This window comes from Methylobacterium sp. AC315, assembly GCF_979253755.1.
The window spans coordinates 1-112,167 of record NZ_CEEDEA010000003.1 but is presented as its reverse complement, the minus strand read 5'-3'; the positions used below and the strand labels follow the sequence as shown (position 1 = coordinate 112,167).

At 67.5% G+C, this 112,167-nt stretch carries 108 protein-coding genes, 1 tRNA gene and 1 pseudogene (1 of these 110 only partly in view); 62 read left to right on the top strand and 48 right to left on the bottom strand.

Features of this window, described 5'->3' with window-relative positions; genetic code table 11:
* Both AC0IY0_RS05720 and AC0IY0_RS05715 read left to right on the top strand, forming a co-directional pair.
* Positions 1-1,481: the 3' portion of an aspartate ammonia-lyase gene (locus AC0IY0_RS05720; RefSeq protein ID WP_147906005.1), read on the top strand. It extends 19 nt beyond the left edge of the window; 1,481 of the gene's 1,500 nt are visible here — the last part of the coding sequence; its start codon lies beyond the left edge, outside the window; the stop codon is at positions 1,479-1,481.
* Between the two features lie 185 nt (positions 1,482-1,666).
* On the top strand, positions 1,667-3,295 hold the full coding sequence (locus tag AC0IY0_RS05715) for a methyl-accepting chemotaxis protein (RefSeq protein ID WP_471763280.1): 1,629 nt from the start codon (positions 1,667-1,669) through the stop codon (positions 3,293-3,295).
* Between the two features lie 208 nt (positions 3,296-3,503).
* Here AC0IY0_RS05715 and AC0IY0_RS05710 read toward each other — a convergent pair whose 3' ends face one another.
* The 6 genes from AC0IY0_RS05710 to AC0IY0_RS05685 form a co-directional block, all read right to left on the bottom strand.
* On the bottom strand, positions 3,504-3,689 hold the full coding sequence (locus tag AC0IY0_RS05710; protein WP_471763279.1) for a hypothetical protein: 186 nt from the start codon (positions 3,687-3,689) through the stop codon (positions 3,504-3,506).
* Positions 3,690-3,822: 133 nt separating this feature from the next.
* A complete protein-coding gene (locus tag AC0IY0_RS05705) occupies positions 3,823-4,014 on the bottom strand; it encodes a hypothetical protein (protein ID WP_471763474.1) in 192 nt (63 codons plus the stop codon).
* A gap of 212 nt (positions 4,015-4,226) precedes the next feature.
* On the bottom strand, positions 4,227-5,165 hold the full coding sequence (locus AC0IY0_RS05700; RefSeq protein WP_471763278.1) for an AraC-like ligand-binding domain-containing protein: 939 nt from the start codon (positions 5,163-5,165) through the stop codon (positions 4,227-4,229).
* Between the two features lie 185 nt (positions 5,166-5,350).
* A complete protein-coding gene (locus tag AC0IY0_RS05695) occupies positions 5,351-6,256 on the bottom strand; it encodes an amino acid ABC transporter substrate-binding protein (protein ID WP_471763277.1) in 906 nt (301 codons plus the stop codon).
* Between the two features lie 63 nt (positions 6,257-6,319).
* The gene (locus AC0IY0_RS05690; RefSeq protein WP_471763276.1) at positions 6,320-7,528 is read right to left on the bottom strand and encodes an aminotransferase class I/II-fold pyridoxal phosphate-dependent enzyme; all 1,209 of its coding nucleotides are present in this window, start codon (positions 7,526-7,528) and stop codon (positions 6,320-6,322) included.
* Between the two features lie 26 nt (positions 7,529-7,554).
* Positions 7,555-8,226 (bottom strand): RraA family protein, encoded by a 672-nt coding sequence (locus tag AC0IY0_RS05685; protein ID WP_147940467.1) that lies wholly within the window; start codon positions 8,224-8,226, stop codon positions 7,555-7,557.
* A gap of 94 nt (positions 8,227-8,320) precedes the next feature.
* Here AC0IY0_RS05685 and AC0IY0_RS05680 point away from each other — a divergent pair, with 94 nt between their 5' ends.
* On the top strand, positions 8,321-9,223 hold the full coding sequence (locus AC0IY0_RS05680) for a LysR family transcriptional regulator (protein WP_147905935.1): 903 nt from the start codon (positions 8,321-8,323) through the stop codon (positions 9,221-9,223).
* Positions 9,224-9,952: 729 nt separating this feature from the next.
* Here the strand turns inward: AC0IY0_RS05680 and AC0IY0_RS05675 are convergent.
* Both AC0IY0_RS05675 and AC0IY0_RS05670 read right to left on the bottom strand, forming a co-directional pair.
* Positions 9,953-10,582, bottom strand: a complete 630-nt coding sequence (locus tag AC0IY0_RS05675; protein ID WP_471763275.1) for a biliverdin-producing heme oxygenase — start codon at positions 10,580-10,582, stop codon at positions 9,953-9,955.
* Between the two features lie 351 nt (positions 10,583-10,933).
* A complete protein-coding gene (locus AC0IY0_RS05670) occupies positions 10,934-11,602 on the bottom strand; it encodes a response regulator transcription factor (RefSeq protein WP_471763274.1) in 669 nt (222 codons plus the stop codon).
* Between the two features lie 863 nt (positions 11,603-12,465).
* Here AC0IY0_RS05670 and AC0IY0_RS05665 point away from each other — a divergent pair.
* From AC0IY0_RS05665 to AC0IY0_RS05605, 13 genes are all read left to right on the top strand, one after another.
* Positions 12,466-12,675, top strand: a complete 210-nt coding sequence (locus tag AC0IY0_RS05665) for a Flp family type IVb pilin (protein WP_147905938.1) — start codon at positions 12,466-12,468, stop codon at positions 12,673-12,675.
* Positions 12,672-13,208, top strand: coding sequence for an A24 family peptidase (locus tag AC0IY0_RS05660; protein WP_471763273.1), 537 nt, complete (start codon positions 12,672-12,674; stop codon positions 13,206-13,208). The genes AC0IY0_RS05665 and AC0IY0_RS05660 overlap by 4 nt, the downstream gene beginning before the upstream one ends.
* 24 nt (positions 13,209-13,232) lie before the next feature.
* A complete protein-coding gene (cpaB, locus tag AC0IY0_RS05655; protein WP_471763272.1) occupies positions 13,233-14,186 on the top strand; it encodes a Flp pilus assembly protein CpaB in 954 nt (317 codons plus the stop codon).
* An 80-nt stretch (positions 14,187-14,266) separates the two neighbouring features.
* The gene (locus AC0IY0_RS05650) at positions 14,267-15,703 is read left to right on the top strand and encodes a type II and III secretion system protein family protein (protein ID WP_471763271.1); all 1,437 of its coding nucleotides are present in this window, start codon (positions 14,267-14,269) and stop codon (positions 15,701-15,703) included.
* Positions 15,704-15,744: 41 nt separating this feature from the next.
* On the top strand, positions 15,745-16,380 hold the full coding sequence (locus tag AC0IY0_RS05645; protein ID WP_471763270.1) for a CpaD family pilus assembly lipoprotein: 636 nt from the start codon (positions 15,745-15,747) through the stop codon (positions 16,378-16,380).
* A 13-nt stretch (positions 16,381-16,393) separates the two neighbouring features.
* Positions 16,394-17,608, top strand: a complete 1,215-nt coding sequence (locus tag AC0IY0_RS05640) for an AAA family ATPase (protein WP_471763269.1) — start codon at positions 16,394-16,396, stop codon at positions 17,606-17,608.
* Positions 17,609-17,621: 13 nt separating this feature from the next.
* On the top strand, positions 17,622-18,962 hold the full coding sequence (locus tag AC0IY0_RS05635; RefSeq protein WP_147905944.1) for a CpaF family protein: 1,341 nt from the start codon (positions 17,622-17,624) through the stop codon (positions 18,960-18,962).
* Positions 18,963-18,964: 2 nt separating this feature from the next.
* On the top strand, positions 18,965-19,939 hold the full coding sequence (locus tag AC0IY0_RS05630) for a type II secretion system F family protein (RefSeq protein ID WP_471763268.1): 975 nt from the start codon (positions 18,965-18,967) through the stop codon (positions 19,937-19,939).
* A complete protein-coding gene (locus AC0IY0_RS05625; RefSeq protein WP_471763267.1) occupies positions 19,936-20,895 on the top strand; it encodes a type II secretion system F family protein in 960 nt (319 codons plus the stop codon). The genes AC0IY0_RS05630 and AC0IY0_RS05625 overlap by 4 nt, the downstream gene beginning before the upstream one ends.
* 101 nt (positions 20,896-20,996) lie before the next feature.
* Positions 20,997-21,809 carry a hypothetical protein gene (locus tag AC0IY0_RS05620; RefSeq protein ID WP_471763266.1) on the top strand — a complete coding sequence of 271 codons (813 nt, stop codon included), beginning with the start codon at positions 20,997-20,999 and terminating at the stop codon, positions 21,807-21,809.
* Positions 21,806-22,306, top strand: coding sequence for a hypothetical protein (locus tag AC0IY0_RS05615; protein WP_471763265.1), 501 nt, complete (start codon positions 21,806-21,808; stop codon positions 22,304-22,306). The genes AC0IY0_RS05620 and AC0IY0_RS05615 overlap by 4 nt, the downstream gene beginning before the upstream one ends.
* A complete protein-coding gene (locus AC0IY0_RS05610; RefSeq protein ID WP_471763264.1) occupies positions 22,303-22,881 on the top strand; it encodes a TadE/TadG family type IV pilus assembly protein in 579 nt (192 codons plus the stop codon). Before AC0IY0_RS05615 ends, AC0IY0_RS05610 begins: the two co-directional genes overlap by 4 nt.
* Before the next feature lie 68 nt (positions 22,882-22,949).
* Entirely contained in the window at positions 22,950-24,590 is a 1,641-nt protein-coding gene (locus AC0IY0_RS05605; RefSeq protein WP_471763263.1) for a pilus assembly protein TadG-related protein, read from the top strand.
* A 102-nt stretch (positions 24,591-24,692) separates the two neighbouring features.
* On the opposite strand, the gene AC0IY0_RS05600 is transcribed toward AC0IY0_RS05605, so the two are convergent.
* From AC0IY0_RS05600 to AC0IY0_RS05585, 4 genes and pseudogenes are all read right to left on the bottom strand, one after another.
* Positions 24,693-25,592, bottom strand: coding sequence for a prepilin peptidase (locus AC0IY0_RS05600; RefSeq protein WP_471763262.1), 900 nt, complete (start codon positions 25,590-25,592; stop codon positions 24,693-24,695).
* A 214-nt stretch (positions 25,593-25,806) separates the two neighbouring features.
* A pseudogene (locus AC0IY0_RS05595) lies at positions 25,807-26,034 on the bottom strand (integrase core domain-containing protein); the annotation flags it as partial.
* 217 nt (positions 26,035-26,251) lie between these two features.
* Positions 26,252-26,425 (bottom strand): hypothetical protein, encoded by a 174-nt coding sequence (locus AC0IY0_RS05590; protein ID WP_187278475.1) that lies wholly within the window; start codon positions 26,423-26,425, stop codon positions 26,252-26,254.
* Between the two features lie 444 nt (positions 26,426-26,869).
* Positions 26,870-27,634 carry a L,D-transpeptidase gene (locus AC0IY0_RS05585; protein ID WP_147905951.1) on the bottom strand — a complete coding sequence of 255 codons (765 nt, stop codon included), beginning with the start codon at positions 27,632-27,634 and terminating at the stop codon, positions 26,870-26,872.
* A 290-nt stretch (positions 27,635-27,924) separates the two neighbouring features.
* Here AC0IY0_RS05585 and AC0IY0_RS05580 point away from each other — a divergent pair, with 290 nt between their 5' ends.
* From AC0IY0_RS05580 to AC0IY0_RS05555, 6 genes are all read left to right on the top strand, one after another.
* On the top strand, positions 27,925-28,641 hold the full coding sequence (locus AC0IY0_RS05580; protein ID WP_147905952.1) for a protein phosphatase CheZ: 717 nt from the start codon (positions 27,925-27,927) through the stop codon (positions 28,639-28,641).
* A gap of 245 nt (positions 28,642-28,886) precedes the next feature.
* Positions 28,887-30,953, top strand: coding sequence for an excinuclease ABC subunit UvrC (uvrC, locus tag AC0IY0_RS05575; RefSeq protein WP_147905953.1), 2,067 nt, complete (start codon positions 28,887-28,889; stop codon positions 30,951-30,953).
* Positions 30,954-31,026: 73 nt separating this feature from the next.
* Positions 31,027-31,626, top strand: a complete 600-nt coding sequence (pgsA, locus tag AC0IY0_RS05570) for a CDP-diacylglycerol--glycerol-3-phosphate 3-phosphatidyltransferase (RefSeq protein WP_187193748.1) — start codon at positions 31,027-31,029, stop codon at positions 31,624-31,626.
* A gap of 38 nt (positions 31,627-31,664) precedes the next feature.
* Complete coding sequence (gene moaD / locus AC0IY0_RS05565) at positions 31,665-31,916, top strand: molybdopterin converting factor subunit 1 (RefSeq protein ID WP_147853871.1); 252 nt, start codon at positions 31,665-31,667, stop codon at positions 31,914-31,916.
* Between the two features lie 266 nt (positions 31,917-32,182).
* Positions 32,183-32,413 (top strand): hypothetical protein, encoded by a 231-nt coding sequence (locus AC0IY0_RS05560; RefSeq protein WP_147905954.1) that lies wholly within the window; start codon positions 32,183-32,185, stop codon positions 32,411-32,413.
* Between the two features lie 174 nt (positions 32,414-32,587).
* Positions 32,588-33,286, top strand: coding sequence for a ribonuclease activity regulator RraA (locus tag AC0IY0_RS05555; protein WP_147939910.1), 699 nt, complete (start codon positions 32,588-32,590; stop codon positions 33,284-33,286).
* Positions 33,287-33,363: 77 nt separating this feature from the next.
* Here AC0IY0_RS05555 and AC0IY0_RS05550 read toward each other — a convergent pair whose 3' ends face one another.
* On the bottom strand, positions 33,364-34,386 hold the full coding sequence (locus tag AC0IY0_RS05550; RefSeq protein ID WP_471763458.1) for an MDR family NADP-dependent oxidoreductase: 1,023 nt from the start codon (positions 34,384-34,386) through the stop codon (positions 33,364-33,366).
* Between the two features lie 208 nt (positions 34,387-34,594).
* On the opposite strand from AC0IY0_RS05550, the gene AC0IY0_RS05545 reads away from it, so the two are divergent.
* Both AC0IY0_RS05545 and AC0IY0_RS05540 read left to right on the top strand, forming a co-directional pair.
* Positions 34,595-35,182 carry a TetR/AcrR family transcriptional regulator gene (locus AC0IY0_RS05545; RefSeq protein WP_246692478.1) on the top strand — a complete coding sequence of 196 codons (588 nt, stop codon included), beginning with the start codon at positions 34,595-34,597 and terminating at the stop codon, positions 35,180-35,182.
* Positions 35,183-35,530: 348 nt separating this feature from the next.
* A complete protein-coding gene (locus AC0IY0_RS05540) occupies positions 35,531-36,433 on the top strand; it encodes a DMT family transporter (protein ID WP_471763261.1) in 903 nt (300 codons plus the stop codon).
* A 37-nt stretch (positions 36,434-36,470) separates the two neighbouring features.
* Here the strand turns inward: AC0IY0_RS05540 and AC0IY0_RS05535 are convergent, their stop codons facing one another.
* The gene (locus AC0IY0_RS05535; protein WP_471763260.1) at positions 36,471-37,244 is read right to left on the bottom strand and encodes an SDR family NAD(P)-dependent oxidoreductase; all 774 of its coding nucleotides are present in this window, start codon (positions 37,242-37,244) and stop codon (positions 36,471-36,473) included.
* 180 nt (positions 37,245-37,424) lie between these two features.
* On the opposite strand from AC0IY0_RS05535, the gene AC0IY0_RS05530 reads away from it, so the two are divergent.
* Positions 37,425-37,844 carry a flagellar biosynthesis repressor FlbT gene (locus tag AC0IY0_RS05530; protein WP_147939914.1) on the top strand — a complete coding sequence of 140 codons (420 nt, stop codon included), beginning with the start codon at positions 37,425-37,427 and terminating at the stop codon, positions 37,842-37,844.
* A gap of 31 nt (positions 37,845-37,875) precedes the next feature.
* Here the strand turns inward: AC0IY0_RS05530 and flaF are convergent, their stop codons facing one another.
* On the bottom strand, positions 37,876-38,247 hold the full coding sequence (flaF, locus tag AC0IY0_RS05525; RefSeq protein ID WP_147939915.1) for a flagellar biosynthesis regulator FlaF: 372 nt from the start codon (positions 38,245-38,247) through the stop codon (positions 37,876-37,878).
* Positions 38,248-38,415: 168 nt separating this feature from the next.
* Here flaF and AC0IY0_RS05520 point away from each other — a divergent pair, with 168 nt between their 5' ends.
* Positions 38,416-38,658 (top strand): hypothetical protein, encoded by a 243-nt coding sequence (locus AC0IY0_RS05520; RefSeq protein ID WP_147856648.1) that lies wholly within the window; start codon positions 38,416-38,418, stop codon positions 38,656-38,658.
* A 356-nt stretch (positions 38,659-39,014) separates the two neighbouring features.
* On the opposite strand, the gene AC0IY0_RS05515 is transcribed toward AC0IY0_RS05520, so the two are convergent.
* The gene (locus AC0IY0_RS05515; protein WP_471763259.1) at positions 39,015-40,262 is read right to left on the bottom strand and encodes a NupC/NupG family nucleoside CNT transporter; all 1,248 of its coding nucleotides are present in this window, start codon (positions 40,260-40,262) and stop codon (positions 39,015-39,017) included.
* Between the two features lie 57 nt (positions 40,263-40,319).
* Positions 40,320-40,958 carry a TetR/AcrR family transcriptional regulator gene (locus AC0IY0_RS05510; protein ID WP_147905961.1) on the bottom strand — a complete coding sequence of 213 codons (639 nt, stop codon included), beginning with the start codon at positions 40,956-40,958 and terminating at the stop codon, positions 40,320-40,322.
* Positions 40,959-41,063: 105 nt separating this feature from the next.
* Here AC0IY0_RS05510 and AC0IY0_RS05505 point away from each other — a divergent pair, with 105 nt between their 5' ends.
* Genes AC0IY0_RS05505 through AC0IY0_RS05495 form a run of 3 tightly spaced genes read left to right on the top strand, consistent with a single transcriptional unit; the run spans position 41,064 to position 44,300 of the window.
* Positions 41,064-41,915 carry an SDR family NAD(P)-dependent oxidoreductase gene (locus AC0IY0_RS05505; RefSeq protein ID WP_147906011.1) on the top strand — a complete coding sequence of 284 codons (852 nt, stop codon included), beginning with the start codon at positions 41,064-41,066 and terminating at the stop codon, positions 41,913-41,915.
* Position 41,916: 1 nt separating this feature from the next.
* Positions 41,917-42,825 (top strand): alpha/beta hydrolase, encoded by a 909-nt coding sequence (locus AC0IY0_RS05500; protein ID WP_471763258.1) that lies wholly within the window; start codon positions 41,917-41,919, stop codon positions 42,823-42,825.
* Positions 42,822-44,300, top strand: coding sequence for a flavin-containing monooxygenase (locus tag AC0IY0_RS05495; RefSeq protein ID WP_471763257.1), 1,479 nt, complete (start codon positions 42,822-42,824; stop codon positions 44,298-44,300). Before AC0IY0_RS05500 ends, AC0IY0_RS05495 begins: the two co-directional genes overlap by 4 nt.
* 54 nt (positions 44,301-44,354) lie before the next feature.
* On the opposite strand, the gene AC0IY0_RS05490 is transcribed toward AC0IY0_RS05495, so the two are convergent.
* Complete coding sequence (locus tag AC0IY0_RS05490; RefSeq protein ID WP_471763456.1) at positions 44,355-46,412, bottom strand: putative bifunctional diguanylate cyclase/phosphodiesterase; 2,058 nt, start codon at positions 46,410-46,412, stop codon at positions 44,355-44,357.
* Between the two features lie 176 nt (positions 46,413-46,588).
* On the opposite strand from AC0IY0_RS05490, the gene AC0IY0_RS05485 reads away from it, so the two are divergent.
* On the top strand, positions 46,589-47,656 hold the full coding sequence (locus AC0IY0_RS05485; RefSeq protein ID WP_147905965.1) for a spore photoproduct lyase family protein: 1,068 nt from the start codon (positions 46,589-46,591) through the stop codon (positions 47,654-47,656).
* A gap of 51 nt (positions 47,657-47,707) precedes the next feature.
* The gene (locus tag AC0IY0_RS05480; protein ID WP_147905966.1) at positions 47,708-48,166 is read left to right on the top strand and encodes a nucleoside deaminase; all 459 of its coding nucleotides are present in this window, start codon (positions 47,708-47,710) and stop codon (positions 48,164-48,166) included.
* 37 nt (positions 48,167-48,203) lie between these two features.
* On the opposite strand, the gene AC0IY0_RS05475 is transcribed toward AC0IY0_RS05480, so the two are convergent.
* Positions 48,204-48,515, bottom strand: a complete 312-nt coding sequence (locus tag AC0IY0_RS05475; protein ID WP_471763256.1) for an ETC complex I subunit — start codon at positions 48,513-48,515, stop codon at positions 48,204-48,206.
* Positions 48,516-48,541: 26 nt separating this feature from the next.
* Positions 48,542-48,618: transfer RNA gene (locus tag AC0IY0_RS05470), tRNA-Pro, on the bottom strand.
* 471 nt (positions 48,619-49,089) lie between these two features.
* On the opposite strand from AC0IY0_RS05470, the gene AC0IY0_RS05465 reads away from it, so the two are divergent.
* From AC0IY0_RS05465 to AC0IY0_RS05450, 4 genes are all read left to right on the top strand, one after another.
* Positions 49,090-50,028, top strand: a complete 939-nt coding sequence (locus AC0IY0_RS05465; protein ID WP_461230778.1) for an SMP-30/gluconolactonase/LRE family protein — start codon at positions 49,090-49,092, stop codon at positions 50,026-50,028.
* Between the two features lie 187 nt (positions 50,029-50,215).
* A complete protein-coding gene (locus AC0IY0_RS05460; RefSeq protein ID WP_147939920.1) occupies positions 50,216-50,923 on the top strand; it encodes a glutathione binding-like protein in 708 nt (235 codons plus the stop codon).
* A gap of 7 nt (positions 50,924-50,930) precedes the next feature.
* Complete coding sequence (locus tag AC0IY0_RS05455) at positions 50,931-51,506, top strand: NUDIX domain-containing protein (protein WP_147905970.1); 576 nt, start codon at positions 50,931-50,933, stop codon at positions 51,504-51,506.
* Entirely contained in the window at positions 51,503-52,396 is an 894-nt protein-coding gene (locus AC0IY0_RS05450; RefSeq protein WP_147905971.1) for an inositol monophosphatase family protein, read from the top strand. Before AC0IY0_RS05455 ends, AC0IY0_RS05450 begins: the two co-directional genes overlap by 4 nt.
* Before the next feature lie 130 nt (positions 52,397-52,526).
* Here the strand turns inward: AC0IY0_RS05450 and AC0IY0_RS05445 are convergent, their stop codons facing one another.
* Complete coding sequence (locus AC0IY0_RS05445) at positions 52,527-52,847, bottom strand: ArsR/SmtB family transcription factor (RefSeq protein ID WP_147905972.1); 321 nt, start codon at positions 52,845-52,847, stop codon at positions 52,527-52,529.
* Between the two features lie 51 nt (positions 52,848-52,898).
* Here AC0IY0_RS05445 and AC0IY0_RS05440 point away from each other — a divergent pair, with 51 nt between their 5' ends.
* From AC0IY0_RS05440 to AC0IY0_RS05430, 3 genes are all read left to right on the top strand, one after another.
* Positions 52,899-54,047 (top strand): MFS transporter, encoded by a 1,149-nt coding sequence (locus AC0IY0_RS05440; protein ID WP_471763255.1) that lies wholly within the window; start codon positions 52,899-52,901, stop codon positions 54,045-54,047.
* A 171-nt stretch (positions 54,048-54,218) separates the two neighbouring features.
* Positions 54,219-54,488: a hypothetical protein gene (locus tag AC0IY0_RS05435; RefSeq protein ID WP_147939924.1), complete on the top strand. Its 270-nt coding sequence runs from the start codon at positions 54,219-54,221 to the stop codon at positions 54,486-54,488.
* A gap of 124 nt (positions 54,489-54,612) precedes the next feature.
* Positions 54,613-54,783, top strand: coding sequence for a hypothetical protein (locus tag AC0IY0_RS05430; RefSeq protein WP_187193544.1), 171 nt, complete (start codon positions 54,613-54,615; stop codon positions 54,781-54,783).
* Between the two features lie 73 nt (positions 54,784-54,856).
* Here the strand turns inward: AC0IY0_RS05430 and clpB are convergent, their stop codons facing one another.
* Positions 54,857-57,481 carry an ATP-dependent chaperone ClpB gene (clpB, locus tag AC0IY0_RS05425; protein WP_147905975.1) on the bottom strand — a complete coding sequence of 875 codons (2,625 nt, stop codon included), beginning with the start codon at positions 57,479-57,481 and terminating at the stop codon, positions 54,857-54,859.
* A 194-nt stretch (positions 57,482-57,675) separates the two neighbouring features.
* Here clpB and AC0IY0_RS05420 point away from each other — a divergent pair, with 194 nt between their 5' ends.
* Positions 57,676-58,452: an MOSC domain-containing protein gene (locus tag AC0IY0_RS05420; RefSeq protein WP_471763254.1), complete on the top strand. Its 777-nt coding sequence runs from the start codon at positions 57,676-57,678 to the stop codon at positions 58,450-58,452.
* 10 nt (positions 58,453-58,462) lie between these two features.
* On the opposite strand, the gene AC0IY0_RS05415 is transcribed toward AC0IY0_RS05420, so the two are convergent.
* Both AC0IY0_RS05415 and AC0IY0_RS05410 read right to left on the bottom strand, forming a co-directional pair.
* Positions 58,463-59,071 (bottom strand): c-type cytochrome, encoded by a 609-nt coding sequence (locus tag AC0IY0_RS05415; RefSeq protein WP_471763253.1) that lies wholly within the window; start codon positions 59,069-59,071, stop codon positions 58,463-58,465.
* Complete coding sequence (locus AC0IY0_RS05410; RefSeq protein ID WP_187278476.1) at positions 59,071-60,345, bottom strand: PQQ-dependent sugar dehydrogenase; 1,275 nt, start codon at positions 60,343-60,345, stop codon at positions 59,071-59,073. Before AC0IY0_RS05410 ends, AC0IY0_RS05415 begins: the two co-directional genes overlap by 1 nt.
* A gap of 314 nt (positions 60,346-60,659) precedes the next feature.
* On the opposite strand from AC0IY0_RS05410, the gene AC0IY0_RS05405 reads away from it, so the two are divergent.
* Both AC0IY0_RS05405 and AC0IY0_RS05400 read left to right on the top strand, forming a co-directional pair.
* Positions 60,660-61,313 carry a protein-L-isoaspartate O-methyltransferase family protein gene (locus AC0IY0_RS05405; RefSeq protein ID WP_461230772.1) on the top strand — a complete coding sequence of 218 codons (654 nt, stop codon included), beginning with the start codon at positions 60,660-60,662 and terminating at the stop codon, positions 61,311-61,313.
* Positions 61,314-61,689: 376 nt separating this feature from the next.
* Positions 61,690-62,574, top strand: a complete 885-nt coding sequence (locus AC0IY0_RS05400; protein WP_147905979.1) for a glycoside hydrolase family 16 protein — start codon at positions 61,690-61,692, stop codon at positions 62,572-62,574.
* A 167-nt stretch (positions 62,575-62,741) separates the two neighbouring features.
* Here the strand turns inward: AC0IY0_RS05400 and AC0IY0_RS05395 are convergent, their stop codons facing one another.
* Positions 62,742-63,068, bottom strand: coding sequence for a hypothetical protein (locus tag AC0IY0_RS05395; RefSeq protein ID WP_471763472.1), 327 nt, complete (start codon positions 63,066-63,068; stop codon positions 62,742-62,744).
* On the opposite strand from AC0IY0_RS05395, the gene AC0IY0_RS05390 reads away from it, so the two are divergent.
* From AC0IY0_RS05390 to AC0IY0_RS05380, 3 genes are all read left to right on the top strand, one after another.
* Positions 62,970-63,680 (top strand): HAD hydrolase-like protein, encoded by a 711-nt coding sequence (locus tag AC0IY0_RS05390; RefSeq protein ID WP_471763454.1) that lies wholly within the window; start codon positions 62,970-62,972, stop codon positions 63,678-63,680. The genes AC0IY0_RS05395 and AC0IY0_RS05390 overlap by 99 nt on opposite strands.
* Positions 63,677-64,915, top strand: coding sequence for a glycosyltransferase (locus AC0IY0_RS05385; protein WP_471763252.1), 1,239 nt, complete (start codon positions 63,677-63,679; stop codon positions 64,913-64,915). Before AC0IY0_RS05390 ends, AC0IY0_RS05385 begins: the two co-directional genes overlap by 4 nt.
* Before the next feature lie 519 nt (positions 64,916-65,434).
* Positions 65,435-66,127 carry a class I SAM-dependent methyltransferase gene (locus AC0IY0_RS05380; RefSeq protein ID WP_147905982.1) on the top strand — a complete coding sequence of 231 codons (693 nt, stop codon included), beginning with the start codon at positions 65,435-65,437 and terminating at the stop codon, positions 66,125-66,127.
* 134 nt (positions 66,128-66,261) lie between these two features.
* Here the strand turns inward: AC0IY0_RS05380 and AC0IY0_RS05375 are convergent, their stop codons facing one another.
* Positions 66,262-66,615 carry a hypothetical protein gene (locus AC0IY0_RS05375; RefSeq protein ID WP_471763251.1) on the bottom strand — a complete coding sequence of 118 codons (354 nt, stop codon included), beginning with the start codon at positions 66,613-66,615 and terminating at the stop codon, positions 66,262-66,264.
* Between AC0IY0_RS05375 and AC0IY0_RS05370 the strand changes: the two genes are divergently transcribed.
* The 3 genes from AC0IY0_RS05370 (at position 66,592) to AC0IY0_RS05360 (ending at position 71,477) form a co-directional block, all read left to right on the top strand.
* A complete protein-coding gene (locus AC0IY0_RS05370; RefSeq protein WP_471763250.1) occupies positions 66,592-68,439 on the top strand; it encodes a glycosyltransferase in 1,848 nt (615 codons plus the stop codon). The genes AC0IY0_RS05375 and AC0IY0_RS05370 overlap by 24 nt on opposite strands.
* Entirely contained in the window at positions 68,436-70,100 is a 1,665-nt protein-coding gene (locus AC0IY0_RS05365; RefSeq protein ID WP_461230767.1) for a Wzz/FepE/Etk N-terminal domain-containing protein, read from the top strand. The genes AC0IY0_RS05370 and AC0IY0_RS05365 overlap by 4 nt, the downstream gene beginning before the upstream one ends.
* A gap of 249 nt (positions 70,101-70,349) precedes the next feature.
* Positions 70,350-71,477 (top strand): glycosyltransferase, encoded by a 1,128-nt coding sequence (locus tag AC0IY0_RS05360; protein WP_471763249.1) that lies wholly within the window; start codon positions 70,350-70,352, stop codon positions 71,475-71,477.
* 74 nt (positions 71,478-71,551) lie between these two features.
* Here the strand turns inward: AC0IY0_RS05360 and AC0IY0_RS05355 are convergent, their stop codons facing one another.
* From AC0IY0_RS05355 to AC0IY0_RS05330, 6 genes are all read right to left on the bottom strand, one after another.
* Positions 71,552-72,988 carry a hypothetical protein gene (locus tag AC0IY0_RS05355; protein ID WP_471763248.1) on the bottom strand — a complete coding sequence of 479 codons (1,437 nt, stop codon included), beginning with the start codon at positions 72,986-72,988 and terminating at the stop codon, positions 71,552-71,554.
* A 303-nt stretch (positions 72,989-73,291) separates the two neighbouring features.
* Complete coding sequence (locus AC0IY0_RS05350; protein ID WP_471763247.1) at positions 73,292-74,653, bottom strand: polysaccharide biosynthesis/export family protein; 1,362 nt, start codon at positions 74,651-74,653, stop codon at positions 73,292-73,294.
* 268 nt (positions 74,654-74,921) lie between these two features.
* Entirely contained in the window at positions 74,922-76,337 is a 1,416-nt protein-coding gene (locus tag AC0IY0_RS05345; RefSeq protein WP_147905988.1) for a lipopolysaccharide biosynthesis protein, read from the bottom strand.
* A gap of 192 nt (positions 76,338-76,529) precedes the next feature.
* A complete protein-coding gene (locus tag AC0IY0_RS05340) occupies positions 76,530-77,606 on the bottom strand; it encodes a glycosyltransferase family 4 protein (RefSeq protein ID WP_471763246.1) in 1,077 nt (358 codons plus the stop codon).
* A 201-nt stretch (positions 77,607-77,807) separates the two neighbouring features.
* Positions 77,808-78,824: a glycosyltransferase family 2 protein gene (locus AC0IY0_RS05335; protein WP_147905990.1), complete on the bottom strand. Its 1,017-nt coding sequence runs from the start codon at positions 78,822-78,824 to the stop codon at positions 77,808-77,810.
* 416 nt (positions 78,825-79,240) lie between these two features.
* Entirely contained in the window at positions 79,241-80,587 is a 1,347-nt protein-coding gene (locus AC0IY0_RS05330; protein WP_471763245.1) for an FAD-dependent oxidoreductase, read from the bottom strand.
* 690 nt (positions 80,588-81,277) lie between these two features.
* On the opposite strand from AC0IY0_RS05330, the gene AC0IY0_RS05325 reads away from it, so the two are divergent.
* The 3 genes from AC0IY0_RS05325 to AC0IY0_RS05315 all read left to right on the top strand — a co-directional run bounded on the left by AC0IY0_RS05325 (position 81,278) and on the right by AC0IY0_RS05315 (position 83,177).
* Positions 81,278-81,739 (top strand): Ros/MucR family transcriptional regulator, encoded by a 462-nt coding sequence (locus AC0IY0_RS05325; RefSeq protein WP_461230760.1) that lies wholly within the window; start codon positions 81,278-81,280, stop codon positions 81,737-81,739.
* Positions 81,740-81,943: 204 nt separating this feature from the next.
* Entirely contained in the window at positions 81,944-82,153 is a 210-nt protein-coding gene (locus tag AC0IY0_RS05320; RefSeq protein ID WP_471763244.1) for a hypothetical protein, read from the top strand.
* Between the two features lie 241 nt (positions 82,154-82,394).
* Positions 82,395-83,177, top strand: a complete 783-nt coding sequence (locus AC0IY0_RS05315) for a collagen-like protein (RefSeq protein ID WP_471763243.1) — start codon at positions 82,395-82,397, stop codon at positions 83,175-83,177.
* 68 nt (positions 83,178-83,245) lie between these two features.
* Here the strand turns inward: AC0IY0_RS05315 and AC0IY0_RS05310 are convergent, their stop codons facing one another.
* The 3 genes from AC0IY0_RS05310 to AC0IY0_RS05300 form a co-directional block, all read right to left on the bottom strand.
* Positions 83,246-83,467 carry a hypothetical protein gene (locus AC0IY0_RS05310; protein ID WP_147910638.1) on the bottom strand — a complete coding sequence of 74 codons (222 nt, stop codon included), beginning with the start codon at positions 83,465-83,467 and terminating at the stop codon, positions 83,246-83,248.
* Positions 83,468-83,549: 82 nt separating this feature from the next.
* On the bottom strand, positions 83,550-83,780 hold the full coding sequence (locus tag AC0IY0_RS05305) for a hypothetical protein (RefSeq protein ID WP_147940774.1): 231 nt from the start codon (positions 83,778-83,780) through the stop codon (positions 83,550-83,552).
* Positions 83,781-83,837: 57 nt separating this feature from the next.
* A complete protein-coding gene (locus AC0IY0_RS05300) occupies positions 83,838-84,617 on the bottom strand; it encodes a sugar transferase (protein WP_471763242.1) in 780 nt (259 codons plus the stop codon).
* Positions 84,618-85,337: 720 nt separating this feature from the next.
* On the opposite strand from AC0IY0_RS05300, the gene galE reads away from it, so the two are divergent.
* The 3 genes from galE to AC0IY0_RS05285 all read left to right on the top strand — a co-directional run bounded on the left by galE (position 85,338) and on the right by AC0IY0_RS05285 (position 89,025).
* Positions 85,338-86,330 carry a UDP-glucose 4-epimerase GalE gene (gene galE, locus AC0IY0_RS05295; protein WP_147910634.1) on the top strand — a complete coding sequence of 331 codons (993 nt, stop codon included), beginning with the start codon at positions 85,338-85,340 and terminating at the stop codon, positions 86,328-86,330.
* Positions 86,331-86,390: 60 nt separating this feature from the next.
* Positions 86,391-87,533, top strand: a complete 1,143-nt coding sequence (locus AC0IY0_RS05290) for a glycosyltransferase (RefSeq protein WP_471763241.1) — start codon at positions 86,391-86,393, stop codon at positions 87,531-87,533.
* Positions 87,534-87,594: 61 nt separating this feature from the next.
* Positions 87,595-89,025 (top strand): mannose-1-phosphate guanylyltransferase/mannose-6-phosphate isomerase, encoded by a 1,431-nt coding sequence (locus tag AC0IY0_RS05285; RefSeq protein ID WP_471763240.1) that lies wholly within the window; start codon positions 87,595-87,597, stop codon positions 89,023-89,025.
* A 162-nt stretch (positions 89,026-89,187) separates the two neighbouring features.
* Here the strand turns inward: AC0IY0_RS05285 and AC0IY0_RS05280 are convergent, their stop codons facing one another.
* Positions 89,188-89,430, bottom strand: coding sequence for a hypothetical protein (locus AC0IY0_RS05280; protein WP_147910636.1), 243 nt, complete (start codon positions 89,428-89,430; stop codon positions 89,188-89,190).
* A gap of 562 nt (positions 89,431-89,992) precedes the next feature.
* Here AC0IY0_RS05280 and AC0IY0_RS05275 point away from each other — a divergent pair.
* Together AC0IY0_RS05275 and AC0IY0_RS05270 are read left to right on the top strand one after the other, a co-directional pair.
* Entirely contained in the window at positions 89,993-90,955 is a 963-nt protein-coding gene (locus tag AC0IY0_RS05275) for a metallophosphoesterase (protein ID WP_471763239.1), read from the top strand.
* A gap of 239 nt (positions 90,956-91,194) precedes the next feature.
* Entirely contained in the window at positions 91,195-91,332 is a 138-nt protein-coding gene (locus AC0IY0_RS05270) for a hypothetical protein (protein WP_187193540.1), read from the top strand.
* A gap of 49 nt (positions 91,333-91,381) precedes the next feature.
* On the opposite strand, the gene AC0IY0_RS05265 is transcribed toward AC0IY0_RS05270, so the two are convergent.
* The 4 genes from AC0IY0_RS05265 to AC0IY0_RS05250 all read right to left on the bottom strand — a co-directional run bounded on the left by AC0IY0_RS05265 (position 91,382) and on the right by AC0IY0_RS05250 (position 93,005).
* Complete coding sequence (locus tag AC0IY0_RS05265) at positions 91,382-91,540, bottom strand: hypothetical protein (protein WP_461230754.1); 159 nt, start codon at positions 91,538-91,540, stop codon at positions 91,382-91,384.
* Between the two features lie 156 nt (positions 91,541-91,696).
* Entirely contained in the window at positions 91,697-91,918 is a 222-nt protein-coding gene (locus AC0IY0_RS05260; RefSeq protein ID WP_147910638.1) for a hypothetical protein, read from the bottom strand.
* Between the two features lie 82 nt (positions 91,919-92,000).
* Complete coding sequence (locus AC0IY0_RS05255; protein ID WP_147910639.1) at positions 92,001-92,231, bottom strand: hypothetical protein; 231 nt, start codon at positions 92,229-92,231, stop codon at positions 92,001-92,003.
* Between the two features lie 57 nt (positions 92,232-92,288).
* On the bottom strand, positions 92,289-93,005 hold the full coding sequence (locus tag AC0IY0_RS05250; protein WP_461232439.1) for a sugar transferase: 717 nt from the start codon (positions 93,003-93,005) through the stop codon (positions 92,289-92,291).
* 991 nt (positions 93,006-93,996) lie between these two features.
* Between AC0IY0_RS05250 and AC0IY0_RS05245 the strand changes: the two genes are divergently transcribed.
* The 6 genes from AC0IY0_RS05245 to AC0IY0_RS05220 all read left to right on the top strand — a co-directional run bounded on the left by AC0IY0_RS05245 (position 93,997) and on the right by AC0IY0_RS05220 (position 101,499).
* Entirely contained in the window at positions 93,997-94,611 is a 615-nt protein-coding gene (locus AC0IY0_RS05245) for a collagen-like protein (RefSeq protein WP_461230752.1), read from the top strand.
* A 558-nt stretch (positions 94,612-95,169) separates the two neighbouring features.
* Entirely contained in the window at positions 95,170-96,783 is a 1,614-nt protein-coding gene (locus AC0IY0_RS05240; RefSeq protein WP_147940772.1) for a TolC family outer membrane protein, read from the top strand.
* 123 nt (positions 96,784-96,906) lie between these two features.
* Positions 96,907-97,512 carry a PopZ family protein gene (locus AC0IY0_RS05235; protein ID WP_471763238.1) on the top strand — a complete coding sequence of 202 codons (606 nt, stop codon included), beginning with the start codon at positions 96,907-96,909 and terminating at the stop codon, positions 97,510-97,512.
* A gap of 114 nt (positions 97,513-97,626) precedes the next feature.
* Positions 97,627-100,344, top strand: coding sequence for a valine--tRNA ligase (locus tag AC0IY0_RS05230; protein ID WP_471763237.1), 2,718 nt, complete (start codon positions 97,627-97,629; stop codon positions 100,342-100,344).
* 592 nt (positions 100,345-100,936) lie between these two features.
* Positions 100,937-101,131: a type II toxin-antitoxin system VapB family antitoxin gene (locus AC0IY0_RS05225; protein WP_147853926.1), complete on the top strand. Its 195-nt coding sequence runs from the start codon at positions 100,937-100,939 to the stop codon at positions 101,129-101,131.
* Complete coding sequence (locus AC0IY0_RS05220) at positions 101,128-101,499, top strand: type II toxin-antitoxin system VapC family toxin (protein WP_471763236.1); 372 nt, start codon at positions 101,128-101,130, stop codon at positions 101,497-101,499. Before AC0IY0_RS05225 ends, AC0IY0_RS05220 begins: the two co-directional genes overlap by 4 nt.
* A gap of 24 nt (positions 101,500-101,523) precedes the next feature.
* Here AC0IY0_RS05220 and AC0IY0_RS05215 read toward each other — a convergent pair whose 3' ends face one another.
* Positions 101,524-101,901, bottom strand: coding sequence for a hypothetical protein (locus AC0IY0_RS05215; protein ID WP_471763235.1), 378 nt, complete (start codon positions 101,899-101,901; stop codon positions 101,524-101,526).
* Between the two features lie 331 nt (positions 101,902-102,232).
* Here AC0IY0_RS05215 and AC0IY0_RS05210 point away from each other — a divergent pair, with 331 nt between their 5' ends.
* Positions 102,233-103,774: a Do family serine endopeptidase gene (locus AC0IY0_RS05210; protein ID WP_471763234.1), complete on the top strand. Its 1,542-nt coding sequence runs from the start codon at positions 102,233-102,235 to the stop codon at positions 103,772-103,774.
* 168 nt (positions 103,775-103,942) lie between these two features.
* Here the strand turns inward: AC0IY0_RS05210 and AC0IY0_RS05205 are convergent, their stop codons facing one another.
* The 7 genes from AC0IY0_RS05205 to AC0IY0_RS05175 all read right to left on the bottom strand — a co-directional run.
* On the bottom strand, positions 103,943-104,653 hold the full coding sequence (locus AC0IY0_RS05205) for a phosphorylase (protein ID WP_419829214.1): 711 nt from the start codon (positions 104,651-104,653) through the stop codon (positions 103,943-103,945).
* A gap of 188 nt (positions 104,654-104,841) precedes the next feature.
* The gene (shc, locus tag AC0IY0_RS05200; protein WP_147910328.1) at positions 104,842-106,839 is read right to left on the bottom strand and encodes a squalene--hopene cyclase; all 1,998 of its coding nucleotides are present in this window, start codon (positions 106,837-106,839) and stop codon (positions 104,842-104,844) included.
* 42 nt (positions 106,840-106,881) lie between these two features.
* A complete protein-coding gene (gene hpnE / locus AC0IY0_RS05195) occupies positions 106,882-108,198 on the bottom strand; it encodes a hydroxysqualene dehydroxylase HpnE (RefSeq protein ID WP_471763233.1) in 1,317 nt (438 codons plus the stop codon).
* Complete coding sequence (hpnD, locus tag AC0IY0_RS05190; RefSeq protein WP_147910330.1) at positions 108,198-109,049, bottom strand: presqualene diphosphate synthase HpnD; 852 nt, start codon at positions 109,047-109,049, stop codon at positions 108,198-108,200. The genes hpnE and hpnD overlap by 1 nt, the downstream gene beginning before the upstream one ends.
* Positions 109,046-109,942 (bottom strand): squalene synthase HpnC, encoded by an 897-nt coding sequence (hpnC, locus tag AC0IY0_RS05185; protein WP_471763232.1) that lies wholly within the window; start codon positions 109,940-109,942, stop codon positions 109,046-109,048. The genes hpnD and hpnC overlap by 4 nt, the downstream gene beginning before the upstream one ends.
* Positions 109,939-110,967 (bottom strand): hopanoid-associated sugar epimerase, encoded by a 1,029-nt coding sequence (gene hpnA / locus AC0IY0_RS05180; protein ID WP_147910332.1) that lies wholly within the window; start codon positions 110,965-110,967, stop codon positions 109,939-109,941. Before hpnA ends, hpnC begins: the two co-directional genes overlap by 4 nt.
* Before the next feature lie 288 nt (positions 110,968-111,255).
* Positions 111,256-112,167 (bottom strand): transketolase C-terminal domain-containing protein (locus AC0IY0_RS05175; protein ID WP_471763231.1); only part of this gene is annotated, 912 nt, incomplete at its 5' end.

The window sequence follows — 112,167 nt, the reverse complement described above, 5'->3', positions numbered from 1 at the left end:
CGACGACGGCCGAAGACCTGGCGCTCGCCACGGTTCGCACGGTACCGATGGACGGCGTGCGAACCCGCCGGGAGCACGACCTTCTCGGCGACGACGAGGTCCCGGCCGACGCCCTCTGGGGCATCCACACCAAGCGGGCGGTGACGAACTTCCCGATCACCGGCGTCCCGGTCGGCCATTTCCCCGAATTCGTCCGCAGCCTCGCCCTGGTCAAGCAGGCCGCCGCCCGGGCCAACAGGCGCCTCGGCTATCTCGATCCCGCCAAGGCCGACGCCATCGATCGCGCCTGCGCCCTCGTGGCGACCGAACCCGGCTACGCCGAATCGTTCGTGGTCGACGCCATCCAGGGCGGTGCCGGCACCTCGACCAACATGAACGCCAACGAGGTCATCGCGAACGTCGCGCTGGGCCTGATGGGGCGGAAGCCGGGATCCTACGAGGTCCTGCACCCCAACGACGACGTCAACATGGCGCAGTCGACCAACGACGCCTACCCGACGGCACTGCGGCTCGCGGTGATCCTCGCGACGCAGCCGCTGATCCGGGCGCTCGACGACCTCGCCTACGCCTTCAAAGGCAAGGCGGTGGAGTTCGCCGACGTGCTCAAGATGGGCCGGACGCAGCTCATGGATGCCGTGCCGATGACGCTCGGCCAGGAGTTCGACGGCTTCCACGCAACCATCAAGGAAGACGTGGCCCGCCTCGGCGAGGCGGTGGCGCTGTTCCGCGAGGTCAACCTCGGCGCGACCGCGATCGGGACCGGCATCAACGCCGATCCGCGCTACGCGGCGCTCGCCGTGGAGGAGCTGTCGCGCGTCTCCGGGCAACCGATGGTGCTGGCCTCGAACCTCATCGAGGCGACCTCGGACCTCGGCGCCTTCGTGCTGTTCTCTGGCGTGCTCAAGCGCGTGGCGGTGAAGCTCTCCAAGATCTGCAACGATCTCCGCCTGCTCTCGTCGGGGCCCCGCACCGGCTTCGGCGAAATCCGGCTGCCGGCGGTGCAGGCGGGCTCCTCGATCATGCCCGGCAAGGTCAACCCGGTGATTCCGGAGGTAGTCAACCAAGTCGCCTACATGGTGATCGGCCAGGACCTGACCGTGACGCTGTGCGCCGAGGGCGGCCAGCTCCAGCTCAACGCCTTCGAGCCGACCATCGGCTACTGTGTCCTGTCCTCCCTGCGGATGCTGACGGCCGCCATCGACACGCTGACCAAGCGCTGCATCGACGGCATCGAGGCGGACCGGGAGCGCTGCCGCACCCTCGTCCAGGGCTCCATCGGCCTCGTGACGGCGCTCGTGCCGACCCTCGGCTACGAGGCGAGCTCTCGGGTGGCGCAGCGCGCGCTCAAGGAAAACCGCCCGGTGGCCGACCTCGTACTGGAGGAAGGCCTGCTGACGCGGGCGCAGCTCGACCAGCTCCTCGAACTTGAAGCCATGACCCATCCGACCCGGCGGCAGAAGAAGGGCAGCGTGACGTCCTGATGTCCGGATTGCGAGACAACAGATCCTGCTGTGCACCCCATGCTTCGACGCGGACGTGCAGCAATGATCGATCGTGTCTCGAAATTTGAAACAACAAGTCGGGCATTCTCTGAAGTGGTGGAGAGGTATTTATTATCGTTTCATCACTATGATCTGCGTGTGAACGACGATCCCGAGCCGCAGCCATGAAACTTCTCGCCCGCCTTTCGATCAATGGCCTCCTGGTGCTGGCCGTCGTGGTCGCCGTCACGGCCCTGAACCTCGCGGCCCTGTCGCGCTTCCGGAGCGACGATGGGGAAGTCACCCGCGCGCTCGCGCTGCTCGGCGCCGCCCAGGATTTCGGCTCAGCCGTGACCGATCAGGCCGCGACCCTCGACGCGTACTCGGTTTCGGCCGACGCCAAGCTGAAGGACCGCTACACCGGCACGGGCGCGGTTCGGGTCGATGCCGCGCTGCACACCCTCGGCGAGCGGAGCGGCGACCTGATCGCGCCGGGCTTCCAGGCCGAGCTGCAGGCGGCGCTGAAGGATTGGCGGAGCGCGGCCGAGGTCGACCTAATGGTGATGACCCGGCAGGAGCCGACCCAGGTGGCCTATGCGCGGCTCTCGGCCGCCTCGGAAAAGCTGTCGACCCGCGTGATGGATGTCATCCGCGACGCTCAAACGAGAAAGGCCGACGCGGCGACGTCGATGGATTGGACCGCGTGGATCGGGCTGGCCGCCTCTGGCGGTGTGGTGTTCCTCACCTCGCTCTGGCTGCTGGGCACGATCCGCGGCCCGCTCGCCGGACTGACGGCCGCCATCGGGCGCCTGGAAGCGGGAGACCTGCAGGCCGCCGTGCCGCACCATACGCGGCGCGATGAGATCGGTGCGATCGCCAGGGCGATCGAGACCTTCCGGCACGCGCTGCTCGACGGGAGCGGGCTGCGGCAGGCCCAAGCCTTCGAGGCGGAGGCGCGCCTGGAGCGATCGCGCCAGCAGCAGGCCCGGATCGAGACGTTCCGCGCGGAGGTCGGCGACCTGCTGGCCCGAGTCGACGGCGCTCTCTCTGCGCTGGACGGGACGGCGCGGACGCTGTCCGACACGGCGGCCGATGCCGGACGACGCTCCAGGGCGGTCTCCGAGGCAGCCGGCCAGACATCCGCCAACGTCGTGGCGGTGGTCGCCGCGACCGAGCAGATGGGCGCCTCCATCGGCGAGATCGGGCGTCAGGCCCTGCGGTCGTCCGACCTCGCGCAGGGCGCCGTGTCGAACGTCGAGGGGGCCGTGACCCTGATGGCGCAGCTTTCTGCGGCGTCGGACGACATCGGCACCGCCGTCACGCTGATCTCGGCGATTGCCCACCAGACCAATCTGCTGGCGCTCAACGCGACCATCGAGGCCGCCCGCGCCGGCGAGGCAGGCCGCGGCTTCGCCGTGGTCGCGGGCGAGGTCAAGGACCTCGCGGGACAAACCGCCGAGGCGACCCGGAGGATCGCGGATCAGACCGCCCGCATTCAAGCCTCGACCGGCTCGGCTTCGATCGCCATCGCCGACGTGTCGGCCCGGCTGCGGGACATCGACGCCGTGATCGCCTCCATCGCGGCGGCGGTCGAGGAGCAGGGCGCGGCGACTCAGGAGATCGTCCGCAACGTCGGGCAGGTTGCCGAGGGCGCCGAGGGCGTCACCCACAACATCACCGACGTGGCGCGGGCCGCGGAGGCGACGGGCCGCTCGGCCGGCGATCTCCTGGCATCCCGGGACGCGCTGGAGCACCAGTCCCGCGCCCTCGAGGCGGGGGTGGAACGCTTTCTCCAAGACGTCGCGGCAGCTTGAATGTCGATCGGCATCGATTTTCATGCCGGCCCGCTTCGCGAACCGGAAAAAACGAGGCCGGCCCCACCGCCGTTGATATAGCTCCGGAGCCGGGCGGGCCTGTGAGGTAGGCCATCACTGGAACCGGATATGCCGACAGGGTCTCGAGAAACCCGGTGTCGGGCCGCGGAGAGCAAGTGGTCGGAGTTCGGACGGCAACCGAGTTGCCCTACGGATCAGCATGGCGCCGTGTCCGCTCGAACCTGTCGGCACAGGGCTTACTGAAAAGCGCGCACGGTGGCTGAGCGCCCGACGGTTCTGCCAGCATCGGCTCTTCGCCGATATCGCCGAGCGCGTGACGCAGGAAATATTGTGAACGCGGATTGAAGACGGGATCCGACGTGTAGCTGCTCATGAAAGCGCCACCGGGAGGTATGTCGCTCTCGGACCGGGCTGGCGTGACGAAGCCGGGCAAGGCAACGAAAATCAGGACTTTTCGGATCCTCCATGGAGGCGCTCATGGTGACGCCGTTGCCGAGGTTGGCCGTTTAGGCCAGCACGTTCGTGCTGAACGTGTCCGAACCGGCTGTGCCGCCGATCAGTTCGAAGTCGTGCGCGTAGAAATCGAAGAACGATGAGGCCCGATTTGGGGGCCCCAACGGGCGCGCCTTGGTGAGCCGCACTGGACCGATACGGGCTTGATCGATCCGACACGCCGCGAGCGCCTGACGGAACGGCACGGAGCGAGCATTTCAGCGGTGGTTTGGCAGGGCCAGACGGCTTCTCCCCGGTGATAACCGGGATGAGATCGCTCCGCTCCTGCCACGGCCTCGGCCCCGTCCAAAGGGCGGGCGTCGACCGATCGAGAACCGGGCCGCTTTCGGCACACCGCCGGGCTTCTGCTCAATCAGATCGAGAACGGTCGCCGACAACTTCAGGGGTCGATGGCAATTTACGGCGTGCTCATGAAAGCTGCCTGGCGATACTCGCTGGGAGCCATGCTGTGGTACTCCTTGAACCGCCGCGAGAAGTGCGATTGGTTCGCGAAGCCGCAACTATAGGCCAGGGCGCCAATGGACAGATGCGCGCAGCCCGGATCGGCTAGGCGTTTGGCGGCCGTTTCGATGCGGCGCTGCCAGATACAATCCGAGATGTGTTGGCCGCGCTCGTGGAACAGTTCCTGCAACCGACGCAACGACACGCCGATCGCCGCTGCGATCAGGGGCGGATCGAGGTTCGGATCGCTGAGATTGGCCTCGATGAACGCCCGAGCGCGCTGGACCACGACGGTGCCGTACATCGGTCGCGGCATTTCCTGCGCGAGGCGGTCGGCGAGGCAGGCGACGATGAGATCGATCCCAACTCCGACCATCCGCTCAGCACTGTGAGCCGACAGCCGATCGCTCTCGCGCAGCAAGTTTGAAAGGAACGAGCGGACCAGGATCGTGACCGGCTGGCGGCCGTCGACAGTCAGGCCGGCGAAAATCCGGGCTGGGCCGAGTGCGGCCTCCAATCGCTGCCGTGGGATCGCGATGGCCAGCACTTCGCTGTGCCCGCTATGCTCGATCGTCCAAGGCGTATTCGTGTCACGGACCGCGAAGTCGCCAGCCCTGTCGGTGCTCGATCGATCATTCTGATCCGAGCGCACGGTTCCGGACAGGACCATGCTCACGAACAGATGATCGGTCCGATGATTTTCGTGCCGGAGCGTTCGCGGCGTCGTCGATGCCTTGAGGTTTCGCAACGAGAACTTGCTGAAATCCAACCCGCCGACACTTGTCCCGTCGATCTGCGCCTCGAAGGACTCGTCACCGAGGCACGATTGTTCCATCGGAACGATACGGTCTTCGCAGACATCTTTCCAACGGCGAAACCGGTCTTTGGGGCGCATCCCGTCTGTCGAGAATATGGTCTGCATTGCGGTTGCCCTATGCACATCGGGCACATTCGTCCTTCCCCGGAACGAATGCGGCGGCGACCGATCAGAAAGCGATTACGTCGCTCAGGTACCCGTGACGGCGCTCGACGCGACACGATCCAACGTCGCGTCGAGGATGAATGACCGGCGGCGCCGCTTTACTGGAGGTAGGATGTCGGATCCGGGTTGTCGGTCGGCTCGGCGTAGGCGCGCTTCAGTTCCGGCGACATCGGGACGTTGTAGGTGATCCCACGCGGAGGCGTCGGCGACAGGAACCACTTGTCGTAGAGGACCGTGATTTCAGGACTGTGGTAGAGATCGGCGGTGGCCCGATCGACCAGCGCCTTGAAGGCCGGATCGCCCTTGCGCAGCATGATCCCGTAGGGCTCCGGTTCGGAAAACGCCTCGGTGCTGATCTGATAGAGCCCCGGATCCTTCGACTGCGCGATCGCGATGCTGAGCTGGACGTCGTCGAGCACGAACGCCGCCGCACGACCGTTCTCCAGGAGCAGGAACCCTTCGGCGACGTCCTTGGCCGACTGGATGTTGAGGCCGAGCTTGCGTTCGGTGTTGGCCTTGTTGAGCATGATCAAGTTGGTCGACCCCGCCACCGCGGAGACCGTCTTGCCCTTCAGGTCGGCGATCGTCTCGATCTTCTGAGCCTTCTTCGAGGCGAAGCGGGCGGCCGACAGGAAGTGCGTGTTGGTGAAGGCCACCTGCTTCAGGCGCTCGACGTTGTTGGTCGTCGCGCTGCATTCCAGATCGATCGTCCCGTTGGTCATCAGCGGGATCCGGGTCGCCGAGATCACCGGCGCCATTTCGACTTTGAGCTGCGGCAGCTTGAGTTCACGCTTCACCGCGTCCGCGATCGTCAGGCAGATATCGACGGCGAAACCGACATAGTTCTGTTTGTCGTCGATGTAGCTGAACGGCGTCGCCGCATCCCGGACACCGAGGACGATCCGGTTGTTGTCCTTGACCTTCTTCAGGGTGCCGTTGAGTTCGTCGGCCGCCGCCGGTGCGACCAGCAGACTAAGTGCAAGCGTGGTCTTGAGCAGGCGCACGGTAACCTCCCTCTAATCTATTGATACATGCGAAGCGTAACGGTGGGGTCGAGCCAGATGCCGTCAGTCGAGCGTCGCGACCACACGGGCGATCGCCGCGCAGCCCGCTTCGATGGTGTCGAGTGAGGCGGCGAACGACACGCGAAGATAGGGACTGAGCCCGTAGGACGTGCCGTCCATCACCGAAACGTTGCCCGCGCTCAGCAGAAACTGCGAAACGTCGAGATCGCTCCCGATCGAGATCCCGTCCGGGGTGCGCCGACCGATCAGGCCGGCCACGTTTGGGTAGGCGTAGAAGGCCCCGGCCGGGCGCCGGCACGCGATGCCCGGGATGGCGTCGAGCAGCGCGACGGTCCGGTCGCGGCGAATCTCGTAGGCCGTCCGGGCTTCCACCACGAAGGCCTGGTCCCCCGACAGCGCCGAAGCTGCCGCCGCCTGGCCGATCGAGGACGGACAGGTGGTGCTCTGCGACAGGAGTCCGGTCATCGTCCGAACGAGCAGGGGCGGACCCGCGGCGTAACCGATCCGCCAGCCGGTCATCGCGTAGGCCTTGGAAACCCCGTTGATGGTCAGCGTCCGGTCCAGCAGGGCCGGGACGGCGCGTCCGAACGACAACGGGCTCATGCCATCGTAGACGAAATGCTCGTAGATCTCGTCGGTCATCACGAGCACGCGCGGATGGCGCGCAAGAACGGCGCCCAGCGCGACCAGCTCCGCGGCGGTATAGACCGCTCCGGACGGGTTGTTGGGCGAATTGAGCACCACCCACTTGGTCCGCGGTGTGATCGCCGCCTCGAGTTGAGCGGGGCTGAGCTTGAACCCGGCCTCTTCGGGGCAGGACACTACCACCGGTACGCCGTCGTGGAGGGTCGCCAGATCCGGGTAGGACACCCAGTACGGAGCCGGCACGATCACCTCGTCGCCCGGGTCCAGCGTCGCTGCGAAGGCGGTCTGGATAAGCTGCTTGGCACCGCAACCAACCACGATGTCGTCCGGGCTGTAGCTCAGGCCGTTCTCACGGATAAGCTTGTCGGCCACGGCCTGCCGCAGGCTTAGGGTGCCGTTTGAGGCGGTGTAGTGCGTCTCCCCGGCGCGCATGGCGGCCTGGGCCGCCTCCATGATGGATCCGGGGGTGACGAAATCGGGCTCGCCGACCGTGAGGTCGATGATCTGGCGTCCCTCGGCACGAAGCTGTGTGACCAGGGCCTTGGCGGCGATGCTCGGCGAGGGCCGGATGCTCGCTGGCCGACGGGCGATGAGGGTGGTGCTCATGATGGAACTCGTTCCCCGCGGTACGCTCAGATTGAGATGCCGAAGCTCTCGAGGGTGCCGTGAAGCCACGCTTGGCGGGCGGCCCCGGAGGCGATCTCCGCCATGATCGTTTGCTCATGGCGAAGCTTCGACCGCGCGCCCGTGATGACGGCGGGGAGCTGGTCCGGGGCGAAGGCAATCAGGCCGTCCTCGTCGCCGACGATGACGTCGCCGGGGGCGATCGGTTGACCGCCCACGCTGACCGGGACGTTGAGCAGGGCCGGTCCGGACTTGTAGGGTCCGCGGTGGACGACGCCGCGCGCATAGCAGGGGAAATCACCGGCCGCGAAGGTTGCCACGTCGCGGATGGCGCCATCGACGATGAAGCCGGCGCAGCCCCGGGAGACCGCGTAGGCACGCATCAGGTCGCCGCACAGAGCGTTGTTGAGGTCGCCGCCGCCATCGACCACGAGGACGTGCCCCGGCTGCATCAGCGCGAGCGCGTGATAGAACCCCAGATTGTCACCCGGACGGGACTGCACGGTGAACGCGGTGCCGACGAGTTTTCCGGTACCGTTGTAGCGGTTCAAGCCGACCAAACCTGCTAGGCGGTGCAAGTTGTCGCTGAGCAGAGGCGTGGCTAGATCCTGCAGCGCATCACGATCGGCGGATGCGAGGACGGCGGGTAGCGCGTCCGAATGCTTGAGATGAGAGGGCATCTGGTGATCTCCGTGCCGCAACCATCCCATGTAGCCAACCCGCCGAAAAGCGATTAATAATCGCCCACTATCAATCGAAAAAGCGATCGATCGCGTGGCGACCCTCAAACAGTTCGAAGCCTTGCGCTGGATCGCTCTGCTCGGAAGTTTCGAGCGGGCCGCGGATCGGCTGAACACCACGCAATCGTCGGTGTCGAAGCGCATTCACGAACTGGAAGCATCCCTCGGCACACCACTCTTCGACCGCAGCCAGCGGGGCGCCCGGCTGACGGAGAAAGGCAAGAGTATCCTGGCGATCGGCGAGGAGATGCTGGCCTTGCGCGATCGCGCCGTCGCGGTCGCCACGAGCCGCACGACCCTGATCCGTCATCTGCGCTTCGGGGTCACCGAGCTGACCGCGCTCACGTGGCTGCCGCAGCTCGTGGCCGAACTGCGGGCAACGTATCCGAACATCGTGCTCGAACCGGAAGTCGAGCAGAGCACGACGTTGTTCGACAATCTCAAGAGCGGGGCGCTCGATTTCATCGTGACGCCCGACGTGTTCCGCCAGCCGGGCTTCCGAAGCGTCGCACTCGCCAGTGTCCGGAGCGCCTGGATGTGCAGTCCTGTCCTGTTGCGGGATCGGGGCGTCGTGGAACTGGCCGAGCTGGCGCAGTTCAGCATCCTGACCCAAGGTAACCGCTCCGGATCAGGCGTCGTCTTCGATCAATGGCTACACGCCTGCGGCGTTTCCCTGCCGCACATGATCCAGAGCAACAGCTTTGTCGCCATCGTCGGGCTGACGCTTGCAGAGGTCGGCATCAGCTACCTGCCCGAGCGGTGCTTCGATGGGTTGATCGAGCGCGAAAGATTGCGGGTGGTCGAGACCAACCCGCCCCTACCCCCGATCACCTATGTCGTGACTTTTCGTGAAACCGAATCCTTCAACACGACCGAGTCGATTGCGCGGATCGCCCAATCGACGTGCAATTTCACAAGGCCCATCCAATGGGCCTGATATTCCCTCAATCCGTCCTGACCATCGGAAGTCTGCCTGCTGAAGCAGGGTTGTACGCACTGAACTGCCGGAATGGGCGAAAAGCCCTCGGTCGTCGCCATCTGGGCGTCATCAGCCCTCTTGGGAGTGGTCCGCCCTGAAGTCTGGATTTTAAGCCGACAGAGAGCGGTATCGGTGGCTCACCGACCCAAGCCCGAGGCGTTCGTGAGCAAGCTGAGTCAGGTCGGCATGCCAGCTTCTGGACTCGATCAGCACCAGAAGGCGACCGATGACCTCGGAACATGGTCGCCAGCAGCAACCGCTCCGGTTCGCCCCGTCGAATCTCAGATGCCGCGCTACAAGAACGCGATGAATCCTCGTCGCCGGCGATGGGTCGTATCGGTCGGATCCCGCCCCGGAAACCCGCATCTTGGCTCAGCGTCTGGCGAAGGCATGGCATGACGCCAGTATTCCCGCTGCACCTCCAGCATGATGCGGATCCTCTCCTCGGCTGAAAACCTGCCGCGCTGGGCGGCGGATGTCGTTAGATCACGGCGTCTGCCGGCTTTCGCGCCGGCCCGGATGTCTGTTTCATCGTCACCCCTGGGAGGTACGATGGACCAATCATCCTGCGTCCGCGCATACCCTCACTGTGTCTCGGAAGGGCTGACGGTGGGCACTCGGCGGTTTGGGCATTCGCCGCGCTCCGAAGCCCTCACGCTTGGAAGCGATGAACCGCCCGCCGATACCTCACGCGAACGCGTCTCCGACCAACCGATGCACGAACCGGAACGCGTCAGATGCGCCGTCGATGGCCCGCTGCTCGCCGCTCGCAGAGAGCTCGATCAGGTCGAGGGCACCCGCAAATTGACGCCAATGCAGGCCCCGTCCATCCGGGTGTCCAGCGAGGTGGCGGGCGCCATGGGCCTCCGACAGGCCGAGTGCCCGGGCTTCCTTGAGCAGGATGGCCGCGCCGAGATTTGAACCCTCGGCGACATAGAGCCAGCCGAGGTCGCCCTCCGGATCGATTGCGGCGGGGCTCTCCACCGGCTCCTCCGGGATGATGCCGTTCACGTCCCGAATATCCTGTTCGATCAGGGCGAGCCGACGCCTGCCGGTCAGATCCGGGAGCATGCGCCCGAACGCCCCGTCGAGATAAAGGCGATCTACCACCGTGTGGAACCGGTATTGGATTTTGAGAAAGAGTCCATACCGCTCGAGATCGGCGAAAGGCCGGCAGGCCATGATGCGTTTGTCGAGTTGATCGTGCGCCGCCGCCGTGGCGGATCTCAAGCGCTTCACACGGCTGTCCGGCGACGGCGTCTCCGCGCGTGCAATAGCTATCGTTTCCACGTTCGTTCTCCTGTGGGGTGGGGTCAACGTGCGCGTGTGGGGGGGTCGGCACCCGTTCGGCGAAAGCGCCGCACGCAATTCGGATGTCGCTGCCCATGAAGCCGTCGCACGGTTCATCGCGCGGGCGAGCCGGGCGCGTTCTTCCGTCTCGCCTGGCCGGGTGGGGAGGCGGACCTGGTGAGGACCGCCGGCGCGGCGCTCCAACGTCGATGGTTCGCACCGATGCGCTGGCGCGGGTTCGAGCCTCGAGGGCCTGCTCGCGGTCGCCATCAGCGGAATGCGAATGGGCTGGCCCGTCATCGATCGGCCGCGCTCAAGGCGACCATCACCGGACCGACGCGTCTGGAGCGATTGGCCCGCGGCCGGTTCAGCGTTGGGCTAGCCCAACGCGTAGCCGACGGAGCGGACGGTCCGCAGAAGCGGATAAGACTGATCCTTGTCGATCTTTGTCCGCAGCTTTGAGATGTGGACATCGATGAGGTTGGTTTGGGGAAAGAATTGCAAGCCCCAGACTTTTTCGATCAGCATGGAACGCGTCACGTTCTGTCCCTTGTTCTGCATCAGCACATGAAGCAACTTGAATTCCTTGTCCGTCAGATCGATGCGGACGCCCCCGCGCCTGATATCGCGGGAGACGGTGTCCATAACCAAATCATCGACGACCAGTCGTTTGTCATCACGGTCGCCGTAACCCGGACGGCGGGCCAGATTTTCCAATCGGACGAGCAATTCGTGGAAATGGCAGGGCTTGCCGAGATAATCGTCGGCCCCGGCCCGGAGGCCATCCACCCGCGCCTCGGGGCTGTCGAGCGCCGACAGCATCAGGACCGGCGGATGCGGCCGGGCCTTGAGGTCGGCCAATACGTCGAGGGTGCTCGTGCCCGACAGTATGCGGTCCAGCACGACGACGTCGAACGCCTCCTCCTTGAGGCTTCTCAGGGCGCATCCCTTCTCGGCCACGAGACGGCACATGTGCCCGCAGGACCGCAGCTTGGTGCCCAGCCAATAACGCTCCTGCGCGTCATCCTCCACGACGAGAATATGCATTTCCCCGAAACGCCTTGAGCTTCTAAAGGTCTTCCCGTCGATCCCAGCCCCGGATTATCCGGCTTGCCTTCGTCCATCCGCGAATAGACTGCCACCAACCTGTTCGTGTCACGCAATGCCGATGTCATTCTTTGGAGACCGTCCCGGCCCGTAGCTCGCGGCTGATGCGCCGTGCTCCGTCGCGTCTCCGCGCCCCAACGGCGCGAGGGTTGCGTCGCACTGCTCGACCCTGCCGGGCCCTGAAAGGCGCGATCTATCGAGACAATTAAATGTCGCGCCGTGCGTTCGCACGGCGCGGAAATCATGATCCATCGTCACAGATCCGAAGTTCGACGCAATATCGCATGTGATTTACAGCAAGACGTCGCGCAACATTTCTACTGCCCGCCACGGTCAGCACTCATAGCCACTTGCGCGCATAGGTTCAAGCTATTTGTTCGAGATTTATCTTCTTTTACTGTGAACTTAGACCAATTACAGAGAGAAATTATAAGTCTTAGTGCTAAAAAGTTGGACTTAACCCTCTAATAAAGACAGAAATATCACGTCCAATCGACGTCTAAGTCTGGCAATTCAGAGTCCGACCCCAAGTCGGAGCGACTATTTCAGTTATCGGTTCGGCTCGTCCATGCGAAGGCCATCCAATGCGCGCGACACGGCGCCGGACGACGTCGAGCCGGCCTTGCAAGAGGCCCCCCGTTTGCGGAGCGCGCTAACCCCGTATGGGATGGAGTGTTCCCATCATGAAGCATTCTTAATGAATGGTCCGTTGCTGTGGGACGAGACGGGATCCTATGACGTTGCAAATGTACGCGGCCCCTAAGCAACCGCAAGCATTTGGATGGATCCCGGGATTTTTTATCATGATGCGTTCCGTAAAAGCGTTTGTGCGCGACGAAAGCGGCGTGACAGCCATCGAGTACGGGATTCTAGCGGCCTCGATGGCCGCCGCGATTGCCGTCATCTTCAGTCAGGACGGCGTGTTCGTGAAGGCGCTGAACACACGCTTCCAACAGATCGCGGACCAGATCACGAAGACCGGAGGCACCGCGAGCTCCTCTAAGCCGCAATGAGGATCCCACTGGGGCTGGTGTTGCCTCTGCTGCTCTGGGCGGCATTGGGCGACCTGCTCTACCGGAAGATCGACAACCGGCTCGTCGTCGCCCTGGGTGTCATGTGGTTGGCGATGGTCGGCAGCGGCGGTCTTCAACAGAGCGACAGCGCATCCGGCGCGATCTGGCAGATCCTTCAGACCGTGCTCGGCGCGAGCGCTGTCATCGGCATCGGCTTCATCCTGTTCTGCCGCGGCCATGTCGGGGCCGGCGATGTCAAGTTAACCGCTGGGCTCTGCTTGTGGGTCGGAGCTGATCGACAGGTTTTCTTCGTCCTGACGACGTCCCTGTTCGGCGGCGCCCTGGTCGTGGCGATGCCGATCCTGAGCGCCGCCGAGACGGCCCTGGCTCTCCTCTGGATGTCCGGCACCCGCCGGGTCCCGGCGCTGGGATCCATGGGCACGCCGCACTGCCTGTCCGGCCAACCCATCCGCGGCCTCCCCTATGCCCTCGCCATCGTGGCCGGAGCACTTGTGACCCTGACCGCACCTTAGCTCTGTGCCCCGGTAAAACGCCCGATGAAAAAGAACTCTTTCTTCCTGCTGGCTGGAGCCATCGTACTCGCGGTCGGCGTGGCGTTGCTGGCCCGCATCCTGCTGACGCCCCCGCCGCCTCCGCCGCCGGTTGTCTCGTTGCCGGAAGAGCAGCCCGCGCGCGTGGAACCAGTCGCGCCGCCGGTCAGCCACCGGAACGCCGTCCTGACGGTCGTCAGCGGCCTTCGGCCCGGTGATTTCATCGATGGGTCGAGCCTCGAATGGAACGAGGTCGACGCGGAGCCGAGCCGCAGCCTCTTCTTCATCAAGGGGGTGGACACCATCGACGCGCTGTATGGCGCGACCGTCCGCCAGCCTGTCCAGAGTGGCCAAGCGCTGAGCGTCGGCCTCGTCGTCCGCCAGAGCGATCCCGGCTTTCTCGCGGCGATTCTCAGGCCCGGCATGCGGGCGGTGTCGGTCCCGACCAACCTGGTCGAGAGTAATTTCGGGCTGGTCTCCTCCGGCGACCATGTCGATGTGATCCTGGCCCTGAAGCGTGGGGACGCCGCCGCAGGGAAGACCCAGACCCCGAACGCGCCGCACCTGGCGGCCCAGACGATCCTGCACGCCGTGCGGGTCCTCGCTCTCAACAACCGGGTCCGCGGCGAGATGCAGGTGCGCCCGGACGACGGAGCCAAGAAGGCCGGCGACGATCGTGGCGGCGGCGAGGTCGGCGCCAACGTCCAGACCGTCACCCTGGAGGTCTCTTCCGCCGATGCCGAGAAGCTCGCCCTCGCCAAGGAGATCGGCAGCCTGCAGCTGGCGCTGATCCCGGCCCGCGAGGTCGACCAACCCGGAACAGCCGCCGCTCGGGGCGTGACTACCCTGCGCGCCACCACCGACCTCTACGACACCGTCGCCCCGACTTGGAGCGGCTCCGTCAGCGTCCAGGCTTTCCGCGGCAAAGCCATCGAAACGCTCACCGTCAACGCCCGGTAAGACGACCTGTTCGCGGCTGAAAAGACTGTCCCATGATCCGTATGACGAAGCAGCTCAGAGCTGCCGGCCGGTGTTTGGCCGTGACCCTGCTCATCTTCTGCACACCCGTCTGGGCGCAGACCTATCCCGCCCCGTCGAGCGGCAAGAAGCACCGGCCCTCGCTCTCGGCGGTCTCGGAAGTCGCGACCTCGCAGGATGTCGAACTGCTCGTCAAACAGGGGCGGCTGCTGCAACTGCCGGGCATAGCCTCCAAGATCATGGTCGCCGATCCGAAGGTGGCGAGCTTCCAGGTCTCGTCGCCCAGCAGCGTCTTCGTGTTCGGCGAAGGCGCCGGTACCACCAGCCTGTACGCCATGGATGCCGCCGACAACGTGATCGCAGCCATGCGGCTGGTCGTGACGTTCGATCTGGCTCAGCTGCGCAAGCAAGTCGAGGCCGAGGTCCCGGGGACACATGTCGAGATCGTCCCGGCGGGCGACAAAGCCCTGATCGTACGGGGATCCGTGAAGACCCCGATCAACGCCCGCCAAGTCATGAGCACGATCAGCGCCGCCATCGGCGCGCCCGACGAGGGGGGTGGCAAGGGTGGTGGCGGCGGTGGCGGCGGCGGCGGCGGCACTACCGGCCAGAACGGCGAATCCGTCCCGCGGCTGATCAACCAGCTCAGCGTACGGCTCTCGTCACAGATCAATATCCGGGTCCGGGTCGTCGAGGTGTCCCGCCGACTGTCGCATCAGCTCGGGCTGAACTGGGACTCGGTGTTGAACGACGGCAAGTTCCGCATCGCCACCGGGGGTTTTTCGACACTGTTCAGCGCCGCCAAAGCGGGCGGCGCTGTCGGACCGAAAGTCGTGAACCTGCCCTCCGCACACCTGATCCGTGAGCCGAACACCTTCGGCTACACCGCCAGCGGCCTGACCGGCGTCCTCAACGCCCTGAACCAGGAGGGGCTGGCCACGCTGCTGGCCGAGCCGAATCTGACCGCGATGTCCGGCGAGACGGCCAGCTTCGCCGCCGGCGGCGAAGTCCCTGTCGTGGTCATCACCAACAACAACGTCAACATCGACTACAAGTCCTATGGCGTGATCATGCGCATGACGCCGACACTGCTGTCTCCCAACCGGATCAGCCTGCGCATCGCCCCCGAAGTGAGCGATCTCTCCAAGGACGGGGCCGTGACCCTGGATACGGGATCGACCATTCCCGCCTTCAAGGTTCGCCGGGCCGAGACCACCATCGAGCTGGCGAGTGGGCAGAGCTTTGCCCTGGCCGGCATGCTCAGCAACCGCCACACGCAACAGGTGGACGGGCTTCCGGGCTTCGACCGCGTGCCGTTGATCGGGCAGATGTTCGAGACCGACACCAGCAATCAGGAGGGCGTGGAGCTCGTCATCCTGGCGACCGCCTACGTGGTCGAGCCCACCAAGGACGGCGCCCTGCAGACGCCGGGCAAGGGCTTGCCCAGCCTGGACGAACGGTCGCTTCCTGCCAGCGCGCGCGCGGGCTTTGTCTACTGATGAGATCCGCGCAGATGCTCAATCGTCCGTGTCTTGCCCTGTTGCTCGCCGGCGTGGCGGTGGCCTTGCCGTCCTGCGCCAGGGAGATCAACGAGATCCGGTCCGAGAAGTATATCGGGCAGCCTCAACGACCGGTCGCGGTCACGCCGTCGGTGGTTACCCTGCCCCTGCGGACGACCGCCGACGGACGGCGGTTGGATCCGGGATCCGTGGTCGATCTCACCGCCGCGCTTGAGAGCCAGGGCCGGTTGAGCCGGCAGGCGATCACGTTGGTGCCGCGCACCAGCCGCGGGCAGACGATCGCGCGCCGTCTCGGTCGGACGCTGATCGAGCGCGGGTTGCCGTCGTCCGGGCTTCACCTCGACCGCTCCGCCCGTCGGGGCGAGGCGCAGGGCGCCGAGGATCTCACCCTCATCTCGGAAGCCGTGATCGTCCGCGTGCCGGATTGCGCGATCGCCGATCCGACCATCTGGACCGTGTCGCCCTTTACGGCAGTCGGGTCTCTCGGCTGCGCCAATCGCGCCAACCTGGCCAGCATGGTCAGTGACCCGCGGGACCTGATCAGCTCGCAGGAGCTCGCCGCCGGCGACGGTATTCAGGCCAGTGAATCCGTAAAACGCTATCATACGGACAATGTTCGCGAACTCGCCAGAGACACCAACTTCAAGTCAAAGTGAGCCGAGCGATCTGATGAGCGATTCACGCGCCATACAAGCTGCCGACGAAGGCCAGGCGGTTCTTGGAACGGCGGTTTTCATGGCCGAGGCCGCCGACGTCACCGAGTTCTCTGCGCTGCTGAGGCGGTTGGGGAACGATGATTCCAAGGTCATGCCCGGGGGCTGCGCGGCCGCCATCCCGTGGTGCTCCCATCAGCGCGCGAGCGTCGTGATCGTCGACATCGATCGCGAGCCGGCGCCCCTTGCCACGATTGCGGACCTCGCCACGCATTGCGAGCCGACCTGCAGCATCATCGCCCTGGGTAGCCACACCGATATCGATCTCTACCGCGCGCTCCTGCACGGCGGGGTCCTCGATTACCTGCAGAAGCCGGTCCGGCTCGATCTGCTCGCCACCGCCCTGGAGCGCGCCCGCAACGGCGTCTCCTCCGATTCCGCCCGGCTCGGCCGGAGCATCGCCGTGACCGCCTGCGCCGGCGGACTCGGCGCCAGCTGCGTGACGGCCGGCTTGGCCCTGCTCCTGTCCACGGATCGACATATACCGGTGGCGGTCGTCGACTTCGATCGGCGCAAGGGCGAACAGGGGCTGCTCCTGGGGGTCGATCCGGCGGCCGGGCTGGAAGTGGCGCTCGCCACGCGCCCGATCGACCCGCATCTGCTCGAACGCGCCATGGTCCGGGTCAATCCCCGGCTCAAGCTGCTCGCGCAGGAGCCGACGTGGACGGACCTCGCGGCGGACAGCGACCACCTTCTGACGCTGGGCGCGAACCTGTGCCAACTGCTCAATCAGGTCATCTGGGATCTCCCGGCCGGATGGCCGAACGGATCTCTGGAGGTCCTGCGCCATGCCGAGATCCGCGTGCTGCTAATCGAGCTGACGCTCCAAAGCGCGCGCACGGCGCGGCAGATGCTGGAGAAGATCGGCGACGAGAGCGACGGCCAGCGGCTTCTCCTCGTCCACAATCCCAGCCATGGCGCCAACGGCAGTATCCCGCAGGCGCAATTCGAAGAGTATGTCGGGCGAAAGATGGATTTCGCGTTGCCGTATGCCGGCAACACGTTGCGGGATGGCCTTCTGCACGGCCCCCTCGACCTGGAGCGCAGCCCGGCCCTGCGCCAGGGCCTGCTCGACCTCGCCGACCTGATCTGCGGCCTGAAGCCCCGGCACGCGGCCCATCGCGGCCTGCTCGGCCGGCTGAGACAGGCCATCTGCCGGCGTGCCGCGTGAGGAGGCCTGTCCGATGCTGATCCGCAAATCATCCCCGGCGCCTGCCCATCGCGGCGGCGTGCCCGTGGTGCCGGACGATATGCCCAAGGCGGTGCGCAACCAGCAGGCGCCAAAGGTCGAGACGCCGGTCTCGGTCAATCGGCGCATCCTGCGGGATTACGTCTACGACCAGATCGATCCGCTCAAGGCGGCGGCCATGGGGCGGGACAAGCTCCAGGCCCAGATCGAGACGCTGATCCGCCGAATCTGCGACGAGAGGCGCGTGCAGGTCTCGCGCAACGAGGAAGAACATGTCGCGGCGGAACTGCTGGATGAAATGCTCGGCATCGGGCCGATCCAGCCGCTCCTGTCCGACGACTCGATCAACGATATCCTGGTCAACGGTGCCGGCCAGATCTTCATCGAACGCTTCGGGAAGCTGGAGCTGACCCCGATCACCTTCCTGGACGAGGAGCACGTATTCAACACGGCTCAGAGGATCGCCTCGGCCGCCGGGCGCCGCATCGACGAGGCGACGCCGATGGTGGACGCCCGCCTGGCCGACGGCAGCCGCGTGAACATCATCACGTTTCCCCTGGCGATCGACGGCACCACCATCTCGATCCGCAAGTTCATGCGGCGCAACCTGACACTCGAATCGCTGGCGGGGCGCAACGCGCTGTCTCCGGACATGGTCGAGGTGCTGGATCGCGCGATGCGAGCCAAGCAGAACATCGTCGTCTCGGGCGGGACCGGCGCCGGCAAGACCACCCTGCTCAACGCCCTGTCCCAGAAGATCGACAGTTCCGATCGCATCATCACGATCGAGGACGCCGCGGAACTGCAACTGCAGCAAAGGCACGTGGTCCGGTTGGAGACGCGCCCGGTCAGCGCCGAGGGGACCGGCAAGGTCGATCAGCGCGACCTGGTCAGGAATGCGCTGCGCATGCGCCCGGACCGTATCATCCTCGGCGAGGTCCGCGGTGCCGAGAGCTTCGACATGCTCCAGGCCATGAACACCGGCCACGACGGCTCGCTGTGTACGGTCCACGCCAACAGCCCCCGCGACGCCGTCATGCGCCTCGAGAACATGGTCATGATGGCCAGTGGCCAGCTCTCGCAGGAGGCGATCCGCCGGCAGATCTCCAGCGCCGTCAACCTGATCATCCAGGTGGAGCGCCAGCGGGACGGGATGCGCCGCATCGTCTCGATCACCGAGGTGTGCGGGATGGAGAACGACGTCATCCAGACCCAGGAAATCTTCGCCTTCAAGATCCGCGCAATCGACAGCGCCGGCATGCTGGTCGGCGACTTCGTCCCGTCAGGACAGCGGCCGCACTTCTACACCGCGCACGCGCACCTGTTCGGAGCTTGATCGTGGGCGGGGTTCTGGATCTCCTGACGCTGTTGGTATTCCTGTGCACGCTCTGCGCGTTCTACGGGGTTCTGGGCCTGAGCAAGCGACGCCAGCTGGCGTCTCTCAGCGCCCGACGGCTGTCGGAGTTCGGCCGGGCGCCCGTGGCTTCGGAACGGATCGAGCGCCGCGTCCTCCTGCGCCATGCGCCCCGGATCCCGCTGGCGCAGGTGCCGCTGGTGGGCCGGGTGACGGAGTGGCTCTGGACCTCGATCGGCCAAGTGGAGTGGCAGCACACGCTGGCGCTTCGCATGGCGATCATCGGTCTCGCGTCGCTCCTGCTCGGCGTGATGCTGGGCGGCAAGACGCCCGTCCCGCTGCTGGCCTCGCCCCTGTTCAGCCTCGCCATCGCGCTGGCGGCGTTCTTCCTGGTGCTGCGCCGGGCCCTGGGCAAGTGGCACGCGGCGCTGCGCCGAAGCCTGCCGGAGGCGATCGACGCCATCACCCGCACGTGCCGGGCCGGCGTGCCGGTCGGCAACGCCTTCGCGATGGTGACCGACAATCTGCGCGGCCCGCTGGTCGGCGAGTTCCAGTTGATCGACCAGTGGCTGCGCCTCGGCGTGCCGCTGCGCCGGGTGATGCAGGATTCGGCAAAGCGTGTGCCGCTGCCGGAATACCGGTTCTTCGCGGTCATCCTGATCATCAACCAGGAATCCGGCGGACGCCTCGGCGAGACCCTGGACCGCTTGGCCCAGACCCTGCGCGATCGTCAGGAACTGCAGATGAAGATCCTGGCCAAGACCTCCGAGGCGCGCGCCTCCGCCAAGATCGTCGCGGCGCTGGTGCCGGGCATGATGGGCTACATGTACGTCAACGCCCCGGCCGATTTCCAGTTTCTGTTCAGCGATCCGACCGGAACGAAAGTCCTCACCTACGTCGTGATCAGCGTCTGCCTCGGACTGACCATCGTTCATCTCATGGTGAGGCGCCTCCGATGAACCAGGCGTCCGTGTCCTTTGCGGTCGGGATCCTGCTGATCGGGGTCGGTCTGCTCCTGTTCGGCCTGCATGCTCGCAGTAACCAGAACGTCCTGTTCAAGCGCCTGGGCGCTGCGCCGATGAAGGCGGCGGCGTCCGGCGCGGCGGTGTCGGGGATCACGCGCGTCACGACGGGGAACCTGACCCCGTCCCTGCTCAGTCTCCGCGCGCTGGCCGGATCGCTCGGGCAGCGTCTCTCCGGCACCGCCCATGATCGGAAGCAGTTGCGCAGGGTGCTCAACATGGCCGGGATTCGCGCCGAGGAGAGCCTCGGATTGCTGATGCTGGCCAAGTACGGCAACGGCGCGCTGTTCGCCTCCGTGATGCTGTTCGGCATCCTCGACGCGCGCGGGCGCTTCGGGATGCTCGGCCTCGCCGGAGGGCTGATCGCGCTGTTCGTCGGCACCCTGCTCCCTGAGGCGTGGCTCAAATGGCGGGCGGCCCAGCGCGGCGGCGTGCTGGCACGCAGCGTACCGGACGGGCTGGACCTGATGGTGATCTGCGCCGAGGCGGGCTTGCCCCTCGAACGGATCCTTCAGGTCGTCTCCAAGGAACTGACGCTGGCCTCGCCGGAACTGGCCGACGAGCTGCGCTACACGTTCGCCGAACTGCAGATCCTGGGCGACCGGTCCCGCGCGTTCGCGAACCTGGCCGAGCGGTGCAGCGTGGCCGAGGTCGAGACCCTGGTCTCCGTCCTGCTCCAGGCCGAGCGCTACGGCACGCCGCTGTCGCAGGCCCTGCGGACGATCTCCGAGGAGAGCCGCAAGATGTCGATGCTCAGTCTGGAGGAACGGGCCGGGAAGCTGCCCGCCCAGATGAGTCTGCCACTGATGGTTCTGATCCTGCCGCCGATCATCGCGATGATGGCCGCGCCCGCGATGATCCGGCTGATCCGCGTCCTTCTTGTGACCTCCTAGTAGCACCCACTTTCTCACGCCAATTGACCCCGGAGATCATGTTGCGACCTCTCTCATTCCGATCGTTGCATGTCTTCGGGCTCGCCGCGTGCCTGTTTGCCATGACCGGATGCGTCGATCTGCAATCCTCGGCGGCGGGCTTCTCCCTTGGCGGGCCGTCCGGCACCGCGGCGGAATCGCTGCGGCTGGCGCGCCTGCTGCGCGACAACGACCGTCTGGCGGCCGCCGCTGACATCTACGCGACCATGGACAAGAAGGGCGAACTCGGTCCCCGTGAGGTTCTGGAATATGCCAGCGTCTCCGGGGCGATCCATCCGCCCCAGGACGCCTTGCCGCTCTACGTGCGGGCCGAACAGCAATTGTCCTCCGACGGCCGGACGCTGGGGGCGGACGAGCGCCTGGCCGTCTGCCTGGGCATCGGTCGCGGTCGGCTCGCGCTGAACCAGCTCGACGACGCCGTCGCCTCGTTCAATTGCGCTCTGGCCTTAGACGAGGCCAACATCGCCGCCCTCAACGGCCTGGGCGTGGCGCTGACCGCCCAGGGGCATTTGGCGGACGGCAACCAGACGCTGACCAGGGCGCTGGATCTCGATCCGTCGAACGTGGCCGTCCAGAACAACCTGGCACTCGGCAAGCTCGCCGCCGGCGACTCCAAGGGGGCGATCGCGCTGCTGAACACCGAGGAGGCGCGCGCCAACCCGACCTTGGTGCTGAACCTGGCCCTGGCCTACCTGCTGCAGGGCAACGAGGCCCAGGCGCGCCGCGCGCTGGAGGCGAATTTCTCGAACATCAAGACCGCTGGATTGGTGAAGAGCCTCCAGCAGCTGGCCGGCCGCCTGCGCGCGGGTCAGCGCAACCCGGCCGTGTTCCTGGCGGCGAGCCTGCGCCCGCTCTCCCTGGAAACCCAGCCGTGAGCCGGCCACGCATCGCCCCCGCGGCCGCACGCCAGGAGGGAGTCGTGGCCATCGAGGCCGTCTTCCTGATGCCCGCGGTGTTGGCCGGGGCGCTGATGCTGTTCGAGATCGTCCGGATGGCGCTGATCGTCGTCATCGGCACCCTGGCGCTCGAAACGAGCCTGAACACCCTGCGTCTAGCCGTCAGCCCGCCCCTCAACGACAGGGCTTTCGTGCAGCAGGTCGTCACGTTGGGCATGGTGGTCGCGTCCTACGGATGTCTGAGCCCCGGCGATGTCAGGGTGAAAGTCGAGGCTTATCCGGGTCTCGGCGAATTCGGCCTCGGCATCGGCGGACAGGGCAGTGCGACCAAGATCCCGATCGTCGTGGTCGACGTGAACTTGGAGCTGGACTGGATCACGCCCGTGCCGAACCTTGTCGGTTTCGGAGGCCAGTTCACGCATCGGTACCATCAGGTCCTGGGTAACCTCTACGGATCGGCGCAAATTCGGCCATGACCCGCCGCATGTCGGACCGCCAGCGCGGCAATGTCGCCCTCGAGGCAATCCTGATCTTCCCCACCCTTCTAACGATCGTATTCATCGCCCAGGACCTCTTCCTTATCTCGCGGGCCCGCGCCGACCTGGAACGCAGCGTCGCGACGCTGTCGACCATCCTCGCCAGCCAGGACAACCTGACCGCCCCGGGCTTGAAGCGGCTGGCGACCGAGGTGCTGCAGGGGAGCAATGGCCGCTACGACCTCGTCGTCGGTCAAGTCTGGCGCAACGGTCAGGTCGCCTGGGGTTTACCGCTGGAACCGGTCAACGGCCTGTGCGCGAACCCGCTCAAGAAGGACGCGTCCTACCCGGGCTCGTTGCCGGACCAGGACCCGAAGGACGACACCAAGCAGGTCGGCTTGTTCGTGGTGCAGGGATGCCAGGACAGCGGCGCCCTGGGCTTGAGCCAACTCGTGCTCGGCAGCGGCGTGCTCAAGACGGTCTCCGTCAACCGCATGCGCAATCCAGATCTGCAATTGGATGCCGAATTGAGGCAGCGGGCTGGCCTGCCGCCGCCCGACAAAACCGCGAATTAACGAGCTGCCGAACGTCGAGCCGGCATCGTTCGCAAGCTTCTGCCTGGTTACCGAGTGAGTCACGCGCCATGAAACACTGTCTTCGACCTGGAGCATCATCCCGCGGCTTCGGCCGGTGCCGCAACAACCGGACGTCCCAAGACGGCGCCGTCGCCCCGATGATGGTACTGGCCTTGATCAGCGGACTGATCGTCGTCGGCTTCGCGGTCGACACCTTGCGGATGACCAGTGATGCCAGCCAGCTCAAGCGCGCCACCGATGCGGCGGCTCTGGCGATCGGCCGCGAATATCTTCGCAGTGACAAACAATTCGACGTGGTGAGCCAGACGCTGGCACGGGATTACGTCCGCGCCAATCTCGGACTCGACTCGGAGTTGAGGGAGACGCTAGGCGATGTTCACGTCATCAGGGCCCGCAACGCCAGCGACGACGCCACCTTCGAGGTCACGGCCCAGTTCACCAGCAAGGCGGCCCTCAGCGGCAATCCGGCCCAGACCATCACGGTGCGCTCGAAGGTAGAGGCGCATGTCGCGTTTACGGAGGTGGCGCTGGTGCTGCCTGCGTTCTTGAATATTACGCCTGAATCCGCGGCAGCGATGGCTCGGATCAGCCAGAATTTTGCGGAATCGATAATTCGCAACGATGGGCATGTGTTCATGTCTGTCGTGCCCCACGATCAAAAGGTCAATGTCTATGACACCAGGGATCCGGGTCGACTCGCGAAATGGGCAAAGCCAGAGGCATCCAATCCAAAAGAACTGGAAGATTTCTTCAAAGACACCGGCATCAAGTCGCTTGCGTCGCCGGACATGCCCGATCTGCGTAGCCAGCGCATCTGTTTACTGCGCGGGCTGGACCTGAATGACAATTATTTTTGGGATCAGGCACCATCCAATCAATTCTACATCGGATATTGGTGGCCCGACACCTTGGCTAACGCACCGCCCAACTCTCCATCCAAATTCTGGCAAGGTCGGTACCGCGATGCCTATAGTCCGGAAGAATGCCCAAGCGAAGGGTCGGAAGAGGCTGTCGATGAACGCGTGATCGTTGCCGATAAGGGATGTCCCCTTTCATCAATATTACCATTGACGAATAATATTGATGAAATCAAACAAGAACTTAACACTATAAAAGGTAATATTATAACCTTTGAGGGCAGAGATGCCGGCAATCCTAATTACGGATTTGCCATGGGATGGGCGGCCATGACACTCGCGCCTTCCTTTCGCGGTCGTGCTGGCTGGGGTGGCTCTCCAAATATTCCATTCGACTTCGACCAAGGGAATGACGCTCACCAAAAAGTCATCATATCGTTTATCAAAACAACACCTGATAATTTCTTTTCAGATTCCGATTTGAGCGTTAAATACACAGGCTGCAAACTCACAAGTGGGATTGGCGTAAATTATATCACGGACCGCTACAAAAGTTTATGCAAAAGTCTCCGCGAGAAGAAAATCCGGTCATATTTTCTCGTCATGGGGCCGGATGAGACCGATGGTATGTTCGAGAAACCTTTAGAGAAATCGCGAAAATTTCGCGGCGTTGCTCAGAAAGGATTTGAGATTTGCACTGAGAAAAAATCCGACATCAGATACTTCAGAGGAAGAGGTTTTAACGAGGTCGAGTCTTCCATGCAAACGCATTTGGTTACGATCGCGAGCGAGCTCAAGCAACGCGGCAGCTTCGTCCGCCTCGTCCAATGATGGAAGTGTTCGCTGCTATCGGCTATGCCGTTTCATCGTAACGGAGCCCAGTTGGTCAGGAACGACCCGAACATTGTCCCATATCGTGCTGCCACTGACGTCTCATACAGGTGCACGTACAAGCAGCAACCAGCCGGCCGCGGCCATGTAGGTGCCGTAGGGAAGTTCTCGCGGGACGCGACGCCGCGACCCACTCAGCGTCGCCACAAGGGTGGCTGCCAGCGCGAGGCCGGCCGCGATCTGCGTGAGGGGCAGGAGCGCCTGCCATCCGAGCCAAGCTCCCAACGCGGCCATGAGCTTGAGGTCGCCCGCGCCGATCCCGGTTTTGCCGACGGCGAGCCGGTAGGCGCGCGCGAGCAGCCATAGGCTGCCGTAGCCGACGATGACCCCGAGGAGCGCCGCGCGCGGCGGGGCGAAGAGTCCGGCCAGGTTGACCAGGAGGCCCGATCCCATCAGCGGCAGGACGAGGACGTCCGGCAGGAGGTGATGGTCCCAGTCGATGAACGCCAGGGCGATCAAGATTGCCGTGGCCGCCAGCCCAGGCAGAAGCCGGATATCGAGGCCGAGGCGCGCGGCCAGCAGAGCGAAGGCCAGGCCGCAGACCCATTGCACGAGCCGTCGGCGCCGGCTGCGAGATCGAGCCCCCCCCACCCGTGCCGGATCGGCCCGTCCGTCCCCCGGCGAAATGACGGCTGGTTCGTGTCCCGGGGCCGCGTGGACGGTTTGACCGGAGACCGGCGCTCCAACACCTTGGACTCGGCCCCACGACGGCCCTTGCTGCCGCAGGATGTCGCCCCGGGCGGCAAGAGAGCCGACCCCGGAGGGATCGTCATGAGGCGATCCATCTTCGGCCTCTTTCCAGGCCTGCTTCATCGCCGCAGGAAGCAGCTCGATTACATCGTCGACATGTCCGCCGATCAGAAGGCCTGCGGTCAAGCCTGCAATGATCGTAATCACAAATTCGAAACCGATTGTAATGTTATTTGAAATCAGATCGGTCATCTTCATATTCTACGCACATCGATTGACCAAAGTGTAGCTTAGAATCAGCATTTCAACGCCGATATCAGTATCGGTTACGTTTTGGAATCCGCGACATATTCCGCAATCCTGGTAATTTTCGGTACGAATAATCAGTTTCCACATCAACGGGCTGGACCTCCGCTAAGCTTTATGAATCACCGGTGCAAAAATAGCTTCGCCTGTGGCTTGCGGCTTATTCAGATTTTCGGGCGGAGACAACTTGGTTTGCGAACGCTCGGAGCGTCCTTCCGCCGAGGGCTGTGTGCGGCCGGTCCTCGCTGACGTAGTGCCTCCGTTCACCGATGCGCTCCCGGGCGTCGGCCGGCGACATAATCCATAAGGCGTTCAGCAATTCCGCCCCGAGCCGACCGTCGACCCGCGCGATGTAAGCGATGTCGTTCGGCTTTCCCGATCGAAAGAATGTCTGGGTCCGCGATATGGTGCGGCGGATCGAGCCTGAAGCGTTTGGGCTCTTTCGTCCAAGTTTGGCGGATGACGTCGTAGGGCGTGGCGCCGTGTTGGGGGCTCAGGCTGGCGGCTGCAGTTGTAGCCGTCCACCCAAAGCATACAGGTGCACCGCGCCGGGTTTTTCGGGGGCCATTTGGTCTGGGCCAGGCGGCCAAGATTGGCAGCCCGGCCTAGGCCTCGTGGCGCGCTACCGCCTCGTCGGGAGGGAAACTGCCGATGGGTTCGAGCCGACGGCGGGTATCGCACCAGTCGACCCGTTCGCAGGTGTCGATCTCAATGACCTCGGATGACTGCCACCGCTTACGCCGAAGGCTCACCTCGACCTTGAACGGCCCGTCGATCATCTCTGTCGGCGCGTTGTCGTAGCTATCGGCGGCGGCGCCGACGGACGGCTCGACACCGGCCTTGGCGAGCCGCTCGGTGTAGCTCAGCGCAAGGGATCCCGAGCCCCTTTCGCTGTAATGTACGAGGCCCCCGCCCTGGATGGACCGACGCGCGTGCAGGGCCGGGGTCCAAGGCGTGGAGCATCATGCGCTGGATATGGACCGTCAGAGCCGTTTCACGTCTGGCCTATGCCGGTAGCCTGCCGGAACCGGCACACCATGCGGCCTGGGCACGGTACGCCGACGACGCGATAAGCAGTACATTGCAGATCGCCTCGACCCTAGCAGTTCCTCACGCCATCTCATTCTCGTTTTCTAAAGCCTCGAGAGAACCAACAAACTCAGTCGATCAGTGCAGACGAGTTTTTTTGCTCTTCTTAGCAGTATTCCCGCGCTTGCAACCCATCACAGAACCTCCACCCGAGTCCCCACCGGCACCCGATCGTAGAGATCCATGACATCCTCGTTCATCATGCGGATGCAGCCCGAGGAGACCGATTGGCCGATCGTGCCCGGCTCGTTGGTGCCGTGGATGCGGTAGAGCGAGGAGCCGAGATAGAGCGCCCGCGCGCCCAGCGGGTTCTCCGGGCCGCCCGCCATGTGCCGTGGCAGGTCGGGACGGCGGGCGAGCATCTCCGCCGGCGGCGTCCAGTCCGGCCACTCGGCCTTGCGGCTGACGGTCTTGAGGCCGCTCCAGGCAAAGCCCGGTCGCCCCACACCAATCCCGTAGCGCAGCGCCCGCTGCCCTTGCTGGACGAGGTAGAGGTGCCGACTTGTCGTATCGATTACGATCGTCCCGGGCCGCTGCGACCCGGTGAAAGCGACCTCCTGGCGCCGGTATTCCGGGCCGACCTCTCGCGCGATGCGGCCCGGATCCGCCTGTGGTGCGCCATAGGCCTGCGGGGGCAGGACCTGCCGCGGCACGTCCTGCAGAGGCTCCGGTTCGGCGGGCAGCAGCTCGCCGGAATAGGCCGCGACACGCTGCGGAGCCGCATCGCGCTGCGGACGGCTCCGGCCCCCTCCCCCGGCCTGCCCGGTCATGAGGTACTCGATCAGGCCGCCGCCATACCCGCCGCCTTCGGCGTAGCGTGACTGCTGCGCGGAAACCGGGGCGGACAGCGTCGCGGTCGCCAGGACCGCACACAAAGCCAGACGGACCGAACCACGCATCGTGGATGCTTCCTGCAGGAGGGCTGACGGCCCCGATTCGCGCTATGATCCACCCGCATCCGCGCGTTCCGGTGAATCAACATGGTGAATCGGCCCGCCGGCCCGGCGCCCTCCCCGGCCGGGCGAGATTAGCGTGAATCGCTAGTAAATCGCTCCGGCTCACAACCTTCGATAGGTCGAACGGGGGCGCCGGACAGGAATCGCCGGCCGGCAAGCTTGGCAGTCACAGTCCGCTAACTGATTGTGGTAGACAGTTCGAACGACCGATCCTGAAGGCTCACGCCCCGCCGATGACCCAGAAGCGCTATCGCATCGAAGACAGCCTCGGGCTTCCCGCGGTTTTACCCATCGCTCCTGATCCAGGCGTCTCGAACGAGCGGCTGGACGAGATCCTGAGCGCGATCATGGATCTGCGCCGCATCACCCAGATGAGTGCCGACGAGACGATCGAGACGTGCCGCCGCGAGCTGCACGACGCCCTGGCGATGCGGTCCGAACTCGACCTGATGAAGGAGGCGATCACCCGGACCAAGTCCGAGCTGGCGACGCTCCACCGCTCGGAGAACAGCGGCAAGGGCATGCGCCGGGCGGCCGACGAACTCGACGCGGTGGTCGAATCGACCGAGCGCGCCACGACGCAGCTGCTCAACGCGGTCGAGGAGATCGAGGCGAATGCCGGCATGCTCTACACGGCGAACCTGCCGCCGGGCATGAAGCAGCACGTCGACATCATCCAGGAGCGGGTGATCTCGGCTTACGAGGCCTGCAACTTCCAGGATCTGACAGGCCAGCGGATCAACAAGATCGTCGGCGTGATGAAGTTCATCGAGGAGCACCTCGACCGGCTGATCGCCGCCTGGACGCAGCTCGACAGCTTCCGCGATCTCATCACCGTCATGCCGGTCTCGACCGCGATGGACGACGAGAGCAGCCTGCTCAACGGGCCGAAGCTCGACGACGATCCGGGGCATGTCGACCAGAACGACATCGACTCGCTGTTCGACTGAGACGGCCGGGCGGCCTTGAGCGCTCGCCGCCGAGATTGATACCGGCACGGCGTCGGCCAGCGCGCTGGATCGCGGATTCAGTGGCGCGTCGTGCCGGATACCGGAACCGGCACGACGCGGCCTCCTCGATCCGCCGCGTCGTTTTCCGAAAGCCGGCGGCCACGGTTCGGCACGAGGCTCCAGGCGCGGCAATTTTGTCGCCGGACCCGGTGCCGCTCGGCGCCGGGAACGCTTAGATCTGCGGTATGAACCGCAGAGCCCTCTCAGACCTGCCCCCCGACACCTTCGACGACGGCCGCGACGCCGAGCGCGAGGAGAGCGCCGGCGAGTCCGAGGCCGCGCTGTCCGCCGAGGATGCGCCCGAGATCGATTTCGATTTCGACCCGGGCGCGGTCCAGGCCGGCACCGAGGTGATCCGCCGGTTCTGGTCGACGCTGCCGCACTCGCCCGGCGTCTACCGGATGTTCGACCACCGGGGCGACGTCCTCTACGTCGGCAAGGCCAAGAACCTGAAGGCGCGGGTCGGCTCCTACGCGCGGGGTCAGGCGCACTCGAACCGCATCGCCCGGATGATCTCGCAGACGGCGGCGATGGAGTTCGTCACCACCGCCACCGAGACCGAGGCGCTGCTCCTCGAAGCCAACCTGATCAAGCAGCTGAAGCCGCGCTTCAACGTCCTGATGCGGGACGACAAGTCGTTCCCGTACATCCTGGTCACCTCCGACGGCCCTGCGCCGCAGATCGTGAAGCACCGCGGCGCGCGGCGACGGAAGGGCAATTACTACGGCCCGTTCGCAAGCGTCTGGGCGGTCAACCGGACGGTCAACGCGCTGCAGCGTGCCTTCCTGCTGCGCACCTGCACGGACAGCTACTACGAGAACCGCAGCCGGCCCTGCCTGCTCTATCAGATCAAGCGCTGCTCCGGCCCCTGCACCGGGGAGATCGGCACCGACGACTACGCCGCCATGGCGGATGCGGCCCGGGCGTTCCTGGCGGGCAAGTCCAACGCCGTGAAGGACCGGATGCGCGCGGAGATGCAGGAGGCGTCCGAGGCTTTGGAATTCGAGCGCGCTGCCCGTTACCGGGACCGGATCGCCGCGCTCTCGGCGATCCAGGGGGTGCAGGGGGTCAACACCCAGGGCGTCGAGGAAGCCGATGTCTTCGCCCTTGACGAGCAGGCGGGCCAGTTCTGCATCGAGGTGTTCTTCTTCCGCAACTTCCAGAACTGGGGCAACCGCGCCTACTTCCCGAAGGCCGACCGGACCATGACCCCCGAGGAGGTGCTCGGCTCGTTCATCAGCCAGTTCTACGACGACAAGCCCGCGCCCCGCACGGTGCTGACCAGCCACCCGATCGAGGATGCCGAGCTGGTCGCGGCCGCGCTTTCGAGCCGGGTCGATTATCGCGTCGAGATCCACCGGCCGAGCCGCAGCGAGCGGAGGAACCTCGTCGAGTACGCCCAGCGCAACGCCAAGGAGGCGCTCGCCCGGCGGCTGGCCGACACCGCCTCGCAGGGCAAGCTGCTCACCGCCCTGGGGCAGGCGTTCGGCATGGACCGGACGCCGCGGCGGATCGAGGTCTACGACAACTCCCACATCATGGGTACGAATGCGGTGGGCGGGATGATCGTCGCCGGGCCGACTGGGTTCATGAAGACGCATTACCGCACGTTCAACATCAAGTCGGAGGAACTCACCCCGGGGGACGATTACGGCATGATGCGGGAGGTCCTGCAGCGGCGGTTCAAGCGCCTGGTCAAGGAGGCGCCGCGCACCGAGCGCGAGGCTGCGGCGGCAGGCGCCGAGGACGGCGTTCCGGAGCTTCCCCCCGTGCCCGCGGAGGATGGCGAGGTGTTTCCCGCCTGGCCGGATCTGGTGCTCATCGACGGCGGCAAGGGTCAGCTCGACGCCGCACGCACAGCGCTCGACGAGATCGGCGTGACGGATGTCCCGCTGATCGGCATCGCCAAGGGGCGCGACCGCGATGCAGGGCGCGAGACGTTTTTCGTGCCCGGCCGGCCGCCGTTCAAGCTTCCGCCGCGCGACCCGACGCTCTACTTCGTACAGCGGCTGCGAGACGAGGCCCACCGCTTCGCCATCGGCAGCCACAGGGCCAAGCGCAAGCGTGAGATGGTGAAGAATCCCTTGGACGAGATTGCCGGCATCGGCCCCAGCCGCAAACGCGCGCTGCTGCATCATTTCGGAACCGTGAAGGCGATCGAGCGCGCCGCGTTCGAGGACCTGGCCAAGACCCCCGGGGTGAACGCCGCCACCGCGCGCGCCGTCTATGATTTCTTCCATGCCGGCGCCTGAGGATCCCGCCGTCACGGCCGTGCCCGCGGCCGAGACGTTGACGCCCGGGCCCGGCTCTGATTTCACCCCGGCGATGAACACCGTCCTTCCCCGACGACGGTCCCCAGCCTGGACGCTCGCGAATTGCCTGACCTACGGGCGCCTCGTCGCGGTGCCGGTGATGGTCGCGTTGCTGTTCTGGCCCGACTCGCACACCGCGCGTTGGACCGCGCTCGGCGTCTTCGTGGCGGCGGCGATCACCGACTATCTCGATGGCTATGTCGCGCGGACCTACCACCAGAGTTCCGCGCTCGGCCGGATGCTCGATCCGATCGCTGACAAGCTGCTGGTCTCGGCCTGCCTGCTGATGCTGGCTGCCGACCATACCATCGTCGGCTCGTCGGTCTGGGCGGCGATCGTGATCCTGTGCCGGGAGGTGCTGGTCTCCGGCCTGCGCGAGTACCTCGCCGAGCTGAAGGTCGGGGTTCCCGTCAGCAAGATCGCCAAGTGGAAGACCACGGTGCAGCTCGTGGCGCTCGGCTTCCTGGTGGCCGGGCCCGCGGGCGAGCGGGTCCTGCCCGGTACGGAGCCGATCGGCCTCGCGCTTCTCTGGATCGCGGCCGCCCTCACGCTCTGGACCGGCTGGGACTATATGAGGGCCGGGATCAAGCATGTGATCGACGACCCGCGCTGAACGCACGGTCGCCGATCCCCTTCCGGCACGGTGTTGCGATGAAGCTCGTCTATTTCGCCTGGGTCCGCGAGCGAATCGGCCGCGCCGAGGAGGAGCTGGCGCCGCCGCCTGAGGTCGCCACCGTCACCGATCTGGTCGCCTGGCTGCGTGGCCGCGGCGAAGAATACGCCTATGCGTTCGAAGATCCGGGGGTGGTCCGGGCGGCCATCGACCGGACCCATGCCAAGCCGGACGCTCAGATCGCGGGTGCCGCCGAGATCGCGTTCTTCCCGCCGATGACCGGCGGCTGAGCGCCCGGCACGTAGTCCACCGGTCTTGAATGCGTGCGCGTCCCGGGGTTTTTTGAGGGCGTCGCTCCGGCTGTGTTTCAAGCCGAACGACGCGTGGGCCGAGCCGCGTTCGCTTACGGGTTCGGCCCGCTTTCCGGCCTCGTCCGCCCGTCGGATCGCCGACGTTCGGCCGCTGCGGCAAGGCCTGACCCGTCCACCACAAATTGCGGAACGCTCAAGCTGGAGACGCCGTTACTCGGGACCGATATCGGGACCGGAGTTTTCGTATGCGCCAGATGTTCCTCGCCACCGCCGCCCTGTTCAGCCTCGGCGCCGCCGCCCAAGCCCAGACCACCGTGATCGAGCGCGACCGGCCCGCCGTCGTGGTCGATCGTCCGGCCTCCGAGTCCAAGTCCGTGACCGTTCACGATCACGGCGACGGCTGCGTCACCAAGACGGTGCGCAAGGAGAACGACATGGGTGATTCCAAGACCGTGAAGAAGGAGTCCTGCGATTGATTCGAATCCCGACCTGGGCGCCCCCAACCTGAGGGTTGGCTTCGCCATCGGGTCGCGTGTTCGGAAAGAACGCAGCGGAACAGTAACTTAGAGCTGTACCCGATCGGATCATGATCGGGTACAGCTCCTCGGCGGGGACCGACACGGGTCGCCCCAGCCGAGAAGGATATGCGGATGTCGAGCGACGCTCAGGTCGTCGAGGTGCTCTCGAAGGTCACCACCGCCACCATCACGACGATCCTGCTGAAGAAGGGTCTTCGCAACGTCTGGCTGCGTGGCACCCGGCCGCTGCGGCCCGGCCAGCCCCGGATCGTCGGCCGGGCCTTCACGCTGCGGTTCGTCCCGGCCCGCGAGGATCTCGCCACGCCGGAATCGTGGTCGTCCCCGACCTCCACACGGGCGGCGATCGAGGCGATGCCCGCGGGCTGCATCGCGGTGGTGGATGCGTTGGGCGTGACCGACGCCGGCATCTTCGGCGACATCCTGTGCGCTCGCATGGCCAAGAAGGGCGTGGCCGCCCTGGTCACCGACGGTGTGGTGCGCGACGTCGCGGGCGTCCTGGGGACCGGATTGCCGGTCTGGTGCCAGGGCGCAGCGGCTCCGCCCTCCGTGGCCGGCCTGACCTTCGTGGCCTGGCAGCAGCCGATCGCCTGTGGCGGCGTCGCCGTGTTCCCCGATGACGTGATCGTGGTGGATGAGGACGGCGCCGTGCTGATCCCGGCCGCGCTCATCGAGACGGTGCTGGAACTCGCCCCCGAACAGGAGCGGTTCGAGGGCTGGCTGATGGAGGAGGTCGGCAAGGGCGCCGCGCTTCCGGGCCTCTACCCGCCGAATGCCGAGAACAAGGCACGCTACGAGGCCAGCAAGGGCTGATTGCCGGCTGACGACCGACCGCGCCTCCCACCCCATGGCATCGGGGGACGCCCCGAGACGGGGGCACGGTCTCCCGGTCACAGCTCCACCAGAACGATCCCCTTGAGCCGGCCTTCGCAGGCGTCGTGCAAGGCGCGCGGCGCCTGCTCCAGCCCGGTCACCGTCGTGCCGGCGAAATGGAGCCCTGCGTCGCGCTGCCAGGCGATCCAGTCCGGGAACGCCGCGGCGCTGTCGCGATCGGCACTGTAGCCTCGCAGGGTGACGCCCCTGAGGATCAGCTGGAACGTGTCCAGCTCCACCGGCGCGCGGATGCTGGCACCTGCAGCGTTCAGCTCGGCGGTCAAAGCGCCGAGCAGGACGAACCGCGCACCGTCGCGCGCGGCCCGTGCGGCAGCTGCCAGCTGCTCGCCGCCGACCATGTCGACGAACACGTCCACGCCGTCCGGCGCCGCCGCCCTTAGCTGATCCGCGATGGGACCCGCGTGGCGCAGGATCACCGCGTCATAGCCGAGCTCGGCCGTCATCCAATCGGCTTTGCCCTGGGTGCTGGTCCTGCCGATCACCCGCGTCGCGCCGAGCTTGCGGGCGATCTGGCCGGCCATCGATCCGATCGCACCCGCACCGCTCGACACGAACACCGTGTCGCCCGGGCGGACTGTGACGCCCCGTGTCAGGGCCGCGTAGGCCGTCCAGCCATGGCCGAGATACGCCGCCGGCTCGGTCGGTGCCGGAACAAGGGCGACGCACCGCCCGGCATCGACGACCGCGTAGTCCCGCCACCCGAGGGGATGCGAGACGTACGTGCCGACCGCAAACCCGCTCCCGGGCTGGCTGGCGATGACCTCGCCGATTGCGCCGTCCGCGAGCGTATCGCCGGGCTTCAGCGCGGGAAACGGAATGCCCTCGACCGCCTGCGCATCCGGGTTGGCCATGAGCCGGGTCGAAATGGAGATCCGGAAGCAGCGATTGCGGACCACAAGGTCGTTGGGACCGATGTCCGGCAGGGCCGTTTCCACGACGGCCATATCGCGCGGCTGGATCATCTCGCCGGGATACGTCCGCAGTCGGACTTCGCGGCACCGATCGATTGTCCTGTCCATGGCATTTCCCCGGGCGCGATACGCGGATGCCGGGTCCACGCGTGCCGGTCAGCAGCTTGCCGGTCTGCAGCGTGCTGCCTCACTAGCTGTTGACTGGTGGTCAGTCAATTAGGACGACGCCTACATCCGGTGGTGGCCCTTTCCATCCTCGCGATAACCCGTCAGGCAGACGTGAGCGCCCTCCATCCCCGAGACCGCTTCCGTGTCGATGAAGACCAAGCCCCGGACCAGGCCGCCCGAAGAGCGGCGTGAGGATCTGATGAACGCGGCCGGGAGCCTGTTCATCGACCAGGGATTTGCGTCCACCACCATCGAGCAGATCACAACCCGCGCGGGCATGGCGAAGGGCAGCTTCTACCTGCACTTCGCCACCAAGGAGGCCGTGGCCGGAGGTCTGCGCCAACGGTTCGTCGACACCTTGCTCCAAGCCATCACGGCAGAGGTCGAACGCCAGGCCGATGGGGATTGGACTGGCCGGCTGGCCGCTTGGGTCATCGCCTGCAGCAGGGGGTACGCCGCATCCGAGCGCCTGCACGAGATCGTGTTCACCGATGTGCCGCCGCCCAGCCAGGACGGTCTGACCGACAACATCCTGATCGATCATCTCGCGGGATTGCTTCGCGATGGCAGCGCCGCGAAAGCCTGGGCGATCGCGGATGTGCGCTTCACGGCCGCGTTCCTGTTCAACGCGCTCCATGGTGTCGTCCTGGGCGCCGCCAGGACTGGGCGGGCGGACGCGATCGCCTCCCAGCTGGTGGACCATTGCTTCCGGGTCGTCGGCCTCGCACCAGCCTGATCGGGATTTTGTGTGTCTGCGATGAGTGTCTCGGCGGGGATCGACGCTCCGTTCGGCTACCGCTGAGTCCCGTAAGGACACCTATGAGCCGGATGACGGAGCGATCTTTTACGCACCCTTGCAAGACACCGATAACTTCCGCCGATAGCAGTATTAAAAATCCAGATCACATGCCAGACAGGTAATTTCCTATGTCGATGATGGTCTTAATTATGTAAATTTATATTGCCTAAACAAGATCGATCGCCTGGTTCAGCAGCAAGAACCGTGATGCATTCCGTCGAAATGTGACTTCACGTGCGGGTCGATGCTTGGAGATCCACCATGCCGCACGCAGGAAAACGATCGATGTCCGCGCCCGAATGGGCGATGCTGATCGGACTCTCCGTTTTGTGGGGCGGTTCCTTCTTCTTCACCGGTATTGCACTCACCGAATTGCCGCCGCTGACCTTCGTCGTCCTGCGCGTCGGGATCGCAGCGCTGATCCTCAACATGGTTCTACCGTTTGCAGGGTTGCGCCTGCCCGGTGGCTGCGCGGTCTGGGCCGCCTTCCTCGGGATGGGCCTGCTGAACAACGTCGTTCCCTTCAGCCTCATCGTCTGGGGTCAGACGCACATCGCGTCCGGCTTCGCCGCCATCCTGAACGCCACGACGCCGCTCTTCACCGTCATCGTCGCCCATCGGCTCACCACAGATGAGCGGATGACCGGCAACCGGTTCTCCGGTGTGCCGGTGGGCCTGGCAGGGGTCGCCACGATGGTCGGGCCCGCGGCTTTCGCGGGATTCGACGCCAGCCTTCTGGCCCAGGTCGCGATCCTCGGGGCCGCCCTGTCGTATGCCTGCGCGGGGGTGTTCGGACGACGCTTCAAGCGGATGGGTATCCCGCCGCTCGCCGTCGCTGCCGGACAGCTCACGGCGGCCGCACTGCTGGTGTTGCCCGTCGCGCTGGTGATCGACCGGCCGTGGACATTGCCGGTCCCCGGTCCATTCGTCTCGGCAGCAATCCTCGGCAGCGCCACGCTGTCGACCGCGCTCGCCTACGTCCTCTATTTCCGGATCCTGGCCAGCGCCGGGGCGACCAACCTGTCGCTGGTCACCTTCCTGGTTCCGGTTTCGGCAATCCTCCTGGGGGCGCTGGTCCTGGGCGAACGCCTGGAACCACGGCACTATCTCGGGATGGCCCTGATCGGATGCGGCCTCGCGGCCATCGACGGGCGCCTCCTGCGCCGCGTTCGCGCAGCCGCGGGATGATGCGCTGAGAGCCGGTCTCAACGCTCTCGCCCGAGCCTCAGCGCCAGCCCGCGTCGATGAAGTAATTGTGGCCCGTGCACATCCGGGCATCGTCGGAGGCGAGGAACAGCACCAGGGCGGCGACGTCGGAGGGTTGGATCCGGCCGTCCAAGCACTGCGAAGCGACGATCTCGGCCTCGCCGTCCGGGGTGTACCAGCGCTCCTGGCGGGGTGTCTGGACATTGCCGGGCACGATCGCGGAGACCCGGATGCCGTCGCGGCCGAGATCCCGGGCCAGCGCCCGTGTCATGCCCTCGATGGCCGCCTTTGCGGTCTGGTAGAGCGGCATGTCGTTGAGCCCGAGGTGCCAGCTGATCGAGCCGAAGTTCAGGATCACGCCGCCGCCCGCCCGGCGCATCGCGGGTACGGTGGCCTGCGCGGCGAAAAACATGTGTCGCAGGTTCACCGCCATCCGGTCGTCCCAGTAGGCGGGCGTCACGTCCGCGAGCTTGTGGCGGTCGTCGTTGCCGGCGTTGTTGACCAGCACGTCGAGGCCGCCGAACGCCGTTTCGGCCTCCGCCACCAGGGAGCGGACGGCCTCGACATCGGTGAGGTCGCAGCGGCGGTAGACAGGCGGGTGTTCGGCCCCAGGTGCGAGCCGCGCGACCAGGGCGTGTGCGGGCTCGTCGGCTATGTCGCAGAACGCGACGCGGGCGCCCTGGGCGACGAAGGCTTCGACCAAACCTTCGCCGATTCCCGAGGCGCCGCCCGTCACAAGCACGCGTTTTCCGCGAAGCGACGGGTAGATGGCACGCGTGGCAGAGGAGGTCATCGGCAATTCTCCGAAGGCTGACGTCTCGCAGACTCACCGAGTCTGCGAACGATCTTCGAAGAGTCCACGCTCGGCACCGTCACGACAAGCCCACCGCGACCGTTCGCCGAACGGCAGCCGTTGTCCAAACGTTAACGCATGCGGAATCAAATCGGCGCGTCTTCTAGAACGGAACACGCGATGCCCCTGCGCTTGGAACTGAAACCGCTCGAGCGGCTGATCATCAACGGCGCGCTGATTCGCAACGGCGACCGACGCTCGACTTTCCTGATCGAGACGCAGTGCAAGTTCCTGCGCGAGAGCGAGATCATCACGGAGAGCGAGGCCGACACGGCCTGCAAGCAGATCCACCTGACCCTGACGGTGATCTACCTGGCAGACGACCCGGCCGCGAGCATCGACCTGTTCTTCCGGCAGGCCGGGGAGCTGATCCGCCTTGCGCCGGCAGCCGCGCCCCAGGTCGCCGCCATCGCGGAGGCGGTCGAGGCGGGCTCGTTCTACCCGGCGATCAAGCTGGGCCGGAAGCTCGTCGAGTGGGAGAGCGCGGCGCTGGCCCAGGCCGCGACGGTCGCGCGGCCAGAGCCCGACACGGCCGCCTGAGCGCGCCTGCCCCCTTCAACTGAGTCCGACTTCAGCGTGGGTTGCCCTGGAGGCCGGCGGCGATCTCGTTGTTGATCCCCACGAGGGTGGCGATCTTCTCCGGGGTCGGCTCGATCATCGTGTCGACGCAGCTGCGCAGCACGAACACGCCCAGGTTGCCGATGCCCTGCTTGATATCGGCCGGCAGCGGGTTCTCGTCGGCGGTCGCCTCGGCGGCCAGGATGGTCCAGACGCGCTGGTTGAACGACAGGGCCTCGTTGAGGCGCTTGGTGTCACCGTCGGCGATTCCCTGGCTGGCGCCGATCAGCTGTTGGGCCGCCTTGAGCAGGACGGCGGATTCGGCTTCGCGCGGGGTTAGGGCGGACCGGGATGTCCGGGCATAGGCGTTGGCGGCGTAGTTCATAGGCGGTCCAGCCCCGTCATCGCACCTGCCACACCGGCGGGCTTGCGTGTAGCTGTCGCAGATCAAGTGTTAAGGCCGCGTGAGCGGCAGGTCCGCCATGTTCCCGCCGGGTTGGACAGTGACCAGAGACTGTGGCCCCACCAAACCGGTCACCGGATCGCTTCAGAAATGCTAAATTTCTTCCTCGGAACCGTCGCCGGCGGCCTGATCGCCGCCGTGCTCACCATCGCGGCGGCCCGTCAGCCGGAGGTCCAGGCGCGGCTCGGGCTGAAGCCGGCCCCCGTCGTCGCGACCCTGGCGGCGGTCGCCAAACCGCGCGAGCCCGATTGCGCCAAGCCGGCCGAGGGGCCCACGGTCGGGACGCGGGACATGCTGTTCAACCGTCAACGGTTCTGGTCGGTCGCGCCGTAGGCTGGAAACCAACTATCGTTTTCACGCAGGCGGTTACAGATCATTATGACCGTGCTCGCCGCGTGCGGAAACAGATCGATCAGCCATCTGATGGATGTGTCGATTGATGTCACGAAAATCATGTTTTTGATCTATATATTCGTATTGAACGCACAGTTATATATGTGAAAATCAATTCTGCGATGATTTGATCAATAAATCTGCGAAATAAATTGTAATTATTTATTTTTTGGCGATCATTTATGCGCAGATATGCTCATGAATATCCGTTTCGTCAATCGTTAAGCAAGAGATGAGACGGTAAAATTCCGTCCACAGAATCGATGCACGACGCCGTCATCATTCGTCTTCTGTCCTCACCCCACGAACAACCCGGCGATCGCCGCGCTCGTGAGGTTCGCCAGCGTCCCGGCGAGGATCGCCCGCAATCCGTAGCGGGCGACTTCGGAGCGCCGCTCCGGGACGAGGCTGGAGAAGCTCGCGAGCTGGATCGCGATCGAGGCGAGGTTGGCGAACCCGCAAAGCGCGAAGCAGACGATCGCCTGGGAGCGCGGGTCGAGCGTGCCGGCGCCGAGGGTCGGCGACAGGGTCGCGTAGGCCAGGAACTCGTTGAAGGCGATCTTCTGGCCGATCGCGCCGCCGACGAGCGCCGCGTGCGCCCAGGGCACCCCGAGCAGCCAGGCCAGAGGGGCGAGCGCCCAGCCGAGCACGCCCTCGATCGAGGTCCCCGGATAACCTGCGAGGCCGCCGGCATAGCCGACGACCCCGTTCGCCAGGGCGATCAGCCCAACGAAGGCGATCAGCATGGCGCCCACCGAGACCGCGACGACGAGGCCCTTCTGTGTGCCGTCCGCCGCGGCCTCGATGATGTTGGCGGCCCGGGACTCGCCGAACTCCACCCGGGTTGTGGCGATCCGGGTCGGCTCGGTCGAGGGCATCAGGATCTTGGCGTAGAGCAGGCCGCCCGGAATCGCCATCACGGAGGCCGCGAGCAGGTAGGTCATCGGCACGCCGAGCGCCGCGTAGCCGGCCAGGATCGACCCCGCCGTCGAGGACGCGCCGCTCGACATCACGGCGAACAGTTCGGCGCCCGTGAGCAACGGCAGGAATGGGCGCAACGCCACCGCGATCTCGCTCTGCCCGATCGCGATGGTGATCACCGCCGAGAACGACTCGATCGGCGAGGTGCCGAGGATCCGCCGCAGCCCGGCGCCGAGGCCGCGGGCCAGGGCCTGCATCACGCCGAGATGGTACAGCACCCCGATCAGGGCCGAGACGTACAGGATCTGCGGCAGCACCCGCAGGGCCAGGATGAAGCCCGAGCCACCGAACAGCTCGAACATCTTCGGCTCCACCAGACCGCCGAACAGGAACGCCGTGCCGCGGTCGCCGTAAGAAAGACCGGTGACGACGATGTCGGCGGCGGTCCTCAGCGCGGCCTGCCCGGCTGGCAGGAACAGGACCAGCGCCCCGAAGCTCACCTGAAGGGCCAGGGCGCTGAGCACGATCCGGGGCCGGATCGCCCGCCGGTTCGTCGAGAAAAAGGCGCCGGCCGCCAGGAGCAGCAGGATCGAGAGGCCGGCATGGATCAGTCGGTCGAGCATCGCGTCCTTCGGGTTCGAGCGTGGCCGCGCAGATGGAAGGTTCGGGCCAGACGCCTCTCAGCCCTGCGGATCCGCGACCAGGTAGGGGGTGAACAGGTCGCGGACTTGCGCGAAGCCCCAGTCGAGGTCGGCCTGGGACAGCGTGGTGCCGCCCTGGAGCCGATGGCTCATCCAGTGGCTCGATACGATCCAGGCGTTGTCGATGAGCCGCCCGAGCGCCTCCGGCGCGATCCGCAGCCGCCCGGCCCGCACCGCCGCCTCGAACACGCCGCGGGCCAGCGCCTGGGTCCGCCCCCGCAGGGCATGGACACGCGGGCGCAGGGCCGGAGCGATCTCCACCATGGCGATGCCGTCGCGGTAGACGCAGCGATAGCGCCAGATCAGGTCGAACCAGCCGCGCTGATAGGACAGCAACGCGTCCAAAGTGGCGGGATCGGCGGGCAGGCGCCCGGCCACCGCCTCGGCCTCGGCCTCGAAGACCGCGAACAGAGCCTCCACGAGGCCGCTCTTGCGCGGGAAATGGTACTGGAGGTTTCCCTCTCGGATGCCGCACGCCGCGGCGATCTCCGCGGTGGTCACCCGACCGAGACCGCGCTCGTTGAACAGCGCGAGGCTCTGCGCCAGGATCCTGTCGCGCGTGCCGGCCCCCCGGCCGGTTCCGGCGTCCTGTACCCTGCTGTCGCGGCCCCGCGCCATCCTGCCCCTCCCTGCCTAGGGTGCTCACCCTAGACAATGCCTGGCGCCGGGGCTATCCCGAACCGCCGATCCCGGCCTACCGGGTGACCCAAGGGGGGGCGCAGCTTGGCCCAGACATTCCGACTCGCCGGCGCGGTCGTGCTCCTCACCGGGGCCGCGAGCGGCATCGGCGCCGCCCTTGCGCTGGGATTGGCCGCCAAGGGCTGCGGCCTCCTGCTCGTGGACCGCGACGCGCCGGGCCTGCACGCGGTGGCCGCCAAGGCCCGGGCGGCCGGCGCCACGGTGGAAACGCTGGCCCTCGACCTCGCCGACGCGGAGGCGATCACGAAACTCCCGGACTGGGCCGCCGACCGGTTCGGCCGCCTCGACGTGCTGATCAACAATGCCGGCGTGGCGCTCGGCGGCCGATTCGACGAGACGCATCTCGAAGATTTCGACTGGCTGATGGACATCAACCTGCGCGCCGTCGTGCGGATGTGCCACGCCTTCCTGCCGATGCTGAGGGCTCGGCCAGCGGCCCAGATCGTCAACCTGTCGAGCCTGTTCGGGCTGATCGCCCCGCCGGGCCAGGTCGCCTACGCGACGAGCAAGTTCGGGGTCCGGGGCTTCACCGAGGCCCTGCGGCACGAATATGCCGGCAGCGGGCTCGGGGTGACGGTCGTCCATCCGGGCGGCGTCGCCACCGCCATCGCCCGCAGCGCCCGGGGCACGCGTCCACCCACAGACCCGGACGCCGCCGAGCGCGCCCGCGTCGAGGACGAGAAGGCCCGGGAGGCGTTCGGCAAGCTGCTGACGCTCTCGCCGGAGGAGGCCGCGGCCGCGATCATCCAGGGGATCGAGCGGCGCCGCCCCCGCATCCTGATCGGCAAGGACGCGAAGAGCGCCGCCCTGATCCAGCGGCTGATGCCGGTGGGCTACTGGAAGACGATCGTGCGCCTGTCCGGCGGGAAGGTCTGAGATGGCGAGCCTGCGCGCGTATATCGGCACCTGGGTCGTGCGCACCAAGGTGCGCGGCCCCCTGTCGAAGGCCCGGAACGCCGCCGCGTTCCGCCAAATCTTCGAGGCGCCGGCCTTCCCCGATCCGAAGGGCGTCACCTACGAGCCGGGCACGGTCGGCGGGGTGCGGGGGGAATGGGTCCGGCCGAAATCCGGGCCCGGGCAGCGGATGCTCTACCTCCATGGCGGCGGCTTCATCGCCTGCTCGCCGCGCACCCACCGGCCGGTGACCGGCGCACTGGCCAACCGCGGCTTCACCATCTTCGTCCCCGATTACCGCCTCGCCCCCGAGCACCCTTTCCCGGCCGCGATCGAGGACGTGACGGCGGTCTGGCAGGCGTTCAGCGCCGACGGCCCGGCCTGCGTCGCCGGCGAGTCGGCCGGCGCCAACATGGCCCTTGTGCTGATCGGCGAGGCGCGGGCTCGGGGCCTGCCGATGCCCTGGGCCGCTGCGCTGTTCTCGCCGGCCACCGACTTCATCTCCGAGGACGGCTCGCGGCGCACGAACGCGTGGCGCGACGCGATGTTCGACCCCGGGGCGCTCGCGGTGATCCGCACGATGTATCTCGGGAGCGCAGACCCGGCCGATCCGCGGATCTCGCCGATCAACGCCGACCCGACCGGCTACCCGCCCCTCCTTTTCCACGTGGGCGAGCGCGAGGTCCTGCGCGATGATTCGGTTCGCATGGCCGAGAAGGCCCGGGCGGCCGGGGTCGTGACCGAGCTGAAGCTCTTCCCGGTCGTGGCCCATGCCTGGCAATTCGCCGCCCACATGCTGCCGGAGGCGCGCACCTCCCTCGACGAGGCCACCGCCTTCCTGATGGCGCACGCACGCCGGAGCGCTGCCGCGCCCGTGGGAGCTTCGCGATGACGGCGCCCGCGACCGCCTCCGTCCCGGAGACCCTCGAAGTCCTGATCGTCGGGGCCGGCTTCTCCGGCCTCGCCATGGCGATCCGCTGCCGGCAGGCCGGGATCGGCCCTCTGCGGGTAATCGAGAAGGCCGCCGACATCGGCGGGACCTGGCGGGAGAACACCTACCCGGGCGCGGCCTGCGACGTGCCCTCACATCTCTACTCCCTGTCGTTCGCCCCGAAGGCGGACTGGTCGCGGATGTATGCCCCGCAGCCGGAGATCCAGGGCTACCTGCGCGACACCGCCGAGCGCCACGGGCTGATGCCGCTGATCCAGCTCGGCACCGCGTTCACCGGAGCGACCTGGGACGAGGCCCGCGCCGTCTGGCACGTCAAGACCGACCGCGGCCCGCTGACGGCGCGCGCGATCGTCTCCGCCATGGGCGGCCTGCACCATCCGGCCTATCCCGACCTCCCCGGCCGGGACGCGTTTACGGGGCCGGCCTTCCACACGGCGGCCTGGGATCATGCCGTCGATCTCGCGGGCAAGCGCGTCGGCGTGATCGGCACCGGGGCGAGCGCGGTCCAGGTCGTGCCGGAACTCGCCAAGCGTGCCGCGCATCTGACCCTGTTCCAGCGGACGCCGCCCTGGATCATGCCCAAGCACGACCACGCCATCCCGGAGGCCACCCAAGCGCGCTACCGGCGGCTTCCGTTCCTCCGGCAGCTCGAGCGGGCGCGGCTGTTCTGGCTGCACGAGCTGCGCGCGCTGTTCGGCTTCACCAAGGTGTCCAAGCTGACCAAGCAGGCCGAGGGACTCGCCCGCCACCATCTCGCCAAGGCGGTGCCCGACCGGGCGTTGCGGGCGAAGCTGACGCCGAACTACCGCCTCGGCTGCAAGCGCGTGCTGATCTCCGACGAGTACTACCCCGCGCTCCAGCGCCCGAACGTGACGCTGGAGACCGGCGACATCGCCCGGATCACGGAAGGCGGCGTGACCACCGCCGACGGCCACGCGCACGCCCTCGACGTGATCGTCTACGCCACGGGCTTCGACGTCACCGGGAGCTTCACCCGGATGGACCTCGTCGGGCGCGATGGCCTTAGGCTCACGGATGCCTGGGCGGACGGGATGGGCGCCTACCAGGGCATCACGGTGGCGGGATTCCCGAATTATTTCATGCTGCTCGGTCCAAATACCGGGCTGGGCCACAACTCGATCATCTCCATGATCGAGGTTCAGGCGCGGCACGTCCTCGACTGCCTGGAGGCCCTGCGCAAGGGCGCCCGGGCGATCGAGGTCCGCCCGGAGGCGCAGGCGCGGTTCCTCGACCGGATCCAGACCCGGCTGGCCGACAGCATCTGGCAGACGGGTGGCTGCCGGAGCTGGTACCTCGACGCCGAGGGGCGCAACACAACCCTGTGGCCCGATTCGGTGATGGCCTACCGCCGCAGCGCCCGGCGCGCCCGCATGGCGGATTACCGGCTGGGGTGAGCCGGACAGGGATGCTCTGCGCAGCAGTCGCCGCCGTCCGGGCCAGCTCCGCGATCAGGCTGCCTGTGTCCGGTCGGGGAACAGGGTCGCCTCCAGGGTCTGCACCGGCATCGGCCGCCCGAGATGGTAGCCCTGCAGGAACGGGCAACCCATCGATTGCAGCATCTGCAGGTCGTCCTGCGATTCGACCCCCTCGGCCACGACCTCCAGCCCGAGCAGGGTGCCGAGGCCGAGCACCGCCAGGACCAGCCCGCGCTTGTCGTCGCAGGTGCTGAGGCCGGTGACGAAGCTGCGGTCGATCTTGATCCGGTCGGCCCGGAGCTGCCGGAGCGACGACAACGACGAGTAGCCGATGCCGAAATCGTCGAGCGCCACCAGGATGCCGGCGCGCGAGAGCGCCTGGAGCTTGCCCTGGACCGCGCCGAGATCGAGGGCGGTCTCCTCGGTGATCTCGATCTCCAGGAGGGCGGCCGGCAGGTCGAGGGCGACGAGGCGCGCGATGACGATCTCGTCCACCGGGATCTGCGCCATCTCCCGAGGCGAGACGTTCATCGCCACCCGGACGGTGCCGAGGCCCCGGGCACGCAGGATCTCCATCATCCGGCAGACCTGATCGAGGATGAAGCGCAGGAGCGACTCGGTCAGCCCGGCCATGCCGGCGGCGGCGATCAGGTCGGGGGGCGCGATCCAGCCGAGGCGGGGGTGGTGCCAGCGCACCAGCGCCTCGAGCCCGACCAGCGTCCGGGCGTCCAGGGCGTAGATCGGCTGGAACCAGACCTCGAGGGCGTTCTCGACCAGCGCGTGCGACAGGTCGCGCTCCAGCTCGCGCCGCATCTCCAGGCAGTCACGCAGGCCGGCGTCGAACAGCCGGAAGCGGTTCCGGCCCGCGGCCTTCGAGGCGTACAGCGCCTCGTCGGCGCAGCTGAGCATCGCCATCAGGTCGGGTTCGGGTTGGGCGTGGACGCCGATGCTGACCCCGAGCCGCCCCTCGTCGAAGCCGTCGAACGGCTGGGCGACCGCCGCGATGAGGCCGGCGGCGAGATCCGCGTAGGGCATGTTTGCGGCGACGGGATCGTACAGCACCGCGAACTCATCCCCACCGAGCCGCGCGGCGAGGCCGCCCGGCGGCAGGGCGGCGCGCACCCGCCGCGCGACCTCGACCAGCACCCGATCGCCGGTCTGGTGGCCGTAGACGTCGTTGACCGACTTGAAGCCGTCGAGGTCGAGCAGCAGGCAGGCGGTGCCGGCGCCGAAGCGGAGCTCGGCCGCGCCGGTCGAACCGGTATCCGCGTGCGTCCCGAGGCGGTCCTCGGCCTGCTGGATGAAGCCGGCCCGGTTGAGCAGGCCGGTGAGGTCGTCGTGGGTCGCGCGCCAGCGCATCTCCTCCACCAGCGCGGTGGCGCTGGCCTGCGCCTCGGCACGGGAGCGGGCCAGCGCGGTGGCGTCGTTCTTCAGCCGGCTCGCCTCGCGGTAACCCGCCTCGCTCTGGAACGCGGTGCGGGACAGGGCGGCGAGATAGAGCAGCACGCAGGCCGCCAGGCAGCAGCGGTCGAACCCGCCGCCGCCGAACAGGCAGAACGCCACCGACAGCAGCGGCAGCAGGATGAAGCTGAACGGGATGCGGGCATAGGCCGTCCCGTGGGTGACGGCGCCGGCGGTGATGCCGCAGGTGATGGTGAGGTAGAACAGGGCCTGCGCCGAGGTGTAGCCCGCGCAGAGCAGCGGCTGGAACGCCCAGACCAGCCCCGACAGGAAGGCCGCGACGGTGCAGGCGCGCAGGTGTCCCTCGACCGAGCGCGAGGCGGCCCTGGCCATGTCCGGCGGCATCTCGGCGGTTAGGGCGAGCCCCGGACACGACGACCGGCACAGGCCGATGCGCAGGATATTGGCCGCAGTCGAGGCCGCGTACCAGACCACCCCGGCGCGGCCGTTGCCGCCCTGGAACGCCACCAGCACACTGGCGAGCCCGAGCAGCATGTTGACCGGAATCGCGGTGAGGACGCTGCCGCGCACGGCCTCGAGCTGATCCCGGCGGACCAGCGCCTGCAGCCGCCCGGGATCGCCGGAGACTGCCGTCCCGGGGGCCGCTTCCTCCAGGTCGTGAATTGTCATCATGCGTCCAATCAGAGGCATGGGATAATCAATCAAGAGTCGTAAGAGAGTGTTGAGATCACGCATCCATGGAATCGACCGCCGCGGACCATTGGGACCGCACGTCGCAAGCTATTCCGGTCCCGCCGTCGCGCGCCATATCGCGGGTCGGGCCGCAGCCGGGCCCCGGACGCAGCATGGCCCTCACCAGCGACCTCCTCGACATCAGGACGATCTACCACGAGCCCACGGTGGGCGATTACCCGATCGGCAGGGAGATCCTGACGCGCTTCCCCGACGCCGAGCGCATCCCCGTGCCGTCGCACTGGAATATCCCGGCGCTCCACGGGAACGCGGGATCGGTGGAGGACTGGGTCCGGATCAAGCGCTCGACCCTGGTGCTCGGCGTGAAGAAGGGCCTGACCATGCGGCCGAACGGCCGCAGCGCCCACTTCATCGCGCCCTCGACCTCGAACGGATGCGCCATGGCCTGCGCCTATTGCTACGTGCCGCGGCGCAAGGGCTTCTCGAACCCGATCTCGCTGTTCGTGAACATCGACCAGGCCTGCGCGGCGATCGCCCGGCATGCGGACCGGCAGGGCCCCCTGCCGGCCCCCGACACGATCGACCCGGCGCACTGGATCTACGACATCGGCGAGAACGGCGACCTGTCGGTGGACGCGGCGGTGAGCAGCGGCGTCCGCACCTTCATCGAGCGGTTCCGCACCCTGCCGAACGCCAAGGCGTCGTTTGCCACCAAGGCGGTCAACCGCGATCTCCTGGCCTACGACCCGCAAGGCAAGACGCGGATCCGTTTCTCGCTGATGCCTGCCCGGATCGCCAAGATCGTCGACGTGCGCACGACGCCGATCCCGGAGCGCATCGCGGCGATCGACGACTTCGTGGCCGCCGGCTACGAGGTCCACGCCAATTTCTCGCCGGTGATCCTCTACGAGGGCTGGGAGGCGGATTGGCGGGCGCTGTTCGCCGAGATCGACGCCACGCTCTCGGACGCCGCCAAGGCGCAGCTCAAGTGCGAGATCATCATGCTGACCCACAATGCGGGGCTGCACGACGTAAATCTCGGCTGGCACCCCAAGGCGGAGGATCTGCTGTGGCGGCCGGATATCCAGGAGGCGAAGGTCTCGGAGGGCGGCGGCACCAACCTGCGCTACCGGACCGGCTGGAAAGGCCGCTGGCTCGCCCGGTTCAAGGCCCTGCTGGCCGAATCCCTGCCCTATTGCACCGTGCGCTACGCGTTCTGAACTCCCGGCCCGGCGGCGCGTTGGCGCGCGGGTTCACGCAGAGGCGCAGGGATGTCGGAGCACGAGAGCTATATCCGCGAAGCGGTCGCGCTGGCCGAGGCGAACGTTCTGGCCGGCGGATCTCCGTACGGCGCGGTGATCGTGCGCGACGGCGCCGTCCTGGTCCGGGCTGCCAACACCGTGCACGCCACCAACGACCCGACCGGGCATGCCGAGATGGTGGCGCTGCGCGAGGCCAGCCAAATGCTGGCGCGGCGCGACCTCTCCGATTGCGTGATGTACGCGAGCGGGCGCCCCTGCCCGATGTGCCATGCGGCGATGCGGCTCGCCGGCTTCCGCGAAGGTTACTTCGCCTTCTCGGCGGAGGAAGCGGAGGAGCACGGAGCCGGCAGCGCGAGCATCTACGCGGAACTGTGCCGCCCCCTGGACGAACAGCCGATGCGACTCAGCCAGATCCGGCCGGCGGGCGAAGCGCCCTACGCGGCCTGGAAAGCGCGCCGCGGTTCGTGACAGCCCGCGACCCCGCCCGCGGGCGCGCTGAAGCGCCTCAGTGAGTCCAGGGCGCCGTGCGGTTGAACTTGAAGTTATCCGAGTAGGACAGGCCCTTGCGGAACACCGGCTTGGCCGGCAGTTCGACCCGGTAGGCGATGCCCTCGCGCTTGGCGTAGGCGACCGCCTCCTCCTCCGTGTCGAACTCCAGGCGTACCTGCTGCATCATGTCGGCCGATCCGTTCCAGCCCATCAGCGGATCGATCTCGCGCGGGCTGGTCTGGTCGAACTCGAGAAGCCACTGCTTCGTGCGGGCCTGGCCCGACTGCGTGGCGTCCCGGGAGGGGCGGAAGATGCGGGCGCTCGGCATCTGAACTCGACAAGCTCCTGATCGAATGGTCGGGGCGATAGGATTCGAACCTACGACCCCCTGGTCCCAAACCAGGTGCGCTACCAGACTGCGCCACACCCCGACACCCCGTTACGGGTACAGATCCGTAGCGTTTCGCTGGTCCGGGCGCAACGGGGCAGCGGGCCACAGGGGTCATCCCGAGCCGGGATTGACCCGCCAGTTGTCGAAAGCGGGTCCAAGCGGCGACACCCCACTTGTCAGACAATTGAGCGGCGCGTACGGTCTTCCTCAGGACGGCGAGGGCTGATTCTCGCACCGACGAACCGAACTGCATTCCATTGGGGGGCGGTGGAGAGGCGGCGCGGAGATTGGCGGTGGGGGATCTTGGTCCTCGTCGCTCCCGCTGAGACGATGCCCCGGCCCACGATTCTATCCGACCGGCATCCTCTGCGATGCGTACGGGGTGAGCAGCCGGCGATCGCCTGACGAACCCGGCGCGGCGCCGCTCTTCGCCACTGGCATCGCCCCGTCGTTCCTATATCGCGGTTGGCCCGCGCCCGGATCGGCGCGCCGGTGCCAGGAGCCCAATCCCGTGTGGACGCCAAGCGCGCGCTACCCCGACCCGGCGGTCGAGATCCTCGACGCCTCGTTCGCCCGCTACCGGGTGTTCAGCGCGGCGGTCGAGCGCCTCGCCACCGGCTGCCGCTGGAGCGAGGGGCCGGTCTGGTTCGGGGATGGGCGCTATCTCCTGTGGAGCGATATCCCGAACAACCGGATCCTGCGCTGGGACGAGGAGACCGGCGCCGTCGGCACGTTCCGCCGGCCGTCGGGTTTCGCCAACGGCAACACTCGAGACCGCCAGGGGCGGCTCGTCACTTGTGAGCATGGCGGCCGCCGGGTGGTGCGGACCGAGTATGACGGGTCGCTCACCGTGCTGGCCGACGCCTTCGAGGGCCGGCGCCTCAACGCACCGAACGACCTCGTCACCGCGCGCGACGGCGCGGTGTGGTTCACGGATCCGACCTTCGGGATTTCGGGCTACTACGAGGGCGAGCGCGCCGAATCCGAGCTCCCCCAGAACGTCTACCGGCTGGACGCGGAGACCGGCGCCCTGGACGTGGTCGCGCACGACATCGCCGGTCCGAACGGCCTGTGCTTCTCACCGGATCAATCGCGGCTCTACCTCGTGGAATCCCGCGGCGAGCCGACCCGGCGCATCGTCGCCTTCGACGTGGTCGGCGGCCGGACCCTGCGCGACCGCCGGGTGCTGATCGATGCCGGGCCTGGCACGCCGGACGGGATCCGCTGCGATCAGGACGGCAATCTCTGGTGCGGCTGGGGCATGGGTGACGACGCCCTCGACGGCGTCATGGTGTTCAACCCGGAGGGCTGCCTGATCGGCCGCATCCACCTGCCGGAGCGCTGCGCCAATCTGTGCTTCGGCGGCCGGCACCGGAACCGCCTGTTCATGGCGGCGAGCCAGTCGCTCTACGCCCTCTACGTGGACACGCAGGGCTGCCCCGGCGGATGAGGCCGCGATCGCTCCGGACGATGCTTGACCGGAACGCTCCAGAGACCCACCTCCCCACTGCCGGGGGTTCGGAGCCTCCTCTTGGACATCCGATTCACGAGGCGGCCCCAGAGCTTTGTTTTTGCGTCATCCTTTCCGAAAGCCGGCACCCATCGCCCAGGACGACGCGTCAGCGGGACATAATCCGATGATCGATCTGTACTATTGGCCGACGCCGAACGGCCATAAGGTCACGATGTTCCTCGAAGAGGCGGGTATTCCTTACCAGATCAAGGCGATCAACATCGGCAAGGGCGAACAATTCAATCCGGATTTCCTCAAGATCGCCCCAAACAACCGCATGCCGGCGATCGTGGATCACGAGCCGGCCGGCGGCGGCGCTCCGGTTTCCCTGTTCGAATCGGGCGCGATCCTGTTGTATCTCGCCGAGAAAGCCGGCCGCTTCATCCCGAGCGATCCGCGTGGCCGGGCCGAGGTCCTGCAATGGCTGTTCTGGCAGATGGGCGGGCTCGGGCCGATGCTGGGCCAGAACCATCACTTCTCGCAATACGCCCCCGAGAAGATCGATTACGCGATCAAGCGCTACGTCAACGAGACCAACCGGCTCTACGGCGTGCTCGACCGGCGGCTGGCCGATCGCACCTTCGTCGCGGGCTCGGATTACTCGATCGCCGACATGGCCTGCTACCCGTGGATCGTGCCGTGGGAGAAGCAGGGCCAGGACCTCGACCAGCATCCCAACCTCAAGCGCTGGTTCACGGCCATCGCGGAGCGGCCCGCGACCCAGGCTGCCTACGCCCGAGCGCCGGAGATCAACCCCGACCACGGCAAGACCATGAGCGAGGACGCCAAGAAGGTGATGTTCGGCCAGACCGCCGCCACCACCCAGCGCTGACCCGCTCATGACCGGCACGCAGACCGCCCTGCCCCTGCGGGTGATCCACCGGGGCTGGAACACCTTCGGCATCGCCACGCTGACCCAGCCCGACGGCAGCACGGTGCCGCGGGCCCTGGAGGACCACGGCGAGGCGGCCTGCGTGCTGCCCTACGATCCCGAGCGGCGGGTGGCCCTGCTGGTCCGGCAGAGCCGGGTCGGCCCGGCCTTCTGGGGCGAGCCGCCCGCCCTCGACGAGGCGCCGGCCGGGGGCCTCGACGGCGGCGAGCCGGAGGCGACCGCGATCCGCGAGGCGATGGAGGAGGCGGGCGTGCAGCTCGAACGTCTCGAGCGTGTCACCCATGCCTACAGCATGCCGAGCGTTTCCTCGGAGCGCCTGTGGCTCTACCTCGCCCCTTACCATCAGGCCGACCGCGTCGGCCCGGGGGGCGGATTGCCCGGCGAGGGCGAGCAGGTCGAGGTGCTGGAGGTGCCTCTGGCCGAACTCGCGGAGCGGGTCCGCGCCGGGCGGCTGTCCGATCTCAAGACCCTGGTCCTGGTCCAGGCGCTGATGCTGCGCCAGCCCGCGTTGTTCGCCGCATGATCGCACCCGACGCCTCGGCCGGCGATGTCCTCGCCGCACTGCTCGCCTTCACCGAGGAGGCCGCGCCGCTGGCGCTCGCGATGCGCGCGGAGGGTCTCGCGATGACCAACAAGGGGCCCGACCTCGGCCAGGCGCTAACCGAGGCGGACCTCGCCGTGAGCCGCCTGCTGCACGCGCGGTTCGGCCCCGACCTGATCGAGGAAGAGACCGCCGACGACCTCGGGCACGTGGCCGCCAAGGCGATGCTGGCGCGCGAGGCCTGGACCTTCGTGGGCGACCCGATCGACGGCACACGACCGTTCGCGGGCGGCCTGTCGGGCTGGGGCGTGATGGCGGCGGCCTGCCGGTCGGGCTGGCCCCGCGCGGGCGTGATGAACCTGCCAGCCTGGAACGAGAATCGCTCCGCCCCCGCCCGCACGGAGAATGCGGAGACCGCCGAGGGCATCTTGTTCGCCGCCTCCGAGGGTCAGGCGTTCTGGGCGCCGACCCGGGGCGGGCGCCGGACGGAGGCGCTGCGCCCGTTGGCCCCCTCCCCCCGCCGGACCGGCCATGTCGGCTGGCTCGCGGTCACCGCCCAGCGCTACACCGTGGATTACGGGCGCGGCTGGTTTCCCTGGAGCGAGGGCGGTACGATCTCGGACGCAGCGCTCCTCGCCACGGGCCGGCTCGACGCGACCTTGAGCAACAACAAGCTGTGGGACCTGGCGCCGATCCTGCCGCTGTTCGAGGCCCTGGGATTCGGCCTCTACCACTGGCCCGACCTCGCCGCCCCGCCGGCCGCCTTCATCGACCTGTTCGACGCGGAGCTGTCCGCCCACGACGACCTCTGGCTGGTCTGCCGGGATCGGGACCAGGCGGCCGACCTGGCGAGGGCGATCCGCCGGGCCTAGCCACCAACCCAACGGGTTGGGAGGCCCTACTGTCTGGCAAGGCCCACAGGAATCGGGGCTCAGCGCCGGCTCCCGCCGAGGGGTATGCCCGTCGGAAACGCATTCTTCCTGGACGCAGCCGGCGACGCCCTCACGCTTCGGCCTCGCCATGGGCCATGATGGCGTCGAGGAGGCCGGGGAAGCGGGCGCCGACGTCCTCACGGCGCAGCGAGATCAGGCAGCGCATCCCTTCGGGCCGGGTGCGCGTCACGCCGGCCTCGCGCAGGATCTTGAGATGGTGCGTCATGGTCGATCGCGGCACGCTTTCGGTAAGGAGGTCGCCGGACGCGCGCTCGCCGGCCATTAGGAGGTCCGACACGACCGCGAGGCGGGTCGGATCGCTTAGCGCGAACAGCACCCGATGCAGGGTCAGCTCGGCGCGGTCGGGGTGAAAGAACTTGCGGGCACTCATGGCGCCTTATATGTACGATTTTCGTCGTAGATCGTAAATAGGCGGCGAGACGTGAAGCCAATCGCGATTCTGGCGCTCGGGATGTTCGCCCTGGGCTTGGATGCGTACGTGGTCGCGGGGCTGCTCCCGAAGATCGGAGCCACGTTCGACATTAGCGCCGGCGAAGCCGGACAGGCTGTCACGGTCTTCACGTTGGCTTACGCCCTGGCGGCGCCGATCTGCGCAGGTCTGCTCGCCGGACGGCCGGTGCGGCGCGTGCTCGGCGTGGCGCTTGCGATCTTCACTCTAGCGAACCTTTTGAGCGCCCTCGCGACCGGCCTGTTCGGGCTGCTCCTGGCCCGGGCGCTCGCCGGCCTCGCGGCCGGCCTCTACGCTCCGGTCGCGATCACATCGGCGGCGGCCCTGGTGGATCCGGGCCGCAAAGGGCGCGCGCTGGCGCTGACGCTGGGCGGCATGAGCACCGGGACGGTGATCGGCGTTCCGGCCGGGTTGTGGATCGCCGACAGGCTCGGCTGGCAGGGCGCGCTCTGGATGGTGACGATCCTGGGTGCGGCAGCGACTGCCGGCATCCTGGCGCGCCTGCCCGACATCATCGCCGCGGAGCCGCCGTCCTGGCGCGCGCGGGCGGCCTTGCTGACCGACGCAGCCATCGTCGCGACGGTGGCGGTCACGTTCCTAACGGCAATCGCCAGCCTCGGTCTCTACACCTACTTGGCATCCCTTCTGGAGCGGGCCGGGCTGGGTGGCGCAGCGGCCTCTCATTTCTGGGCCTGGGGCATCGGCGGGATGGTGGGTAGTTTTTCGGTCGGGCCGCTGATCGACCGGACCCGCGATCCCCGGCGGATCATGGCGGTCATCCTGGCCGCCCTGACGCTGGCGCTCGCATGGCTTCCCGGCCTGCTGGGCGTCTCGCTTCTCGGCTACCTGCCGGTGCTGCTCTGGGGCGCGATGGGCTGGGCCTCGCAGGCGCCGCAGCAGCATGCCCTGCTCCACCTCCGGCCGGAGCATGGCAGCGTCTCGGTCGCGCTGAACAGCTCCGCGAACTATCTCGGCGGCGCGGCGGGCGCGGCGCTCGGGGGCGTGGTGGTCACGCTGGCGGGAATCTCCGCCTTGCCGGTGGCGGCCGCCGCGGTCGCGGCTGGAGGGCTTGCGCTGCAGGTGGTCATCCTGGCTCACGCTCGGCGTGTTGCGGGGGGCTGATAGCGGCCTACTATTCGATCAATTCTCGAGACGGGCCCGGATTTCGAGGATAGAAGTCTTATGCTGGGCGTTTTGACATGCGCGCCGTTGAAAGAGCTGCCATCATGCTGGCATCGACTCGATGTTCACCGTTCGACACAGTCGTCAGCACGGGTGCCGGAACTCGTACACATGACATCCGAAGACGAGATAGTCCGGTATTCGAACAGCAGCTGGACCGATAAGGTCGAGCGTCGGGAAACCATTCCGCTTGATGCGTGCCAGACCGATGAGATGGTCGCCTCGCTCGGCCAGTGCTTGACCGCGGTTTACGCTGTGAACGATGCCGTCGAAGCGGATGATTGTGGCGGCTTCAAGCGCAAGCACCTCGCGCAAGCTAGCAGGAGCATTGAGGAAGCCGCCACATTCCTCGATACGCTGAGCGCCAATCTCACAACATAGACGGACCATGGCCCAATCGGCCCTTTGGCGCGCGCAAATGCGCTGGCAAGCTGCGAGACGCGATAGCCGCAACAGCCATGGCTCGGGCACGCCTCCGGGCGGCCCAGGCGGGACATCCCAACACATGGAAACACGCATTAAGCGGCTCGAAATCAGGGCCAACCTGAAGAGGATCCTGGCCGATACCGCCGAGATCAAGGGGCGTGTGGCATCGATGCCGACGAGCCCGCAGCTGTTCTTGGCTCTGATCGCGGTATTCGTCGCGAGCGGCCTGCTGCGCTGGTTCGGACACTAAGGCGACGCCGCAATCGCAAAAAGAGGCGGCGCGCCGTCATCCGGCGCGCCGCCTTACTCGCAAACCGCAGCGCTCAGTTCAGGGCCACGTTCGCGGGCCGGCGCTCGGCGCCGACCGTGACGTCGCCAATCATCAGGCCCATCGGACCCGAGCGGACCGACACCGTCTCGCCGTCGTGGATCTTGCCCGAGAGCACCAGCTCGGCCAGCGGATCCTGGACGTTCTTCTGGATCACCCGCTTGAGCGGGCGCGCGCCGTAGGCGGGGTCGTAGCCCTTGTCGGCGAGCCAGATCTTGGCCTCCTCGTCGAGGTCGAGGACGATCTTGCGATCCTCCAGGAGCTTCGCCAGGCGCCCGAGCTGGATCTCCACGATCGCCCCCATCTCCGACCGCGCCAAGCGGTGGAACAGGATGATCTCGTCGACCCGGTTCAGGAATTCCGGCCGGAAGTGGCCCCGCACCACGTTCATCACCTCGTCGCGGACCGCATCGGTGTCCTCGCCCGCGGGCTGGTTCACCAGGTACTCGGACCCGAGATTCGAGGTCATGATCAGAAGCGTGTTGCGGAAGTCGACCGTCCGCCCCTGCCCGTCCGTGAGCCGGCCGTCGTCGAGAACCTGCAGCAGGACGTTGAACACGTCCGGATGCGCCTTCTCGACCTCGTCGAACAGCACGACCTGATAGGGCCGCCGCCGGACCGCCTCGGTGAGCGCCCCGCCCTCCTCGTAGCCGACATAGCCCGGAGGCGCGCCGATTAGGCGGGCCACCGCGTGCTTCTCCATGTACTCGGACATGTCGATGCGCACGAGCGCCGTGTCGTCGTCGAACAGGAAGCCGGCGAGCGCCTTGGTCAACTCGGTCTTGCCGACGCCCGTGGGGCCGAGGAACATGAACGAGCCGATCGGCCGGTTCGGGTCCTGAAGCCCCGCCCGCGCGCGCCGGACCGCGGTCGAGACCGCCTCCACCGCCTCGCGCTGGCCGACGACGCGCTTGGCGAGCGCGTCCTCCATGGCGAGCAGCTTCTCGCGCTCGCCCTCCAGCATCTTGTCGACCGGTACGCCGGTCCAGCGCGACACAACCCCGGCGACGTGAGCGGGCGTCACCGCCTCCTCCATCATGCCGTCGCGGCCGCCCTCGGCCTTCTCCTCGATCTCGGCGAGCTGCTTCTCCAGGCCGGGAATCACGCCGTAGGCGAGTTCGCCGGCGCGCTGGTACTGGCCCTGGCGCTGGGCCGCGGCCAGCTCGTTGCGGGCCTCGTCGAGTTTCTTCTTCAGGCCGGCGGCCGTGCCGAGCTTGTCTTTCTCGGCCTTCCACCGGGCCGTGATCGACGCCGAGCGCTCTTCGAGGTCGGCCAGCTCCCGCTCCAGCCGGACCAGCCGGTCGCGGGAGGCGGAATCGGTCTCCTTCTTGAGCGCCTCGGCCTCGATCTTCAGCCGTACGATCTCGCGGTCGACCGAATCGAGTTCCTCGGGCTTCGAATCGACCTGCATGCGCAGGCGCGAGCCAGCCTCGTCGATCAGGTCGATCGCCTTGTCGGGCAGGAACCGGTCGGTGATGTAGCGGTTCGAGAGCGTCGCGGCCGCCACCAGGGCCGAATCCTGGATGCGCACGCCGTGGTGCTGCTCGTACTTCTCCTTCAGCCCGCGCAGGATCGACACCGTGTCCTCCACGGTGGGCTCCGACACGAAGACCGGCTGGAAGCGCCGGGCCAGGGCCGCGTCTTTCTCCACGTGCTTGCGGTACTCGTCCAGCGTGGTCGCGCCGACGCAGTGCAGTTCGCCGCGGGCGAGCGCGGGCTTCAGCAGGTTCGAGGCGTCCATCGCCCCGTCCGCCTTCCCGGCGCCGACCAGCGTGTGCATCTCGTCGATGAACAGGATGATGCCGCCCTCGGCCGCCGTGACCTCGGAGAGCACGCCCTTCAGCCGCTCCTCGAACTCGCCGCGGTACTTCGCGCCGGCGATCAGGGAGCCCATGTCGAGGGCCAGCAGACTCTTGTCCTTAAGCGATTCCGGCACGTCGCCGTTGATGATGCGCAGGGCCAGGCCCTCCACGATCGCGGTCTTGCCGACGCCGGGCTCGCCGATCAGGACGGGGTTGTTCTTGGTGCGCCGCGACAGGACCTGGATGGTCCGCCGGATCTCCTCGTCGCGGCCGATCACCGGGTCGAGCTTGCCGTCCCGGGCGGCCTCGGTGAGGTCGCGGGCATATTTCTTCAGCGCGTCGTAGGCGTTCTCGGCCGAAGCGTTGTCGGCGGTGCGGCCCTTGCGGAGCGCATTGATCGCCCCGTTCAGCGACGCGGGCGTGACGCCCGCCGCCTGCAGCGCGCGGCCGGCCTCGGATTCCTTCTCCACCGCCAGGGCGAGAAGCAGGCGCTCGACCGTGACGAAGGAATCGCCGGCCTTCTTGGCGGCGGTCTCTGCGGTGTCGAACAGGCGCATCAGCTCGCGCGTCGCCTGCGGGGCCGACGCGTTGCCGGAAACCTTCGGCTGCTTGGCGAGCCACTGCTCGGTCTGCGCCAGCGCGACCCGCGACTGCCCGCCCGCGCGGTCGATCAGACCGGCGCACAGGCCCTCGGGATCGTCGAGCAGCACCTTGAGCAGGTGCCCCGGCTGAAGCTGCGGATGGCCCTCGCGCATCGCGAGGTTCTGCGCCGCCTGGACGAAGCCGCGGGCGCGCTCGGTGTAGAGTTCGAAATTCATGCGTGTCTCACCCTCCCGTGCCGGCATCCGCCGCCCGAGATGGCGCGGCCCTGCCGAAACGTCGCCCCCCGGCACTCTGCCGCGAGGGACCCCGGCGCCGAAAGCCGCCGGTGATCCGGATGTGGTGTTGTATTTGCGCACCACAAGGGCTTCGGCACTTGCGCGGCACAGCTTTTCCAAGCCACCTTCGCGCCATGCAAGCCGCGCACGACATCGGCCTCCTCGGCCTCTACCGCTACCCCGTGAAGGGGCTAAGTCCCGAGCCTTTGGAACGGGCGGAGCTGGAGACCAGCGGCTTCTTCCCGGGGGACCGGCTCTATGCCATCGAGAACGGGCCTTCGGGCTTCAACCCGGTGGCGCCGCGGCACCAGCCAAAGACCAAGTACCTGATGCTGATGCGCGACGAGGCGCTGGCCCGCCTGCGCACCCGTTACGACGACGCCACCGCGACCCTCACGGTGGAGCATGCCGGCGAAACGCTGGCCTTCCGGCTCGACACGGAGGCCGGTCGCGACGGGCTGGCCGACCTGATGCGGCGCTACCTCCCGGAGAGCCTGCGGGGTGAACCGAAGGTGCTCGCGGCGCCGCCGCAATACCGGTTCACCGATTCGCCCACCGGCTACGTCTCGCTGATCAACCGGGCGAGCGTGACGGCCGTCGAAGACTATCTCGGCGCGCCGGTCGATCCGCTGCGGTTCCGTGGCAACCTGCTGGTCGATGGGCTGGCGCCGTTCGCCGAGCTCGACATGGTCGGGCGGGTGATCGAGGCCCCGACCGGATTGCGGCTCAAGGTGACCAAGCGCACGGTGCGCTGCGCCGCCACCAACGTCGATCCGGTGAGCGGCGTGCGCGACCTCGACATCCCCTGGACTCTCGACGCACGGCTCGGCCACCGCGACCTCGGCGTCTACGCCGAGGTGATCGCCGGCGGAGCGCTGGCCGTGGGCGATACGCTGCGCACCGTCGGTTGAGCTGCGCTGCCTACAGCCGGGCCACGTAGGCCGCCAGATCCTTGATGTCGGCCTCGCTCAGGCCCTGCGCGACTTCGTTCATCGCGGGGTCGTAGCCCGGCCGGGCGTTCGACTTGTAGGCCGCGAGCGCCTGCGCGAGGACCTCTTCCCGCTGCGCCCGGATTCGGGGAATCGCATCCCGGCCGGCCAAGTCGGCGCCGTGGCAGGAATTGCACTGGTGCTTGGAGACCAGCGCCTGCGCGCGTGCCACCAGGGCCGGGTCCGCAGCCGGCCCCGACCACGCGGGGGGCGGCAGGGTCGCGACCGCATCAGCATAGGCGCGCAGGTCGTCGTCGGAGAAGCCGGCGGCGACGTCGTTCATCGGCGGGGCCTCACGCTGCTTCTCCCGGAACTGGAACAGCTGCGTCACGACATAATCCGCCTGCTGTCCGCCGAGCGAGGGTACGCCCTCGGTCTCGGAGGTGCCGCTCCCGTGGCAGGCCACGCACGGGGCCAGCCGCTCCGGCACGGCCGACTGGGGTACGGTCGACTGGGGCGCGGCCAGAGCCGCCCCCGCCAACAGGGCGCCGAGGGGCAGCGCGAGCCCCCGGACAACCCCGATCCTCGACGAACCGCGCATCACTGGCCGTAGCTGACGCGGTAGATCGCGCCGTTGTAATCGTCCGAGACGAGCAGCGACCCGTCCTTGGCGACCAGCACGTCCGCCGGGCGCCCGGCATACTTGTTGTCCTGCAGGAAGCCGGTCAGGAACGGCTCGACGGATGCGACCTTGCCGTCCGGGCCGAGCTTCGCCATCACCACGTCGCCCCCGAGCTTCGTCGTGCGGTTCCAGGACCCGTGCCGGGCGATGAAGACCGCATCCTTGTAAGCCTCCGGGAACTGCGCGCCGGTGTAGAACCGCATGCCGAGCGAGGCCGTGTGCGGCCCGAGCAGGCCCGCCGGGGCCGTGAATTCCGAGCAGGAATGGCCCCAGCCGTATTCGGGATCGGTGAACGTGCCCTGGTGGCAGAACGGGTAGCCGAAATGCTGCTTGCCGGGTTCGGTCAGCACGTTCAGCTCGTCGTTCGGGATGTCCTCAGAGACCCAGTCGCGGCCATTGTCAGTGAACCAGAGCTGCTTGGTCTTCGGGTTCCAGTCGAAGCCCACCGTGTTGCGCACCCCGCGGGCGACCACCTCGGCGTTCTTGCCATCGAGATCGATGCGCCGGATCTGGGCGTGCGTGTCCGGGGGCATCACGATGTTGCCGGGCGCGCCGACCGGGACGTAGAGCTTGTTGTCCGGACCGATGGCGATGAACTTCCAGCCATGGGCCTCGTCCTTCGGCAGGTCGTCGTAGACGAGGGTCGGCTTCTCGGCGCCATCGAGGTGCTTGGCGATGTCGTCGTAGCGCCAGATCTTGGACAGCTCGGCCACGTACAGGGCGCCGTCGTGGAACGCGACGCCGTTCGGACGGTGGAGGCCGGACGCGATGGTCTTCACCACGCGCTTGCCGTCCGGCCCGGCCTGCGGCAGCACCGCGTAGACCTTGCCGACCGTGCGGGTGCCGATGAACAGCGTGCCGTCCGGCGCCTGCGTCATCGAGCGCGCGTTGGCGAGGCCGCTGGCATAGACCTCGACCTTGAAGCCCTCCGGCACCTTCAGCTTGTCGAGCGGCAGCTTGGCGGCGGCGGTGGCCAGGGGTGGCCCCGCTACCGGGGCGAGCTTGGCCGCGTCCCCGCCTTCGGGGCGTCCGTAGAGCGCCGAGCCGCGGTCGACCTGCACGGTGGCCGGGGGCGCCGAGCTGGCCGGCGTCTCCTGAGCGCGCGATCCGCCCGGAGCGAGGGTCCCGAGGCCCAGGCAGGCGAGCGCGGTGGCGAGCCCGCGGCTCAGGATCGGCTTGCTGGCTGGAATCATGGTGTCTCCCGATACGGCCGGCGTCTTGGATCGCCCGGTCCGGTCTGTACTCATTATTCAACGTCTAGCCGTGCAAGGCGAGCCCGCGGACAACCCTCGCGCGACAGCGGGATGCGGTCGTCACCCGCGCTCCGCTATCCGCTTCGCCGGTGGGCAGGCGTGTCGGCGACGTGCCCGTCCGAGAGAACCTTGCCTTTTGGCGGGTGATCTCCGAAAACGCGCGCGTCCGGAACGCTCGCGCTTGGCCGGGGCCCCCGGCGTCCGCCGCGGCCCGGCCGGGGCAGCATTCCGATCCGGTTCGAGGACACGTATCGATGATCGATTACGCGCAGGCGCGGCGGATGATGGTCGACTGCCAGTTGCGGACCTTCGACGTGAACGACAACGCGGTGCTCGACGCGTTCGACACGGTGCCGCGCGAGACCTTCGTGCCGAAAGGCCGCGAGCCGTTCGCCTACATCGATCAGACCCTGAATCTCGCCGGGGCCAACGGCGAGGCCCGTTGCCTGCTGGCGCCGATGGTGCTGGCCCGACTGATCCAGGCCCTTAAGATCCGGCCCGGCGCCAGCGCCCTCGATGTCGGCAGCGGCACCGGTTACGCTGCGGCCGTGATGGCGGAACTCGGCGCGGACGTGACCGCTCTGGAATCGGCGCCCGGTTTCGCCGAGGCGGTCCGTGGCAAACTCGGAACCTCGGCCCGGGTGATCGAGGGTCCGCTGGAGGCCGGCGCCCCCAAGCAGGCCCCGTTCGACGTCATCCTGATCAACGGCCGCGTCGAGGTCAGGCCGCAGGCGCTGCTCGACCAACTCAAGGACGACGGCCGCCTGGCCTGCGTGTTCGGCCCTCATCGCAACGCCAAGGCGACCCTGTTCGTGCGCGCCGGCGACGCCTTCGGCTCCCGCCCGCTGTTCGACGCCTCGCTGCCGCTCCTCGACGCGTTCGCCGCCGAGGTCGGGTTCGCGTTCTGAGCCGGACGGGAGAGCCGTTTCCGATCTTGGGGGGACCGGGCAGGCAAACCGGTCGCGCGGACAAGTTTTGGCCTGACGGGACAGCCCTGCGCCGCTACAGCCACTCGGCGGACCCGATCGAGGGCGCCTTCACGGCTGGCCCGACGGCCCGACGGCCCGGATGGTAATCGCGCAATCCGGCCCCGCCGCTGCGCGCGGCCAAGTGCCCGCGCGAGGGCCAATCCCGCTCCGTTGCGCCGCACAAGCCCCACACGGCCCCGCTCCGAGCCCGGAGCGTCGGCGCCCCTCGGATCTTAGCTCTAGACCAAAACTCTATACACCCTGTAATAAGGCGCTAGCTGAACGCTTAAACTCACCGACATTTTAGGAAAACCCAATGGGCGCACGCGTGACGAGGAATAAATGGGTATTCCCAACCGTTGCGGCCATGGTCGGGCTCGCCACCGTGGCGGGATGTCGGGAGCTGAAAGCGCAGGGCGAGCCGCTGCAGCTCTGCCGGTATAAGAAGGTTTTCGCCGACGATTTCAACGACTTGAGCGTATCGAAGTCCAACAACGAGCGGGCGCGATGGTCGGCCCACACGCCCTGGAACGGCGATTTCGGCGATGCACAATTCATCGACCCGATCGATATCTTCGCCGACCCTGAGAAGAATGCACCGTTCATCGTCAAGGACGGAATCCTGAAGATCCGGGCCCGGAAGCACGAGAACGGGAAATGGACGTCGGGCCTCCTGTCCTCGGCCGATCCCACCACCGCCGGCTTCGCGCTGATGTACGGATATTTCGAAGCCCGGATGAAGCTTCCGCCGGGTCCGGGCGTATGGCCCGCCTTCTGGCTGAACTCGAACAAGTCGAAGGACGACAAGACGCCGTCGGTCGAGATCGACGTGCTGGAATACTACGGCCAGTTCCCGGACGGATTCCATTCGGTCTGGCACATCTGGGACAAGGTCGACCCGAAGAAGAACACCGGCGGCGAGATCATCACCTCGGTCCCGAGCGGCTCGCTGAACGACAGCTTCCACACCTACGGGGTCGATGTCACGAAGGAGTGGATCGTATTCTATCTCGACCGGCGCGAGATCGGCCGGACGCCGACGCCGCCCGAGCACACCAAGCCTCTGATGATCCTCGTCAACCTCGCCCTCGGCTCCGGCTGGCCGATCGACAAGACGCCCAACCCGTCCGACCTGCTGGTCGATTACGTCTACGCCTTCGCCCCCGACGAGGCGAAGCGCGACGCCGTCTGCAAGGAGTGAGGCTCTACGACGGGCCGCCTTCGTTCAGCACCGCGCGCCGAACCGCATGTCGGTTCGACGTAGGTCTCGGTATCGCGATTCTCGGTATCGCGATGGCGAAACCCTCGAAGGCGGATCCCGTCCCGGCCAAGTTCGCGGCTTCATTGAACCAGCGACGCCGGTACTAATCAGCGAATTTGTTTCTGAATATTATTAACTTTCGGATCATCCACTGCACATATCGCACGCGGTGCACCATGCTGTTGCCAACCATCCGGATTGGCGGGCATGTCGGGTCTTGGGTGGGCGATGTGTCCGCGGTGGCTATACGCACCGATTTTTAGGGTTAAAACGGCCTCATGCGTCTTCCCAGAACCGCGGCCGCCCGGATCATCTCCTGCGACGTATTTGATACGCTGCTCCACCGGGATCACCGTGCCGAGCGTCAGCGGTTCAACGATATCGCCGTGCTCGCCGCGCGGCACCTGGCCGCCGAACGGCGGATCGTGCGGCATCCCGGGGCGATCTACGACGCCCGGATCGACGTCCAGAAGCAGGCCTATCGGGCGCTCGACCTCTCGTGTCCCACCGGGGATGTCCGGTTCGCCGACATGATCGACGCGATGGGACGGATCCTCAGCCTCGACGCGCAGGCCGCAGAGGTCCTGCACGAGGCCGAGATCGCGGTCGAGATCGCTCAGTTGGCGGCCAACAAGGTCCTGCTGGCGTGGCTGCGCGAGCAGGCGCAGGCGGGATGCCGGATCATCGCCGTCAGCGACACCTATCATCGGGGCGAGACGATCGCGCAGTTGCTCGCCGCGCACGCCCCCGACCATCCGGTCGCCCGGATCTACGCCAGCGCCGACCACAACGCGACGAAGCGGACCGGCGCCCTGTTCGAGGTCGTGCTGCGCCATGAGGACGTCGCAGCGGCCGACATCCTCCATATCGGCGACGACACGACGGCGGACGTCACGATGGCCCAGGCCGCGGGATTGCGCACCCTGCAGGTCCTGCGACCGAAGCACCTCGTCTTCCGGCGCCGGGCCGATGCCGTGCGCGCCCGCGCGCTCCACGGGCTCCGGATCCGCGCGGGGCGGGTGTCGCAGGCGGGCGGGCCGGCGTGACGGTGCCCGACTCAGGCCGGCTCGACGCGGAGGCGTTCGGGCGCGTCGCGCTCGGCCCGATCCTGGCCGAGTTCTGCCTCCGCCTCTGGATGTTCGAGCGGTTCCTGCAGGGCGAGGACGCCGTCCTCCTGTTCTGCGCCCGGGGCGGCCTGCGCCTGAGGCTGGCCTACGAGCATTTCCTGAAGCGGGCCGACCTGCCCCAACGCCTGCCGCACGCCGACCTGATGGTGTCGCGCCTCGTCGCGGCCAAGTCGGCCTTCGATCCACCGAGCCCGGGGGTCCTGTCCGAACTCGAACGCGAGTTCAGCGGCCAGTCGATGGCCGAGATCGCAGCCGCCCTGGCACAACGCGACGACCTCGACCTCCCGCCGGCATGGCGCGAGCCGTTCGAGAAGACGGTGTTCACCACCCTGTTGGCCGGGAAAGAGCCCGGCGTGGCGATGCTGCACCGCGCGGTCGCCGAGCAGGATGCGCTGTTCCGCGCCCATCTGGCGGCCTGCACGGGCGAGCGCCGCCACGGCATCCTGGTCGATACCGGCCTGTACGGCAGCACGCTGCGGATCCTCCAGGAGGGCATTCCGGATCGGCAATGGTCCGGGCTCCAATTTGCCCGCTGCAACTACAAGCGGCTTCCGACGCCACATTTTTCCCGTCTGGTGGGCCTGAGCGTCGAAAGCGACGGATACAAGCCGTGGGACGTCCGAACCTCGGCACTCCGCTTTTGGCAATTGATCGAGGCGTGCCTCGAACCGGATCTCCCGAGCGTTCGGACCTTCACGGCCGGCGAGGATGGAGCCGCGCCGCGGGCCAATCTCCAGATCCCCGGCTGGGAGAACCGCATCGCGCCCGCGCAGCCCGGCTTGTTCACCGGCGTCCTCGCCTACATCGAGAGCCTGGGGCCGGACACGCTGCACAGGGTTCAGCCGGATGCGGCGCAGGCTTGGCAGTTTCTCAAGGATGCCGTCGTCTGGCCGAACGAGCAGGCTGTCACGGCCTTGAACCTCGGCCATCGGTCGCGGGATTTCGGACGGACCGAGCTGCGCGCACAGTTTGCCAACCCGGCCGCGATCAACCCGGTGCAGCAGATCCGCGAAAGCCTCTGGCGCGAGGGCGCCGTCATTCGGACGTTCCCGCGGGGAGGCCGGCTCGCGCTCCCGCTCATCGAGTTGCTCTATGCAGGCCGTGCCCTGCGCTCGGAATTGCGGGCGCTGCGCCGACGCAGCCCAAGGGCTTAGAGCGCTCGCGGCCGAAGTGGCTGGCGATTCAGTGTAAGCAAGGGCACAGAGCCGTTCCCGGCGGCAACGCGATCGAGAACGACTCTCGCTGCAACGTGCCAGGCAGCGTCCGGCCGGGGCCGTTAAAGGTGGTCTCGACCATGACCAATTCGCTGCACACAACGCGGATATAAGTACTGATCCGGCCTTGGCCGTGTCTTTCACCGCTATATTTCTGCCGTTAGGTCTATCTCTTCGCTTGGGGGGATTTTCGGCACCTCAAGCCAGTTAGAATGTGCGCCCGCGCCGGCGACTTCTGCAAGCCTGATCGGTTGGCAAAAACCGACGTTCAGAAAGAATAATGATAGTTATTGGCCTTAACGATCATCTCGTTAAGCAGTTGATATTCCAGCTGGATGGTTGCGCGCGCAGCCATCTGAGCTACAAAAAACTGCGATGTGATGAAGCCATATCGGTCGCCGGAGCGTTAACGGCCCGAGAAACCGATCCCCCATCATGCGGATGTGAGGAAACGATGGTATGTTAGAAATCTATCAGAGTGAGACGTACGCAGAGAACAATCCAAGCTGGCACGAGGAGGACGCACCCTGGAAGGCGACGCAGATCGCCCGGATTATGAACAAGAACGCCGTCACGTTCGACACGCTCTGCGAAGTCGGATGCGGGACCGGCGACATCCTGCTCAACCTGGAACGGGCCTTCAATTTTTCGAAGGGCTACGGATACGAGGTCTCCCCGCACGCCTACCAGCGCGCCAAGCGCAAGGAGACGAGCCGGACCAAGTTCTACCTCGAGAGCGTGTTCGACGCTGAGGCTCCGCCATTCGATGTGATGCTGGCGATCGATGTGATCGAGCACGTCGAGGATTACATCGGCTTCATGAAGCAGATGCGCCCCCTGGCCAAATACAAGATCTTCCATATCCCGCTGGATCTGTCGGTGCAGTCGCTGTTCCGTGAGCGACCGATCATGAACCTGCGCAAGAGCGTCGGCCACCTGCACTACTTCTTCAAGGAATCGGCGCTGGCGACCCTGCGGGATTGCGGTTACCGGATCATCGATCACGCCTATACGGCGGGCCGCCTCGAATTGCCCAATCAGGCGCTCTCGAGCCGCCTCATGAAGATTCCGCGCCGGGCGATGTTCTCCCTGAACCAGGATCTCACGGTGCGGGTCCTCGGCGGCTATTCCCTGCTGGTCCTGGCCGAATAAGCAGGATCGATCGCGCCCTGAAGCCTCCTCGATCCCCTGCGCCGTTTCGGGGGGCGGTGCCCGCGCGGGCAGCGTCCGTTTCTTGTACCCGGACGAATGACGGCGTAAGGATCGGGCGCCTCAAGGCTCGTTTACTAGTAATATCGTCTCGATTGTGCAAAACGGGTTTCAGCAATTGAAAAGGCAGCGCCGGCTTGAGACAGTGACGTTCGCCAGGCTAAATATTCAGAGGAACCTTTGTTCATAGTGGCGACATCAATAAGTTTCAGGCCAATTCGAAGTTGGAGTTTATCGGCGGCATGACGGCGGCTGAATCGTTTGGGATCAATGGTCGCTTCCTGACGCAATCGATGACCGGCGTCCAGCGGTACGCGCTGAACGTGACCCGCGCCATAAGCCACGCTGCTGCGGCGCAGGGAGCCGAAATCCCTTTGCTGGCGCCGGCCGGCACTCAGGATCCCGGCTTGACGGGGACGCCGCTCAGGCACGCCGGCCGCTCGGGCGGCCATGCCTGGGAGCAGGCCGTTCTGCCGCGTGCGTGGCCGGGCCCGCTGCTCAATCTGTGCAACACCGCGCCGGCCTTCAAGGCGGATCAGGTGGTCTGCATCCACGATGCGAACGTGTTCCTGGAACCCGAGAGCTACAGCACCGCGTTCCGCACGTTCTACCGGACTCTGCAGCCGTTGCTGGCGCGGCGCGCGGCGCGGATCTCGACCGTCTCGGACTTTTCCGCCGGTCAGATCGCGCAGCATCTGTCCCTGAAGGTTTCCGACATCGTCGTCCTGCCCAATGGGCACGAGCACGTCCACGCCTGGGATCCCACGCGGGCGAGCCGGGCGCTATCGGCGCCGCGGCGCAACCCGGACGGGACCGAGCGGCCGTTCGTACTGGCGCTGGGTTCGCGCGCGCGCCACAAGAATCTCGGTCTGCTGCTCGGCCTGGCGAGCGCGTTCGCCGATCTCGGCGTCGACCTGATCATCGCCGGCGGCCAGGCCGGGATCTTCGCCGCGGAGGCGTTGCAGCGCAGCGAGAACGTGCAGCATCTCGGCTTCGTGACAGACGACGATCTCGCCTACCTTCTCGAACGCGCCCTGTGCCTGGCGTTCCCGTCGCTGACCGAGGGGTTCGGGCTTCCGGCGCTCGAGGCGATGGCGTGGGGCTGCCCTGTCATCTCCACCGATCGGGCGAGCCTGCCGGAGATCTGCGGCACCGCCGCGCTCCTCGCGCCCCCCGATCGACCGGAGCTTTGGTTGGCGCATGTCCGGGCCCTTCTGGGCAGCGCCAGTCTTCGGGAGGACCTGATCGGCCGCGGACGCGGCCAGGCCGCCCAGTTCTCCTGGGTCGAGACCGCGCAGGGTTACATGGATGTGATGCGGGCGCCCAAGCGGCGAGACGTCGGGCGGCCCCGCACGGCGTCGGCCGCGCCGAACATCGCGGTCGTGATCGCGACCCTGGGTCGGCCGGAGGTCGTGGCGCAGACCCTGCGACGCATCCTCGATCGGCAGACCTACAAACCGGCCTCGGTGATCATCTCGTGCATCAAGCCGGAGGATGCCGGCGAGGCCGCGACCTGGAGCGACGTGACGGTCGTCACCGGCCGCCCGGGCCTGGCGACCCAGCGCAACGCTGCGCTTGCCGCCCTGCCCGACACCGTCGATGTCGTCGCCTTCTTCGACGACGACTTCGTGCCGGAGGCCCACTGGCTCGATGTCGCCGCCCGGCTGTTCCGCGACGAGCCGGATATCGTCGCCGTCACGGGCGACGTGCTGGCGGACGGCATCAAGGGGCCCGGCCTGAGCTTCGCAGAGGTCGACCGCCTCTTGAGCGAGAGCGGGCCGTTCGTCCCGGCGCCGCTGATCGAGCCGTTCAGCCCGTACGGCTGCAACATGGCGTTCCGGCGCTCGGCCATCGGCAGCCTGCGGTTCGACGAGCGCCTGGTCCTCTACGGCTGGCTGGAAGACCGCGATTTCGGCGCCGCCCTGAGGGCGAAGGGCGGACGGCTCGTGAAATGCATGGCGGCGCGCGGCGTCCACATGGGTGTGAAGGGCGGCCGGATCGCCGGCGACCGCCTCGGCTATTCGCAGGTGGTTAATCCCCTGTACATGCTGCGTAAGGGAACGATGACTTACGCTCAGGTGGCCGACCACTTGTTTCGCAATTTCACCAGCAATCTGGCCCGATCGGCCGTCCCCGAGCCGTTCATCGATCGGCGCGGCCGATTGCGGGGCAACCTGCGAGGCGCCGCCGACGCGCTCCTGGGACGCCTCGAACCTGAACGGGCCCTAGAGATCCGACGGAAAGCCGTGAGATGAGCGCGCACGATCAAAATCGGATCTCGCAGGACCGGCCGCAGGTCGTCTGGCCGTTCCCGGAGGCCACCTCCGTAGGCGTTCCGGACGGCCCCCTAGCTGTGATCACGGCTGCCCTGAAGGCGGCCCGGCGCCACAAGTTCGTGGTGGGACTCTGGATCCTGTTCTGCGTGGGCGTCGCCGCGCTGTACGCGGCCACCGCCACGCCGGTATTCACCGCGACCGCGACCCTGTTGCTCGAGCCGCGCCGCCAGGCCGGTTCCGGATCGCCGGAGGGCTCGCTCGCGCCGAGCCTCGACGGCGGCCGCGCCGAGAGCGAAATCCAGGTGCTCCGCTCCGAGCGCCTGCTGTTCAACGTCTTTAACAGCCTCGGGCTCGCCAACAGCCCGGAATTCGGCGCGTCCTCCGCCGGCAAGTCCGAGCGGTCGGGGCTGAGCATCAAGTCGTTGCTCGGCATTCCCGAGCCGCCGCCGCCGAGCCCCGAGGTCGTACAGCAGCGCCAGTTCGAAAGCTTCGCGCAGCAATTCGGCGTGCGGCGGGTCGGACAATCCTACGTCGTCGAGGTCTCCTACAGCTCACCCAATCCGACCTTGGCGCGCCGGATCGCGAACGCCGCGGTCTCGGCCTATCTCTGGCAGTCGATCGCCGCGAAAGCCGACGCCGCCAAGAACGGCGCCGAGTTCCTGCAGGGCCGCGTCAACGCCCTCACCTCGCAGGCGCGGTCGGCGGCGACGGCCGTGTCCAACGGCAGCCTTCCCGACGCGCCGACCCCGGACGCCGATGCCCGGGTGATCGGGGCCGCCCTCCAGCCCCTCCGGCCGTCGGCACCGCGCAAGGCGCTGATCCTGGGCCTCGGCCTGACGGTCGGGCTCGTTGGCGGGTTGCTGGCCGTCGCCCTGCGGCAGGCGCTCGACCGGCGGATCCGCACCCCCCAGGATCTGGTCCAGCGCGTCGGCATCCCGTGTCTCGCCATCATGCCCGACGTGTCGCGCAAGGGCGTGGCCGGACGGCGCGGCCCGACGGACCTGCGCTCCGCCACGACGCTGTGGCTCGGTAACAGCGGCTTCGCATCCGGCATCCGCGATCTGCGGACATCGATCCAGCTCGCCCTGTCGAGCCGTCCCGGAGACAGCGAGGCCGTCGTCGCTCTCGTCGGCTGCACGGCGAATTCCGGGACCTCGCTGATCGGGCTTAACCTGGCCCGGATCATCCGGGAGAGCGGCCGGTCGGTGACGATGATCGACGCCGACATCCACGGATCCGCCCCGCGCTCGCTGACCTACGACGTCGACAACTGGGACGGGACCTGCCTGGCCGATCTGATCGAGGATCCGAGCCGCATCCCCGGCGCCAAGCTGCTCGATTACGGCGGGATCTCCGTGCTGCCCGCGCGCCTGCCGAACACGGCGGCCAACAGCCGCGTCTACCTGGGGGCACCGGCCTTCCAGAAGGTACTCGACCACATGCGGCAGACGGGTTCCGTCATCCTCGACCTGCCGCCCCTGTCGGTCTCCGCCGAGACCCGGGCCGCGGCCCGGCGCGCCGATGCGGTGATCATCGTGGCCGAGGCCGGACGCACCACGGTCGACGAACTGTCGGATGCCGTGAACGGCCTGCGCAGCGCCGGCGCCAGCGTGATCGGTGCCGTCCTCAATCGCGCCTAGAGCCGTTCCCGTAAGGTGCCGGCCGCCGTTCGCTCGACGATGATGCGGGCCGGAAAACCAGCGCACCGATTCGCTATCGGTTTCGTGCACGACGCGCGCGTCGCGTCGTGCCACGGGGCCGGTTCGTATCCCGGTGCGCCGCCTACCCCCGAACCGCCCTCCGCTCCGGTGGGGATCGCCTGACGATTCGCCGTCCCCGCTGCCTTCGGCGATCATCACCCCTGCCCGCCTCGACTCAGAGTGTCCCCGATGGCCCCCGCGACGGATCGAAAGATCAAAGTCCTTTATTGCCAGCCCGGCACGACGGTGTTTGCGGGGATCGAGCGCGTCAACGACGCAATCTGCACGGAACTGGCCGAAACCTACGGCGACACGTTCGATGTCGATGTCCTGCTCGTCTCCGAGCACAAGAACCATCCGCCCCTCCCGCGGACCTACACCATCGTCCGGCGCCCGGGATCGACGCGCCTCGGCCTGATACGGGCGTTCCGCAGCGTCGTGCGCGAGAAGCACTACGATCTCGTCGTCGTTCCGCAGATCGAACCGGCGGTGATCTTCTGGTTCTCGCGCCTGGGCTTGAAGCAGCCCATTGCGATGCACCTCCACGGGAATCCGCGCCGGGAGAGCGGGCACCTGAAGGCGAAGATCCTGTTCTTCCTCCTCCGGCATCTCGTCCTTCGCCGCGTGGCCGTGGTGTTCGGCACCTCGCCCCGGCAGCTTCGCGCCTTCACCGAGGACTTCAACTGCCGCAGGCCGACGGTCTGGGTGCCGAACCCGGTGCGGACATTCGAAGCGCCCGGGCCCGACGACAAGCCGACGGCCGGCCTGGTGACGTTCGTGAATGTCGGACGCTACGATTACCAGAAGGGCCAGGACATCCTGGTCGACGCGTTCGCCGCGCTCTACAAGCGCCGGCAGGATATCCGGCTGCGTCTCGTCGGCCACGGCGCCGACAAGCCCGCCCTGTCCGAGCAGATCCAGCGCCTCGGCCTCGGTGACGTCGTCACGCTCGAGTATCATCCCGACAACCCGCAGCAGGTGCTCTACGCGAGCGACGTCTTCGTCGCGACGTCGCGATGGGAGGGCTGGTCGCTTGCCATCTGCGAGGCGCTCCGGTGCGGGCTGCCGGTCATCTCGACCGATTGCGAGTTCGGGCCGAGCGACATCCTGATCGACCGTCGCCTCGGGCAACTCGTCCCATCGGGCGACGAGGCCGCCCTCGTCGAGGCCATGAACGACTATTGCGACCGGATCGACGAAGAGAGAACGTTCGCGGATTACAGGCGGCAGAATATCGATCGGTACAGCGTCGAGAACTCGACGAAGATCCACGCGGACGCCATCAGGCAAGCCGTCGAGGCGTCCCGGCGGGTCTGAGCGCGCACGCAACGGACCGGGCAGCGGAACCGCTCCGGTGCACCGGCCCTATGATCCGCTTCAGGGGCGTTGCGCTATCGGAGCGCGCTTCGCACGTGGCCCAGGGCGATCGGGCCGGGCAGCAGCCTCGGAGCCGGCGCGGCCGCGATCCGCTGACGCTCCGGCCAGGCGGACGCCACGCCGGCGAAGACGTAGAACAGCAGGCTCTGGTCGACCGTGGGTCCGGCGATGATGGCGCCCGTCAGCAGGGACAGGCAGGCGACCCGGGCGGCGGAGCGCACGTCGCTCGGATAGCTGCGAGGCTCGCCCCGGCGCACACCGAAGACGGTCGCGATGAACAACAGGTAGAACACGGCCCCCGGGACGCCGACATTCGACAGGATCGCCAGCGGGAAGCTGGAGGTCCGGTTGGTGCCGAGACCGACGCCCAGGCCCCAGGTATCGAAGAAGTTTTGCAGAGCCAGGGCGTTCCAGGACGAGCGCTGGACGCCGGACTCCGTCTGCCCCTTGCTCAGGATCAGCGCATCGACGTATTCGTAGATCTTCTCGCCGACCCCCTCGGTCGCCAGCACCAGCAGGACGATCAGGCAGAGGATGAGCGGGCCGAGGACGACCGTCGCGGCGCTGAACCGGTCCTGCGGGCGCAGGCTGCACCGCTGCAGCGCGGTGGCGTAGAGCAGCCCCAGCACGACGACGGCGCCGACCAGCCCGGTCGACGAGGTCGAGATCACCACGAACACCAGGGAAAGCAGGGCCAGGGTTCCTGTGACGAGGGGCTTTCGTCCGCACAACCACAGCATGCCGGTGAAGCCGAGCGCCCCCAGCGTCATGCTGGCGAAGGCGGACGCTTCCGGCCAGGAGCCGATGATCCGCCGCATCGTGCCGACCACCTCCTCGTCGTGGAAGGTGTACTGGGCGTTCCGGATGAACTGGAGCGCCTCCTGCGTGCCGGTGGCGCTGGTCACCAGGTCGAGGATGCCAAAGCCGATATTGGTGGCCGCGTAGGCGATCAGCGCGGTGGCGAGCGTCTCGAGGCCCCGCAGCGTCGATCCCACGGTCGCGATCATGAGGAAGCAGAACAGGTCGCCGATCAGATAGATCGGCTGGGTCAGGTTGCTGGAGACCGGTCCCAGCGGCACCGAGCCGTCACTGGTGCTTTGATACGCCGAGGTCCCGAGCGGGATGATGTAGGTCGCGTCGGCGAACAGCCGCGGCATGACATAGCTGCTCAGCACGCCGTACAGGACGAGGCACATCAGCCAGAAGCCCGGCTCTGTGATCTTGAGCGCCTCCAGCGTCTCGACGGCCGTCTTGCGCCAGAACAGGGTCGAGATGCCCAGGAAGACCAGAAACAGGTGAGCCGGCTGGATGTTGGCGCCGCCGAGCAGGAGCGCGGCTGCGGACCCGAGCGTGCAGAACACCACGAACGCCACGACGGTGGATCGGGTGCCGAAGAGCAGGCAGAACAACCCGACGACGATCGTGATCGCACCGATCGGTTCGAAGCTCATGATCCGCCCGCCTCGAGAATGTAACCGCTCAACAGGAATCCCTCCCTTCCGGTGCCACGACCGGCTGGGGCGCCGAGGACATCGGTCCAGCACCGAGACCCTGGAACCGCTCCCGATCGCGTCGCGACGGGGACCCGTTCCAAGGCCTTGATGCGACGCGCTCGCCGCCGCCGAACCGGTCTCCGCTTCGGCGGCGAGCGCTCTGGAGCATCGTTCCGAAAGGCGGCCCCCGGCGTTCGGAAACAGTCGATGCGGATCGACGATCTAGGACATCGTGCCGGTTTCGATATCCGGCACGATCCATCAGCGGTCCGCGCTCTCCGCGGCCCGGCGGACGGCTTCGGCGGAGGCCGGGCCGGTGCGGTTCGTAGTAACACCCTCCAACGGCCGGAGCGGCGCGGCGGCTTGCGGCCCTTCCCCGGACTTGCCGCCCTGCTGCCGGATCAGGGTGACACGGACGACATCGCCCGGCTCGACCTGCCCGTCTTCCTGCGCCAGCCACGTGTTCGAGCGGTCCCCCGCCCTGCGGGTCACCTCGTACCGTGCGGTCAGCATGTCGCTGCCATCCTCGGAGCTGCCGACAATCTGCGACTCGGCATCCGCCGAGAGCCGCCCGGCGGTCAGCGCCTTCTCGTCGTTCTGCCCGAGCTTGAGGCGGATGTCGGAGGCCTCGGCCAGGGCATCACGCCGGAACCGGGACCGGAGGTCGATGATGTCGCGATCGGCTCGGGTCAGGCTCTGCTGGGCACGCAGCATCGCAACCTGCACGTCCAGCCGGTTGCTCTCGAACGCGGCCTGGCTCTGCTCGGCGGCCAGCTTCCGCGGCGTGATGGCCAGTCCCTTGGACACGAGATCGTTGACGAGATTCAACTCGCCCCGGCTCAGTTCGAGCTGGCGATCCAGCGACTTGGACTTGTTCTCCAGCGCGCCGATCTCCGACCGGAAGCTGGTCATGGATTGCTCGATCGTGGCGATCTCCGCCTTGATCGAGTTCCGGCGCGTCTCGAACAGGAGCTGTTCGCCGCGCATGGCCTGATCGGCCCGCGCCTTGTCGGGCACTCCCTTGAGATCCTGGCCGAACGTGATCGAATCGGCGCCCGCGATCTCCGCGTCGAGCCGGGCCAGCTTGGCCGCCAGCGCGATCCGCTCGGCGGCGAGCATCCGCAGGTCGCCGCGCGTCGTCACCATGTCCCGGCGCGCCGCGCGGGGATCGGCAGAGCGGACCAGACCCTCGGCGGTGCTGACCGCCTGCAGCACGGTCAGACCGGGCTGGTACTCGAACTTGCCGGGTCGCTGCACTGCACCCATGATGTAATACGGCCGGTACTTGGCGACTTCGACCGACGCCGCCGGTGTTTCCGCCAAGTCGGCCGCCTGTTTCAGCGAAGTTCCGATGGCTTCGGCCAGATCGGTCGGCGTCCCGCCTGCAGCCTTGATCTGGCCGATCAGCGGAAGCGACACGGTGCCGTCGGCCGCGACGGCGAATTCCCCGTTCAGCGCGGTCCACGAATACGCCTCACCGGTGTTGCGCCGCAGATCGTAGACGCGAATGGTCAGTCGATCCTGCGGGCCCAGCAGGTAACGACCCGGCGCTTCGGCGGCCGGTGCTGCGAGAACGCTGGCAACCACGAACACGCAAGACGCAGCAATCTGCCGCCAAACCATTCACATCTCCTGAACCGGAACCGGTTTCCGACAAAATACTTGGGCGCCCATCCCGCTATTGGGAAGCGGAGCCGGGATGCGCAGCTGACCGTTACTCTATACGATATGAGGCAACACTCAACCCGCTCCGCAGTTTACGCAAATATCGGAAGCCCCGGATCAGCTAAAAATCGAGCAACACGATAAACAATCAATTCTCCCTGAATGGGATCGGATGACAGCAAATTCAGCCTGGCATCCCGTATTGCCGGAATTTTCAAGCCCGACGTTACTGCCGCAGTGCACGCAACCGAAATCCGCACAGATGCATGGACGCAGCGTAGACGACCGCACCACACGATGTCAGCGCAATCAGAGCTACGAGCGACCCGGCCTCCGCACGCTGGAGCGCCGCCTGCAAGAGCAGGACGGCCGCCGACATGGCGACGCAGGCCACACACACCTGCCAAAGGTTCCGCATCTGAAGCGGAAGGCTGGCCCCGATCAGACCGCGGGCATAAATTGCACTGACGAGCATATGCAGAGCCGCGGCGAGGACCCGCGCGTACAACATCAGCAGCAACCCGCCTACGTAGAAGGCGACGGTCATCAGCGGGATCTTGATCGCCGTTTCGAAGGCATTGATTTTGAGCAGCAAATTCGGCTCATCGACAGCAATGCACAGCGATGACACCGGCTGGTAATAGGCCGTGAACATGACCGCCAGGGACAGCCAGCGCAGATAGACCGCGGCGGAACTCCACTGGCTTCCGAGGAAGACGCTGACGATCTCCTCCGAGGTCAGCGCGATCCCGATGCCGGCCGGCAGCGCGATGAACATGGTGAGGCGCGCCGCCTTCAGGAACGAGAGGTGCAGCCGCCTCCGGTCGTCCGCCATCGTGGCGAACGCGGCCATGACCGGCCGCATCGCGGGACCGATGAGGCTCTGCGTCGGCATGACGGCGAAGTCGCCGGCCAAGCTGTAGCGGCCGAGGACCGACTTCTCGATGTTGTAGCCCAGGAACACCCGGTCGTACTGCCAGCTGAACGCGGCCAGGATCTGGGACGACGTGAACCAGCCGGTGAACGCCGAGAAGTCGCGCACCCTCTCGAACGAGAGCCGCGGCCGGTACGGAGCCAGCACGTAGGACAGGACAGTCGGCATCAGCGACGAGACGACCGGATTCACCACCAGGGCCCAATAGCCGCCGCCCGCATAGAGGGTCGCCAGCGACAGCACCGCCGCGATAATCTTCCCCGAGAAATCCACGATGAACGAGACGCGGAAATCCAGATCCCGGAAGAAATGCACCATCGTGGGGCTGTAGAGGCTTCGCGCGATGGGCCCCAGCGCGAGGGCCAGAATGAGCAGGACCAGGCGCGAATCGTCGTAGATGTGGGCCATCGGCCAGGCGGCCAGCATCATCAGGACAGCGATCACGCCGCCGCGCAGCAGGCCGAGGGTGAAGGCGGTATCGAGGTGGGAGGTCTCGATCTTCTGCAGACGCATCAGGGCCTGAACCAGGGGCACCTCCAGGACCATCTCGACGATCGCGACCAGCGACACCGCGATCGCCGTGAGGCCGAAATCCGCGGGCGTCAGCATCCGTGCGAGGAGCAGCAGCGTTGCGAGGTCGATCACGCGCGCCAACGTTCGGGCCGCGACACTCCAGCCGGCACCACGCAACGTCTTGATGGTGAGCATGAAGCGATCCTGCGGAAGACCGACAATCCGCGGGATCGCGCCTGGCGCGAGACGCGATGTCTCTGTCCCCGAGATTGAACCTGTAAAGGGGCGATAAGGCGATGACAGGCCTTTTCGGGCCTATTCACCCACTACCCTTCACGATGCTCTGCTGAACAGCACCTTAAGGCAAGACGGCCGGACCCGCCGGACTCACGGCGCCGCGGGCTTCCTCCGGCGGCCGACGGCGCGGCCGTAGACCTCGATGGTCTGGCGCGCGACGCGCTCGATCCGAAGGTTGGCGATGCCGATCTGGCTCTTGGCGCGCCACGCCTGCAGCTGATCCGGGTCGGAGACCAGCATCCTGAGCGCGTCCGCGATCTTGTCCGGAGCGTTCGGCGGCACGAGGATGCCCGATTCGCCCTGCCCCAGCAGTTCGGGGATCCCGTCCACCTGCGTGCCGATGATCGCGCATCCGGCCTCCCGCGCCTCCGAGAGCACGAGGGGGGCCGGATCGGCATGGGAGGGCAGCACGAAGATGTCGGCGCCCAGCATCCACGGGTAGGGGTCGCCCTGGGGGCCGGCAAAGGAGATCGCGGCAGCCGAGGCCATCTCCCGGGCCATCTGGGCGTAGGCGTCCTGCGTCGGCCCGCCACCGACCACGTAGAGCCGCGCGGCCGGCTGCTCGGCATGAATCACGTCGAACGCCTTGAGGAGGTCGGGCAATCCCTTGCGGGGATGAAGCCCGCCCACGAACACGATCGCCGGGTGAGCGAGCGCGCGTGCCACCTCGGAGCGGCTGGTCATGCGCGCGGACCCGATCGTGCCGTTCAGGACGACGTCGATGCGGTTGGCCGAGATGCCGCGCTTCTGCATCGACCCGGCGACGGCCGCACTCACCGCGATGACGCGGTCGCCCAGCCCCATCAGGATCGCGCCCTTCTCGAACTCGTTGTGGACCGTCGTGACCAGCGCGACCCGGGTCAGCTTGCAGGCCGGCCAGGCGAGGACGGCGCTCGTCATCATGTGCGCGTGGACGATGTCCGGCTTCCAGCGCCGCAGGAGCGACGCGAGCCCGACCATGGACTTTACAACCGGACCCGGCCGACGCTCGTGATCGATCGGGAAGATGGCGATGCCGTTCGCCCGGAGCAGGTCGTCGAAATCCCCACCCTGGCTCGCCATCGCGACGGTGTGGCCGAGCTTGGCCTGCGCGCAAGCGAGGTCGACCGCCGCGTGAACGTGACCGTTCAGCCGGCGGGTGTGGTTAAGGAGATGCAGAACCCGCACGTTACACCAACGCTCGCTTTAACCGAGACCTCACCGGCATGCTGTCGGACATCGAAGATATCGGCACGTTATGCGGCGTCTCAAGACAGGACCCTAGTCAATACCGAAGCCTGATACAAACCAACCCACATTATTTTAATACGCAATTCCCGTCTTCTCGCGCGATCTGCGACGCCGGACGGCCTTCAGCCGTCTCCGCCTCTACTGGGAGGCGTTGGCTGCACGGAGGAATTGCCGCGCCGACCGTCGCCCGACCGAGAACCGGAACGCGAGGAGCGCCTGCGCCTGGCGGAGGGGGGCCAGAAACATCGCCATGAAGAACAGGGCGTTCGCGATCTTCCATTTCCAGGGGCGCGGTTCGATCACGATGGCCCGGAGCAATTGCAGGAACGATCGCAGCCCGTACCGGGAGCCGCGGACGATCGCCGCCGAGAAATCCATCAGCCGGAAGTAGAAGGTCTGATCGGCCTGGATCAGCTTGGCTTCCGGGCGCAGCTGCTGCACCAGTCGGCGAAGATGGGCCAACCGCATCTCGAAGCGCCGCAAGTCGCGCTCGAAGGTCAAAGCCTTCGGGGCTTGTCCGAGCCCGGAATCGTTACGGCCATGGACCCGGTACAGACCGAGGCTGTCGGCGATGCTCACGACATCGCCCATGAACGGCGCAATCAGCAGGATGACCCCGTCGACCGCCTTGTCGTAGTCGCATTGATCCAGGATCTCGCAGACATCCCGGCGGAACACGTTCCCCGAGGTCGGCGGCGTCTGGTAAACGCCCGAGAGCAGGATCTCGTTGACGATCCTGTCCTGGCTGCGGAAAGCCTCGAGCGCCGGGTAGCGCTCGGTGACGACACGTCCGGCGGCATCGACGCAGGTCAGGCAGAACTGGACCTTCGCGACACCCGGATCGAGCGCCTGGAGGATCCGGTCGAGCGACCCCGGCAGCAACTCGTCGTCGGCATCGAGAAACAGCACGAACGGCGCCCGGGTCAGGCCGAGACCGTACAGGCACGCCGCCCGCTGGCCGCCGTTGGCGATCCGGTGGGCGCGCACGCCGGTCTGCGCGATGACGTCCCAGGAGTTGTCCGTGGACCCATCATCCACGACCACGAGCTCACAATCCGGCACCTGCTGGGCGACGACGCTTCGGATCGCCCGGCCCACGTAGGTCTCATAATTGAAGCACGTGATGACGACCGCAATCCTCGGCTCATTCTCCACGACAGCTACCCACCCGCTCCGCGCGCCTACAGATCAAGCCTGCTCGCAAGCCCACCGAACCGGCTGAACCGGCGCATGGCCCAAGCGAACGCCGGATCGGCAAAACGGGCGCGCTACACCCAGACCTGAGAATCCGCCTCCGCCCAAAAGGGGCTGCAGTCCGGAACCCGGGTGGCATGTATCCCGGTCGAGCAGCGAAATCCACTCGTGCAAATGACTGATACAATGAATGAGTTGGTCAATGCCCAACCTTGGCCGTCATTCACTGATACAACTTTACGTATTATCGGACTATAAACTCATGGGTACGAACAATTACGCACTCGCCATCTACGCAACAATCAGAGCGCCGGCTCTCCTTTGCGTTCGGCGCGCCTCGGTCGCGAGCATCCGCCACCGCGGTCAAGGATGTCGCCTCACGGTGTGGTCGGCTGGACCGCGCGCCGCAGATGCGCCTCGGCAGTCTGCGTGGAGACGCGGGCGGTCGGCTGATAATCGAAGCCGCCCTGTCGCCCGAACGACTCGATCCCGAATGCCCGCAGTTTCGCCTGTGCCACGGCGACCCGCGCCTGCGCGCCATTGACGTAGATGGGATAGGCGTTCGGCACGAAGCGGCCGCCCTCGAGCTTCAAGTCGCCGTCGAACAGATGGTTCTGCGCGACGTGGGACCGGAAATCCTGCTCCGCGATCGCGAGGCTGTTGCCCGCCTGGGACGCGATCACCTCGACGCCGAAATAGTGCCTGCCCTCGACCGCCCCGTAGAAATCGGAATACATCGTCAGACGCTTCCAGAATCCCTTATGCGAGAAGTTGTAGAGAACCGAACAGTCGAATCCCTTTCGGCCGGAGAAGCTGAAGAACAGGCTGATCAAGGTCACCGAGGTGAGGTTCTCGTCGGCCCCGATCCCGCAGAGGTCGAGGGCATGGTTGATCGGGATCGTCGATACGACCCGGTCGGCGGTCAGGGTCTGGCCGCCCGCCTCGATCTGAAACTTGGCGCCGACCTTGCTGATCCGCGACACGGCGGAGCCGAGCCGGAACACCGTGCCCTGACGCACCAGCTTCTCGGCCGCCACCGTGTAGAGGTCGTGGTAACCGGATCGCGGCCGGGCGAGCTGTCGATTGGTCGGCGCTGACGCCTTGTGCGGGCGCAGGTGACGGAGCATCGCCCGCGGGGAGGAATGCTCCTTGATCCAGAGCATGCGCTTCTCGGCGAAATCGAGATCCACCTTCTCGGCTGGGGTGCCGAAAAAGCGCGTCATGTAGCTTTCCAGACCCGAGCGCTGCAGCAAGTAGTTCCCGATCCAGTACCGGGCGAAATCACGGGCGTTGCCGATCTTGGGCCGAGAGATCCGTGAATACAGGACGGACAGGCCGATCCTCGCGCAGCCCCACAAGCCCGAACGCAGGATGTCGTCCTTGATCGACAACGGATAGCCCGCAACGGCGCCTTGCGGCGTCAGCTTTCCCCATGTCGGATCGATGGGGACATAGAGCGGCAGCATCTCCGGGAAGTGCGCCAGCAACGGCGAGTCGTCCTGGAATATGAAACTGCCAATATCGAATGTATAGGGACCGATGGCGCAATCGATATGATTGCCGCCGTATCTGTCGAACTCATCGATGACGAGCACGCGCCGGTAACCTTGCTCGTGCAGGACCGCTGCGGAAACCAGTCCGCTGATTCCGGCACCGAGAACAACAGCCTCGAAAGTCTCGGCCGAATCCGGGTGTTCGATCGTCGAGGCTGTCTGCTCAATCATGCCCTACCCCAAACCTCGACCGGAAACGCGTCTCTCGTCATCTGAATGCCGAAACTGCCAGATCGGACTGCAGCGGAACTACGCAGTCAGAACATTGTCAGATGCCGCAAGCCGGATATTTCTCAAGACACATCATTCCCGTTGGTCACTCGTATCGCATTTGAGACAGATCGGTAAATCTACACAGTGGCGCAGAAACGATTTTATTTCCCGTGGCGGATACCCGGGTAATCAGGGAGCGTTGGTGAAGAACAGCCCTGTGATCTCACGGCGTACGGCTACGTGCGCCATGAAGGCGAAAGCGCGCGCTCATGAAGAACTGGGTTCCACCCCCGTTTTCATGATCTCCGATAGGCAACGGTGAAACTGGACAAGCGACTGCCCGGCACGATCCGCAATCAGAGCTTGCAACGCGATGCGCCCATAGCCATCCGCCGGGCTCGGAGAGTGCCTTTCACCTTCATCGAGGCTCTATCGACAGCTCTCGATGGGCGAATCATTTGTATCTTCGGTCCCCGTGCTGATTTCGCTCACATCGAGCAGAGATATTAACAAATTTTACGGTCTTCGGCTGTCGGGAGAGATATTGTTAACGTTCACTGAACCTGAAACCCTGAGATCGGAACGGATCATCACGCCGCTCGTAGTTCGGCACAGGTGTAACGACGGTTATGCCACCAGGAGTCAGTGATGAACGACGATCGCGATACGCAGCACCTCGATTTCAGACGCTTGGCGGCCGATATCGTGGCCGCCTATGTATCGAATAATCATGTGCAGGCTGCGGATCTGCCCACATTGCTGGCGAGCGTCCATGCGGCCGTGCAGGTGGCGGCCGAGGGCGAGACCTCGGCGGTCGTGGCGTCGCCCGTGGAAAAGCCGTCCGCCGCCGAGATCCGACGCTCGGTCGGCCGCGACGCCCTGATCAGCTTCGAGGACGGCAAGCCGTACAAGACCTTGAAACGCCATCTCACCGGGCGCGGCCTGACCCCGGAGCAATACCGGGAGAAATGGGGATTGCCCCGGGATTACCCGCTGGTCGCACCGGATTACGCAGAGCGACGATCCCTCCTGGCGAAGGCGATCGGCCTGGGGCGCCCGAATGCCGCAGCCGACGAGCCGAAGACCCGCGGCCGAAAGAAGACGGCCTGAGGCATCGCCGGATCGGATCACGCGTTCGGCCCGTGGCTAAGGATGGGGCGGCGCAAACCGGCTGCGACCGACGGTCACCCCGGCAGCACCCATCGCCCTGTCGCAGGCGGGGGCCGCGTTCCTGACCCGGGATGCTCCTCCACCTAGATTTCGACACGGCGACACCGGACAAGCCGCGCAGCCGCTTCGCCGAACGAGAGATCGATGCCGCCGACGCCTACCCTCTGTCGTTCCTGCGGCCAGACGACCGATCCGGGCAGGACCTATTGCGTCGCGTGTGCCGTGCGCCAAGCCGACAGCGACGCCCTCGTCTTCGACCGTTGGCTCGGCCGCGTCTTCGGAGGCGCCGGTCTCGTGATCGTTCTGGTGGCCACCTATGCCGCGGCGCGATACCTCAATCTCCTCGGCGGTTGAGATATAGACCGGCCGGTTCGGGACCGCGCGCAGCCCGCCTCACCGGTCGGATCGCCAGTCGCATCGACCGTGACGGTTCTGCCGGAGTCCGGATCCGTCGGCCCGTGGGGAAAGTCCGGATCCTGCGCCTTAAGGAGAGGTCCACGCCGGGCGCGCGGCATCGAAATATGTACGCCGCCCCGTGAAAAATCCGATCGCCCCGCGGCTACACCTCAGTCCGGGACGGTTGGGAGTCTTTGAGATGGCTCGGCGCTGGGTTCTGGTCTTCGCGTGCTGCACCCTGTCATCGGCCGCGCAGGCTGCCGGAGACATCGCCGTGGACATGGCGATGATCTCGAACGGCGATCTCAGGGTCTTCGGTACGCTGGCACCACCCCGCGCCGCCAGCGTCGTCCTGGACGACAAGTTCGACACCCGCGCAGATCAGGACGGGCGCTTCGCGTTCAGGATCCCCTATCACCCTGAAACCTGCGTGGTGACGCTGAAATCCGAAACGCTCAGCCGGCAGGCTGTCGTCGGATACTGCGCCCGGCCGGCCGCCGCGAAGCCGGTCGCGGCGATGCCGGCCCATCCCGCTCCGATCATGCTGGCCGCGAACACCCCCAAGGGCGAGGTCGGCCCGCGGGGCCCCCAGGGCGCGGCCGGCCAGCAGGGACCGGAGGGACCCCAAGGCGAGCGCGGCGCGAAGGGCGATCCGGGGCCTGCCGGTGCCGCCGGTCCGCCCGGGCCCTCGGGGCAGGCCGGCGCGCGAGGTCCGGCGGGCGAGAAGGGCGAACGCGGCCCGGCCGGGCCGGCCGGGCCCGAGGGCAAGGCGGCTGTCGCGGCGGCGGCCCTGCGGGTCCAGGTCGAGGAATGCACGGCCGGTGGGCGCTGCGTCGCCAGTTGTACGGCCGACGAGTTTGCCGTGAACGGCACCTGCAGCGGCGGAGAGCGCCCCGCCATGGACGAGGGCAGCGTCTACTGCTTCGCGATGGGCGCCGCGCCGACCGCCTTGAAGGCCCGGGCCATCTGCGCCCGGCGGTGATGGCCTGGGTGGCTGGGACGCGACGTCGAAGGCCCATCGGGCATCGGCAGGAACGCGTCGCTTCGATCTCAGGATCGTCGTGGTCCGGCGGTGCGGCGTGCGTGCCAAGCGGCGGCCCGGCACCACAGCGCGTCCGGGAGCCGGTACAGCCGCACCACGCCCGCCATCCCGGCCAGCAGCAGCAGGACCAGATACGCCAGCCCGTTCAGCAGCCGGCCCGGCAGCGCCTCCGGCTCGGCCCGGTCGTACCAGAGCGGGTCGGCGTCCCAGTGCGGATCGTTCTCGTCCAAGACTGAACCCCCTCCGCCGCGGACACGGGCGCGGCCCCTGCAGTTCGCAATCGGTTGACCAAACGGAGGCGCCGGGCCGCGCTCACCGCTCGCCCGGCAGCGGCCGCAGCAGGGCGCCGAGCAGGAAGCCGAGCTGGCCGCAGACCAGCAGCGCCGCGCCCCGCCGCAGGCTGCCGCCCGCGCTCAGGTGGTGGAGGTGGAACCCGTAGGCCAGCTCGGCCGCCACCACCGGCAGGAACACCGGAAGGCCCCAGACCGAGCCGAACCGCCCGAGACCGACCCCGAGCAGCGCGTTCAGCAGAAGGCCCTTCATGACCGGCCCGCCGCATCACCCCGGGTCCCGGGATGCGCACGCCAGGACACGCCTGCGCTACTTGCTGCCGCGCTGGGCGAGCACGGCCGGGACGGTGCGCAGCATGATCGCGATGTCCCGGCGCAGGCTCCAGCGGCTGGCGTAGTCCAGGTCGAGCGCCACGCGCTCGGCGTAGCTGGTGTCGGAGCGGCCCGAGACCTGCCACAGCCCGGTGACGCCCGGCGGCACGGCAAAGCAGGTCGAGAACGCCCGGCCGTAGCGGGCGACCTCGGCCTGCACGATCGGGCGCGGGCCGACCAGGCTCATCTCGCCGCGCAGCACGTTCCACAGCTGCGGCAGCTCGTCGAGCGAGGTCTTGCGCAGCACCTGGCCGATGGCGGTGATGCGCGGATCGTCGGAGAGCTTGTGCGTGGCGGCCCACTCGGCCCGGGCGCTCGGGCTGGCGGCCAGGTGCGCGGCCAGCACGCCCTCGCCGTCCGTGACCATCGAGCGGAACTTCAGGCAGCCGAAGCTGCGCCCGTCCCGGCCGAGCCGCATGTGCCGGAAGATCGGCGCCTTGCGGTCGCCGGCCCAGACCAGCACGGCGATCAGCAGCATCAGCGGCAGCAGCAGGAACAGCGCAGTCGCCGCCACCCCGATGTCGAGCCCGCGCTTGGCCGCCCAATCCAACCGAAGCCCACGCGCCACGAACGGCGTCTCCGGGAGCACTGCCTCAGCCACGGCCTCCGCCGCCTCGCTCACCTGACCGGCAATCTGATCGGCCACGTTCGACATCTCAACCCTATGGTGCGGCGCAGAGGCGAGGTGTGAAACTTGGGAGCCGGCCTCGCGCAGCATGGATTCGCTTTCTGGATCGAGATGGCGATGGGATAGTTAATGGGCTGTTAATAGCCATTTCTAACAAATTATTGACCCTGTTACAAGCTCGGCTATACGGCTAATCACAGTCTAACTTGTGTTCACATTATCCGACTATGCAATGTAGCCGTGCGGATTAGCCCCGGCATTGGCCCAACGGGAGAGAGGACGATGCTGTCATCCATCCAGTGTCGGCGTGAGTCCGTATAGTGTCGGTCTAGGGACGACCGGCGTGAGAGCGCCGTTCCTTTGGTGCGACGCACGCAAGGTCGATATCGCCAGCCCCGTCCACCGCCTCACGGCGCCCCAGACCTCCGCCTCGGCGGACGTTCAGCTTGCGGGGGCTATCGAGGGCGCCAAGGGACCGGCACAACGGTCGCGATGGTGAAAACTACGCACGCCGATAGCCGGAGCGGGAGCCCGACAGCGACGCCGAAACCTGCGTCTCATGCGAGTTGCTGGCTTCGCCTCGACATGCGTCCACGTCACGGCGTCCGATCCACGCGACGGCGGTCAGGCGATGGTCGCTCGGATGCGAGCGGCGGGGAGCCGGGCAGATCCGCGCGGGGATCATGGGCAGGGGGGCATGTTTCTGGCGTCATCGCCCTCCACCTACAGAGATGCCGATGGTCGGGCCGCGTCATTGCTTTGTATAGGCGGTCGGACAGATGAGCGTGAATTCGTAAGGGAGCGGACGACATGGCGGTTCTGGTGACGGGCGGGGCCGGGTATATCGGCAGCCACATGGTTCTGGCTTTGCTGGATGCCGGCCACGAGGAGATCGTGGTGCTGGACGACCTCTCCACCGGGTTCGACTGGGCCGTGCCCGAGGGCGTCAAGCTCGTGGTCGGCGACGTCGCCGACCAGGCGCTGGTGACCCAGACCATCCTGCAGCACCGGATCGACGCGCTTGCCCACTTCGCGGCCCGGATCGTTGTGCCGGACTCAGTCGCCGACCCGCTGGGCTACTACTTGGCCAACACCGTCAAGACCCGCGCCCTGATCGAGGCGGCCACCCGCGCGGGCGTGCGCCACGTGATCTTCTCCTCCACCGCGGCCGTCTACGGCGAGCCCGAGGTGGTGCCGGTGCCCGAGGATCTGCCGCTCAACCCGATCAACCCGTACGGCCGCTCCAAGCTGATGAGCGAATGGATGATTGCCGACGCGGCGGCCGCGCACGGCTTCACCTACGTGGTGCTGCGCTACTTCAACGTCGCGGGCGCCGACCCGGCCGGGCGTTCCGGGCAATCGACCCCGGACGCCACGCACCTGATCAAGGTCGCGACCCAGGCGGCGCTCGGACGGCGGGCGCGGCTCGACGTCTACGGCACGGACTACCCGACCCCCGACGGCTCGTGCCTGCGCGACTACATCCAGGTCTCGGATCTGGCGGAGGCGCACCGGGTGGCGCTGGATCACCTGCGCGGGGGCGGCGAGAGCCTGACGCTGAATTGCGGCTACGGGCGGGGCTACTCGGTGCTGGAAGTGATCGAGGTGGTCAAGCGGATCTCGGGGCAGGACTTCGATGTGCGGCTGTGCCCGCGCCGGCCAGGCGACCCGGCCCGGATCGTGGCCGAGGCGGGCCGGATCCGGTCGCGGCTCGGCTGGCAGCCCCGCCACGACGACCTCGACGCCATCGTGGCCCAGGCGCTGGCCTGGGAGGACAAACTCAGTACGCGCAATCGGATCTAATCGACGCTAAAGCGTGGTAATACAGGACTCAAGATATGAATCCTGACAGAGGATGCGTGAATGAGAGTTGCAATCGTACATTATTGGCTCGTGGGCATGCGAGGCGGTGAGAAAGTCGTCGAAGCCCTGTGCAAGATGTATCCCCAGGCCGATATCTTCACCCACGCCTATGCGCCGGATTCGATCTCGCCCGTCATCAAAGCCCACCGCATCCAGACCTCGTTCATCGGCCGGCTCCCGTTCTCCGCGACGCGCTATAAATCCTATCTGCCGCTGATGCCGATGGCCCTCGAGCAGCTCGACCTGCGCGGGTACGACCTCGTGATCAGCAGCGAGTCCGGACCGGCCAAGGGCATCATCCCGCCCTCGAACGCGACCCATATCTGCTACTGCCATTCGCCGATGCGCTACGTCTGGAACATGTTCCACGATTACCGCGAGCGGACGGGGTTCCTGAATCGCCTGCTGATGCCGCCGGCCGCGCATTACATCCGGAACTGGGACGCGATCTCGGCGAGCCGAGTCCACGAGTTCGTGGCGAACTCGGCGACCGTGGCGCGCCGGATCGAGACCTATTACCGGCGCAGCGCCACCGTCATCTACCCCCCGGTCGACACCGACGCGTTCGGTCCCGTTCCCGAGCAGGAACGCGGCGACTACCACCTGATGGTCGGCGAGCTGGTCCGCTACAAGCGCCCGGAACTGGCCATCGAAGCGTTCAACCGCTTGCAGAAGCCCCTCGTGGTGATCGGCGGCGGCGAGATGCTGCGCGAGTTGCGAAGCCTGGCCGGCCCGCACGTCACGATGCTCGGGCCGCAACCCTTCGCCGTGCTGAAGCATCATTATGCCCGGTGCCAAGCCCTGATCTTCCCCGGTGAGGAGGATTTCGGGATTGTCCCTGTGGAGGCCATGGCGAGCGGGCGGCCGGTGATCGCGTACGGGAAGGGCGGCGCGACGGAGACCGTTCAGGAGGGAGTGACCGGGACCTTCTTCCACGAACAATCGGTGGACGCCTTGATCGCCGCGATCGAGCGTTGCAAATCCATCGCGCCGAGGCCCGAAGCCCTCGTCGAACGGGCCTCGGAGTTCAGCGTCGAGCGCTTCTCCACGGCGATGGGCCAGTTCATCGACGGCGTCCTCGCACGGGGTTACCAGGGTCACCGCCCTCCGCTGGCCGGCGGACAGCTCGATCTTTTGAATTGAGTTTGCGTCGACCGCTTCGTTTTGAACCCACTCTATTCCTTGGTGCGAAAGATTGATTTCGATGTCTGAGCCTGTCGGTACGGTCTACCCCATGATCCTGTGCGGCGGCACGGGAACGCGCCTGTGGCCGGCCTCCCGCGAGAGCATGCCCAAGCAGTTCGCCCGGCTGGTGGACGCGGAACGCTCGACCTTCCAGGCGACCCTCGCGCGGGTGTCGGATACGGCCGTGTTCGCCAAGCCCACGGTGATCGCCTCGGCCGAGGCCCGGTTCATCGTGGCCGAGCAGTGCAGCCAGCTCGGGATCGGCGCCGACATCCTGCTCGAGCCGCAGGGGCGCGACTCCGCCGCCGCCGTGGCGGTGGCGGCCCTCCACGCCGCCGCGATCGACCCGCAGGCCGTGGTCCTGATCATGGCCGCCGATCACGTCGTGCCGGACACGCAAGCCTTCGTCGACGCCGCCCGGGCGGCAGCCGTCGGCGCGCGGGCCGGCTACACCATGACGCTCGGCATCGAGCCGACCCGGCCGGCCTCCGATTACGGCTACATCCGCCGCGGCGCCCCGATCGCGGAAGCGCCCGGGGCCGCCCGGGTGGAGAAGTTCGTCGAGAAGCCGGACCGTGCCGGCGCCGAGGTGTTGATCGAGGACGGCGCCCTGTGGAACTCGGGCTACTTCCTGTTCCGCGCAGACCTGATGCTGGCCGAACTCGAAGCCTTCGTGCCGGACGTGCTCGAGGCCGCCCGTGCCGCGCTCGACGCGGCCGTGACCGACCTCGACTTCGTGCGCCTGGATGCAGAGGCCTTCGCGCGGGCACCCAAGATCTCGATCGACTACGCGGTGATGGAGCGGACCGCCCGGGCCGGCGTGCTGCCGGTGTCGTTCCCGTGGTCGGATGTCGGGACCTGGGACGCGGTCTGGCAGGTGCTGGATCACGACGCAGAGGGCAACGCGGTGCGGGGCCGGGTCTCGCTGATCGGGACGAAGAACAGCCTGGTCCACAGCCAGGGCGGCGGCCTGACCGCGGTGGTCGGGCTCGAGGACGTGGTGGTCGTGTCGACCCCGGACGCGGTGCTGGTGGCGTCCAAAGCCCGCTCGGGCGAGGTCAAGCAGCTGGTCAACGCCCTGCGGGCCTCGAACGAGCCGGAGGCGGACGCGCATCTGCGGATGTACCGGCCCTGGGGCTGGTACCAGCGGATCGATATCGGCGAGCGCTTCCAGGTGAAGCGGATCCAGGTGGTTCCGGGCGGGCGGCTGTCGCTGCAGAAGCATTACCACCGGGCCGAGCACTGGGTGGTGGTGCGCGGCACCGCCGAGGTGACGGTGGACGACCGGGTTGTGCTGGTCCACGAGAACGAGGCGGTTTATCTGCCGATCGGCTCGATGCACCGGCTGAACAACCCGGGTAAGATCCCGCTGGAGCTGATCGAGGTCCAGGTCGGGTCGTACACGGGCGAGGACGACATCATCCGCGTCGAGGACATCTACGGACGCTGAGCCGGGCGCTCCGGCGTCCCGCGGGCGATGCGATTGAACCGGGCCTACAGCCGGTCGGAGCCGCGCCCGCCGAGACGGCGCCGAGCGGGGCTCCCGGTTCGGCGCCATCCCCGCTTCGCCGCGCGCCGTATCATCGACGCGCAAACCGCCTTCCCGGCAGGGTCAGGCGCCGATCGCCAGGGCGTCGGTCACCAATCGATCGACCTGCGCATCGCGCTTGGCGTGGCGTATGACGATGCGGGCCGCAGCCCGTGCATTGGCGGCGCGGATGTCACCCTTGGGAGACCCGTCGCGCAGGGCCCGCCAGGCCATGGCGCGAAACCATTGGGCATTGGCCAGGGCGATGGCGCGACGATCGGCGACCGACCCGCAGGCAGGCGGCGCGAGGACAGAGAGGGCGTGCATGGGACCAATCCTGGGCAGCAAAAATACGCCTGCCCGCGAACTGATGGTCTCATGACACGCTGGAACTCGTAGATCAATACTGTTTTCGTGGACTAGCCAAATTCCCGATCTCATCCGGTTTTCAAATCAGCAATCGCGGTTCGCTCGCTGGTAAAAGCTCACATTTGTGTTTGTTAAGAATTGCCTGAGACGTCATGAACGTCGGCGGATAACAAACGTTCCGCGAAGTCCCGGGTTCGATCGAACGCAGGAATGTTGCTCTGCGTTCGGAAACTATAGGCGGCCGCAAATATCGGGGCGGCATGAGATCAAGCCCGCGGGAAGCGCGGCTTCTGACACGATCGAAGAATCTGCTCTCCCGTCGAACACTTCGATTACACGGCTGACCTCTCGCGTCGCGATGCCGGTGGGCGGTTCGTGCGTCACCGACCGAGACCCCGACCGGGCCGGATCGGCGCAGCGGACAGGTCATCCGGCATCGATTGCCGTTCCCTCAACCCCGTGCCGCACCAGGTCTCAACCCGTGGTAGGAGCCCGCCACGTCCTGCCGAGCCGATGACCGATGCTGACCCGCCGCGCGCTCCTGTCCCGCCCGACCCTGGCCGCCGCCTGCGCGGCTGCCGGGAGCCTGGCGACGGCGGGCTACGCGACGGCCTTCGAGCCGCATCGGGTTCAGGTCCGGCACTACCGGCTCTGCCCGCCGCGGTGGCCTGCCGGCCTGCGCCTGCGAATTGCGGTCCTCACGGACTTTCACGCCCATCCCCGCTGCATGGGCGTGGACGCGATCACCGAGGTCGTGGCGCGCACCAACGCCCTCGAACCGGACCTCACGGTGCTGCTCGGCGATTACGGCTCCCAGAGCCGGGGCGCCGTCCCGTTCGAGACGGTGGCCGGATGCTTGAGCGGTCTTCAGGCGAAACGGGGGCTCTACGCCATCCAGGGCAATCACGATTGGGGCGACGACCGTGTCGCGCTTTGGCGCGGACACGGCCCGACCCGGGCCGAGCGGGCCCTGCGGGCGGCCGGCATCGTCTTCCTGGAGAACGCGGCCGTGCGGCTCGAAGTCCCCGCCCCGCTCTGGCTGGTGGGGATCGAGAGCGAGGCGACGCCCGGCCGCCCCCTGGCGCCGGACCAGCTCGACCGGCAGAGGTCGGAGATCCTCGCACAGGTCCTCCGGGGCGTCCCCGCGGACGGCGCCGCGATCCTGCTGGCGCACGAGCCGGACCTGTTCGCCACCGGCCTCAACCCGCGGATCGTGCTGACCCTGTCCGGTCATACCCATGGCGGCCAGGTGCGGATCCTGGGCTGGTCCCCGTGGATCCCGTCGCGATATGGCTTGCGCTATGCTCACGGCCACATCGTCGAGGGCGAGCGTGACCTGATCGTCTCGGCCGGGCTCGGCTCGCACTTCGTGGCAGGGCGTCCGTTGCGGCTGGGCATCCCGCCCGAGATCGTGGTTGTGGATCTCGGGGCGCCGGACCGGGATGATACCCGGGCCACCCTTACGGTCGGCAGCCCGGCATGACGGGCATGTCTCCGGAATGCGCCCCGAAACTGCGACGCCCCCCCCCCGCGAGACCTGCGTCAGTCACCCCAAATCCTGCAATAATTCCGGATTGCGCAAAATAAATGCACCATCCCCGGTGTGGTGAGGCCGTATTGTCGTTATATTGCCTTATCTGGACCGGCGAATAAGTCCGGAGAGAAAACGTCAAGCTTTCGCGGGCATACCGGTGCCGTGAAGGCGCTTGAGAGGACACGATCATGCATTGGACAGCCGTGATCCTCGCCGCCTACGCGCTCGGTCTGGTCGAGTTCTGGCGTCTGTGCCGCGACGCCCCGATCATGCAGGACGAGGCCGCAAGGGCGCTCGCGACGGAGTTGGAGACCGGTTCGGCCTAAGCGAGTGCGTCGAGGCGGGAGCCATGGGCGGCCCCGGATCGGTCCGGACTCAGCTGAGAAGCCGCGTCATCGCCCAGCCTAGGATTCCGATCCAGCCCACCACCACCAGCAGAACCACGACCAGGATCGCAGTCGAGCCGAAGCGGGCGAACAGGCGCTGAACCACGCTGCGCTCGGGACCGGTCGGCCGCGTCTCGCTCTCCAACATCTTTCCTGGTCCAGCCTTCGCTCTACGCTGGGAAGCGACGGCTTCCCGAGCATGTTCCGTGACGCCGTCTTAGCGTGCTTCCCGGGGACAGGGCCCGGAAGACTGCAACCCGGTCAACGGCGGGCCGCACGTGATCGCACCATGATGCGCGCTGGTTCAGGATCGTCGTGGTCCGGCGGTGCGGCGTGCGTGCCAGGCGGCGGCCCGGCACCACAGCGCGTCCGGGAGCCGGTACAGCCGCACCACGCCCGCCATCCCGGCCAGCAGCAGCAGGACCAGATACGCCAGCCCGTTCAGCAGCCGGCCCGGCAGCGCCTCCGGCTCGGCCCGGTCGTACCAGAGCGGGTCGGCGTCCCAGTGCGGATCGTTCTCGTCCAAGACTGAACCCCCTCCGCCGCGGACACGGGCGCGGCCCCTGCGGTTCGCAATCGGTTGACCAAACGGAGGCGCCGGGCCGCGCTCACCGCTCGCCCGGCAGCGGCCGCAGCAGGGCGCCAAGCAGGAAGCCGAGCTGGCCGCAGACCAGCAGCGCCGCGCCCCGCCGCAGGCTGCCGCCCGCGCTCAGGTGGTGGATATGGAACCCGTAGGCCAGCTCGGCCGCCACCACCGGCAGGAACACCGGAAGGCCCCAGACCGAGCCGAACCGCCCGAGACCGACCCCGAGCAGCGCGTTCAGCAGAAGGCCCTTCATGACCGGCCCGCCGCATCACCCCGGGTCCCGGGATGCGCACGCCAGGACACGCCTGCGCTACTTGCTGCCGCGCTGGGCGAGCACGGCCGGGACGGTGCGCAGCATGATCGCGATGTCCCGGCGCAGGCTCCAGCGGCTGGCGTAGTCCAGGTCGAGCGCCACGCGCTCGGCGTAGCTGGTGTCGGAGCGGCCCGAGACCTGCCACAGCCCGGTGACGCCCGGCGGCACGGCAAAGCAGGTCGAGAACGCCCGGCCGTAGCGGGCGACCTCGGCCTGCACGATCGGGCGCGGGCCGACCAGGCTCATCTCGCCGCGCAGGACGTTCCACAGCTGCGGCAGCTCGTCGAGCGAGGTCTTGCGCAGCACCTGGCCGATGGCGGTGATGCGCGGATCGTCGGAGAGCTTGTGCGTGGCGGCCCACTCGGCCCGGGCGCTCGGGCTGGCGGCCAGGTGCGCGGCCAGCACGCCCTCGCCGTCCGTGACCATCGAGCGGAACTTCAGGCAGCCGAAGCTGCGCCCGTCCCGGCCGAGCCGCATGTGCCGGAAGATCGGCGCCTTGCGGTCGCCGGCCCAGACCAGCACGGCGATCAGCAGCATCAGCGGCAGCAGCAGGAACAGCGCGGTCGCCGCCACTCCGATGTCGAGCCCGCGCTTGGCCGCCCAATCCAGCCGAAGCCCACGCGCCACGAACGGCGTCTCCGGCAGAACGGCCTCAGCCACCGCCTCCGCCGCCTCGCTCACCTGACCGGCAATCTGATCGGCCACGTTCGACATCTCAACCCTATGGTGCGGCGCAGAGGCGCCCTCGGATCTCTGGGATTCAGTACGACCCTGCATGGGCTCAGCTCCTCGGTTGAGGCCAATGGCGGGTGGTTAATGATTAGTTACTTCGGGCCTTATAGACGGGCCAAAATGGGCTGACAAGCTGTCATATATTTTAATTAGCCCCCTTAAACAGGTTATCTTTGTAAAAAAACGCATATGTGGCGGGGATTAAGCCGCTACGCGCGGGGTTGTCGGGCGAACCTGACGTTCAGTAGTTGCTACGGAATCCCCGAGGCGGTCCGACCGAAACAACGGTTCGAACAACAACTTACGCAATGCTGGATTCTGCATCGCACAATCGCGCTCGGCATACCTGGCGGGTACCGGCAACGGGTCGAAACGGACGGTCCTCAGCGCATGCTGCACTGCCGCGACACCCCAAACGAACAACGGGGGGAAACCGTTGCATTTGATCGAACCGAACCGCTCGACGACCCGTCTCAGGTTGCCCACCGCAGACGGAGGAAGACCACCGTGAATGCGAACGCGGAACCAACAACTGTTTCGGTTCAAACACTTACGGCGACGTGACGCTTCGGACCCCAGGCGCCCCAGCCCGTCGCCGACCCAGAACCATGGGAACCGCAACGGCCCTCACGATGCGGCACGGCGGCACGCGGATCGCGCGGGCAGTGCCGCGAACCCGGATGCGGACTGTGCGCGATCACACCTGCTCGATGCGATAACCGGCCGACCGACATGGCCTTTCATCGGCCATATTGCGGATGCTTGCCATGCGAATACCGATTTCGGCCGGATATGCCGCTAAAACGGAGCTTTTCACATCAAAATTTTCGCGCGTTATTGCGGATTCAGAAACGAATGTCATCCTGCCGATATGAAGCTCGCGAGACCCACCATGAGTCTATCGCGCCGGCAAAGCGCCCTGTTGCAACTATTCGTGGGGCCGTTGCTCTGGATCGCTCCGGCGAAAGCCGACATGCGTATCGAGGCTGCGAAAATCACCGCCGGCGACCTCTGGGTGCTGGGCAATGCCGGTGAACCCGATGCCGAGATCACCCTGGACGGCAAGTTCTCGCAGCGTACCGATACCCGCGGTTATTTCGAGTTTCACGTGGTCTATCATCCGGCCACTTGCATCGCGACGCTGAGGACGTCCAAGCAGGCGCGCAGCATTGTGGTTGGGGAATGCGGCCAGCAGGCTCTGGGGCTCCCGGGTCCGCCCGGTCCGCGCGGCGAGGCGGGCATCAGGGGTGAGCCCGGTCCGCCGGGCGCGATGGGACCGCCCGGCACGCCGGGCGCCGACGGCCTCGTGGGCGCGCAGGGCGAGCGCGGCCCGCAGGGTCCAGAAGGTCCAGTGGGCAGTGCGGGACCCGCAGGGCCGCCGGGCCCACGCGGGCCCCAGGGGGCTCCAGGACCGACGGGGAAGGCCGCACCATCGAGTGCCGCCTACAAGGCCAAGCCGTCGCCGACCCTCACGGGTTCGGTAACGAGGTCCCGCGCGCCGCGGCCGCAGCAGGAGCCCGGACAGGGCGCCGGCGACGCCGCGCCCTCGGAGCCGGGCGCGGGCGTCGCCGCAGACGATCGCTATTGATGCGTCTCCGGCGGCCGCGTCCGAGAAAGGGCGGCGACGGTTCGTCGGCATCCCTTCGCTGCGCCGTAGACGTTCGGGGATCGGATTGGCTGCATCGGCGCATCCCGGCTCCGAGACGGCGGCCGGCCCCGGAGTTTATGGGTGCCCGTCGCGTTTCGATGGTCCCGGGGATCCGACGGGCCGCGCCCCGGCCCACCGGTTCGACGCCGGCCGTGCGGAACACCCGCACCCCCCTCGCAACAAGGCCGGTTTCGCGCGTGCGGGACCGTCTTTTCACCCGGCGCTGCGCTCTGCCGAAGCCCTCCGCCAAGGCGGTGCGCCGTGTGTCACCTTAATGCCCCAACGCGCCACATTTCGACGCCGACGCCGGGCAAGCCCGAGCCAAACCGGCGGATTTGCGCTAAGCGTGACGGTGGGGCGGGCTTGATCGGATCCCTGCGTAACGCCGTACCTTGGCCGTTTTCGTGGCGGACATCCGGACCGTTATAAAGACCGCAAGGGCTTGTTATCGTGACAATACGTCCACCAGCGAGTTGCCCCACGCTCCGAGTGATCGGCATGGCGTCCGGCCTCGCGATCCTGGCCACGAATCCGTCTCTTGCCGAGACCTTGGAGAGCGCTCTCTCCAAGGCTTACCAGGGCAATCCGTCTCTGAATGCCGGCCGCGCCGGCGTCCGAGCCATCGACGAGAACGTCGCCATCGCGCAGGCGGGCTACCGGCCGCAGGTCAATGTCGGCGCCTCGATCGGCGTACAGTATCTGCAGACCCGCAGCGGCAGCAGCGTCTCGGCGGCCGCCGGGGCGACCAGCACCGGCGCGAGCACCGCCAGCACGGGAACGACCGCTGGGGGGACGACGGGCGCGTCCGGCGCCTCCGGCCTCGGGGGCGCGAGCGCGGGCGGCACGACCGGGATCGGGGTGGGCACTGCCGCGGGCGGGCTCGGCAGCACCGGCACATCGGCCGGCGGCCTGGCCTCGAACACCGCCGGCCAGTCGGCCGGCGGCGCGACCACGACCAACGACGTGACCTCCCAGGTCGTCACATCGAACCGGACGACGCGCACCACCTATCTTCCGAGCAGCGCGAGCCTGACCGTCTCGCAGACGATCTTCAACGGCTTCCAGACCGACAACACCGTCCGCCGGGCCGAGTCCACCGTCTACAGCCAGCGCGAGACCCTGCGGTTCACCGAGATCACGGTGCTCTACAACGCCGTCCAGGCGTATATGAACGTGCTGAGCAACACGGCGACGCTGGAACTCAACCGGAACAACGTCGAGGTCCTTGAGGAGCAGCTGCGCCAGACGCGCGACCGCTTCAACGTCGGCGAGGTGACCCGCACCGACGTGGCCCAAGCAGAGGCCCGGCTCGCCGGCGCCCGCTCCCAGGTCAGCGCGGCGGAATCGACCTTGCGCACCAGCATCGGCGTCTACCGGCAGAATATCGGCGTCGAGCCGCGCCAGCTGGCGCCGGGCCGTCCCCTGGACCGGTACGTTCCGGTCAGCCTCGACGCGGCCATCGCCATCGGCTTGCGCGAGCATCCGCAGGTCGTGTCGGCGATCCACGCGGTCGACGGCGCCGAGGCCCAGGTCAAGATCCTGGAGGGCCAGCTCGCGCCGACCCTCAGCCTGCAGGGCTCGCTCAGCCAGCTCTACGACCAGAACGGACCGAACCAGAGCTTCTTCGTCGGGTTCGTGGGCGGCCGGCTCAACATCCCGATCTACGAAGGCGGCCAGACCTACGCGCAGATCCGGCAGGCCAAGGAGACGGTCGGCCAGTACCGCATCCAGGTCGATCAGGTCCGCGACCAGGTGCGGGCGCAGATCGTCGATTTCTGGGGTCGCCTCGAGGCCGCCAAGGCGCAGGTCATCGCCGCCCAGGCGCAGGTCCAGGCCAACGAGGTGGCGCTGAACGGCGTGCGTGAGGAGGCCCGCGTCGGCCAGCGCACCACCCTGGACGTGCTCAACGCGCAGCAGGAACTGCTGAATTCGCGGGTGAACCTGATCCTGGCCCAGCGCGACCGGGTGATCTTCTCCTACGGCGTGGTCCAGTCGATCGGGCAGCTCACCGCCCGCTTCACCGCCCTGCCGGTGGAGTACTACAGTGCCAAGATCCACTACGATCAGGTCAAGGATCTGTGGTTCGGCCTGCGCACCCCGGACGGACGCTGAGGTCTTTTCCCAGGGGAGTGTGGTGCAGGCGCGCTTGCCGCGACGAATTGGCATGGAATACTGTTTGACGACCGGCCCGATCGGGTCATCCTCCGAACATCCCATGCCCGAGCGCGCCTGTTGATGAGTGCAGCGAGCCCCAAGATCCCGGACTCGAAATTCCAGGATAAGGCTGCCGATAAGGCGCATGAGCCTTCGATGGAGGAGATCCTCGCCTCGATCCGAAGGATCATCGCGGACGATCAGGCGGCCAAGCCCGCCGAGATCGCGCCGGTGCCCGAAGCCGAGCCGGACAACGTGCTCGACCTCGCCGAGGTCGCCGAGCCGGTCATCCGGCCCCGCGCCGTGGCCCCGCCGGAGCCGCCCCCGGCCCCCCTCGACTTCGACGCGATCGACTTCGAGGACGAGGCGTTCGCCGAGCCGGAGCCCGAGCCCGAGCCGCCGCCCGCGCAGCCGAGCCCACAGCCGCAGCCGCAGCCGGTCTTCCAGGCGCCGCCGCGGCCGGAGCCGGAGGCCGAGACCCTGGTCTCGGCGGCGACCGACGCCAGCGTCAACGGCGCCTTCAACCTGCTGGCCCACACGGTCCTGACCCAGAACGCCCGCACGCTCGAGGACCTGGTCAAGGACATGCTCCGGCCGATGCTCAAGTCCTGGCTGGACGACAACCTCCCGGCCGTGGTCGAGCGGCTGGTCCGGGCCGAGATCGAGCGGGTCTCGCGCGGCCGCTGAGCGCGCTGCCCTCCCGCATCGGGCCTGCCCGGTGCCGGGTGCGTGTTGACGGACGCGGCCTGACGGTCGAAAGCGGGTCCAACCCTGTTGGACGAGCGCCGGCCCATACCTGCGATGATGGACAAGACCTTCGAGCCCGCCTCCGTCGAGGCGCGGATCTCAGCCGCCTGGGCGGACGCGGACGCCTTCCGCGCCGGCCGGCCCGAGCGCGCCGGAGCGCCCCCCTACTGCATCGTGATCCCGCCGCCGAACGTGACGGGCTCTCTGCATATGGGCCACGCCCTCAACAACACGCTGCAGGACGTGCTCTGCCGGTTCGAGCGGATGCGCGGCAAGGACGTGCTCTGGCAGCCCGGCACCGACCACGCCGGCATCGCCACCCAGATGGTGGTGGAGCGCCGGATGATGGAGCGCCAGGAGCCGGGCCGCCGCGAGATCGGCCGCGCCGCCTTCGTGGAGAAGGTCTGGGCCTGGAAGGCCGAATCCGGCGGCGCCATCGTCAACCAGCTGAAGCGGCTCGGCGCATCCTGTGACTGGTCGCGCGAGCGCTTCACCATGGACGAGGGCCTGAGCCGCGCCGTGCTCAAGACCTTCGTGGACCTGCACCGCCAGGGCCTGATCTACCGCGACAAGCGGCTGGTGAACTGGGATCCGAAGTTCCAGACCGCGATCTCGGACCTGGAGGTCCAGCAGATCGAGACGAAGGGCCATCTCTGGCACTTCGACTATCCGATCGTCGACGCGAGCGGGGCCGAGACCGGCGAGGTCATCACGGTCGCCACCACGCGGCCCGAGACGATGCTGGGCGATACCGGCATCGCGGTCCACCCGGAGGATGCGCGCTACACGGCGCTGGTCGGCAAGCAGGTCCGCCTGCCGCTGGTCGGCCGCCTGATCCCGATCGTCGCCGACACCTATTCCGACCCCGAGAAGGGCACCGGCGCGGTCAAAATCACGCCAGCCCACGACTTCAACGACTTTGACGTCGGCCGGCGCTGCAACCTCGGGGTGATCAACATCCTCGACCCCGAGGGCCGTATGCTGCTCGACGGCAACGCGGCGTTCCTGGCCGACACCTCTCCCGAGCCCGAGGCCCTGGCGCTGCACGGCCTCGACCGGGCGCGGGCGCGCAAGGAGGTCGTCGCCCTGATGGAGGCGCGCGGCCGCCTGCGCGCGGTCGAGCCCAACACCCATGCGGTGCCGCACGGCGACCGCTCGGGCGTGGTGATCGAGCCCTATCTCACCGATCAGTGGTACGTGAACGTCAAGCCGCTGGCCGAGCGCGCGCTCCAGGCGGTGCGTGACGGCCAGACCAAGTTCGTCCCGGAGAATTACGAAAAGACCTTCTTCCAGTGGCTCACCAACATCGAGCCATGGTGCATCTCGCGCCAGCTCTGGTGGGGCCACCAGATCCCGGTCTGGTACGATGACGCCGGCAGGATCTTCGTGGCCGAGAGCGAGGCCGAGGCCCTGGCGCTGGCCGAGGCCGAGCACGGCGGCCCCGTGGCGCTGACCCGCGACGCGGATGTCCTCGACACGTGGTTCTCCTCCGCGCTCTGGCCGTTCTCGACCCTGGGCTGGCCGGATTCGACCGCGGAATACGCCCGCTATTACCCAACCAACGCCCTGGTGACCGGCAAGGACATTCTGTTCTTCTGGGTCGCCCGGATGATGATGATGGGCCTGCACCTCACCGATCGGGCGCCGTTCGAGACGGTCTACCTGCACACGCTGGTGCGCGACGCCTCCGGCGCGAAGATGTCGAAGTCGAAGGGCAACGTCGTCGATCCCCTCGAGCTGATCGATCAGGTCGGCGCCGACGCCCTGCGCTTCACCCTGTGCGCGCTCGCCGTCCAGGGTCGCGACATCAAGCTCTCGGCCGATCGGGTCCAGGGCTACCGCAACTTCGCGACCAAGCTCTGGAACGCCGCCCGCTTCGCCGAGCTGAACGGCTGCCAGCTCGATCCCGCCTACGACCCACGGGCGATCACCGGGGCGATCAACCGCTGGGCGCTCACCGAGGCCGCGCGCGCCGTGGGTGAGGTCACGGCGGCGCTCGAAGCCTACCGGTTCAACGACGCGGCCGGCGCCGCCTACCGGTTCGTCTGGAATATATTCTGTGATTGGTACCTCGAACTCGCCAAGCCGGTGCTGCAGGGCGAGAACGTCGATCCGGCCGTCCGGGCCGAGACTCAGGCGACGGTGGCGTTCCTGATCGATCAGGTCGCCAAGCTGCTGCATCCGTTCATGCCGTTCCTCACGGAGGAACTCTGGGCGATTAAGGGCGCCGCGGTCCCCGAGCGCGGCCTCCTGGCACTTGCGGCCTGGCCAGATCTCGCAGGCCTCGCGGATGCCGACGCCGAGGCCGAAGTCGGCTTCGTGGTCGACCTCGTCAGCCAGGTGCGCTCGGCCCGCTCCGAGACCAGCGTCCCGGCCGCGGCGCAGATCCCCCTGGTGATGGTCGGGGCCTCCCTGGAGGTGCGGACCCGGGTCGAGGCCTGGCGGGACACGCTGCTGCGCCTGGCCCGGCTCTCGGAGATCACGGTCTCGGAGACGCCGCCGAAGAACGCGGTGCAGCTCCTCGTGCGCGGCAGCGTCGCGGCCCTGCCGCTCGAAGGCATCGTCGACCTCGCCGGCGAGGTCGCGCGCCTGAAGAAGGAGCAGGGCAAGGCGCAAGGGGAGATCAAGAAGGTCGACGCCAAGCTCGGCAACGCCGATTTCGTCGCCCGCGCCCCCGAGGATATCATCGAGGAGAACCGCGAGCGCCGGGAGGCCGAGTCCGCGCGGCTGGTGAAGATCGAGGAAGCGCTGGCCCGGTTGAGCGGGGGCTGATCGCTTCGCTCACAGCGAGTTCGCACCGAGCCCATTCAAGGTGTTTGCAGCAGCGGTCGGCCTATCACTGCCCCGCTTGGCCGGTGACCCATGGGTCTTTGCAAAGGCCGTTCTGAAAACAGCTTCGTCATCCCGGGGCCGCGAAGCGGAGCATGGGATCCAGAACCATTATCGGATTGGTGGCTTGCGCCGTCCGCGGCTCTGGATCCCGGGCTCGCCTACGGCGCCCCGGGGAAGACAGGGTAGCAGCTGAAGCGTCTGCGGAAACTCGGAATCTCTGGAGGGAGGATGCCCCTCTCCGACCCGGTTCTATCCTTCCGTGCCGCCGTCGCGGCTGTTACCCTGGTGAGAGATCGGCGCATGCCGTCGAACCTGGCCTGTGCGGTCCGAAACGCTCGATCCCATTGTCAAAGCTCCTCGCGGACAGACCAATCCAAAAACCTCAAACGGACTGCGTGCACTGCCAGCGGCCGTGTCCTTCGGGAACCCGCGGCATCTCGACAACGAACCAACGAGCAGCGGTCGAGCGCGGTTCGGCATGGAAAACGACATCATATGATGCCAAAATCGATGCTTCGCTGGGGAGAACGTGATGCGGACGACGATCAACCTAGACGATGATTTGCTTGCTAAGGCGCAGCACTACACAGGCATCACGGAGAAGTCGGAACTCGTCCGTGAGGCCCTGCGCGCGCTGGTTCAGCGTGAGGCGTCCCGGCGCATGATCCTGCTTGGGGGGAGCGATTCGAACGCCCAGGCCGGGACGCGCCGACGCTCCGAACCGTGATCATTATCGATACGAACATCTGGATCGATCACCTCGCGGCGACGGATCCATCCGTCACCGCGATCCTGACCGACATGAGCCAGCGTGTTCATCCCTTCGTCATCGGCGAACTGGCGCTGGGCAGCATCCGCGACCGCGAACGCGTCATCGCGACCCTGGAAGACATGCCGCCGGCCGACGTCGCGGCCCACGATGAAGTCATGCTCCTGATCGCGAAGCACGCGTTGCACGGCCTCGGCATCGGCTATGTGGACGCACATCTCCTGGCATCGGCGAAGCTGATGCCGGGCTCCCGAATATGGACACGCGACAGACGCCTGGCCGCGGTGAGCGAACGGCTCGGGGTGTCGTACCGAGCGGTCCAGTAGGGCGGCAAGCCCGGCGAGGCGTTTTCAGCGACGGGTACCGAGGGGACCCGCGAACGGGTTGGGCGCGCTCACGCTGCCATACGAATCGCTGCTCGCGCTGCCGAAACCGTCGCCCGTCGGGCCGCGCGGGTGGGTGGAATAGTCGGGCGGCACGTAGATCCCGGCCCGGTTCCGATAGCCCGGCTTCAGGTTGTCCAGTTTTCCGTCAGCAACGCCGTCCTCGTAGCGCCGCGTATCGACCGCCTCCATGGAATGGGACGTCGCTCGCGCGGGCTTCAGCTTGGTCCGATCGCCGACAGCCGGCTTTTCGTTGAAATAGTTCCGATAATCCGAGTACCCATCAGCTGCCATAGCGGCGGTTACCGAACCCAACAGCAGGACCACAGCAAACATCGCCTTCATCACCCGATCCTCACGCATCTCACGCGACACCAGCCGGCAGAGCCAAAGGTTGTAGCCGCCTGCCGGAATCGATCGGACTGTAGCGCGACATCCCGAGCGCGCGGTGACACGTGGCACACGCGGCGGATTTCGCCCCGAGCCGCCCCCAAACACAGCTCCGCCAGGCTACCGTCCGAGAGCCGGCCATGGCCGCCTCGGCCCGGATCGGCGCACATGTCCAAACCGTAATTTGACCGCCACGCGGGGGTCAGGCGCCGCCCGTTAGACCGATCGCATCGAACGCCGCGTCCCCCGGCGTCGCCCCGATCCGTTTCAAGAGGTTGCGATTCCCATGACCGAGACCTGTCCCCAAAGCTCGCTGTCCGGCCGGACCTCGCGCCGCGCTCTCGCCTCGGTGGCTGCTGCCGCGCTGATCGCCGGCGGAGCCCTCGGCACCACCCTGCCCTCCGTGACCCCCGCCTACGCCCAGGCCCTGCCCAAGACCCCGATCGAGGCTCCGGAGCACCCGCCCGGCTCGTTCGCCGGCATCGTCAACAAGGTGAAGCCGGGCGTCGTCTCGGTGAAGGTCAAGCTCGACGACTCGGCGCCGGGCGAGGATGAGGATGGCCCCGGCCAGGGCCGCAACCTCCAGAACGTGCCGCCGCAGCTGCGCGAGTTCTTCCGTCGCTTCGGCCAGAACGGTCCGGGCGGCCAGCCCCAGCCGCAGCAGCGCCAGGGCTCCCGCGGCGCGGTCGGCTCCGGCTTCATCATCTCGGCCGACGGCTACGTGGTGACCAACAACCACGTGGTCGACCACGCCAAGACCGTGCAGGTGACCCTCGACGACGGCCGCACCCTCGACGCGAAGGTGATCGGCAAGGATGCCAAGACCGATGTCGCGCTCCTGAAGATCAATGAGGGCTCGAACTTCCCCTACGTCCAGTTCGGCAAGACCGCCCCGCAGGTCGGCGACTGGGTGGTGGCGATCGGCAACCCGTTCGGCCTCGGCGGCACCGTCACGGCCGGCATCGTCTCGGCCCGCGGCCGCGACATCGGCGCCGGCCCGTACGACGACTTCCTGCAGATCGATGCCCCGATCAACAAGGGCAATTCCGGCGGCCCGACCTTCAACGTCAACGGTGAGGTGGTCGGCGTGAACACCGCCATCGCGTCCCCGTCGGGCGGCAGCGTCGGCCTGGCCTTCGCGATCCCGGCCGAGACCGTGCAAGCGGTGGTCGATCAGCTTCGCACCGACGGCAAGGTCGCCCGCGGCTACCTGGGCGTGCAGATCCAGCCGGTGACGCAGGACATCGCCGACGGCCTCGGCCTCGACAAGGCGAAGGGCGCCCTGGTGGACCACGCCGAGAACGGCACCCCGGCGGCCCAGGCCGGGCTGAAGGCCGGCGACGTGATCGAGAAGGTCAACGGCGACACGGTGGACAGCGCCCGGGAGCTCTCACGCCGGATCGCCGGCATGAAGCCCGGCGCCAAGGTCGAGCTGAGCTATCTCCGGGGCGGCAAGACCGACACCGCGACGGTGACGCTGGGCGCCATGCCCACCGACGGCACCAAGGTCGCCACCCGCGACGACGATTCGGGCAACGGCCAGCCGCGGCTCGGCCTGAACCTCGCGCCGGCCGCCGATGTCGGCCTGTCCGAGCAGGGCGTCGCCGTGGTGCAGGTCGATCCCGACGGTCCGGCCGCCGCTAAGGGCATCGAGGCCGGCGACGTGATCCTGGACGTAGGTGGCCAGAGCGTCACCCGCCCCTCCGACGTCGCCGCGCAGATCCGCACGGCGGAGTCGAGCGGCCGCAAGGCGGTGCTGATGCGGGTGAAGAGCAGCAAGGGCCAGACCCGCTTCGTGGCGGTGTCCCTGAGCAAGAAGGCCGGCTAACGCCGATTCAGACCGGGCGCGGGGATTTTTCCCCCGCGCCGCCTCGTGTTTCCTCCCACCTGACGCTGGCCGAATAAGCCGGCGTCTTTTTCTGTTCTGGCATCGGGTTCGATGCGCCACCGGATGTCTCCCGGGGCATGGGTGCAGCACCGAGCAATCGCGGACCTGTCAGTCGGACACCGAATGAGGCGGCACCGGAATCCCGAGCCCCGGTCCCAACCGCGTGCGGCACTTGCCGAGGGCCGCAAAGGCCGCGTTCGAATCACGGGCCAACCGCATCAGGTCGCCAATCCTGGCCCGTCCCCGGGCAAAAGCAAAAAAGACCGCGGCGATGTCGGGCTCGCCGTCCGGGGTGAGCGCTTGGGCCGCGAAGGCCGGGAGCGCCTGGTGGGCGGGATCGCAGATCACCCGCAGGGCCGCGAAGGGCAGGCCGTGGCGGCCCGCGAAGGCGGCGGCGACGTGGGATTCCATGTCGACGGCGGCGGCGCCGGTCAGGGCGCGCAGGTCCGCCTTGCCGTCGACCCCGAGTACGGCGGTGTCGACACCGGCGAGGTCGGCCGGGATGACCCGGGGGCCGATGCCTGCCAGGGCGTTGAGCAGCGTGGCTGAGAGGTCGAGGTCGGCGGCGCGCCGGCCTTCCTCGCCGATGACCCCGGTACCCACCACCACGTCGCCGGGCTTCAGGGACGGGTCGAGGCCGCCCGCGATACCGAAGCTGATCACCGCGCGGCAGCCCGGTTGCGGACGCGCGTCGAGGAGCTGACGCAAGCGGTGCGGGTTGCCGCCGGCTCCGACCGCCTCGACCCCCTCTCCGGCCGCAAGACGGCGCTCGCGGGCGAGACCGGTGACGGCGAGGACGGGCGCGGCAGGATCGATCATCGCGCGCTGGTGGACCAGTCCGGCGAGCTCCGCAAGGAGCCGCGAACGCCGAGGGGCCGGCGCCGCGGGATCGTCGTCGGAGGAAGCCACGTGCGGGATACCGGGGTTCGCGGGCGGAAGGAGTCTTGCGATCCGCTCCGGCGTCGTCCCGAACGGTGGCGCCGGCCCGAGGGTCGGCGCCGGAAGCGTCACATGCCGAACTGGACGCGCCGGCTGTTGGTGCGCTTCAGGTTGCGGAACCGCGCCATCGCCCAGAGCGGGAAGAACTTCGGGTAGCCATGGTACCGCAGGTAGAACACCCGCGGGAAGCCCGTGGCGGTGTAGCGCTCCTCGTTCCAGAACCCGTCCGCGCCCTGCGTGCGGGTCAGGAAGTTGATGCCGCGGGTCACCGCCGGGTCGTCGACCGCACCGGCCGCCATCAGGGCCAGAAGCGCCCAGGCGGTCTGCGAAGCCGTGGACGAGCCCGCCTCGAAGGCCGGATCGATCTTGTAGGATGAGGCGTCCTCGCCCCAGCCGCCATCCGGGTTCTGAATCCGGATCAGCCACGACACCGAGCGCTGGATCCGCGGATCGGCGGAATCGACCCCCGCGGCGTTCAGGGCGCACAGCACCGACCAGGTGCCGTAGATGAAGTTCATGCCCCAGCGGCCGTACCAGGAGCCATCCTCCTCCTGGTCGTTGAGCAGATAATTCACGCCGCGGTCGAGCGCCCGGGAGGTCTCCCGGGTCTCGCCGAGCTGCGCCAGCATCCCGACGACGCGGGCGGTGACGTCCGCGGTCGGCGGGTCGAGCAGCGCGCCGTGGTCCGAGAACGGGATGTGGTTGAGGTACATGTGGTTGTTGTCGGCGTCGAACGCCGCCCAGCCACCGTCCTCCGACTGCAGGCCCTCGACCCATTCGCGGGCGCGGGCGATCGAGGCCTTGTAGTCCGGCATGCCGGCGACCAGCCCATGCTGGTGCATCGCCCGGTCCATGGCCATCACCACCACGGCGGTGTCGTCGAGATCGGGGTAATGCGCGTTGGCGTACTGGAACGCCCAGCCGCCGGGGCGGACCTTCGGCTTGCGCGCCGCCCAGTCGCCGACGATGTCGAGCACCTGGCGGGGCTTCAGCCAGTCGAGCCCGGCGCGGGCCTGCGCCTCGGCCTCGGGGCTGCCGGCCTCCAGCAGGGCGTGGGCGGCCAGCGCCGTATCCCAGACCGGGGAGACGCAGGGCTGGACGTAGGCCTCGTCGGCCTTCTCGACCACCAGCTTCTCGATGGCGTCGCAGGCGACCCGGACCTGCGGGTGATCGGGCCGGTAGCCCATCACCTCGTACATCAGCACCGAGTTGACCATGGCGGGGAAGATCGCCCCCAGGCCATCCTCGCCGTTTAGGCGTTCGCTGACCCAGGCGCGAGCCTTCTCCATGGCGCGCTGCCGGCTCTTGCGCGGCAGGCGGTCCTCGACCAGCTGCAGCATCCGGTCGATGAAGCCGAAGATCGGCGTCCACGGCCAGGTCGCGTGCGGGGAGCCCGGCCAGGTGCGGACGCTCTCGGGCGGCGTGATGAACAGCTCCTGGACGCTGATCCCGCGCGGGTTGCGGGCGCGCGGCTTGGTTGCCTGGAGCACGAACAGCGGCACCACGGTGGTGCGGGCCCAGTAGCTGATCTTGTCGAGGTGGAACGGGAACCACTTCGGCAGGAACATCACCTCCACGGGCATCACCGGCACGGCGCGCCAGGGCACCTCGCCGTAGAGCGCCAGCATGAAGCGGGTGAAGACGTTGGCGTTGGCCGCGCCGCCGCGCGACAGGATCGCCTCGCGGGCCCGGCGCATGTACGGCGCCTCGATGTCCTCGCCGATCATCTTGAGGGCGAAATAGGCCTTGACCGTGCAGCTCATGTCGAACGGCCCCTCGTGGACGAGGGCCCAGCCGCCGTGCCGGCCTTGGGTGCGGCGCAGGTAGTTGCCGATCTTGGCCTCGAGGCCTTCGGGCACGGGCGTGCCGCGGAAGTGGTGGAACAGGACGTATTCGGACGGAATCGTGGCATCCGCCTCGAGCTCGAAGCAGATATGCCCGTCATCGTGCGCCAGGTTGATCAGCGCGCGCGTCGCCTGCGCCACGCCGCGCTCGACGTCGTCGAGCGAGATCCCCTGGGTCTTCGAGCGCTGAAGCGGCTCGACCTTGCTTACGGCCTCTCTCATGGTCCTCGCCTCGAACGGCCGCTGCGTTGCGGCCGCCATGCCTCAAGCGGCGCCCAATGCGCCCGATACCGGCGCGCGTAACCCGCCGCGCACGGACGATCCGTGATGCAGCGCACGCGCGGCCGTCTTGCCCGAGCGGATCGCTCCCTCGATCGTCGATGGCAGACCGGTGGCGGTCCAATCGCCTGCCAGGACGAGATTCTCGTAGGCGGTTTCGGCCCCCGAGCGACGCGCGGCCTCGGCCGGCGTCGCCGCGAAGGTCGCACGCTTCTCCTTTACGATCTGCCAGCTGGGCAGTTCCGGGGCAAGACTGCACAACTGTGCGATCTCACCCCAGATCTGGCGGGCGAGGTCTTCCCGGGGCACGTCGAGCAGCCGATCGGCACCGCTAATCGTGACCGAGTACCGGTCAGGATAGGCGAAAAGCCACTCCGTCAGGGAGTTTACGACGCCGAGGACCAGCGGGCTGCCGGTCCTCGGCGCAAGTGCGAAGTGCGCATTCACGATAGATCGGAATTCCACCGGGGCGAGGAGACCCGGCAACACTTCGCGGGCTACCCAGGGCGGCAGGGCGAGCACGATGCCATCGTCGGGGCCGATCGCCTCCGGGCCGTCGGAAAACAGCAGCTGCCCGATTCGGCCGTCGGCGCCATCGAGGCCGCGCAGGCGCCGGCCGACGCGGATCTCGCAGCCGCGGGCGCTCAGGTAGCGCAGGGCCGGGTCCGCGAAGGCGTAGGACAGGCCCTCCACCGCCACCAGCGGGCGGCAGGCCTTGCCGCCGGCGCCGAGGGTCTCGCGCAGGATCCGGGCGGCCAACCCGACATCGCTGTCCCGGGGCTCGGTGTTGAGCGCGGCCAGCAGGACCGGATGCCAGAGCCGGGCGTAGAGGTCGCCCTCGCACGCCATGCTGTCGCCGATCGTGCCCCCGGCGCCCTCGGGCTTGCCCGAGGCGGCGCGCAGGATCCCGAGCGGGGCGAGGTAATCCCGGGCGCGGGTGCCGGGCACGCGGCGGGACGGGCTCATCACCCACCAGGGCAGCCGCCCGGCATTCGGGCGCAGGCACCAGCGTTCGCCGGTCTTCAGGTCGGCGAAATCGAAGGCCGCCTCGTCGGGCCCGGTGAGCGCGTCGGCGGGGGCGCCGACGGTCTTGAGGAAGCCCAGGGCGTCGGCGTTGCCAGACAGCAGCAGGTGGTTGCCGTTGTCGATCGTCAGGCCCAGGGCCGGGTCGTAATAGGAGCGGCAGCGCCCGCCGGCCTGCTTGGCGGCCTCGTGCAGCACCACCCGGGCACCGGTCTCGGCCAGCGCGACGGCGGCGGAGAGGCCGGCCAGCCCGGCCCCGACGACGTGGACGATTCCCATCAGACCAAACCGTGCCGGAGGACGACGGCGAGCAGCGCCAGCTTGCCGGGCTTGACCCGGGCGCGGGGCATCGCCCAGCCGCGTTCGAGCACCGCCTTCAGGTAGAGGTGATAGGCGGCGGCCATCAGCCGGGCGGCCTTGGTCGCCTTGCGGGGGCTGCGCCGGATGATCTCCCAGGTCGCCTGGTAATGATCCTCGGCCTCGCGTGCGAGCGAGATGCACACCTCGCCGATGCGCGGATGGCCGACCGCCTGCGCCGGGGTGGGATCGGCCAGCCCGATGGCGGCCAGCTTCTCGCGGGGCAGGTAGAGGCGGCCGCGCTCGGCATCCTCGTCGATGTCCCGGAGGATGTTGGTGAGCTGGAGCGCCCGGCCCTGGTGCCAGGCGAGCCGGATGCCGTCCGCCTCCGGCATGCCGAAGATCCGCACGGACAGGCGGCCGACCGCGCTCGCGACCCGGTCGCAATAGAGGTCGAGGGTCTCGGCATCGGGGGCCACGATGTCCGCGACGGCATCCATGGCCATGCCGTCGATCACCGCCTGGAAATCCTCGCGCTTCAGGTCGTAGCGGCGCACCGGCTCGACGAGGTCGCGCACCCGCGCGGCCGGACGGCCGGCATAGAGGGCGTCGATGTCGGCGCGCCAGCGGTCGAGCTCGACCTGCCGCACAGCCCGTGTCCCGCCATCGTCGGCGACGTCGTCGACGGAGCGGCAGAAGGCGTAGACGGCGTACATCGCCTCGCGCCGCTCCTTCGGGAGCAGGCGCATGGCGGTATAGAACGACGAGCCGGCGGCCGGCAGGGCCGGGGCGGCCGCGTCCTGATCGGTGATGGGGGTCGCGGTGGCACTCACGAGCGGATTCCCTGAGCCGCGCCCCGCACGATCCGGCCCCGGAAGGGCCGGCGCGCCAGGGTGGCGGCGACGCCGCCGAGCGCGGTGAGGGCGAAGGCGGCCTTGCCGTGATGGACTTTGTCCGAGAGCGGATCGCGCGTGGTCAGACCCTTGGCGAGCACCACGGCGAGCCGATGGATCGCGGCGATCTCCAGGGAGAGCCGCAGGTCGTCGATCAGGTCCGGCAGGGCCGAGCCCTCGTCGAGGAGGTCGAGGCAGCGTTGCGCCAGCTCGGCGATCACCGCCCGGAGCTGCGGGGTCGCCTTCGGGGCGCCCAGCATCGCCACGGTCGCACCGTGCCGGTCGAGGGCATCCTGCGGGATGTAGACCCGGTCGAGCCCGGTGAAATCCTTGCCGCAATCCTGGAGGTGATTGATGATCTGGAGCGCCGCGCAGATCGCGTCGGAGGCCTTATAGACCCGGGCCGGATCCTCGCCGTGGACGTCGAGCACGAAGCGCCCGACCGGCATCGCCGAGTAGCGGCAGTAATGGATCAGCTCGTCCCAGTTCGCCGTACGGTTCTTGCGCGCGTCCATCCGGAACGCGTCGAGCAGTTCGAGCGCGTGGCGGGGCGGCAGGCCGCGGGCGGCCAGCTCGCGCTTGAGCGGCTCGGCCTCCGGGTCGGAGGGGCCGGCACCGGTGAGCGCGTCGGCCAGCTGGTCGAGCAGCGCGAGCTTGCGCTCGGACGCGAGGTCCGCGTGGTCGGCCACGTCGTCGCCGGCGCGGACGAAGTTGTAGAACGCCAGGATCGCCCCGCGGTGGCGCGGATGGATCAGGTGCGAGGCGACCGGGAAGTTCTCGTCGCGGTGCCCCTTGCCGGAGCGCGCCGCGGTCGCGGTGTCGAGCTTGCTCATCCGAGATACCCGGCCTGGCGGAACCACGCGATCGCGTCGGACAAGCCCTCGCGATAGGGCCGCGCGGTGTAGCCGAGTTCCTGGCGCGCCTTCCGGTCCGAAAAGAACATCCGATAGCGGGACATGCGGATGCCGTCGATCGTGGCGAACGGCTGGCGGCCGGTGACCCGGGCGGCGAGCTGGGCGAAGAACGCCACCGGGTAGACGGCGGCCCGCGGCAGGCTCACGGTCGGGGGCTTGCGCCCGACCATGCCGGCGATGTCGGCCAGCATCTGCGACAGGAACACGTCCTCGCCGCCGAGGATGTAGCGCTCGCCGATCCGGCCCCGGCGCAGAGCCAGCAGGTGGCCGTGGGCCACGTCGTCGACATGGGCGAGGTTGAGCCCGGTATCCACGAAGGCCGGCATCTTGCCCAGCGCCGCTTCCTGGATGATCCGGCCGGTGGGCGTCGGCTTCACGTCCCGGGGGCCGATCGGCGTCGACGGGTTGACGATCACCGCCTGCAGCCCGTCCCGGGCGATCATCTCCTCGACCACGCGCTCGGCCACGACCTTGCTGCGCTTGTAGGCGCCGATGGCGGTCTCGGGCGTCAGCGGCATGGTCTCGTCGGAGGGCGTGACCCCGTCGGCCGGCGGCTTGATGGTGGCGACGCTCGACGTGTAGACCACCCGCTCCACGCCTGCATCGAGGGCCGCGCGCATCATCAGGCGGGTGCCGTCGCGGTTGGTGCGGACGATCTCCTCCATATCCGGCGCCCAGAGCCGGTAATCGGCCGCGGCGTGGATCAGGTAGCGCTGGCCGCGCAGGGCGGCGGCCACGGCCGCCGGGTCGCGCATGTCGCCTTCGGCGATCTCGACATCGGTCCAGGTCAGGTTCCGGCGCGGGCTCGTGGCGCGCACGAGGATGCGCACCGGGAAGCCGGCCCGGCGGAACACGTCGACCAGGGCTGAACCGAGGAACCCGCTCGCGCCGGTGATCAGCACGGGGCCGACCTCGGACGGGCCGGAGGAAGTGGCCTCTACCATCGCGTGTCTAAAGCGTTGCGGGATGCCGGCGCGGGCGGGGAACCCCGCCGCGCCGCGCTTGTGTCATCGAACCGCCCGGGCGGCAAGCGAAGGGCGGACCCGGCTCGCCCGGAGTCGCTCCGCGGAGCCGGTCGTGCGGGATCCCGTGTCGCAGTCCGCTGGCGCTGCATGCGCCCGGGACGGGGCGCCGCGTCCGACCCGGCACCGCCCCTCCCCCGGACAGGTGGCGCGCAGCGGGACCGGATCCGGGCCCCAGCCGGGGAATCGCCGCGACGCGGCACGCCGAGGTCAGGCCAGGCGCAGGCGCGAGCGGCCTTCCTTGCGTTCCGGCAAGGTCGCGAGCGCGGTTTTGACGATGGTTGCGGCGTCGAGGCCGGCCTCGGCGTACATCTTCTCCGGGCTGTCGTGGTCCTGGTACAGGTCCGGCAGCGTCAGGGTGCGCACCCGGACGCGCCCCGCATCCAGGGCGCCCCGCTCCGTCAGCAGGTGCAGCACCATCGCCCCGAACCCGCCGCGCGAGCCCTCCTCGATCGTGATCAGCACCTCGTGGCTCTGCGCCAGGTCCAGGATCAGCGCCTCGTCCAGCGGCTTGGCAAAGCGCGCATCGGCCACCGTCACCGCCACGCCCTGCTCCGCCAGCGTGTCGGCCGCCTTCAGCGCCTCGGACAGCCGCGTGCCCAGCGACAGGATCGCCACCCGCGCCTCCGGGTCCTGGCGCACCATCCGGCCCTTGCCGATCGCCAGCGCCTCGCCCCGCTCCGGCAGCTCCACGCCGACGCCCTCGCCGCGCGGGTAGCGCAGCGCGATCGGGCCGCTGTCATGGGCGTGCGCGGTCGCCACCATGTGCACCAGCTCGGCCTCGTCGGAGGCCGCCATCACGGTCATGTTCGGCAGGCAGCACAGGTACGCCAGGTCGAACGCGCCGGCATGGGTCGCCCCGTCCGCGCCGACCAGACCGGCCCGGTCCAGGCAGAACCGCACGGGCAGGTTCTGCAGCGCCACGTCGTGCACGACCTGGTCGTAGGCCCGCTGCAGGAACGTCGAGTAGATCGCCACGAACGGCCGGTAGCCCTCCGTCGCCAGCCCGCCCGCGAACGTCACCGCGTGCTGCTCGGCGATGCCGACGTCGAAGGTCTTGTCCGGGTGCGCCTTGCCGAACAGGTCGATGCCGGTGCCGCCCGGCATCGCCGCCGTGATCGC

What these genes read in the sequence shown, in the direction of transcription:
- AC0IY0_RS05715 (WP_471763280.1), top strand. Translation starts at nt 1,667, where the DNA reads ATGAAACTTCTCGCCCGCCTTTCGATCAATGGCCTCCTGGTGCTGGCC.
- AC0IY0_RS05710 (WP_471763279.1), bottom strand. Translation starts at nt 3,689, where the DNA reads ATGAGCAGCTACACGTCGGATCCCGTCTTCAATCCGCGTTCACAATAT.
- AC0IY0_RS05700 (WP_471763278.1), bottom strand. Translation starts at nt 5,165, where the DNA reads ATGCGCCCCAAAGACCGGTTTCGCCGTTGGAAAGATGTCTGCGAAGAC.
- AC0IY0_RS05690 (WP_471763276.1), bottom strand. Translation starts at nt 7,528, where the DNA reads ATGAGCACCACCCTCATCGCCCGTCGGCCAGCGAGCATCCGGCCCTCG.
- AC0IY0_RS05685 (WP_147940467.1), bottom strand. Translation starts at nt 8,226, where the DNA reads ATGCCCTCTCATCTCAAGCATTCGGACGCGCTACCCGCCGTCCTCGCA.
- AC0IY0_RS05670 (WP_471763274.1), bottom strand. Translation starts at nt 11,602, where the DNA reads ATGCATATTCTCGTCGTGGAGGATGACGCGCAGGAGCGTTATTGGCTG.
- AC0IY0_RS05665 (WP_147905938.1), top strand. Translation starts at nt 12,466, where the DNA reads ATGATGCGTTCCGTAAAAGCGTTTGTGCGCGACGAAAGCGGCGTGACA.
- AC0IY0_RS05660 (WP_471763273.1), top strand. Translation starts at nt 12,672, where the DNA reads ATGAGGATCCCACTGGGGCTGGTGTTGCCTCTGCTGCTCTGGGCGGCA.
- cpaB (WP_471763272.1), top strand. Translation starts at nt 13,233, where the DNA reads ATGAAAAAGAACTCTTTCTTCCTGCTGGCTGGAGCCATCGTACTCGCG.
- AC0IY0_RS05640 (WP_471763269.1), top strand. Translation starts at nt 16,394, where the DNA reads ATGAGCGATTCACGCGCCATACAAGCTGCCGACGAAGGCCAGGCGGTT.
- AC0IY0_RS05635 (WP_147905944.1), top strand. Translation starts at nt 17,622, where the DNA reads ATGCTGATCCGCAAATCATCCCCGGCGCCTGCCCATCGCGGCGGCGTG.
- AC0IY0_RS05625 (WP_471763267.1), top strand. Translation starts at nt 19,936, where the DNA reads ATGAACCAGGCGTCCGTGTCCTTTGCGGTCGGGATCCTGCTGATCGGG.
- AC0IY0_RS05620 (WP_471763266.1), top strand. Translation starts at nt 20,997, where the DNA reads ATGACCGGATGCGTCGATCTGCAATCCTCGGCGGCGGGCTTCTCCCTT.
- AC0IY0_RS05610 (WP_471763264.1), top strand. Translation starts at nt 22,303, where the DNA reads ATGACCCGCCGCATGTCGGACCGCCAGCGCGGCAATGTCGCCCTCGAG.
- AC0IY0_RS05605 (WP_471763263.1), top strand. Translation starts at nt 22,950, where the DNA reads ATGAAACACTGTCTTCGACCTGGAGCATCATCCCGCGGCTTCGGCCGG.
- AC0IY0_RS05600 (WP_471763262.1), bottom strand. Translation starts at nt 25,592, where the DNA reads ATGACCGATCTGATTTCAAATAACATTACAATCGGTTTCGAATTTGTG.
- AC0IY0_RS05590 (WP_187278475.1), bottom strand. Translation starts at nt 26,425, where the DNA reads ATGATCGACGGGCCGTTCAAGGTCGAGGTGAGCCTTCGGCGTAAGCGG.
- AC0IY0_RS05585 (WP_147905951.1), bottom strand. Translation starts at nt 27,634, where the DNA reads ATGCGTGGTTCGGTCCGTCTGGCTTTGTGTGCGGTCCTGGCGACCGCG.
- AC0IY0_RS05580 (WP_147905952.1), top strand. Translation starts at nt 27,925, where the DNA reads ATGACCCAGAAGCGCTATCGCATCGAAGACAGCCTCGGGCTTCCCGCG.
- uvrC (WP_147905953.1), top strand. Translation starts at nt 28,887, where the DNA reads ATGAACCGCAGAGCCCTCTCAGACCTGCCCCCCGACACCTTCGACGAC.
- pgsA (WP_187193748.1), top strand. Translation starts at nt 31,027, where the DNA reads ATGAACACCGTCCTTCCCCGACGACGGTCCCCAGCCTGGACGCTCGCG.
- moaD (WP_147853871.1), top strand. Translation starts at nt 31,665, where the DNA reads ATGAAGCTCGTCTATTTCGCCTGGGTCCGCGAGCGAATCGGCCGCGCC.
- AC0IY0_RS05560 (WP_147905954.1), top strand. Translation starts at nt 32,183, where the DNA reads ATGCGCCAGATGTTCCTCGCCACCGCCGCCCTGTTCAGCCTCGGCGCC.
- AC0IY0_RS05555 (WP_147939910.1), top strand. Translation starts at nt 32,588, where the DNA reads ATGTCGAGCGACGCTCAGGTCGTCGAGGTGCTCTCGAAGGTCACCACC.
- AC0IY0_RS05550 (WP_471763458.1), bottom strand. Translation starts at nt 34,386, where the DNA reads ATGGACAGGACAATCGATCGGTGCCGCGAAGTCCGACTGCGGACGTAT.
- AC0IY0_RS05545 (WP_246692478.1), top strand. Translation starts at nt 34,595, where the DNA reads ATGAAGACCAAGCCCCGGACCAGGCCGCCCGAAGAGCGGCGTGAGGAT.
- AC0IY0_RS05540 (WP_471763261.1), top strand. Translation starts at nt 35,531, where the DNA reads ATGTCCGCGCCCGAATGGGCGATGCTGATCGGACTCTCCGTTTTGTGG.
- AC0IY0_RS05535 (WP_471763260.1), bottom strand. Translation starts at nt 37,244, where the DNA reads ATGACCTCCTCTGCCACGCGTGCCATCTACCCGTCGCTTCGCGGAAAA.
- AC0IY0_RS05530 (WP_147939914.1), top strand. Translation starts at nt 37,425, where the DNA reads ATGCCCCTGCGCTTGGAACTGAAACCGCTCGAGCGGCTGATCATCAAC.
- flaF (WP_147939915.1), bottom strand. Translation starts at nt 38,247, where the DNA reads ATGAACTACGCCGCCAACGCCTATGCCCGGACATCCCGGTCCGCCCTA.
- AC0IY0_RS05520 (WP_147856648.1), top strand. Translation starts at nt 38,416, where the DNA reads ATGCTAAATTTCTTCCTCGGAACCGTCGCCGGCGGCCTGATCGCCGCC.
- AC0IY0_RS05515 (WP_471763259.1), bottom strand. Translation starts at nt 40,262, where the DNA reads ATGCTCGACCGACTGATCCATGCCGGCCTCTCGATCCTGCTGCTCCTG.
- AC0IY0_RS05510 (WP_147905961.1), bottom strand. Translation starts at nt 40,958, where the DNA reads ATGGCGCGGGGCCGCGACAGCAGGGTACAGGACGCCGGAACCGGCCGG.
- AC0IY0_RS05500 (WP_471763258.1), top strand. Translation starts at nt 41,917, where the DNA reads ATGGCGAGCCTGCGCGCGTATATCGGCACCTGGGTCGTGCGCACCAAG.
- AC0IY0_RS05495 (WP_471763257.1), top strand. Translation starts at nt 42,822, where the DNA reads ATGACGGCGCCCGCGACCGCCTCCGTCCCGGAGACCCTCGAAGTCCTG.
- AC0IY0_RS05490 (WP_471763456.1), bottom strand. Translation starts at nt 46,412, where the DNA reads ATGACAATTCACGACCTGGAGGAAGCGGCCCCCGGGACGGCAGTCTCC.
- AC0IY0_RS05485 (WP_147905965.1), top strand. Translation starts at nt 46,589, where the DNA reads ATGGCCCTCACCAGCGACCTCCTCGACATCAGGACGATCTACCACGAG.
- AC0IY0_RS05480 (WP_147905966.1), top strand. Translation starts at nt 47,708, where the DNA reads ATGTCGGAGCACGAGAGCTATATCCGCGAAGCGGTCGCGCTGGCCGAG.
- AC0IY0_RS05475 (WP_471763256.1), bottom strand. Translation starts at nt 48,515, where the DNA reads ATGCCGAGCGCCCGCATCTTCCGCCCCTCCCGGGACGCCACGCAGTCG.
- AC0IY0_RS05460 (WP_147939920.1), top strand. Translation starts at nt 50,216, where the DNA reads ATGATCGATCTGTACTATTGGCCGACGCCGAACGGCCATAAGGTCACG.
- AC0IY0_RS05455 (WP_147905970.1), top strand. Translation starts at nt 50,931, where the DNA reads ATGACCGGCACGCAGACCGCCCTGCCCCTGCGGGTGATCCACCGGGGC.
- AC0IY0_RS05450 (WP_147905971.1), top strand. Translation starts at nt 51,503, where the DNA reads ATGATCGCACCCGACGCCTCGGCCGGCGATGTCCTCGCCGCACTGCTC.
- AC0IY0_RS05445 (WP_147905972.1), bottom strand. Translation starts at nt 52,847, where the DNA reads ATGAGTGCCCGCAAGTTCTTTCACCCCGACCGCGCCGAGCTGACCCTG.
- AC0IY0_RS05435 (WP_147939924.1), top strand. Translation starts at nt 54,219, where the DNA reads ATGACATCCGAAGACGAGATAGTCCGGTATTCGAACAGCAGCTGGACC.
- AC0IY0_RS05430 (WP_187193544.1), top strand. Translation starts at nt 54,613, where the DNA reads ATGGAAACACGCATTAAGCGGCTCGAAATCAGGGCCAACCTGAAGAGG.
- clpB (WP_147905975.1), bottom strand. Translation starts at nt 57,481, where the DNA reads ATGAATTTCGAACTCTACACCGAGCGCGCCCGCGGCTTCGTCCAGGCG.
- AC0IY0_RS05420 (WP_471763254.1), top strand. Translation starts at nt 57,676, where the DNA reads ATGCAAGCCGCGCACGACATCGGCCTCCTCGGCCTCTACCGCTACCCC.
- AC0IY0_RS05415 (WP_471763253.1), bottom strand. Translation starts at nt 59,071, where the DNA reads ATGCGCGGTTCGTCGAGGATCGGGGTTGTCCGGGGGCTCGCGCTGCCC.
- AC0IY0_RS05410 (WP_187278476.1), bottom strand. Translation starts at nt 60,345, where the DNA reads ATGATTCCAGCCAGCAAGCCGATCCTGAGCCGCGGGCTCGCCACCGCG.
- AC0IY0_RS05405 (WP_461230772.1), top strand. Translation starts at nt 60,660, where the DNA reads ATGATCGATTACGCGCAGGCGCGGCGGATGATGGTCGACTGCCAGTTG.
- AC0IY0_RS05400 (WP_147905979.1), top strand. Translation starts at nt 61,690, where the DNA reads ATGGGCGCACGCGTGACGAGGAATAAATGGGTATTCCCAACCGTTGCG.
- AC0IY0_RS05395 (WP_471763472.1), bottom strand. Translation starts at nt 63,068, where the DNA reads ATGCCGCACGATCCGCCGTTCGGCGGCCAGGTGCCGCGCGGCGAGCAC.
- AC0IY0_RS05380 (WP_147905982.1), top strand. Translation starts at nt 65,435, where the DNA reads ATGTTAGAAATCTATCAGAGTGAGACGTACGCAGAGAACAATCCAAGC.
- AC0IY0_RS05365 (WP_461230767.1), top strand. Translation starts at nt 68,436, where the DNA reads ATGAGCGCGCACGATCAAAATCGGATCTCGCAGGACCGGCCGCAGGTC.
- AC0IY0_RS05360 (WP_471763249.1), top strand. Translation starts at nt 70,350, where the DNA reads ATGGCCCCCGCGACGGATCGAAAGATCAAAGTCCTTTATTGCCAGCCC.
- AC0IY0_RS05355 (WP_471763248.1), bottom strand. Translation starts at nt 72,988, where the DNA reads ATGAGCTTCGAACCGATCGGTGCGATCACGATCGTCGTCGGGTTGTTC.
- AC0IY0_RS05350 (WP_471763247.1), bottom strand. Translation starts at nt 74,653, where the DNA reads ATGGTTTGGCGGCAGATTGCTGCGTCTTGCGTGTTCGTGGTTGCCAGC.
- AC0IY0_RS05345 (WP_147905988.1), bottom strand. Translation starts at nt 76,337, where the DNA reads ATGCTCACCATCAAGACGTTGCGTGGTGCCGGCTGGAGTGTCGCGGCC.
- AC0IY0_RS05330 (WP_471763245.1), bottom strand. Translation starts at nt 80,587, where the DNA reads ATGATTGAGCAGACAGCCTCGACGATCGAACACCCGGATTCGGCCGAG.
- AC0IY0_RS05325 (WP_461230760.1), top strand. Translation starts at nt 81,278, where the DNA reads ATGAACGACGATCGCGATACGCAGCACCTCGATTTCAGACGCTTGGCG.
- AC0IY0_RS05320 (WP_471763244.1), top strand. Translation starts at nt 81,944, where the DNA reads ATGCCGCCGACGCCTACCCTCTGTCGTTCCTGCGGCCAGACGACCGAT.
- AC0IY0_RS05315 (WP_471763243.1), top strand. Translation starts at nt 82,395, where the DNA reads ATGGCTCGGCGCTGGGTTCTGGTCTTCGCGTGCTGCACCCTGTCATCG.
- AC0IY0_RS05305 (WP_147940774.1), bottom strand. Translation starts at nt 83,780, where the DNA reads ATGAAGGGCCTTCTGCTGAACGCGCTGCTCGGGGTCGGTCTCGGGCGG.
- AC0IY0_RS05300 (WP_471763242.1), bottom strand. Translation starts at nt 84,617, where the DNA reads ATGCTGCGCGAGGCCGGCTCCCAAGTTTCACACCTCGCCTCTGCGCCG.
- galE (WP_147910634.1), top strand. Translation starts at nt 85,338, where the DNA reads ATGGCGGTTCTGGTGACGGGCGGGGCCGGGTATATCGGCAGCCACATG.
- AC0IY0_RS05290 (WP_471763241.1), top strand. Translation starts at nt 86,391, where the DNA reads ATGAGAGTTGCAATCGTACATTATTGGCTCGTGGGCATGCGAGGCGGT.
- AC0IY0_RS05285 (WP_471763240.1), top strand. Translation starts at nt 87,595, where the DNA reads ATGTCTGAGCCTGTCGGTACGGTCTACCCCATGATCCTGTGCGGCGGC.
- AC0IY0_RS05280 (WP_147910636.1), bottom strand. Translation starts at nt 89,430, where the DNA reads ATGCACGCCCTCTCTGTCCTCGCGCCGCCTGCCTGCGGGTCGGTCGCC.
- AC0IY0_RS05275 (WP_471763239.1), top strand. Translation starts at nt 89,993, where the DNA reads ATGCTGACCCGCCGCGCGCTCCTGTCCCGCCCGACCCTGGCCGCCGCC.
- AC0IY0_RS05270 (WP_187193540.1), top strand. Translation starts at nt 91,195, where the DNA reads ATGCATTGGACAGCCGTGATCCTCGCCGCCTACGCGCTCGGTCTGGTC.
- AC0IY0_RS05265 (WP_461230754.1), bottom strand. Translation starts at nt 91,540, where the DNA reads ATGTTGGAGAGCGAGACGCGGCCGACCGGTCCCGAGCGCAGCGTGGTT.
- AC0IY0_RS05255 (WP_147910639.1), bottom strand. Translation starts at nt 92,231, where the DNA reads ATGAAGGGCCTTCTGCTGAACGCGCTGCTCGGGGTCGGTCTCGGGCGG.
- AC0IY0_RS05250 (WP_461232439.1), bottom strand. Translation starts at nt 93,005, where the DNA reads ATGTCGAACGTGGCCGATCAGATTGCCGGTCAGGTGAGCGAGGCGGCG.
- AC0IY0_RS05245 (WP_461230752.1), top strand. Translation starts at nt 93,997, where the DNA reads ATGCGTATCGAGGCTGCGAAAATCACCGCCGGCGACCTCTGGGTGCTG.
- AC0IY0_RS05240 (WP_147940772.1), top strand. Translation starts at nt 95,170, where the DNA reads ATGGCGTCCGGCCTCGCGATCCTGGCCACGAATCCGTCTCTTGCCGAG.
- AC0IY0_RS05235 (WP_471763238.1), top strand. Translation starts at nt 96,907, where the DNA reads ATGAGTGCAGCGAGCCCCAAGATCCCGGACTCGAAATTCCAGGATAAG.
- AC0IY0_RS05230 (WP_471763237.1), top strand. Translation starts at nt 97,627, where the DNA reads ATGATGGACAAGACCTTCGAGCCCGCCTCCGTCGAGGCGCGGATCTCA.
- AC0IY0_RS05225 (WP_147853926.1), top strand. Translation starts at nt 100,937, where the DNA reads ATGCGGACGACGATCAACCTAGACGATGATTTGCTTGCTAAGGCGCAG.
- AC0IY0_RS05215 (WP_471763235.1), bottom strand. Translation starts at nt 101,901, where the DNA reads ATGAAGGCGATGTTTGCTGTGGTCCTGCTGTTGGGTTCGGTAACCGCC.
- AC0IY0_RS05210 (WP_471763234.1), top strand. Translation starts at nt 102,233, where the DNA reads ATGACCGAGACCTGTCCCCAAAGCTCGCTGTCCGGCCGGACCTCGCGC.
- AC0IY0_RS05205 (WP_419829214.1), bottom strand. Translation starts at nt 104,653, where the DNA reads ATGATCGATCCTGCCGCGCCCGTCCTCGCCGTCACCGGTCTCGCCCGC.
- shc (WP_147910328.1), bottom strand. Translation starts at nt 106,839, where the DNA reads ATGAGAGAGGCCGTAAGCAAGGTCGAGCCGCTTCAGCGCTCGAAGACC.
- hpnE (WP_471763233.1), bottom strand. Translation starts at nt 108,198, where the DNA reads ATGGGAATCGTCCACGTCGTCGGGGCCGGGCTGGCCGGCCTCTCCGCC.
- hpnC (WP_471763232.1), bottom strand. Translation starts at nt 109,942, where the DNA reads ATGAGCAAGCTCGACACCGCGACCGCGGCGCGCTCCGGCAAGGGGCAC.
- hpnA (WP_147910332.1), bottom strand. Translation starts at nt 110,967, where the DNA reads ATGGTAGAGGCCACTTCCTCCGGCCCGTCCGAGGTCGGCCCCGTGCTG.